Origin of the sequence: Gluconacetobacter johannae, from assembly GCF_014174305.1 — a bacterium.
GTDB classification, from domain to species: domain Bacteria; phylum Pseudomonadota; class Alphaproteobacteria; order Acetobacterales; family Acetobacteraceae; genus Gluconacetobacter; species Gluconacetobacter johannae.
The window spans coordinates 1-94,552 of the sequence record NZ_JABEQH010000017.1 but is presented as its reverse complement, the minus strand read 5'-3'; the positions used below and the strand labels follow the sequence as shown (position 1 = coordinate 94,552).

Annotated in this window: 108 protein-coding genes, 4 tRNA genes and 2 pseudogenes; 51 read left to right on the top strand and 63 right to left on the bottom strand. The window is 65.5% G+C overall.

All coding sequences use genetic code 11. The features are described 5' to 3' along the window. Positions 1–243: 243 nt before the first annotated feature. Positions 244–582, bottom strand: a complete 339-nt coding sequence (locus tag HLH21_RS12965; protein WP_182944170.1) for a P-II family nitrogen regulator — start codon at positions 580–582, stop codon at positions 244–246. 215 nt (positions 583–797) lie between these two features. Here HLH21_RS12965 and HLH21_RS12960 point away from each other — a divergent pair, with 215 nt between their 5' ends. The 4 genes from HLH21_RS12960 to HLH21_RS12945 all read left to right on the top strand — a co-directional run bounded on the left by HLH21_RS12960 (position 798) and on the right by HLH21_RS12945 (position 3,168). Then, positions 798–1,964, top strand: coding sequence for an aminotransferase (locus HLH21_RS12960; RefSeq protein WP_182944169.1), 1,167 nt, complete (start codon positions 798–800; stop codon positions 1,962–1,964). 94 nt (positions 1,965–2,058) lie between these two features. Next, a tRNA-His gene (locus HLH21_RS12955) sits at positions 2,059–2,134 on the top strand. 520 nt (positions 2,135–2,654) lie between these two features. Next, positions 2,655–2,921 carry a BrnT family toxin gene (locus tag HLH21_RS12950; protein WP_182944168.1) on the top strand — a complete coding sequence of 89 codons (267 nt, stop codon included), beginning with the start codon at positions 2,655–2,657 and terminating at the stop codon, positions 2,919–2,921. Next, positions 2,890–3,168, top strand: a complete 279-nt coding sequence (locus tag HLH21_RS12945; RefSeq protein ID WP_182944167.1) for a helix-turn-helix domain-containing protein — start codon at positions 2,890–2,892, stop codon at positions 3,166–3,168. The genes HLH21_RS12950 and HLH21_RS12945 overlap by 32 nt, the downstream gene beginning before the upstream one ends. An 87-nt stretch (positions 3,169–3,255) precedes the next feature. Here the strand turns inward: HLH21_RS12945 and HLH21_RS12940 are convergent, their stop codons facing one another. After that, positions 3,256–4,131 carry an SDR family oxidoreductase gene (locus tag HLH21_RS12940; RefSeq protein ID WP_182944166.1) on the bottom strand — a complete coding sequence of 292 codons (876 nt, stop codon included), beginning with the start codon at positions 4,129–4,131 and terminating at the stop codon, positions 3,256–3,258. Then, the gene (locus HLH21_RS12935) at positions 4,128–5,465 is read right to left on the bottom strand and encodes a hypothetical protein (RefSeq protein WP_182944165.1); all 1,338 of its coding nucleotides are present in this window, start codon (positions 5,463–5,465) and stop codon (positions 4,128–4,130) included. The genes HLH21_RS12940 and HLH21_RS12935 overlap by 4 nt, the downstream gene beginning before the upstream one ends. Before the next feature lie 212 nt (positions 5,466–5,677). On the opposite strand from HLH21_RS12935, the gene rplM reads away from it, so the two are divergent. Continuing rightward, positions 5,678–6,160 carry a 50S ribosomal protein L13 gene (rplM, locus tag HLH21_RS12930; RefSeq protein ID WP_182944164.1) on the top strand — a complete coding sequence of 161 codons (483 nt, stop codon included), beginning with the start codon at positions 5,678–5,680 and terminating at the stop codon, positions 6,158–6,160. 5 nt (positions 6,161–6,165) lie between these two features. Continuing rightward, entirely contained in the window at positions 6,166–6,666 is a 501-nt protein-coding gene (rpsI, locus tag HLH21_RS12925; RefSeq protein WP_182944163.1) for a 30S ribosomal protein S9, read from the top strand. Between the two features lie 170 nt (positions 6,667–6,836). Here rpsI and HLH21_RS12920 read toward each other — a convergent pair whose 3' ends face one another. Then, positions 6,837–8,876, bottom strand: coding sequence for a putative bifunctional diguanylate cyclase/phosphodiesterase (locus tag HLH21_RS12920; protein ID WP_182944162.1), 2,040 nt, complete (start codon positions 8,874–8,876; stop codon positions 6,837–6,839). A gap of 359 nt (positions 8,877–9,235) precedes the next feature. On the opposite strand from HLH21_RS12920, the gene HLH21_RS12915 reads away from it, so the two are divergent. Beyond that, positions 9,236–9,703 carry a hypothetical protein gene (locus tag HLH21_RS12915; RefSeq protein ID WP_182944177.1) on the top strand — a complete coding sequence of 156 codons (468 nt, stop codon included), beginning with the start codon at positions 9,236–9,238 and terminating at the stop codon, positions 9,701–9,703. A gap of 121 nt (positions 9,704–9,824) precedes the next feature. On the opposite strand, the gene HLH21_RS12910 is transcribed toward HLH21_RS12915, so the two are convergent. From HLH21_RS12910 to HLH21_RS12895, 4 genes are read right to left on the bottom strand one after another with little or no spacing between them, the layout of a single operon-like run. Further along, entirely contained in the window at positions 9,825–10,544 is a 720-nt protein-coding gene (locus HLH21_RS12910) for an RBBP9/YdeN family alpha/beta hydrolase (RefSeq protein ID WP_246379707.1), read from the bottom strand. After that, complete coding sequence (locus HLH21_RS12905; protein WP_182944161.1) at positions 10,534–10,899, bottom strand: hypothetical protein; 366 nt, start codon at positions 10,897–10,899, stop codon at positions 10,534–10,536. The genes HLH21_RS12910 and HLH21_RS12905 overlap by 11 nt, the downstream gene beginning before the upstream one ends. Further along, positions 10,896–11,366 (bottom strand): thioredoxin domain-containing protein, encoded by a 471-nt coding sequence (locus tag HLH21_RS12900; protein ID WP_182944160.1) that lies wholly within the window; start codon positions 11,364–11,366, stop codon positions 10,896–10,898. Before HLH21_RS12900 ends, HLH21_RS12905 begins: the two co-directional genes overlap by 4 nt. Positions 11,367–11,413: 47 nt before the next feature. After that, on the bottom strand, positions 11,414–12,055 hold the full coding sequence (locus HLH21_RS12895) for a peroxiredoxin (protein ID WP_182944159.1): 642 nt from the start codon (positions 12,053–12,055) through the stop codon (positions 11,414–11,416). Positions 12,056–12,589: 534 nt separating this feature from the next. Between HLH21_RS12895 and HLH21_RS12890 the strand changes: the two genes are divergently transcribed. The 4 genes from HLH21_RS12890 (at position 12,590) to cysE (ending at position 15,963) form a co-directional block, all read left to right on the top strand. Then, positions 12,590–12,778: a hypothetical protein gene (locus HLH21_RS12890; RefSeq protein WP_182944158.1), complete on the top strand. Its 189-nt coding sequence runs from the start codon at positions 12,590–12,592 to the stop codon at positions 12,776–12,778. Between the two features lie 73 nt (positions 12,779–12,851). Further along, positions 12,852–13,151, top strand: coding sequence for a co-chaperone GroES (locus HLH21_RS12885; RefSeq protein WP_220789805.1), 300 nt, complete (start codon positions 12,852–12,854; stop codon positions 13,149–13,151). Positions 13,152–13,365: 214 nt separating this feature from the next. After that, positions 13,366–14,994 carry a chaperonin GroEL gene (gene groL, locus HLH21_RS12880; RefSeq protein WP_182944157.1) on the top strand — a complete coding sequence of 543 codons (1,629 nt, stop codon included), beginning with the start codon at positions 13,366–13,368 and terminating at the stop codon, positions 14,992–14,994. An 81-nt stretch (positions 14,995–15,075) separates the two neighbouring features. After that, positions 15,076–15,963 carry a serine O-acetyltransferase gene (gene cysE / locus HLH21_RS12875; RefSeq protein WP_182944156.1) on the top strand — a complete coding sequence of 296 codons (888 nt, stop codon included), beginning with the start codon at positions 15,076–15,078 and terminating at the stop codon, positions 15,961–15,963. A 42-nt stretch (positions 15,964–16,005) separates the two neighbouring features. Here cysE and hpxZ read toward each other — a convergent pair whose 3' ends face one another. Next, positions 16,006–16,392: an oxalurate catabolism protein HpxZ gene (gene hpxZ, locus HLH21_RS12870; protein WP_182944155.1), complete on the bottom strand. Its 387-nt coding sequence runs from the start codon at positions 16,390–16,392 to the stop codon at positions 16,006–16,008. 272 nt (positions 16,393–16,664) lie between these two features. Between hpxZ and HLH21_RS12865 the strand changes: the two genes are divergently transcribed. The 7 genes from HLH21_RS12865 (at position 16,665) to HLH21_RS12835 (ending at position 23,460) form a co-directional block, all read left to right on the top strand. Then, on the top strand, positions 16,665–17,738 hold the full coding sequence (locus tag HLH21_RS12865; protein ID WP_182944154.1) for a redoxin domain-containing protein: 1,074 nt from the start codon (positions 16,665–16,667) through the stop codon (positions 17,736–17,738). A 137-nt stretch (positions 17,739–17,875) separates the two neighbouring features. Beyond that, entirely contained in the window at positions 17,876–18,091 is a 216-nt protein-coding gene (locus HLH21_RS12860) for a hypothetical protein (RefSeq protein WP_182944153.1), read from the top strand. Continuing rightward, positions 18,088–18,732 (top strand): helix-turn-helix transcriptional regulator, encoded by a 645-nt coding sequence (locus HLH21_RS12855; protein WP_182944152.1) that lies wholly within the window; start codon positions 18,088–18,090, stop codon positions 18,730–18,732. Before HLH21_RS12860 ends, HLH21_RS12855 begins: the two co-directional genes overlap by 4 nt. Positions 18,733–18,910: 178 nt before the next feature. Further along, the gene (locus tag HLH21_RS12850) at positions 18,911–19,627 is read left to right on the top strand and encodes a VIT1/CCC1 transporter family protein (protein WP_182944151.1); all 717 of its coding nucleotides are present in this window, start codon (positions 18,911–18,913) and stop codon (positions 19,625–19,627) included. An 81-nt stretch (positions 19,628–19,708) separates the two neighbouring features. After that, positions 19,709–21,514, top strand: coding sequence for a translation elongation factor 4 (gene lepA / locus HLH21_RS12845; protein ID WP_182944150.1), 1,806 nt, complete (start codon positions 19,709–19,711; stop codon positions 21,512–21,514). 105 nt (positions 21,515–21,619) lie between these two features. Further along, positions 21,620–21,710: transfer RNA gene (locus tag HLH21_RS12840), tRNA-Ser, on the top strand. A gap of 232 nt (positions 21,711–21,942) precedes the next feature. Then, entirely contained in the window at positions 21,943–23,460 is a 1,518-nt protein-coding gene (locus HLH21_RS12835; RefSeq protein ID WP_182944149.1) for a hypothetical protein, read from the top strand. Between the two features lie 55 nt (positions 23,461–23,515). Here HLH21_RS12835 and cysG read toward each other — a convergent pair whose 3' ends face one another. Then, positions 23,516–24,928, bottom strand: coding sequence for a siroheme synthase CysG (gene cysG / locus HLH21_RS12830; RefSeq protein WP_182944148.1), 1,413 nt, complete (start codon positions 24,926–24,928; stop codon positions 23,516–23,518). Next, positions 24,925–25,473: a molybdopterin-guanine dinucleotide biosynthesis protein B gene (gene mobB / locus HLH21_RS12825; RefSeq protein ID WP_182944147.1), complete on the bottom strand. Its 549-nt coding sequence runs from the start codon at positions 25,471–25,473 to the stop codon at positions 24,925–24,927. Before mobB ends, cysG begins: the two co-directional genes overlap by 4 nt. Positions 25,474–25,580: 107 nt before the next feature. On the opposite strand from mobB, the gene mobA reads away from it, so the two are divergent. The 3 genes from mobA to HLH21_RS12810 all read left to right on the top strand — a co-directional run bounded on the left by mobA (position 25,581) and on the right by HLH21_RS12810 (position 28,549). After that, entirely contained in the window at positions 25,581–26,234 is a 654-nt protein-coding gene (gene mobA, locus HLH21_RS12820) for a molybdenum cofactor guanylyltransferase (protein ID WP_246379705.1), read from the top strand. A gap of 55 nt (positions 26,235–26,289) precedes the next feature. Continuing rightward, on the top strand, positions 26,290–28,101 hold the full coding sequence (locus tag HLH21_RS12815) for an amidohydrolase (RefSeq protein ID WP_182944146.1): 1,812 nt from the start codon (positions 26,290–26,292) through the stop codon (positions 28,099–28,101). A gap of 100 nt (positions 28,102–28,201) precedes the next feature. Beyond that, a complete protein-coding gene (locus HLH21_RS12810) occupies positions 28,202–28,549 on the top strand; it encodes a DUF4112 domain-containing protein (RefSeq protein WP_373319605.1) in 348 nt (115 codons plus the stop codon). Between the two features lie 36 nt (positions 28,550–28,585). On the opposite strand, the gene HLH21_RS12805 is transcribed toward HLH21_RS12810, so the two are convergent. Continuing rightward, on the bottom strand, positions 28,586–29,245 hold the full coding sequence (locus HLH21_RS12805) for a TetR/AcrR family transcriptional regulator (protein ID WP_182944144.1): 660 nt from the start codon (positions 29,243–29,245) through the stop codon (positions 28,586–28,588). 126 nt (positions 29,246–29,371) lie between these two features. On the opposite strand from HLH21_RS12805, the gene HLH21_RS12800 reads away from it, so the two are divergent. From HLH21_RS12800 to HLH21_RS12790, 3 genes are all read left to right on the top strand, one after another. After that, complete coding sequence (locus HLH21_RS12800; protein ID WP_182944143.1) at positions 29,372–31,015, top strand: efflux transporter outer membrane subunit; 1,644 nt, start codon at positions 29,372–29,374, stop codon at positions 31,013–31,015. 173 nt (positions 31,016–31,188) lie between these two features. Next, on the top strand, positions 31,189–31,602 hold the full coding sequence (dksA, locus tag HLH21_RS12795; protein ID WP_182944142.1) for an RNA polymerase-binding protein DksA: 414 nt from the start codon (positions 31,189–31,191) through the stop codon (positions 31,600–31,602). A gap of 90 nt (positions 31,603–31,692) precedes the next feature. Further along, positions 31,693–31,767 (top strand) — tRNA-Thr (locus tag HLH21_RS12790). A gap of 353 nt (positions 31,768–32,120) precedes the next feature. On the opposite strand, the gene HLH21_RS12785 is transcribed toward HLH21_RS12790, so the two are convergent. The 19 genes from HLH21_RS12785 to HLH21_RS12700 form a co-directional block, all read right to left on the bottom strand. Beyond that, positions 32,121–32,212, bottom strand: a tRNA-Arg gene (locus tag HLH21_RS12785). 85 nt (positions 32,213–32,297) lie between these two features. Beyond that, positions 32,298–33,062 (bottom strand): hypothetical protein, encoded by a 765-nt coding sequence (locus tag HLH21_RS12780; protein ID WP_182944141.1) that lies wholly within the window; start codon positions 33,060–33,062, stop codon positions 32,298–32,300. Next, positions 33,062–33,184, bottom strand: a complete 123-nt coding sequence (locus HLH21_RS17175) for a hypothetical protein (RefSeq protein ID WP_264811782.1) — start codon at positions 33,182–33,184, stop codon at positions 33,062–33,064. The genes HLH21_RS12780 and HLH21_RS17175 overlap by 1 nt, the downstream gene beginning before the upstream one ends. Further along, positions 33,181–33,579 carry a hypothetical protein gene (locus tag HLH21_RS12775; RefSeq protein WP_182944140.1) on the bottom strand — a complete coding sequence of 133 codons (399 nt, stop codon included), beginning with the start codon at positions 33,577–33,579 and terminating at the stop codon, positions 33,181–33,183. The genes HLH21_RS17175 and HLH21_RS12775 overlap by 4 nt, the downstream gene beginning before the upstream one ends. Continuing rightward, positions 33,576–34,139 carry a hypothetical protein gene (locus tag HLH21_RS12770; protein ID WP_182944139.1) on the bottom strand — a complete coding sequence of 188 codons (564 nt, stop codon included), beginning with the start codon at positions 34,137–34,139 and terminating at the stop codon, positions 33,576–33,578. Before HLH21_RS12770 ends, HLH21_RS12775 begins: the two co-directional genes overlap by 4 nt. Then, positions 34,136–34,381 carry a hypothetical protein gene (locus HLH21_RS12765; RefSeq protein WP_182944138.1) on the bottom strand — a complete coding sequence of 82 codons (246 nt, stop codon included), beginning with the start codon at positions 34,379–34,381 and terminating at the stop codon, positions 34,136–34,138. The genes HLH21_RS12770 and HLH21_RS12765 overlap by 4 nt, the downstream gene beginning before the upstream one ends. An 8-nt stretch (positions 34,382–34,389) precedes the next feature. Next, complete coding sequence (locus HLH21_RS12760) at positions 34,390–34,869, bottom strand: hypothetical protein (protein ID WP_182944137.1); 480 nt, start codon at positions 34,867–34,869, stop codon at positions 34,390–34,392. Then, positions 34,866–35,195, bottom strand: coding sequence for a hypothetical protein (locus tag HLH21_RS12755; RefSeq protein WP_182944136.1), 330 nt, complete (start codon positions 35,193–35,195; stop codon positions 34,866–34,868). The genes HLH21_RS12760 and HLH21_RS12755 overlap by 4 nt, the downstream gene beginning before the upstream one ends. Positions 35,196–35,342: 147 nt before the next feature. Beyond that, complete coding sequence (locus HLH21_RS12750; RefSeq protein WP_182944135.1) at positions 35,343–37,091, bottom strand: hypothetical protein; 1,749 nt, start codon at positions 37,089–37,091, stop codon at positions 35,343–35,345. A gap of 9 nt (positions 37,092–37,100) precedes the next feature. Next, positions 37,101–37,508: a hypothetical protein gene (locus HLH21_RS12745; RefSeq protein WP_182944134.1), complete on the bottom strand. Its 408-nt coding sequence runs from the start codon at positions 37,506–37,508 to the stop codon at positions 37,101–37,103. A 1-nt stretch (position 37,509) separates the two neighbouring features. Next, entirely contained in the window at positions 37,510–38,322 is an 813-nt protein-coding gene (locus HLH21_RS17055) for a gp53-like domain-containing protein (RefSeq protein WP_246379703.1), read from the bottom strand. 7 nt (positions 38,323–38,329) lie between these two features. After that, positions 38,330–38,956, bottom strand: coding sequence for a YmfQ family protein (locus HLH21_RS12735; protein WP_343065130.1), 627 nt, complete (start codon positions 38,954–38,956; stop codon positions 38,330–38,332). A gap of 24 nt (positions 38,957–38,980) precedes the next feature. Continuing rightward, the gene (locus tag HLH21_RS12730) at positions 38,981–40,132 is read right to left on the bottom strand and encodes a baseplate J/gp47 family protein (RefSeq protein ID WP_182944132.1); all 1,152 of its coding nucleotides are present in this window, start codon (positions 40,130–40,132) and stop codon (positions 38,981–38,983) included. Next, complete coding sequence (locus HLH21_RS12725; protein ID WP_182944131.1) at positions 40,133–40,633, bottom strand: phage GP46 family protein; 501 nt, start codon at positions 40,631–40,633, stop codon at positions 40,133–40,135. A gap of 10 nt (positions 40,634–40,643) precedes the next feature. Next, the gene (locus HLH21_RS12720) at positions 40,644–41,069 is read right to left on the bottom strand and encodes a hypothetical protein (RefSeq protein WP_182944130.1); all 426 of its coding nucleotides are present in this window, start codon (positions 41,067–41,069) and stop codon (positions 40,644–40,646) included. A gap of 9 nt (positions 41,070–41,078) precedes the next feature. Next, the gene (locus HLH21_RS12715; protein ID WP_182944129.1) at positions 41,079–41,555 is read right to left on the bottom strand and encodes a phage baseplate assembly protein domain-containing protein; all 477 of its coding nucleotides are present in this window, start codon (positions 41,553–41,555) and stop codon (positions 41,079–41,081) included. Further along, entirely contained in the window at positions 41,552–42,754 is a 1,203-nt protein-coding gene (locus HLH21_RS12710) for a phage baseplate assembly protein (protein ID WP_246379701.1), read from the bottom strand. The genes HLH21_RS12715 and HLH21_RS12710 overlap by 4 nt, the downstream gene beginning before the upstream one ends. A gap of 8 nt (positions 42,755–42,762) precedes the next feature. Then, entirely contained in the window at positions 42,763–44,070 is a 1,308-nt protein-coding gene (locus HLH21_RS12705; RefSeq protein ID WP_182944127.1) for a DNA circularization protein, read from the bottom strand. After that, complete coding sequence (locus HLH21_RS12700; protein WP_220789804.1) at positions 44,071–45,801, bottom strand: phage tail tip lysozyme; 1,731 nt, start codon at positions 45,799–45,801, stop codon at positions 44,071–44,073. 306 nt (positions 45,802–46,107) lie between these two features. Between HLH21_RS12700 and HLH21_RS12695 the strand changes: the two genes are divergently transcribed. Continuing rightward, positions 46,108–46,296, top strand: coding sequence for a type II toxin-antitoxin system HicA family toxin (locus HLH21_RS12695; protein ID WP_182944125.1), 189 nt, complete (start codon positions 46,108–46,110; stop codon positions 46,294–46,296). A 2-nt stretch (positions 46,297–46,298) separates the two neighbouring features. Beyond that, positions 46,299–46,685 carry a type II toxin-antitoxin system HicB family antitoxin gene (locus tag HLH21_RS12690; RefSeq protein WP_182944124.1) on the top strand — a complete coding sequence of 129 codons (387 nt, stop codon included), beginning with the start codon at positions 46,299–46,301 and terminating at the stop codon, positions 46,683–46,685. Between the two features lie 142 nt (positions 46,686–46,827). Here HLH21_RS12690 and HLH21_RS12685 read toward each other — a convergent pair whose 3' ends face one another. From HLH21_RS12685 to HLH21_RS12615, 15 genes are all read right to left on the bottom strand, one after another. Continuing rightward, positions 46,828–47,493, bottom strand: coding sequence for a phage tail assembly protein (locus HLH21_RS12685; protein ID WP_182944123.1), 666 nt, complete (start codon positions 47,491–47,493; stop codon positions 46,828–46,830). Continuing rightward, the gene (locus HLH21_RS12680; RefSeq protein WP_182944122.1) at positions 47,490–47,873 is read right to left on the bottom strand and encodes a phage tail tube protein; all 384 of its coding nucleotides are present in this window, start codon (positions 47,871–47,873) and stop codon (positions 47,490–47,492) included. The genes HLH21_RS12685 and HLH21_RS12680 overlap by 4 nt, the downstream gene beginning before the upstream one ends. A gap of 9 nt (positions 47,874–47,882) precedes the next feature. Continuing rightward, positions 47,883–49,373, bottom strand: a complete 1,491-nt coding sequence (locus HLH21_RS12675) for a phage tail sheath subtilisin-like domain-containing protein (RefSeq protein ID WP_182944121.1) — start codon at positions 49,371–49,373, stop codon at positions 47,883–47,885. Next, positions 49,370–49,576: a DUF2635 domain-containing protein gene (locus HLH21_RS12670; RefSeq protein ID WP_182944120.1), complete on the bottom strand. Its 207-nt coding sequence runs from the start codon at positions 49,574–49,576 to the stop codon at positions 49,370–49,372. The genes HLH21_RS12675 and HLH21_RS12670 overlap by 4 nt, the downstream gene beginning before the upstream one ends. 12 nt (positions 49,577–49,588) lie before the next feature. Then, positions 49,589–50,083, bottom strand: coding sequence for a hypothetical protein (locus tag HLH21_RS12665; RefSeq protein WP_182944119.1), 495 nt, complete (start codon positions 50,081–50,083; stop codon positions 49,589–49,591). Beyond that, on the bottom strand, positions 50,064–50,423 hold the full coding sequence (locus tag HLH21_RS12660; protein WP_182944118.1) for a head-tail joining protein: 360 nt from the start codon (positions 50,421–50,423) through the stop codon (positions 50,064–50,066). Before HLH21_RS12660 ends, HLH21_RS12665 begins: the two co-directional genes overlap by 20 nt. 5 nt (positions 50,424–50,428) lie before the next feature. Further along, a complete protein-coding gene (locus HLH21_RS12655; protein WP_182944117.1) occupies positions 50,429–51,463 on the bottom strand; it encodes a major capsid protein in 1,035 nt (344 codons plus the stop codon). A 104-nt stretch (positions 51,464–51,567) separates the two neighbouring features. After that, a complete protein-coding gene (locus HLH21_RS12650; RefSeq protein WP_182944116.1) occupies positions 51,568–52,224 on the bottom strand; it encodes a head decoration protein in 657 nt (218 codons plus the stop codon). A 37-nt stretch (positions 52,225–52,261) separates the two neighbouring features. Beyond that, positions 52,262–52,939, bottom strand: coding sequence for a hypothetical protein (locus tag HLH21_RS12645; RefSeq protein ID WP_182944115.1), 678 nt, complete (start codon positions 52,937–52,939; stop codon positions 52,262–52,264). Positions 52,940–52,977: 38 nt separating this feature from the next. After that, positions 52,978–53,841, bottom strand: a complete 864-nt coding sequence (locus tag HLH21_RS12640; protein ID WP_182944114.1) for a S49 family peptidase — start codon at positions 53,839–53,841, stop codon at positions 52,978–52,980. Further along, positions 53,838–55,481, bottom strand: a complete 1,644-nt coding sequence (locus tag HLH21_RS12635; protein ID WP_246379696.1) for a phage portal protein — start codon at positions 55,479–55,481, stop codon at positions 53,838–53,840. Before HLH21_RS12635 ends, HLH21_RS12640 begins: the two co-directional genes overlap by 4 nt. Beyond that, positions 55,478–55,750 (bottom strand): gpW family head-tail joining protein, encoded by a 273-nt coding sequence (gene gpW / locus HLH21_RS12630; protein ID WP_182944113.1) that lies wholly within the window; start codon positions 55,748–55,750, stop codon positions 55,478–55,480. The genes HLH21_RS12635 and gpW overlap by 4 nt, the downstream gene beginning before the upstream one ends. Continuing rightward, entirely contained in the window at positions 55,750–57,780 is a 2,031-nt protein-coding gene (locus tag HLH21_RS12625) for a phage terminase large subunit family protein (protein WP_182944112.1), read from the bottom strand. Before HLH21_RS12625 ends, gpW begins: the two co-directional genes overlap by 1 nt. Next, a complete protein-coding gene (locus tag HLH21_RS12620; protein ID WP_182944111.1) occupies positions 57,752–58,303 on the bottom strand; it encodes a hypothetical protein in 552 nt (183 codons plus the stop codon). Before HLH21_RS12620 ends, HLH21_RS12625 begins: the two co-directional genes overlap by 29 nt. A 176-nt stretch (positions 58,304–58,479) precedes the next feature. Continuing rightward, positions 58,480–59,142 carry a hypothetical protein gene (locus HLH21_RS12615; RefSeq protein ID WP_182944110.1) on the bottom strand — a complete coding sequence of 221 codons (663 nt, stop codon included), beginning with the start codon at positions 59,140–59,142 and terminating at the stop codon, positions 58,480–58,482. A gap of 556 nt (positions 59,143–59,698) precedes the next feature. Here HLH21_RS12615 and HLH21_RS12610 point away from each other — a divergent pair. The 4 genes and pseudogenes from HLH21_RS12610 to HLH21_RS12595 all read left to right on the top strand — a co-directional run bounded on the left by HLH21_RS12610 (position 59,699) and on the right by HLH21_RS12595 (position 63,709). Beyond that, positions 59,699–60,037 (top strand): type II toxin-antitoxin system RelE/ParE family toxin, encoded by a 339-nt coding sequence (locus HLH21_RS12610; protein WP_182944109.1) that lies wholly within the window; start codon positions 59,699–59,701, stop codon positions 60,035–60,037. Next, the gene (locus HLH21_RS12605; RefSeq protein ID WP_246379695.1) at positions 60,034–60,345 is read left to right on the top strand and encodes a helix-turn-helix domain-containing protein; all 312 of its coding nucleotides are present in this window, start codon (positions 60,034–60,036) and stop codon (positions 60,343–60,345) included. Before HLH21_RS12610 ends, HLH21_RS12605 begins: the two co-directional genes overlap by 4 nt. Before the next feature lie 491 nt (positions 60,346–60,836). Next, positions 60,837–61,454: a hypothetical protein gene (locus HLH21_RS12600; RefSeq protein WP_182944108.1), complete on the top strand. Its 618-nt coding sequence runs from the start codon at positions 60,837–60,839 to the stop codon at positions 61,452–61,454. Between the two features lie 1,190 nt (positions 61,455–62,644). Beyond that, a pseudogene (locus HLH21_RS12595) lies at positions 62,645–63,709 on the top strand (IS630 family transposase). A 112-nt stretch (positions 63,710–63,821) separates the two neighbouring features. On the opposite strand, the gene HLH21_RS12590 reads toward HLH21_RS12595, so the two are convergent. The 8 genes from HLH21_RS12590 to HLH21_RS12555 all read right to left on the bottom strand — a co-directional run bounded on the left by HLH21_RS12590 (position 63,822) and on the right by HLH21_RS12555 (position 68,102). Next, a complete protein-coding gene (locus tag HLH21_RS12590) occupies positions 63,822–64,262 on the bottom strand; it encodes a hypothetical protein (protein ID WP_182944107.1) in 441 nt (146 codons plus the stop codon). Then, positions 64,240–64,428, bottom strand: a complete 189-nt coding sequence (locus HLH21_RS12585; protein ID WP_182944106.1) for a hypothetical protein — start codon at positions 64,426–64,428, stop codon at positions 64,240–64,242. The genes HLH21_RS12590 and HLH21_RS12585 overlap by 23 nt, the downstream gene beginning before the upstream one ends. Next, positions 64,425–65,786, bottom strand: a complete 1,362-nt coding sequence (locus HLH21_RS12580; RefSeq protein ID WP_182944105.1) for a helicase RepA family protein — start codon at positions 65,784–65,786, stop codon at positions 64,425–64,427. The genes HLH21_RS12585 and HLH21_RS12580 overlap by 4 nt, the downstream gene beginning before the upstream one ends. 8 nt (positions 65,787–65,794) lie before the next feature. Next, entirely contained in the window at positions 65,795–66,760 is a 966-nt protein-coding gene (locus tag HLH21_RS12575) for a CHC2 zinc finger domain-containing protein (protein WP_182944104.1), read from the bottom strand. 35 nt (positions 66,761–66,795) lie between these two features. Continuing rightward, positions 66,796–67,014, bottom strand: coding sequence for a hypothetical protein (locus HLH21_RS12570; protein ID WP_182944103.1), 219 nt, complete (start codon positions 67,012–67,014; stop codon positions 66,796–66,798). Continuing rightward, entirely contained in the window at positions 67,011–67,289 is a 279-nt protein-coding gene (locus HLH21_RS12565) for a hypothetical protein (RefSeq protein ID WP_182944102.1), read from the bottom strand. The genes HLH21_RS12570 and HLH21_RS12565 overlap by 4 nt, the downstream gene beginning before the upstream one ends. Beyond that, the gene (locus HLH21_RS12560; RefSeq protein ID WP_182944101.1) at positions 67,286–67,690 is read right to left on the bottom strand and encodes a RusA family crossover junction endodeoxyribonuclease; all 405 of its coding nucleotides are present in this window, start codon (positions 67,688–67,690) and stop codon (positions 67,286–67,288) included. The genes HLH21_RS12565 and HLH21_RS12560 overlap by 4 nt, the downstream gene beginning before the upstream one ends. A 118-nt stretch (positions 67,691–67,808) precedes the next feature. After that, positions 67,809–68,102, bottom strand: coding sequence for a hypothetical protein (locus HLH21_RS12555; RefSeq protein ID WP_182944100.1), 294 nt, complete (start codon positions 68,100–68,102; stop codon positions 67,809–67,811). 101 nt (positions 68,103–68,203) lie between these two features. Between HLH21_RS12555 and HLH21_RS12550 the strand changes: the two genes are divergently transcribed. Next, positions 68,204–68,482, top strand: a complete 279-nt coding sequence (locus HLH21_RS12550; RefSeq protein ID WP_182944099.1) for a hypothetical protein — start codon at positions 68,204–68,206, stop codon at positions 68,480–68,482. A gap of 451 nt (positions 68,483–68,933) precedes the next feature. Here HLH21_RS12550 and HLH21_RS12545 read toward each other — a convergent pair whose 3' ends face one another. Continuing rightward, on the bottom strand, positions 68,934–69,095 hold the full coding sequence (locus HLH21_RS12545) for a hypothetical protein (protein ID WP_182944098.1): 162 nt from the start codon (positions 69,093–69,095) through the stop codon (positions 68,934–68,936). Further along, positions 69,092–69,331, bottom strand: coding sequence for a carph-isopro domain-containing protein (locus HLH21_RS12540; protein ID WP_182944097.1), 240 nt, complete (start codon positions 69,329–69,331; stop codon positions 69,092–69,094). The genes HLH21_RS12545 and HLH21_RS12540 overlap by 4 nt, the downstream gene beginning before the upstream one ends. Positions 69,332–69,393: 62 nt before the next feature. On the opposite strand from HLH21_RS12540, the gene HLH21_RS12535 reads away from it, so the two are divergent. The 3 genes from HLH21_RS12535 (at position 69,394) to HLH21_RS12525 (ending at position 70,530) form a co-directional block, all read left to right on the top strand. Continuing rightward, the gene (locus HLH21_RS12535) at positions 69,394–70,017 is read left to right on the top strand and encodes a helix-turn-helix domain-containing protein (protein WP_182944096.1); all 624 of its coding nucleotides are present in this window, start codon (positions 69,394–69,396) and stop codon (positions 70,015–70,017) included. A 161-nt stretch (positions 70,018–70,178) separates the two neighbouring features. After that, entirely contained in the window at positions 70,179–70,397 is a 219-nt protein-coding gene (locus HLH21_RS12530; protein WP_182944095.1) for an Arc family DNA-binding protein, read from the top strand. Beyond that, complete coding sequence (locus HLH21_RS12525; RefSeq protein ID WP_182944094.1) at positions 70,390–70,530, top strand: hypothetical protein; 141 nt, start codon at positions 70,390–70,392, stop codon at positions 70,528–70,530. The genes HLH21_RS12530 and HLH21_RS12525 overlap by 8 nt, the downstream gene beginning before the upstream one ends. 194 nt (positions 70,531–70,724) lie before the next feature. Here HLH21_RS12525 and HLH21_RS12520 read toward each other — a convergent pair whose 3' ends face one another. Then, positions 70,725–71,069 carry an Arc family DNA-binding protein gene (locus HLH21_RS12520; RefSeq protein ID WP_246379694.1) on the bottom strand — a complete coding sequence of 115 codons (345 nt, stop codon included), beginning with the start codon at positions 71,067–71,069 and terminating at the stop codon, positions 70,725–70,727. A gap of 122 nt (positions 71,070–71,191) precedes the next feature. On the opposite strand from HLH21_RS12520, the gene HLH21_RS12515 reads away from it, so the two are divergent. From HLH21_RS12515 to HLH21_RS12445, 15 genes and pseudogenes are all read left to right on the top strand, one after another. After that, positions 71,192–71,362, top strand: a complete 171-nt coding sequence (locus HLH21_RS12515) for a hypothetical protein (protein ID WP_182944092.1) — start codon at positions 71,192–71,194, stop codon at positions 71,360–71,362. A gap of 19 nt (positions 71,363–71,381) precedes the next feature. Then, positions 71,382–72,260, top strand: a complete 879-nt coding sequence (locus HLH21_RS12510; protein WP_182944091.1) for a KilA-N domain-containing protein — start codon at positions 71,382–71,384, stop codon at positions 72,258–72,260. After that, a complete protein-coding gene (locus tag HLH21_RS12505) occupies positions 72,260–72,802 on the top strand; it encodes a hypothetical protein (RefSeq protein ID WP_182944090.1) in 543 nt (180 codons plus the stop codon). The genes HLH21_RS12510 and HLH21_RS12505 overlap by 1 nt, the downstream gene beginning before the upstream one ends. A 37-nt stretch (positions 72,803–72,839) precedes the next feature. After that, on the top strand, positions 72,840–73,466 hold the full coding sequence (locus HLH21_RS12500; RefSeq protein WP_182944089.1) for a hypothetical protein: 627 nt from the start codon (positions 72,840–72,842) through the stop codon (positions 73,464–73,466). Further along, positions 73,448–74,296, top strand: a complete 849-nt coding sequence (locus tag HLH21_RS12495; protein WP_182944088.1) for a hypothetical protein — start codon at positions 73,448–73,450, stop codon at positions 74,294–74,296. The genes HLH21_RS12500 and HLH21_RS12495 overlap by 19 nt, the downstream gene beginning before the upstream one ends. Next, entirely contained in the window at positions 74,293–74,565 is a 273-nt protein-coding gene (locus HLH21_RS12490) for a hypothetical protein (RefSeq protein WP_182944087.1), read from the top strand. The genes HLH21_RS12495 and HLH21_RS12490 overlap by 4 nt, the downstream gene beginning before the upstream one ends. Then, complete coding sequence (locus HLH21_RS12485; RefSeq protein ID WP_182944086.1) at positions 74,565–74,753, top strand: hypothetical protein; 189 nt, start codon at positions 74,565–74,567, stop codon at positions 74,751–74,753. The genes HLH21_RS12490 and HLH21_RS12485 overlap by 1 nt, the downstream gene beginning before the upstream one ends. Before the next feature lie 20 nt (positions 74,754–74,773). Then, positions 74,774–75,364 (top strand): hypothetical protein, encoded by a 591-nt coding sequence (locus HLH21_RS12480; protein ID WP_182944085.1) that lies wholly within the window; start codon positions 74,774–74,776, stop codon positions 75,362–75,364. Continuing rightward, the gene (locus HLH21_RS12475; protein WP_182944084.1) at positions 75,361–75,642 is read left to right on the top strand and encodes a hypothetical protein; all 282 of its coding nucleotides are present in this window, start codon (positions 75,361–75,363) and stop codon (positions 75,640–75,642) included. The genes HLH21_RS12480 and HLH21_RS12475 overlap by 4 nt, the downstream gene beginning before the upstream one ends. A gap of 40 nt (positions 75,643–75,682) precedes the next feature. Then, positions 75,683–75,802, top strand: a pseudogene (locus HLH21_RS17050) (ClpX C4-type zinc finger protein); the annotation flags it as partial. A 295-nt stretch (positions 75,803–76,097) separates the two neighbouring features. Then, positions 76,098–77,177: a site-specific integrase gene (locus tag HLH21_RS12465; protein ID WP_182944082.1), complete on the top strand. Its 1,080-nt coding sequence runs from the start codon at positions 76,098–76,100 to the stop codon at positions 77,175–77,177. A 1,529-nt stretch (positions 77,178–78,706) separates the two neighbouring features. Beyond that, the gene (locus HLH21_RS12460; RefSeq protein ID WP_182944081.1) at positions 78,707–81,034 is read left to right on the top strand and encodes a TonB-dependent receptor; all 2,328 of its coding nucleotides are present in this window, start codon (positions 78,707–78,709) and stop codon (positions 81,032–81,034) included. Between the two features lie 31 nt (positions 81,035–81,065). After that, entirely contained in the window at positions 81,066–81,719 is a 654-nt protein-coding gene (locus HLH21_RS12455) for a tetratricopeptide repeat protein (protein ID WP_246379687.1), read from the top strand. Further along, complete coding sequence (locus HLH21_RS12450; RefSeq protein WP_182944079.1) at positions 81,719–82,405, top strand: Fe2+-dependent dioxygenase; 687 nt, start codon at positions 81,719–81,721, stop codon at positions 82,403–82,405. The genes HLH21_RS12455 and HLH21_RS12450 overlap by 1 nt, the downstream gene beginning before the upstream one ends. 52 nt (positions 82,406–82,457) lie before the next feature. Continuing rightward, positions 82,458–83,591 (top strand): PepSY-associated TM helix domain-containing protein, encoded by a 1,134-nt coding sequence (locus tag HLH21_RS12445; protein ID WP_182944078.1) that lies wholly within the window; start codon positions 82,458–82,460, stop codon positions 83,589–83,591. A 60-nt stretch (positions 83,592–83,651) separates the two neighbouring features. Here HLH21_RS12445 and HLH21_RS12440 read toward each other — a convergent pair whose 3' ends face one another. Both HLH21_RS12440 and HLH21_RS12435 read right to left on the bottom strand, forming a co-directional pair. Then, complete coding sequence (locus tag HLH21_RS12440; RefSeq protein ID WP_182944077.1) at positions 83,652–83,975, bottom strand: hypothetical protein; 324 nt, start codon at positions 83,973–83,975, stop codon at positions 83,652–83,654. Positions 83,976–84,086: 111 nt separating this feature from the next. After that, positions 84,087–84,287, bottom strand: coding sequence for a hypothetical protein (locus tag HLH21_RS12435; protein ID WP_182944076.1), 201 nt, complete (start codon positions 84,285–84,287; stop codon positions 84,087–84,089). A 179-nt stretch (positions 84,288–84,466) separates the two neighbouring features. On the opposite strand from HLH21_RS12435, the gene HLH21_RS17170 reads away from it, so the two are divergent. Beyond that, entirely contained in the window at positions 84,467–84,601 is a 135-nt protein-coding gene (locus HLH21_RS17170; protein ID WP_264811521.1) for a hypothetical protein, read from the top strand. Positions 84,602–84,649: 48 nt separating this feature from the next. On the opposite strand, the gene HLH21_RS12430 is transcribed toward HLH21_RS17170, so the two are convergent. After that, the gene (locus tag HLH21_RS12430; RefSeq protein WP_182944171.1) at positions 84,650–86,065 is read right to left on the bottom strand and encodes a glucoamylase family protein; all 1,416 of its coding nucleotides are present in this window, start codon (positions 86,063–86,065) and stop codon (positions 84,650–84,652) included. Positions 86,066–86,378: 313 nt separating this feature from the next. Here HLH21_RS12430 and HLH21_RS12425 point away from each other — a divergent pair, with 313 nt between their 5' ends. Continuing rightward, positions 86,379–87,098 carry an SH3 domain-containing protein gene (locus HLH21_RS12425; protein WP_182944075.1) on the top strand — a complete coding sequence of 240 codons (720 nt, stop codon included), beginning with the start codon at positions 86,379–86,381 and terminating at the stop codon, positions 87,096–87,098. A 396-nt stretch (positions 87,099–87,494) separates the two neighbouring features. On the opposite strand, the gene HLH21_RS12420 is transcribed toward HLH21_RS12425, so the two are convergent. The 3 genes from HLH21_RS12420 to HLH21_RS12410 form a co-directional block, all read right to left on the bottom strand. After that, the gene (locus HLH21_RS12420) at positions 87,495–87,782 is read right to left on the bottom strand and encodes a hypothetical protein (RefSeq protein ID WP_182944074.1); all 288 of its coding nucleotides are present in this window, start codon (positions 87,780–87,782) and stop codon (positions 87,495–87,497) included. A 72-nt stretch (positions 87,783–87,854) separates the two neighbouring features. After that, entirely contained in the window at positions 87,855–90,500 is a 2,646-nt protein-coding gene (locus tag HLH21_RS12415) for a M1 family metallopeptidase (protein WP_182944073.1), read from the bottom strand. A 200-nt stretch (positions 90,501–90,700) separates the two neighbouring features. Beyond that, a complete protein-coding gene (locus tag HLH21_RS12410) occupies positions 90,701–93,556 on the bottom strand; it encodes a TonB-dependent receptor plug domain-containing protein (protein WP_182944072.1) in 2,856 nt (951 codons plus the stop codon). Positions 93,557–94,552: the final 996 nt, after the last annotated feature.

Sequence of the window (94,552 nt, the reverse complement as noted above, 5' to 3'; positions counted from 1 at the left end):
GTCCACCAGTTCCACCGAATGTTCCTGGATCAGGCTGAACACCTTCGCGACAGACGCCGCGTCAGGGGAAGGGGGGGCCGCTGGGGCCGGGGTCGGGGCTTTTTTCGCCATCTCTGATTTACCTGCTTTCTGATGATACCGCACGGCACGGCGGTGAAGCGGTGAGGGAACAGCGGCACGTTCGTCCTGTTCGGGACGACGGGCCACGGCGGGAAAGGGGATGAAAATCGGGCAGGGAGGACGTCAGATTGCGTCTTCCCCCCGTTCGCCGGTGCGAATCCGGATGACGCTTTCCACCGGCAGGATGAAGATCTTGCCATCGCCGATGCGTCCGGTGCGCGCGGCGGCCATGATCGTCTCGACCGCGCGGTCGACCAGATCGTCCGAACAGACGATTTCCAGCTTCACCTTCGGCAGGAAATCGACGATGTACTCGGCACCGCGATAAAGTTCGGTATGGCCCTTTTGCCGGCCGAACCCCTTGGCCTCGGTCACGGTGATGCCCATCAGCCCGATATCGTGAAGGGCGTCCTTCACCTCGTCCAGCTTGAAGGGTTTGATGATGGCCTCGATCTTTTTCATGCCACGCCGTCATATCCTGGTCGGTCCCGGCGCGCGGGACCGCGTTGCGCCAGCCCGGCCGGCCCGCCTGGTCCCGCGACGTCGGCGGGCCGCCTGGCCGCACCGTGACACGGGTCGCGGTTTCGGGCAATCGGATCGGATTGCAAAAATCCGGCATTTTCCGCACATCTGCCGCCAGATAGGATGAACGGCGCCCGTGTGCCCAGAGGACGATCATGAAATCGCTGAATACGATGCTGTCCGGCCTGCCGACGACGATCTTCACGGTGATGTCGGCGCTGGCGGTCCAGCATGACGCCATCAACCTGGGCCAGGGGTTTCCCGACACCGAGGGCCCGGCCGACCTGATCGACGCCGCGGCCGCCGCCCTGCGCGACGGGCGCAACCAGTACCCGCCGCTGACCGGCGTGCCGGAACTGCGCGCGGCGGTGGCGCGGTCGAACGCGCGCTTCTACGGGATCGAGGTCGATCCGGCGACCGAAGTCGTGGTGACCTCCGGCGCGACCGAGGCGATCACCGCGTCGCTGATGGCGATCGTCGATCCGGGCGACGAGGTCGTGGTGCTGGAGCCGCTTTATGACACCTACCTGCCGGTGGTGCGGGCGCTGGGCGCCGTGGCGCGGCCGGTGCGCCTCACCCCGCCCGACTGGTCCCTGCCGCGCGCCGCGCTGGAGGCCGCGTTCGGCCCCCGGACCAAGGCCATCCTGCTCAATTCCCCGATGAACCCGACGGGCAAGGTGTTCCGCCCCGACGAACTGGCTTTCATCGCCGACCTGCTGGCGCGCCACGATGCCTATGCGATCTGCGACGAGGTGTACGAACACCTGACCTTCGGCAATGCGCGGCACCTGCCGCTGATGGCCCTGCCGGGCATGCGCCAACGCTGCGTGCGGATCGGCAGCGCGGGCAAGAGCTTCTCGCTGACCGGGTGGAAGGTCGGCTACGTCACGGCGTCGGCCGCGATCGCCGCCTGCGTCGCCAAGGCGCACCAGCTTCTGACCTTCACCACCGCGCCCAACCTGCAGCGGGCCGTCGCCGTGGGGCTGGACAAGGACACGGATTACTTCACCACCCTGGCGGCGGAGATGCAGGACCGGCGCGACCAGCTCTCCGACGGGTTGCGGGCGGCGGGGTTCGACATCCTGCCCTGCGACGGCAGCTATTTCGTCATCGCCGACATCCGCCCCACCGGCTTCGCGGGCGACGATGTCGCGTTCTGCCGCGCCCTGACGGAGCGGTGCCGGGTGGCGGCGATCCCGGTTTCGGCCTTCTACGACACGCCGGACGCTCCCCGGCACCTGGTCCGCTTCGCCTTCTGCAAGAAGAAGGAGGTGCTGGCCGAGGCCGTGGCCCGGATCCAGGCCGGAGTACGCACCCTTTAGGCATTTCGACCGGCGCGCCATCTTTTTTCGCCCGGCGGCGCGTCATGGGCGATTGACGCGCAGGACGAGCTTGTCTACATCACAGCCCGCTGTGGCGGACGTAGCTCAGCTGGTAGAGCGCCAGGTTGTGGTCTTGGATGTCGCGGGTTCGAGCCCCGTCGTTCGCCCCAGCGGTTAAAAAGTGATTGAAAACAGTCACTTACAACATGCCAGCGTCACATACCTGTAGCTGTGCGTTACAGGTCTAGCGTCATGCCTCCTACCGACAGGAAGGCGGTTGACGTGCATAAAATGACGCTACGAGGCCGGACATGGTGTGTCCGGTTCATCATCCCTAAAGATAAAGATCGCTGGACCGACGTCGGTGTTGCCACAGGGGCAGCGACCGGCCGGCGTAGGGATGTCGTCAAGACCTTGGGGGCCGGGGACCACAAAGAGGCCCGGAAGCGCCGAGACACGGTTTTATCCGCGATTCGGCAGGATCTTGACCACCGACTCAATTACAGCAGGTTTGAAGCCGCCGGACGCCGCCGTGGTCGTGGCGTCGGCTGACCTGTTGTCCATGCGTGGCGAGGTTCAGGCGATGGCACCGCCTACCCCGAAAGGGCGGGGTGTAGGGTGTTCAGTCATAGGGTCTCAGCCTGATGGTGAGTTCTTGCATGAAATACGGGATTCCCGTATAGTCACCTTATGAACTTCGATCCTGTGAAGGACGCTGCGAACCGTGAGAAGCACAAGCTGCCTCTGCTGTTCGGCAACAGGATCTTCGAGGACGACAACCATCTGATTCTCCCATCGATTCGGCCGGAAGACGGGGAAGAGAGGTTCAAGGTAATCGGCGCTGTGGATGCAAAACTGTTCACAGGTGTGTTTGTCTGGCGGGACGACTTACCCCGGTTCATCTCGGTGAGAAGGAGCAACAAGGGTGAAGAACGAGCATATCATTCTGCCTGCTGATCCCACGGACCCGGCAGACTTCGACGTGACCCTGGAAGCGATGGACCGTGGCCAGCGTGCCCGGCTGATCCGTAAGACTCGGACGGGCCTTGGGTTGTCGCAGGCCGAGTTTGCCAGCCGGTTCCGGGTTCCTGTGGGCACCTTGCGCGATTGGGAACAGGCACGGGCAACCGCCCCCGACTTCGCCATCGCCTACGTGCGGGTGATCGGCCAGCACCCTGACATGGTAGCAAGGGCGGTAGCGTAGGCTCTCACGCCTAAGCCCCCGATCAGGTAACAGGCCACCCGAAGCCATGTCGTTCGCCCCAGCGGATTTCCCGAAATCGGAAATTCTTCAGGTCGGAAAGAGGTGGGACAGCCCCTCTTCCAGTGTCATGGGCGTCAGGCCCAGTTCCCGTTGCATCGGTCCGATATCGAACGCCTTGTCTTCCAGCAGGCGACGGATTTCGGCCGCTCCGACCGTGGGCAGGCCGGGGACCAGGCCCGTCGCCAGGGCCGCCAGCCGCATCGTCCACATCGGCACCGGCAGGATGGCGCGGGGCCGCAGGCCGGCCCGGCGCGCCACCATCGCCGCGAAATCCCGATAGGCCACCGCCGTTCCCCCCGCGATCACCAGCGCGTGCGGTCCTTCCCACCGGCGTTCCAGCGCCGCCAGGAGGCTGCGCGTCACATCGTCCTGATGGATCGGCTGCACCAGCGACCGGCCCCCCTGCGGCAACGGGATGACCGGCAGGCGGCGCATCAGGGCCGCCAGGCGCTGGACATTGTTTTCGCCCTGCGCGCCGTAGATCATCGTGGGATGCAGGATCGCGCCGTTCCGGCCGGAGGACAGCAGGGCGGCCTCGCCGGCCAGCACGCCATTGCCATGGGCGTCGGGCCAGCGGGTGAATTTGCGCGTGCTGCCCAGGCAGACCAGCGCCGCGTCCGCCGGCATGGCGGCCAGCAGGGCGGGGACATGGCGGGCATGGGCGGTGCTGGCCACCCGCGTGGCGCCGGCCAGCGCCTCGGCCAGCGCGGCGGCGGGGCCGGTCAGGTCGGCGACGCGCGCCGTGCCGGGCAGGCCCGTCGCCCGCCAGCGCGCGGCGTCGCGCACCACCGGCGCCACCGTCGTGCCCCGGTCCAGCAGGGCGCGGCACAGGGCCGCGCCGGACCGGCCCGACGCGCCGACGACATGGACCGGTCCCGGCGGGCCCGGCGGTGTCGCGCTCACGGGCTGGAGATCGTCAGGCCCAGCAGGCCGGCGGTGGACGGGTCGCCCGCCATCGCCAGGGCCACGCCCAGCATCGCCACGTTCAGCGGCTGGGGCGGACGCAGCAGGATCTGCACCGGATGGCCGGGCGATTGCAGGAAACGGCCCAGCGCCTGCATCGACCCGTCCGGCGAGGCCGCCAGGTCGGCAAAGACCTGCTGGCGATAGGCGTCCGGCGCCATCTGCCGCGCGCGGGCCAGGCCGTCCAGCACATGGCCGGCCAGCGACCGGTCCCGCCAGTCGATGGTGGCCGACACGAGTCGCGCCGTCTCGGGCAGGGTCATCGGATCGTCGACCGGGATCTGGTCCAGGTCGGCCATCAGGCTCATGCGGCCCATGGTCGGGGCGTCGATGACCAACGGATGGAATTGCAGCCGTCCGTTCTGCCGGTCGACGGTGGCGATCGCATGCACGTCGCCGTCGAAGCGGTCGTAGCCGATCATACGCAGCAGGGACTGGTCCTGCGCCGGCCAGAGGGTGAGGCCGGTAAGGGTGCTGTCCACCTCGTCGCGGGTCGCCGTCGCGTCATGATCGACCACCAGATGTCCGACCCGCAGCAATGGCCCCGTCGCGTCGATCGCCACCGCCGAGGCGTCGATGTGGCGCCGGCCGGTTTCGTGGATCATGTGTCCCGATTGCAGCAGGCTGGCGATCTGCCCGGCGAAATCCGGCCCGTCCACCCGCAGGTGCCCGATGGCGATATGCCGCCCCGGGGTCAGGTTGATCTGCGCCGCCAGCGTGTCGAGGTCCAGGTGCGACGACCGGCCCAGCCCGTACTGCCGGACCGCCGCGCGGGCGACCGTCAGGTCGGTCTGGGTGGCGGGCACGGCGATGTGCAGCCCTTCGACCTGCCCGGCATCCAGCAGGATGGAATCGAGGCGCGGCGGGGCGGGCTGCTCGGCGGAGGGCGGGCCGGCATTGGGCAGCACCAGCCCGTCCAGCACCAGCAGGGCGATTGACGCCGTGGCGCCGGGCTCCATGATCTGCACGCCATGCAGCGTCACCCGGCCGATCCGCTGGCCGCCCAGTGCGTTGCCCGTCACCCGGCCGATGACCGCGTCGGCCGCCGTCACCGTCAGTTGCGGGTTGCGATAGGTGACCGAGGTAAACACCGCCCCCCGCGACAGCAGGCGCGGCGTCGCGGTCGCATAGGTCAGGCTGGCGTCCGGCCCGATGGCGGCGCGCAGGTCGGCGACCGCGGATTCCAGCCGCTGCCCGGCGAAATGACGCAGGCCCAGCCCCCCCACGATCACGATAATCAGAAGCAGCGTCAGGGCGGAGAAAAGTTTTTTCACGTGCGGGTCATCCGTAATGGCCTGTGCGAGAGCTACATCATTCCCGGCCGGCCCGGCAATGTCCTGCGGCGGCGGGATGTGGTATCGGGATACCGTCGTCGAGTTCCCCGAAAAATCGGCGCAAAAACCCGTTTTGATCTTGACGGGACGGGTGCGGGCGACGATAACGCGCCACCCGTTACCGCTCCTATTATCAGACGGAACACATACAGATGAAGACCACTCTCTCGCTGAAGCCCGCGGAGGTGACACGGGACTGGATCCTGATCGACGCCGAAGGCCTCGTTCTCGGCCGGCTCGCGGCCATCATCGCCCAGCGCCTGCGCGGCAAGCACAAGCCGCAGTTCACCCCGCATGTCGATTGCGGCGACAACATCGTCGTGATTAACGCCGAGAAGGTGCGCCTGACCGGCAACAAGGTCGGGCAGAAGCTCTTCCATTACCACACCGGCTATCCGGGTGGCATCAAGGAGCGCACGATCACCCAGCGTCTGGAGGGCAAGAACCCCGGCCATGTGGTGACCAAGGCGGTTGAACGGATGATTACCCGCGGCCCGCTGCAGCGCGCGCAGATGAAGCATCTGTATGTCTATGCGGGCAACGAGCACCCGCATGCCGGCCAGCAGCCCAAGACGCTGGACGTCGCCGCGCTGAACCGCAAGAACGCCATCAACTCCCAGAAGATCGGGGCCTGAGCATCATGTCTGAAACCCAAGAGCGCACGGGCACGCTGGCCGACCTGAAGGACGTCGTCGCGTCCGGCCAGATCGCCGTCGGGCAGGAGGCTCCGGTCTACGAGCCCAAGCGCGACGCGCAGGGCCGTTCCTATGCCACCGGCCGCCGCAAGGACGCCGTGGCCCGCGTCTGGATCAAGCCGGGCAAGGGTGACATCACCGTCAACGGCCGTGCGGTCGGGACCTATTTCGCGCGTCCCGTCCTGCGTATGCTGATTACTCAGCCCTTCCTGGTTGCCGATCGCTACAACCAGTTCGACGTCTACTGCACGGTGACGGGCGGTGGCCTGTCCGGCCAGGCCGGTGCGGTTCGCCACGGCATCAGCCGCGCGCTGACGCATTACGAGCCCACGCTGCGCGGCATCCTGAAGGCCGCCGGCTTCCTGACCCGTGACCCGCGCGTTGTCGAGCGCAAGAAGTACGGTCGCGCCAAGGCCCGCCGGTCCTTCCAGTTCAGCAAGCGCTGATCGCATCCGCCGGCCCGGGTGGTGGACAGGCTCCACCATCCGGGTTGGAAAACGGGCCGGGACGTATCCGACCGCCATCGCGGAAGGATACCGTCCCGGCCCGTTTTTTTATGCGCGCCGCCGGACAGGTGGGCCGTGCCAACCTGCTCTCATGATTGGGGTCCAGGGCCTCAGGCCCTGGTGGGTTCGGGCAACGCCCGATCTTCCCGCGCGGAATGGCCGAACGACGCGGCCCTGGCGATCTGGCCGCTGTCCACGATGTCGCGCACCGTGGCGGGGCGGCCGAGGAAGAAACCCTGCGCGTGGTCGCACCCTTCTTCGCCCAGCAGCAGAAGCTGGCCCGGTGTCTCGATCCCTTCGGCCAGGATCGGGATGTCCAGGCTCTTGCCCAGGGCCAGTACCGCCCGCACGATGGCCTTGACCCGTGGACTGGATTCGAAATCCTGCATGAACGAGCGGTCGAGCTTGATCCGGTCGAAGGGAAACGACCGCAGCGTGTCCAGCGACGAATAGCCGGTGCCGAAATCGTCCAGCGCGATGGTGACGCCGAGCGCCTTGATCTGATGCACGATGGCCAGCGCGCGGGCCTTGTCCGTGATGATCGTCGATTCCGTCAGTTCCAGTTCCAGGCGTGCCGGGTCCAGCCCCGTCTCGCGGAGAACGTCCGCGATCAGCCCGGACAGGTTGGGATAGGCGAACTGCACGGGTGAAAGATTGACCGAGACCTTGTACGGCGGCTTCCACGTCGTGGCTTCCTTGCAGGCCGTACGCAGAACCCATTCCCCCAGCCGGCCGATAAAGCCGCTCTCCTCGGCCAGCGGGATGAATTCCGACGGCAGGATCACCCCGCGTTCCGGGTGCCGCCAGCGCAGCAGGGCCTCGTACCCCGTGATCTCGCCGGTCAGGACGGACGTCTGGACCTGGTAATGCAGCTCGAACAGGCCCTTTTCCAGGGCGGCCTGCAATTCGGCCATCAGGGCCGTGCGGGTCCGGACGGCTTCGTCCATGGCTTCATCATAGAAACAGATCTTCTGGGCCGCGTTCTTCTTCGCCCGGTACATGGCCAGGTCGGCGTTGTTGACCAGGCCCTGCTTGCCGTCGGCGTTATCGGGATAGAATGCGATGCCGATGCTGCCCCCGCCCATGATGTCCCGTTCCCCCATCCGGATCGGCCGATTCAGCACCGCCGCGATCCGCGCCAGGAAATCGGCCAGGTCGTCCTCCCTTTCGATCCGGTAGATCGCGGCGAATTCGTCCCCGCCGACCCGGGCGATGAATTCGTCCTGGCGCAGGGTGGCGCGCAGACGCTCGGCGATCAGGCGCAAGGCCTCGTCGCCGGCAGTGTGACCCCAGAGGTCGTTGATGGCCTTGAACCGGTCGAGGTCGAAGACAACCAGCGCGATCCTGGCGCCATGGGCATCGGCATGCGCGATCTCGCCGTCCAGGCGCCGGTTGAAGCTTTCCCGGTTCGGCAGCCCGGTCAGGCTGTCGTGCAGGGCCATGTGCAGGATCTTGTCGTACGCCTCCTTCCGGGTGGTCTCGTCGATCTGGTTGCAGGCCAGGATGGTCGCGAAAATGCCGATGGCGCCGATCGCGACCGCGATCGCCATCGCCTGCATGGTGGCGGGATAGATGAATGTTCCCGGGCCCGGCGGCGGGGCGATGTGCAGGGCGCTGACGCTGGTGAAATGCAGCCCGACCAGCGCCAGGCAGATCAGGACGCTGGCGATCAGCCGGTCGGCGGCTTCGGCGCGACGCACCGCGAAATGCAGCGCGGCGGCGCTGAGAAGCATGGTCAGGATGACGGACACGGCCACCTGGGCGGGGTTCCACGTCACCACGTCATGGGCCAGGTAGGCCCGCATGCCGGTGTAATGCATCCCCGCGATCGCCAGCCCCATGCCGACCCCGCCCATCATCGGCATGCACCATTTCGACCTTATCATGGCGACGGCGAAGCCCAGCCCCGCCCCCAGCATCGCCAGGACCAGGGACAGCATCGTCAGGCCGGGGTCGATGCGGACCGGCTCCCCCGGATTGAAGGCGATAATGGCGATGAAATGCGTGCACCATACGGTCGTGCCCGCCGCGATGGCGGTCAGGACCTGCCACCCCGTCTGGCGGGTTCCCGCCGCGCCGATGGCGCGGTCGAACAGGGTGATCGACGTCCATGACCCGTTCGCGCACACCAGGACGGCGACGAATATCAACCACAGATTGTGTACGTGTATCAGGTCCGGGGTCATCGGGGCGCGTCGTACCATCGGCGGGGCAAGTCTGCTGCCGTATGCGGGGGCCGGCATGCGGGGAATGGCATGGCGGAAGAGCGGTTGCGAAAGAAATAGGGCATCACAGGGGAACTGTTACGCATTCCGCTCGGGAAAGTCACGGATCTGATACCGGGGCAGGGACCTCGCGCCATCCGGATCTTCCTGCGCGCGGCCCGCCGGCAGGTGCGTGGCGGACACTGGCCGCATGGGGCGGAACTCTGGGGCCGGTCCGGTGCTAGGGGTGCATGTCGTCCATGACAGGGCGGGAAACCGGACCCGGAGTGACCGTGATCGACAAGATGAATACCCTGTCCCGCCTGACATTCGCGTGCGCCAGCCTGATTCTCATGATGCTGTCGGTGGCCTTGATTGCCTACGGATTGCTCGATCTGATCGCCTCCGTCGGCCTGTCACGACACGAAGGACGGGAGGCGGTCCTGCAGGCGGTGAGCTACGTCGTCATCGCCATTGCCGTGTTTGACGTGGCGAAATTCTTTGTCGAAGAAGAAGTTATTCACACCCGAAGCAAGAAAACCCTTTCAGAAGCGCGGATGAGTCTGACAAAATTCATAACGACAATAATAATAGCAATATTCATAGAAGGTCTTGTCGGCGTTTTTGAGACCAGCGGAAACTATCCGGAAAAAATAATCTATCCGGCAATTCTCATATTTTGTGCAACGTTTATTGTTGTTGCTTTGGGTATTTATCAAAAATTAAGCATCTCGACCGAAGTCCAGAGGAAGGAGAAAAATATTCCTGAATGAGCAGGATCATCCCCCGATTCAGCCTGGGGTTGTGGTCTTTGGCGGGGTTTCAGGGGGCAAGGGCCTCGGCCCTTGCATCCCATTCGTTTATGACGTCCTGGGTTTCCAAGGGGCGACGCTATCAGGCGGACGTCGGACGGTGGCTGGTTCCGTCGGGCAGGGCGCGGACGAAGCGCGTCAGTCGATCGAGCCCGGCGTCCCATGCGCCGAGGCCCGAGGTGCCGCCGATATGACCGGATGCGCCGACATCGACCAGGGACGCCCGCCAGGCCGCCGCCAGATCCTCGGCGCGCGCGAATGCAAGCCAGTTGTCGTTCCGGCTGGCGACCAGCGTGGCCGGAAAGGGCAGCGGCGTGCGCGGCAGGGGATGGAAACCGTAAATCCGGTCGCGCTCGGGGGCCGTCGCGGTCTCCACGTCCGCCGGGGCGACGAGGAAGGCGCCGGCAATGCCTCGCCCGCTCTGGCTCTGCGCCCAGCGTGCGACCAGCACCGCGCCCAGGCTGTGGGCGATGAACAGGATCGGACGCCGGCAGGTGTGTATCGTTTTTTCCAGGCCCGCGACCCAGGTCTCGTAGACGGGTTCCTCCCAGTCCTTCTGGGTGACCCGGCGGCTGGCCAGGGCAATCTGCCAGCGTGTCTGCCAGTGGTCCGGACCGGATCCGTGCAGGCCGGGAACGATGACGGTATCATAAGGCGACAGCAGGTTGCGTAGGCGTTGCACCTTGGCGGGCGACAGGCGCGTGCCGTGTCCCGATGCCGTGGCGTCGGGAGGGACCCGTGCGGGTGGCATCCGGCGGTCGGGTCGTGCGAAGCCGGGCGTGGATGCGGGTTCAGTCGGCATGCAGCAGTTCCTCCAGCTTCGCGAGTTGGACGCGCAAGCTCTCGATCTTCTGCGCGCGGCGATGGTCGGCATCGGCGGCGGCGTCATGCCGGGACGGGAAACAGTCCCGGCCGACGCGCAGGGCATGGTCGCCGTTCTCCGGCGTGAACCATCCGTCATTGCGCGGATATCCCCTGATCCGCGTGATCCGGCGGGTCAGGGCGGTCTTCGACACCCACATATGGACCGGTTTGTCCGCCCTTTCGGGCCGGGCGGCCGGCGTCGGCGCCTTGACCGTGGCGTGTCGCCATGCCGCCCCGGACAGGGGCCGGGCACCGCGTGATGGGGAGAGCGGATCGTCCATGTTCAGGGTCATGCGGCGGACCTCACATCATGGTCCTCGGTCCGATCGGCAGCGGACAGCGCCTGCCATATCCGCAGGATGTCGCCAAAATCCTGGAGCCCGGAGGACGGGTGGGAGACGGTCATGCGGATCGTCTTGTCGGGGGCAATGATGAACACGCTGCGGTCGTGCGGGCGCGCGCCGGCGGATACGTCCGGACTGATCCCGGTATAGAGCGCGCGCACGTCGTCCGCGGGGGCGAGAACCAGCGGGATGGGGGCGTCCGCCCGAGGGCCGCCCGACAGGCCCAGCAGTCGCGGCGCGCGGAACGCGCCGCCCGCCGCCCCCTCGGCGGCGGCGCGCAGTGTCGATGGCCTGAAGTCATCGGGGTGACTTATCAGCAGCCCCCATGACGCGCCGAGCCACGCATGGAACGCGATCGGCCCGGCGGTGGTCTCGGCACGGAAATCCGGGGCTTTCTGTCCGGGAAAGAGCGGCATCGTCCTGGGCGCCCCCTGCGCTGTGGCGGTTGCGTGGTTCGCGGGACCTAGTGCGGACGACCGGGCTGGCGCACCAGGCGCAGATAGGGGCGCAGCGTCTTCCAGCCTTCGGGGAACAGCGTGCGGGCCTGTTCGTCGCTGACCGAGGGGGCAATGATGACGTCCTCGCCGTTCCGCCAGTTGGCCGGTGTCGTCACCTTGTGCCGGTCGGTCAGCTGCAGGCTATCCAGAACGCGCAGGACCTCGTCGAAATTGCGCCCGGCCGAGGGCGGGTAGGTCAGGGTCAGGCGAATTTTCTTGTCCGGGTCGATGATGAACACCGTCCGTACGGTGACCTTCGGGTCGGCGGCCGGGTGGATCATGTCATAAAGCGCGGCCACCCGCCCGTCGGCATCGGCGATCAGCGGAAAGGTGACGTGCGCGCCCTGCGTTTCCGCGATGTCCTGTTCCCATTCGCGATGGCTGCCGACAGGATCGACCGACAGGCCGATCACCTTGGTGTTCCGCTTCTCCCATTCGGGGGCCAGGCGCGCGACCGCGCCCAGTTCGGTGGTGCAGACCGGTGTGAAATCCTTGGGGTGGCTGAACAGGATGCCCCAGGACGATCCCAGCCACTCATGAAAACGGATCGGTCCGACGGTCGTCTCCTGCTCGAAGTCCGGCGCCGTTTCCCCGAGATGGATCGACATCTTGTGGTCTCCTTGATGGTGCGCCGCGATCATCCGTGGCCATCGCATTAAATGCGACTTAAAATTGTGAGTCAATTAAACCACATAAAAAAATAGGAAACACGGGCGCCCGAACTCCGGTCCATGTCCGATCAGGGCGCGGAACGGGTGGTGGAGACCCCCTTCGGGGTGCTGTGGCCAGGGCGGATCCGGGTCGGAGAAAACAATATAATATGTTGATAAAACGTATTAAAATGACGAAATTTCCTCGTTCGGGACGTTAATCACCAAAATCTGAAATGAATAATTTTAACACGATAATTTATAGTTTTTTGCATTGACCCACGATGTCGGTGACGTATGATCGCCGCCACACCGCCGATCGTGGCAGGTGCCGAGGGAGGGGGACGATGGCGATGCGAATGTGCAGCTTGCAGCGATGTAGCGCGGCGCGGCCGTGCGGCCCCGACGCGCCGGAAAGCGTCCCTTGACAGGCCGGCAGAGTAACTGCCGGTGGAAACCGCCCACGGGTGGGTTTTTCAAAGGCAGAAGACCATGCTGAACTCCACGATTATCGAAATTGACGGAATCTTCCTCGGCGCCGCCATCCTGTTGGACGGCGTGTCGGCCAGGCGGTTCTATGCCGCGCATGACAGCGTGCGGTCGCTTCACAATGAAACCCTGCCGGACCTCGCGTCACTGACGCGGCGGGTTACGCAGCATTTCCGTCGCAACCGCGCGTAATCGTCCGGCGCCATCGCCGCATCCGGGCATCGACCGCATGCGATGTGCCCGGAATTTTGATGAAAGTTCCAAAATGAGCATTTTTCGTCCGTTGCACGACCGGGTGGTCCTGCGGCGCACCTCGCCTGCCGAAAAGACGGCCGGCGGCATCATCATTCCCGACACCGCGCAGGAAAAGCCGGTCGAGGCCGTCGTCGTCGCCGTCGGTCCCGGCGCGCGCGACGCACAGGGGCAGATCGCGCCGCTGACCGTCCGGGAGGGCGATCGGGTCCTGTTCGGCAAATGGTCGGGTACCGAGGTCAAGGTCGCGGGGGAAGATCTTCTGATCGTCCGTGAATCGGACCTGTTCGGCGTCGTCGCCACGGCCGCCTAATACCAATTTTCCGAAAGACTGACACATGAGATGTCCCCGCCAAGGGCGTTGCCCTTGACCCACCAAAGGGCAGTCGCCCTTTGGAAACCCATTCGTTATCAAATGATTGGGGTGCAGGGCCTCAGACCCTGTCGGGTCCAGGGCAGAGCCCTGGTTAGACGTCGATCTCAAGACGAGTTGGTATTAGCTTACCTCAATTCAGGGAATTCGGATCATGGCCGCCAAGGACGTAAAATTTTCCGGCGACGCGCGTGCGCGCCTTCTGCAGGGCATTGATATTCTGGCCGATGCCGTCAAGGTGACGCTTGGCCCCAAGGGGCGCAACGTCGTCATCGACAAAAGCTTCGGTGCGCCCCGCATCACGAAGGATGGCGTGACCGTCGCCAAGGAAATCGAACTGTCCGACAAGTTCGAGAATCTGGGCGCGCAGTTGCTGCGCGAGGTCGCGACGAAGACCAACGATCTGGCCGGCGACGGCACCACGACGGCCACCGTGCTTGGCCAGGCGATCGTGCGCGAGGGGTTGAAGGCCGTGGCCGCCGGGTTCAATCCGCTGGACGTCAAGCGCGGTATCGACCATGCGACGGCGGCGGTCATCGCGGAATTGCAGGCCCGGACCCGGCCCATTGCGACGCAGGCGGAAACCGCGCAGGTCGCCACCATTTCGGCCAATGGCGAGGTGGAAATCGGGCGCATCATTTCCGAAGCGGTGCAGAAGGTCGGCAAGGACGGTGTGATTACCGTCGAGGAAGCGAAAGGGGTCGAGACGGAACTGGACGTCGTCGAAGGCCTGCAATTCGACCGCGGATATATCTCGCCCTATTTCGTGACGAATACCGAAAAGCTGATCGCGGATCTGGAAAACCCTTACATCCTGATCCATGAAAAGAAACTGTCGTCGTTGCAGCCGTTGCTGCCGCTTCTGGAAAACGTCGTCAAATCGGGCCGTCCGCTGCTGATTATCGCCGAGGATGTCGATGGCGAGGCCCTGGCGACGCTGGTGGTCAACAAGCTGCGTGGCGGCCTGAAGATCGCCGCCGTCAAGGCGCCGGGCTTCGGCGACCGGCGCAAGGCGATCCTGGAGGACATCGCGATCCTGACCGGGGGCGAGGTGGTCAGCGAGGATCTGGGCACCAAGCTGGAGAACGTGACGCTGGCCCAGTTGGGCCAGGCGCGCCGCGTGGTGATCGACAAGGACAATACGACAGTGGTGGACGGCGAGGGCGGCGCGGAGGCCATCCAGGGCCGCATCGGCCAGATCCGCGCCCAGATCGCCGAAACGACATCGGACTATGACCGCGAAAAGCTGCAGGAACGCCTGGCCAAGCTGGCGGGTGGCGTTGCGATCATCCGCGTCGGCGGCTCGACCGAGATCGAGGTGAAGGAACGCAAGGACCGGGTGGACGACGCGCTGAACGCCACCCGCGCGGCGGTCGAGGAAGGCATCGTGCCCGGTGGCGGAACGGCGCTGGCGCGTGCGACCGCCGTCGTGACCCAACTGCATTTCCCCAATGACGACCAGCGCGTGGGCGGCGAGATCGTGCGGAAGGCCCTGCAGGCGCCGTTGCGCCAGATCGCGGTCAATGCCGGCGAGGACGGGGCGGTGATCGCCGGCAAGGTCCTGGAGAGCAACGACTACAACTTCGGCTTCGATGCCCAGCTCGGCGACTACAAGGACCTGGTCGCGGCGGGCATCATCGACCCGACCAAGGTTGTCCGCACCGCATTGCAGGATGCGGCGTCGGTCGCCAGCCTGCTGATTACGACCGAGGCGCTGGTGACGGAAAAGGCGGAGGCCAGGGCCCCCGCGCCGTCGGCCCCTGGGGGCGATCTGGGATATTGATGCCTGCACGGCGCCACCCTTCGGGGTGGCGTCGCCGCATCGGCGGGCGACCGGGTTACGGAACAGCCGCGAGGGTTTGGAATGACCGGCGAAGTCACGAGCTTGCGCTCCTACCTGGTGCAGGATGGTCTGTCGCAGGATGGGCCGGATCGGCGGGATGTCTCAGGCAATACAGGGACGGCGGTCGCCGGTCATCCCTGGGATCGCATCAGGGCGCAGGCCCGGGCCTGCCAGGACCCGATCATGCGCGCCCTTGTCCAGCCCGGCATCCTGGCGCAGCCCGACTTTCCGTCGGCGCTGGCGTTCCTTCTGGCGCGCAAACTGGGCAATGATCTGATCGACCGCGAGGCGATGTTCGGCCTGGTCCGCGAAACCCATCTGGCATGGCCGTCGAGCGTGGTCGCCGCCGGGGCCGATCTGCAGGCGATCCGGGAACGTGACCCGGCGGCGACCGACGATGTCATCCCGTTCCTGTTTTTCAAGGGATTTCACGCCATTCAGTGCCATCGCGTCGCCCACTGGCTCTGGCGGAAGAACCGCAGGCAGCTTGCCCATTATATCCAGAGCCGCGCGTCCGAACTGTTTGCCGTGGACATTCATCCGGCCGCCGTCCTGGGGCGGCGCATCCTGTTCGACCATGGCACCGGAATCGTGGTGGGCGAAACCTGCGTCATCGAGGATGACGTCGCCCTGTTGCAGAATGTCACGCTGGGCGGGACGGGCAAAAATGGGGGGGACCGGCATCCCAAGGTCCGGCGCGGCGCGCTGATCGGATCGGGCGCGAAGGTGCTGGGCAATATCGAGGTCGGCGAGGGGGCCAGGATTGGCGCCGGAGCCGTCGTACTGCGGCCGGTGCCCCCCTTTACAACCGTCGTGGGAAACCCGGCGCGACCCGTCGGCCGCCGCCATGCCGAACTGCCGGCGCTGACAATGGATCAGACGCTGCCCCCCGCCGATTACGTGATTTGATACCCGTCCGCGTTACGTCATCACACTTCGGCGGGCCGGCCCTTATGAGATGTCGGCCATCAGCGAGACATGGGCGCAGGAAATCTTCCAGCCGGCGTCGGTCCGGATCCAGGTCTGGCTCTGCCGTCCGATCCGCGTGCCGCCTTCGCGCTGGAATTCCAGGTTCACCGTCGCGACATCCCGCCCCAGCGCGGTGACGACCCGCCGCAGGACGCGCCGCTGGGGCGAACCGCCGGCGCGGCCCTTGCGAAAGGCCGCGATCTCGGCGAACCCGTACAACACCTCGCCCACGCCATAACGGATCGTCTCGGGCGCGTCGCGGAACAGCGCGTCCAGTTCGTCCAGGTCATTGGCCATCAATGCGGCCTCGTACCGGTCGGACATGGCGGTTACTTCCGCCACGATGGCGGGGTCGTCGATCGTCAGCATGTTATACCAATCCGCATTATGAATGACTCGTCGTCGGCAGGCCTCGGCCCCTGCATCTGTTTCCAAAGGAAAACAAATGATCGGGGTCCAGGGCCTCAGGCCCTGGTGGGTTCGGGCAACGCCCGACCTTCTCCGGCACGCGCCTCCTTGCTTTCGTCAGGTGGCACGACCCTGCATGGGATCATGGGGTAGAGCCCCCCTCCCGTTTCACCCAGCCGGGAAAGTGTTACGCTGCCCCGAATCGCGCGTCCATACAGTCACGAGGCCCCAGCATGTCATCCGCCCGGCCCCTTTTCGTCGGAGACCCGGCCCCCTGGTTCACTCAGCGGTGCACCACGCCGTTCGGGACCTACAGCTTCGATATGGCGGCGGGGCGGTATATCGTCCTGTTCTTCTTTGCGTCCTCGACCGAGCCGGCCGTCGCGGCGGCGCTGGAGGCCGTGATGCGCGACCGTGCCCTCATGGACGGGACGAATTGCCATTTCTTCGGAGTCTCGACCGACCCCGCCGACGAGGCGCGCCTGCACGAGGCCCTGCCGGGAATCCGTTTCTTCCGCGACGACGACCGCAAGGTCACGGACCTGTACGGCCTGTCGGCCGGTGATGCGCCGCGCTGGTTCATCCTCGATCCGATGCTGCGGATCAGCGCGACCTGGATCGACGCCCCCGGAGTGGCCCGGCAGGTGATGGACCTGCTGCGCCGCCTCCCGCCGGTCACGACCCGGTCGCCCAATATCCCCGTCCCCGCGCTGATGCTGCCGGACGTGTTCGAACCGGAATTCTGCCAGCAGCTGATCGCCTATTACACCGCGCAGGACACCCGGCAGTCGGGGATCTTCACCGAACAGCAGCCCGGGCAGTCGGTGTCGGTGACGGACCTGGGGTTCAAGCGCCGGCGCGACTGCACGCTGGCGGACCGCACCCTGGTCGGACAGGTGCAGGCCCGCATCATCCGCCGCGTCGCGCCGGAGATTCACAAGGTATTCCAGTTCAACGCCACGCGGATGGAGCGGCTGATCCTGGCCTGCTACGATTCGTCGGATCGCGGCTGCTTCGGCGCGCATCGCGACAATACCGTGGCGGCGGCGGCGCATCGGCGCTTCGCCGTGTCCATCACCCTCAATGACGATTTCGAGGGCGGCGAACTCTCCTTTCCCGAATTCGGCGGCCCCGGTTTCTGCCCGCCGGCGGGCGGCGCGCTGATCTTCTCCTGCGGGCTGCTGCACGCGGTCGCGCCGGTGACGCGGGGGCGTCGCTTTGCCTGCCTGCCCTTCGTCTATGACGACGCCGCTGCCGAACTGAAGAAGGCCAATCGCGCGGCGGCCACCCGGATCGAGACGGTCTGACACCCGCGACGAAGGAAAGGAGGCCGCTGGCGGGACAGGTCGGGCTTTGCCCGAACCCACCAGGGCCTGAGGCCCTGGACCCCGATCATGGATATGCGCCCGTTGCAACCGGCCGCCGAATTGTCGATCCTTGGCCGATGTGGACACAACCCTATCTGGAAACCTGCTGCCGGTCGGCGCTGCATCGCGTGACGCTGTGCGGCCTGGCGGGGCGTCCGCCCGGCCTGAAGGACCAACCCTGCCTGGAACGGCTGGAGGGCATGGGGCTGGTGACACGGGACGAATCGGGCCGCTATCACGCCACCACCGCCGGCCTGGCGCGCCATGATGACGAGATCCTGAACCCCCGATGATCCGGCACCGCGACCTGTGGCAGGCGCTGGACAGCCTGGCGGCGGAACGGGGGCTGACGCCCTCGGGCCTGGCGCGCGCGGCGGGGCTGGACGTCACCGCCTTCAACCCGTCCAAGCGCATGACGCCGTCCGGCCGGCCGCGCTGGCCCGGCACCGAAAGCCTGGCGCGGGCGCTGGACGCCACCGGCACGACGCTGGAGGCCTTCAGCCGCCTGCTCGAAGAAGGCCGGGCTCCGCATCGCGCCGACCGTCCCGCCGCCCGGGCGCGGCTGCGGATGTCCCCTCTGTCGCACCTGGAACAGGACGGGATGTTCGATGGCGCGGGCCTGCCCACCGGGCGGCACTGGGACGCCTGGGACAGTCCCGGCCCCGCCGAAGCCGACTGCTATGCCGTCGTGATCGACACCGACGCCTTCGACCCGGTGTTCCGCGCCGGCGCCACCCTTGTCGTTTCGCCCGGCGCGGCGGTTCGACCCCACGACCGGGTCATCCTGCGCCGGCCCGACGCGATCCTGTGCGCCATCGTGGGGGACCGGGGCGAGGACGGGCCGATCCTGCGCGGGATCGGCGCGCGGGACGGCATGGACATCCCGACCCGACGGACGGACCATCTGCACCGGATCACGATGGCCGTCCTGTAGATCCGTCGCCGCCCCCTGCGGGGCAGGCGATCTGGCACAGGAACCTGACAGGAGCCTGAACGACGCCCACGCGCCGCGCGCTTTCCGCCTCCCGGCTGCCATGCACGAGGCGGGGCGGACAGGCCCGCGCCACCCCGCTAGCCTGACCGGCGTGACGCAATGTGGAGGGGACTGGATCATGGCGGGCCTGCCGAAATATCGCGGGGCGAAACATCGCGAACAGCACGCGACCCAGCGGCTGGGATGGCTGCGGGCCGCCGTCCTGGGCGCCAATGACGGGATCCTGTCGACCGCCAGCCTGATGATCGGCGTGGCCAGCGCGCGGGGCGGCCCCGCCGGCGTCCTGGTTGCCGGCCTCTCGGGCCTGGTGGCCGGGGCGATGTCGATGGCGGCCGGCGAATATGTCTCGGTCAGTTCGCAGGCCGATTCCGAGGCTGCCGACCTGTCGCGCGAGCGACGGGAACTGGCGACCGACTGGCCCAGCGAGGTCGGGGAACTGGCGGCGATCTACGTCGAACGCGGGCTGGAGCCGCCCCTGGCCCGCCAGGTGGCCGAAGGCCTGATGCGCCACGACGCCTTGCAGGCTCACTCCCGTGACGAGCTGGGCCTGTCGGACGCGACGGCCGCACGGCCGATCCAGGCCGCCCTGGCCTCGGCCGGAGCGTTCGCCTCGGGGGCGATCATGCCGGTGGCGGCGGCGGCGTTCTCGCCGGCGCAGGCCGCGGCCTGGAGCATTCCGCTCGTCTCGCTGTGCGCCCTGGGCGGCCTGGGCGTCGTGGGCGCGCGGGCAGGGGGGGCGCCTCCGGTTCGCGCCGCGCTCCGCGTGACGTTCTGGGGCGTGGCGGCCATGGCGGTCACCGCCGCGATCGGCCATCTGTTCGCCATCCAGGGCTAGACCTGCCCCGGCCCCCGCCGGGCCGGAGAAATTCGCATCATCCCCGCTGACTTCCCCGGCAATTTGGCCTATGTCTCCGCCATGACCGACACGCCCCTCTCGCTGATCCGCAATTTCTCGATCATCGCCCATATCGACCATGGCAAGTCGACGCTGGCCGACCGGCTGATCCAGGCCTGCGGCGCGCTGACGGCGCGCGAGATGACGAACCAGGTCCTGGACAACATGGAGCTGGAGCGCGAGCGCGGCATCACCATCAAGGCCCAGACGGTCCGCCTGACCTACCCGGCCAAGGACGGCAAGACGTACGTGCTGAACCTGATGGACACGCCGGGCCATGTCGATTTCGCCTACGAGGTCAGCCGGTCGCTGGCCGCGTGCGAGGGGTCGCTGCTGGTCGTCGATGCGTCGCAGGGGGTCGAGGCGCAGACGCTGGCCAATGTCTACCAGGCCATCGACGCGAACCACGAAATCGTGCCGGTGCTGAACAAGGTGGACCTGCCCGCCGCCGAGCCCGAGCGCGTCAAGGCGCAGATCGAGGAAGTGATCGGCATCCCCGCCGACGACGCGGTCGAGATTTCGGCCAAGACCGGCCTGAACATCGAAGGCGTGCTGGAGGCCCTGGTCACCCGCCTGCCGCCGCCGGTGGGCGACGAGACCAAGCCGCTGCAGGCCCTGCTGGTCGATAGCTGGTACGACCCGTACCTGGGCGTCATCATCCTGGTCCGCGTCAAGGAAGGCCGCCTGAAAAAGGGGTCGCGCATCCGCATGATGTCGAACGGCGCGGTCTATCACGTCGATCAGGTCGGCGTCTTCGCGCCGCGCATGGTGCCGGTGGACGATCTGGGCCCCGGCGAGATGGGCTATATCAACGCGGCCATCAAGACGGTCGCCGACTGCAATGTCGGCGACACGATCACCGACGACCGCCACCCGGCGGACACGGCGCTGGCCGGCTTCAAGCCGTCGATCCCCGTCGTCTGGTGCGGCCTGTACCCGATCGACGCCGACGATTTCGAGAAGCTGCGCGACAGCCTGGCGAAGCTGCGGCTGAACGACGCCTCGTTCCACTACGAGGCCGAGACCTCGGCCGCGCTGGGGTTCGGCTTCCGCTGCGGCTTCCTGGGCCTGCTGCACCTGGAAATCATCCAGGAACGGCTGAGCCGCGAATTCAACCTGGACCTGATCGCCACCGCGCCGTCGGTGGTCTATCGCCTCTATCGCACCAATGGCGGGATGGAGGAGTTGCACAACCCCGCCGACATGCCCGACGGGTCGGTGATCGAGAAGATCGAGGAGCCCTGGATCACCGCGACCATCATGGTCCCCGACGATTATCTGGGCGCGGTGCTGACCCTGTGCACCGAACGGCGCGGCATCCAGAAGGACCTGACCTATGTCGGCAACCGGGCGATGGCGGTCTATCGCCTGCCGCTGAACGAGGTCGTGTTCGATTTCTACGACCGGCTGAAATCGGTGTCGCGGGGCTATGCCAGCTTCGACTACCAGATGGACGGGTACGAGGAGAGCGACCTGGTCCGGATCTCCATCCTGGTGAACCAGGAGCCGGTCGACGCCCTGTCCTTCATCGCCCATCGCGCCGCCGCCGAAAGCCGGGGACGTTCCATCTGCGCCAAGCTGAAGGAGCTGATCCCCCGGCAGTTGTTCAAGATCGCGATCCAGGCCGCGATCGGCAGCCGCGTCATCGCGCGCGAGACGATCGGCGCCATGTCCAAGGACGTGACCGCCAAATGCTATGGCGGCGACATCTCGCGCAAGCGCAAGCTTCTGGAAAAGCAGAAGGAAGGCAAGAAGCGCATGCGCCAGTTCGGCAAGGTGGAAATCCCGCAGAGCGCCTTCCTGGCCGCCCTGAAAATGGACCACTGACCCGCCGGGGAATGTCCGGACCAGACGCGGCATTCCCCCTTGCGCGGACGGCAAATGTTGCTATGTTCCGCGCCCAGACGACGGGCTTCGCCCCGTCCCTGCGCCGGAGAGATGGCCGAGCGGCTTAAGGCGCACGCTTGGAAAGCGTGTGTACGTTAATAGCGTACCGTGGGTTCGAATCCCACTCTCTCCGCCATCATCTCAATAAAATCAATATATTGCTGAGGGTCGTAAGAGGCCCACTCCTCCTGAAAACCGCGCCACCCAGTCGCCGGAATTTGCCTGCCTCGTTCTCAACTGCGCCGCGCTGGACCGGGATTACATGGCCGCGTAATTTGCGTTCGATCCGGGAGGCAGGGGATGCACATGATAACAATGGGCGATGGCGCGTCGGAACCGAGATCTGATCGGTTTGATGAGCTGTTCTCATGACCGGACAGTTGCCCCGAAGGGCGGTCCTCGGATTTGGAGCGGCTGTTGCTTTCCAGGATTTGACCAAGCCACCCAAGCAAACCCGAGCCGCGACCAAACCTTCAAGACCCGCTCTCGCCCGTCTTGCGATCCGTGAGGAGCCAGTCGGCCGGACGCTCCCCTCGGGCCTGTGCGGCCTCAGCCTCGAAACGGCGGTTCTTACGGCGCCGGGCGTTCTCGATCCCCGGAACCATGAACTTATCGAGCTACATAAGGGCATTTCGAGAAATGGCCTGCTGCGGCTTGGTGGAAATACATCGGATGTTTCCTGGTGGCAGGGGCGGCCGGATGGATCGCAACCGGCCATGCGACATTCCCCCACCACGCTCTCTCGCCGGTTCTTCGCCCTCCAGCCCGAACGTGTTCGCGCCCTGCGCGGCTTCGTGGACGAAACCGGCTGGCGCGTCATATGGGGACTCAATTTCGGGACAGGCACTCCGGAGCAGGCGGCGGAGGAGGCCGCTGCGGTGCATGCGATTCTCGGTCCAGCCCTTCTGGCCTTTCAGATCGGCAACGAGCCCGATCTTTTCAACCGTTACGGTCACGCCATGCGTGGTGCGGACTGGTCATCGTCACGCTATGTGGACGAGTGGACGTCCTTTGCACGATCGGTTTTGACGGTATGTCCTCAGGCTCGGTTCTGGGGACCGGACACTGCGATCAATGACGACTGGATCACCCGTTTCGCTCTCGAAGCGCCGAAACGTCTTGGTGCCCACATTACCGGCCTCAGCGGTCATTATTATGCCGAGGGGCCGCCAGACGCGCCCGAGAGCACCATCGAACATCTTCTGGCTGGCGATCCGCGCGTTGAACGACGCCTTGCCGATCTCCAGGCCGTGCTGCCCGCCACGGGGCTGCCTTTTGTCATGACGGAAGGAAACAGTTGCTATCTGGGCGGCAAACCCGGGGTGAGCGACAGCTTCGCATCGGCTTTGTGGGGCGCTGACTATGTCGCCCGCATGGCGTCCGGGGGATGCGACGGCGTCTGCTTTCACGGCGGTGCCGCGGAAGTCGAGCACGCTAACGGGGAGAACTCCCAAGGGGCACATACCGCAGCCGAGCATGTGCGTGCCAAAAGCGGCGCCTTCTATTCGCCAATCGCAGGCACTCCGGAAACAGGCTATACGGCGCGCCCGCTTTATTACGGCCTGCAGGCAGCAGCCTCTCTGGCCAATACTTCCCTGCTGCCCTGTGCGCTTGAAACCGGGGGTGCCAATCTCACGGCCTATGCGGGAAGACATGATGCGGAGATCACGCTTCTTCTTGTGAATCGGGATCTCCAAAACGATGTCCGCCTCGACATTGCATGCAGCGGGGGACCACGTCGCATCATGTCGGACCGACAATTGATTGCGTCGTCCGTGCACGCATTGAATGGGGTTCATTTCAGGGATATGCCAGCGCTGGCCGGGCAGGCGCCGTCGGGGCTTGCCGTTCCCCGCGCTTCGATCCTGCTATTGACCTTACGCTAGGGCGGATGCCGAGCCTTGATGCGGGGCTCTACAGCCCATCAACGCCGGCCCGGTATCAGTTCTCCAGCATCGGTGGGGGCGTGATGACGCGGTGGTTCACCACCTCGCCCACCAGGACCAGGGCGGGGCTGGCGACGGCGTTGCGGTGTGCCAGGTCGGGCAGGTCGCCCAGTGTGCCGGTCAGCACTCGCTGGTCGGGCCGGGTGCCGCGTTCCACCACGGCCGCCGGCCAGTCGGCGGGCAGCCCGTGCCGGATCAGCGTCTCGCACAGGGCCGGCAGCGCCGTGACGCCCATATAGATGGCAACGGTCTGCCCCGGTCGCGCCATGCTGTCCCATGGCAGGTCCAGCGTGCCGTCCGCTCGGGCATGGCCGGTGACGAACAGGCACGATTGCGCGCAGTCCCGGTGGGTCAGCGGAATGCCTGCATAAGCGGCGCAGCCGCTGGCCGCCGTGATGCCGGGCACCACCTGGAAGGGGATGCCGGCGGCCATCAGGGCCTCGATTTCCTCGCCGCCGCGCCCGAAGATGAACGGGTCGCCACCCTTCAGGCGCAGCACGCGCTCGCCGGCCCGGGCGCGGCGGATCATCTCGGCATTGATGTCGGCCTGGGGCATGGTGTGGCGGTTGCGCTGCTTGCCGACGAACACCCGTTCGGCGTCCCGCCGTACCCGGTCAAGCACATCGGGCGGCAGCAACTGGTCGTACAGCACCGAATCCGCGTTCTGCATCAGATGCAGCGCCCGCAGGGTCAGCAGGTCGGGGTCGCCCGGCCCGGCGCCCACCAGCCAGACCTCGCCGCCCGTCTTCCCGCCGTCCAGCAGGCGGTCCAGCACCTGCCGGGCGGTGGCCGTGTCGCCCGCTCCGGCGGCGGTGGCGCCGGGGCCGTCCAGGAAATCTTCCCAGACCCGCCGCCGCCGGGCGATGTCGGGGCAGCGCGCCACGACCCGCGTGCGTTCGGCCTCCAGGAAGCGGGCCAGCCCATCCAGCCCGGCGGGGATCGCGGCCTCGATCCGTTCGCGCAGGCGGCGGGCCAGCACCGGGGCGGCCCCGCCGGTGGAAATGGCGATACGCACCGGCCCGCGATGGATCTGCGCCGGGGTGATGAAGGTCGAGGGCGCGGGGTCGTCAACGGCGCAGACGGGGATGTTCATCCCGCGCGCCAGGGCCGCCACCGCGCGGTTCAGGTCGCGGTCGTCGGTCGCCGCGTAGACCAGACGGCAGCCGGGCAGCAGCGCGCGCAGCAGGTCGGGGGCGGCGTCGGTCCCGGCCAGGGCGATGCGCCCCTCGGCCCGCCACTGCTCCAGCCTGTCGTCCAGATGGGTCGCGACGATCTCGATCCGCGCGCCGTGCGCCAGCAGCAGCCGCACCTTGTTCAGCGCGATGCCGCCGCCGCCGACGACCAGCACGCGCGCGTCATGCAGCCGCAGGGCCAGCGGGAACCAGCCGGGGTCGGCGGGCGCGGTCATGAGGCATCCGTGGGGCAGGGGGCCGGGCAGGGCCGTGCATGGGCCATGACGAAATCGGCGAGGGCGGGGATGTCGGCCAGGTCCAGCCGGGCCAGGCCCGTGGGCAAATGGGGCGGCTGGCCGGGCCGCGCGTCGGTGGCGACCGCGACGATCGCCGGATTGTCGGGCCAGAGCAGGTCGAGGCCGGCCGCCGGCCGGTGGATTTCGATGGCGACAGGCAGGCTGCCGCGAAAGCCTTCCACCAGGATCAGGTCGGCGGGGGCCATCCGGGCGATCAGGTCGGGCAGGGCAGCCTCCGGCTCGTCGTCGCGTTCATGCAGCAAGGCCCAGCGATCGCCCGACGCCAGCATGACCTCATGCGCGCCGGCGGTGCGATGGCGGTGGGAATCCTTGCCCGGACGGTCGATATCGAACCCGTGATGCGCGTGCTTGATCGTCGAGACCCGCAGGCCCCGTCGCCGCAATTCCGGCAGCAGGCGAACGATCAGCGTCGTCTTGCCCGCGCCGCTGCGGCCGGCGATCCCCATGATGGCGGGCCTGTGCATGCCTCTTTCCCGTTTCTGTCACACCGGCGTACAGGTGCCTTCGATCGGGGACAATGGCAAGGTCGATGTCGCCGTAATCGAGGACAGGGGCAATCGAGGGCAGGGGAATGGCAATGCGATGGGCCGGCGTCATTCTCGCCGGGGGCGAGGCAAGGCGGATGGGTGGTGGGGACAAGCCCCTGCTGCGGGTCGGGGGGCAGAGTTTGCTGGGTCATGTGCTGGACCGACTGGGGGGGCACGGCCGGCCGCTGGCCATCAATGCACGGGGCGACGCGGCGCGGTTCGGGTCGTTCGGCCTGCCGGTCCTGCCGGACGGTCCGCTCGGCGCGGGACCCCTGGCCGGTGTGCTGGCGGCGATGGACTGGGCCGCCGGCCTGGGCTGCGACGCGGTGCTGACCGTGCCGGGCGACACGCCGTTCATCCCCCGCGACCTGCCGGTGGCGCTGGCCCCGGGCCCCGCCGTCGCGATGTCGGGCGGCCGCCGCCATCACCTGGTCGCGTTATGGCCGGTCGCGGCGCGCACGGCATTGCGCGCCCGCCTGGCGGCGACGGGGCCGGACGCTCCGCGCGCGGCATTCGGCGTGCGGGCCTTCGCCGAGACCATCGGCATGCGGGACGTGGCGTTTGCCGACCTGCCGGTCGATCCGTTCTTCAACGTCAACAGCCCCGCCGATCTGGTCGAGGCCGCCCGTCTGGCCGCCCTGGCGGGCGAGGACGCACCGACACGGATCGGGCAGCGCCCTGGGTGCCCATCACCTTGACAGTGCGGAACGGTTCTTCTCCATCATGATTCCGTAACGTCTTCGAGGTTTCATCATGGGTGTGTTCCTTCGCCATATCGCCGGCATGGCCGCCGTCCTCTCCGCTGCCGCGCCGGCCGTGGCAAGGCAGGCCCCGGCCGATATCGTCTTCACGAACGGCTATATCTACAGCGTCGACAGCAAGGATCATGTGTTCCGGGCGCTGGCCGTTCGCGGGGGGCGTATCGCCTATGTCGGGGATGACGGCGGGGCGGCGTCCTATGTGGGGCCGAAGACACGCCGCATCGACCTGAAGGGGCATATGATGATGCCGGGCCTGGTCGATGGGCATATGCATCCGCTGGAGGGCGGACGAAACCTGATCGGCTGCTCGCTGGACTATCTGCCGCTGACGGTCGGCGCATTCAGCGACCGCGTCCGCGCCTGCGCGGCCGATCCGTCCTTCAGGAACGCCAGTGGCGGGCTGGTCGTTCGCAACTGGTTCCAGGAGGCGATGAAGCCGGCCGGAACGCGCCTGACGAAGCAGGTGCTGGACGGCATCGACGCCACGCACCCGATCATCGTGCGGTCGTCCTTCGGCCATTCGGCGCTGCTGAATTCGGCGGCCCTGCGTCTGGCCGGGATCACCGCCGCGACACAGGCTCCGCCGGGCGGCGAGATCGTGCATGACGCGGCGGGGCAGCCCACCGGCATGCTGGAGGACGAGGCGCAGAACCTGATCGCGCCGCTGGAACCGCCCCCCACACCGGAGGATGACGTGCGGGCGGCGGCGGCATCGCTGGCGGCGATGCGGGCGCAGGGCGTCACGGGCTTTCTCGACGCCTGGGCGCTGGATCAGGATCTGGCCGCCTACGCGGCGCTGCAACGGCGGGGCGCCCTGACGGCCCGCGCCCATTTCGCCCCGCTGGTCGATCCGGCCCACGCCGCCGATATCGCCGGCAACGTCCGGCGCCTGAAGGCGATCGCCGCGCAGTACGACCAGGGGCCGATCGGGGTCGCGCCGTCGGTGACGGTGCGTAACGTCAAGCTGTTCATGGACGGGGTGATTACCGCCCCGGCGATGACCGGCGTGCTGCTGGCGCCCTATCGCGTCAATCGCGGCACGGCCGCCGCGCCGCGGTGGGAGCCCGGTCCGTCCGCGGGGCCGGCGCCGTATTTTCCGCCGGCGGTGCTGGGGCCGCTGTTGCAGGGGCTGGTGCAGGCCGGGTTCGATCCGCACATGCACGCCGATGGCGACGGCGCGGTGCGGATCGCGCTGGATGGCGTGCAGGCGGTGCGCGCGGCGTTGCCCCAGGCCGATGTCCGCCCTGCCATAGCTCATGACGAGCTGGTCGACCCGGCGGACCGCCCCCGCTTCGCGGCGCTGGGCGCGGTGCCCGTCCTGTCCTTCCAGTGGGAAAAGCAGGCCCCGGATACGGTCGAGGGGGCGCGTGACTACCTCGGCCCCGACCGCGTCCGCGATATCGAACCCGCGTCGCTGCTGGCGCGGGCGGGCGCGCGGATCGCCTATGGCAGCGACTGGCCGGTTGACCCGCTGAACGAATGGTTCGCGCTGAAGGTCGGTGTCACGCGCACCAACGCGCCCGAGGCCGGGGCACGCTACGCGCACCCGCTGGGTGACGAGCCCGGCCTGTCCCGCGCCGAGGTGTTGCGCGCCATCACCATGAATGCGTCGTGGGAGTTGCGGTCGGATACGCAGACCGGCTCGCTGGAACCCGGCAAGCTGGCGGACCTGATTATCCTCGACCGCAACGTGATGCAGGTCCCGGCGGACGATATCGCGCATACCAAGGTGCTCGTGACCATGGTTGGGGGGCGGATCGTCTACAGCACGGGCGCGCTGGCGCCCAAGGCGGACGGGGAGTGAGCGAGGGAGGCTGCGTCCGGCCGTTGAAATCGGACCGAGGGCGGGCCACATCGGGGGCATGGTTCAGGCTGGCCTATACACTGGCGACGTCCTGCCTCCGATGGGGGCCGATGTCGCGCGCCGCTTGCTGCGGATAAAGCGCCTGGCATGGGTGCTGGACGCGGCGTTTCGGGTGCCGGGCACGAGGTTTCGAGTCGGGCTGGACGCGCTGATCGGCCTGTTTCCCGGCGGGGGCAGCGCGCTGATGGGGCTGGTGTCGCTCTATATCGTCTGGGAGGCCTGGCGCATGGGCATGTCGCGCGGCGTTCTGGCGCGCATGGTGGCCAATGTCGTCCTGGAAACGGCGGTCGATACCGTGCCGGTGGCGGGCGATATCTTCGACGCCGCCTTCAAGGCCAATCTACGCAACGTCGCGCTGATCGAACGCGAACTGAACGGTCGCCGGTAGGGCGGCGGGGCGTTCGCGTCGCGCGCCGCCCCGGCGTCAGGCGGTCGTCCGGTCGCGGCCGGGCTGGAAGCTGTTGAGGAAGACCCGCACCGCCAGCCGGGCGATGGCCTCGATATGCGCGGGGTCGGACTCGACGGGCAGTTGCAGGCGTTTGCGCCCGGTGATCCGCGTCTGGCACAGCGCGTAGAACAGTTCCGCCGCCAGAACCGGGTCTGGCACGTCCAGCACCCCTTCGCGCGTGCGTTCGGCCAGCCAGCCGGCGAAGATGTCGATCGCCTTCTGCGGGCCGTTCTGCCAGAACGTCTCGGCCAGATGCGGAAAGGCCGCGGCCTCGGACACGATGATCCGGTGCAGCATCAGCGGTACCGGCGAGACGGTCAGGCGGATCATCGCCGTCGCAATCCCCACCAATGTTTCCTCGGGCGTGCGTTTCTCGCCGATCGGCTCGAACAGGCGCGGCAGGTTCTGGCAGGCGCTCTGCTGCACGAAAGCCGAGAACAGGGTCGCCTTGCTGTCGAAGTAGTTATACAGCGTTCCCTTCGACACGCCGGCGTCACGGGCGATCTGCGACATGCTGGCGCCTTCGTACCCGTGGGCGGCGAAGATCCGGGCGGCGCCTTCCAGGATCTGCTGCCGTTTGGCGGCCGATGCCCCAGGCAGATCCGGCAGGGCGGGGGACGACGGGGCGGGTAACATGGCACGTGGCTCCTGCGGTGGTTTCCCCGCCCGGGTGGATTGACCCGGTGAGGAAAGCCGATAGGGTAATGGTCTGACCGAACGGGTCGGTCAGTTTCGGTGGATAATGTCATAACGGACCCTGTCATGTCGATAGGGGCCGGTGATGGGGTCGAGGGCGACAGGGGGCCGGTTCTGGTGCGTAGGGGATATTCATGGCGGGCCGCCGTCGTCGGGCTGTCGGTGGTCGCGACCGGATGCGCGGTCGGGCCCGATTTCCATAAACCCGCCCCGTGGACGCCGCCGCACTGGACGGGGCCGGGGGAATTGTCCGCCACCAGGGCGCCCAAGGGGCCGGTGACCAGCGACATCGTGGATACCGCCCCCGATCCGGCCTGGTGGGACGTGTTCCACGACGCCGAACTGTCCGCGCTGGAACGGCGTGTGGCGTCGGAAAACCTGTCGGTCGCCATCGCCACCGCCCGGCTGGCGCAAAGCCGGTCGCAACTGCGTATCGCCGGGGCCGAACGCTATCCGGGCCTCAGTGCCGCGGGATCGTATACCCGGTCGCAATACAGCACCAAGACGCTGCAGCGCATCATCAGCGAGGTCGGCAAGTCCCAGAACCTGCAACTGGACGGCGCCAACCTGTCCGACCTGTCGGGGCAGTTCACCATCCCGTTGCTGGACCAGTGGCGCGACAGCATCGACGCGACGTGGGAGGTCGATCTGTGGGGCCGCGTGCGCCGGCAGTACGAGGCCGCGTCGGCCGACCTCGACAGTTCGGTCGAGGAGCGGCGCGGCGTGCTGACCGCCCAGATGGCCGAGGTCGCGCGCGATTACGTCGCCCTGCGCGAGGCGCAGGCGCAACTGCACATCCTGATGGACAATCGCGACACCGCCGCCCACACGCTGGAGCTGAGCCAACAGCGCAACAGCGCCGGCCTGGTGACCGAACTGGACGTGCAGAGCGCGCAGTCGCAACTGGATGCCGTCAGCGCGCGCATCCCGCAGATGGAGCAGCAGATCGCCGTCCAGGTGAATGCGTTGAGCCTGCTGCTGGGGGCGCCGCCCGCCGCCCTGGCGGGCGAATTGCTGAAGGACACCGACATTCCGCCGGTGCCGCCGCGCGTGCCCGCCGGCCTGCCGTCCGAACTGGCGCGCCGCCGCCCCGACATCCGCCAGGCGGAGGCGCAGCTGCACGCCGCCACCGCCCAGGTGGGCGAGGCCGTGGCCGAATTCTATCCCCGGGTGACGATCGACGCCGGTTTCGGCTTCCAGTCGCTGTCGTTCCGCGACCTGGGGTTCTGGAACGCGCGGGCGTGGAATGTCGGCCCGTCGATCACCCTGCCGATCTTCCAGGGCGGGCGGCTGCGCGGGCAGCTGGAACTACGCAAGGCCGCCCAGCAGGAGGCCGCGATTTCCTATCGCCGGACGGTCCTGGGCGCCTGGCACGAGGTGGACAACGCCCTGACCGCCTACCGCGACGAACAGGCGCGCCATGACAGCCTGGCGCGCCAGGTCGCCGCCGACGGACGGTCGCTGGACCTGGCGCGCGACCAGTATCGTCACGGCATGGTGACGTTCCTGACCGTGCTGGACGCGGAACGGCGGGTCCTGGGGGCGCAGACCGACCTGACGGCCAGCACCGCCACCCTGTCGACCGACCTGGTGCAGCTCTACGCCGCGCTGGGCGGCGGTTGGGAAACCACCTTCCCCGACCGCCCCGCCACCCACGCCGCACGGGTGGCGACGCTGCCGCAATCCACCGCCATCCACGGGCCGGGTTGAGCCCGGCCCGGAATCGTTTCGAGACGAATCGCCCGGATTCGGGCAGATTGCGGCGATTTTAAGGTGTCTCCGGGCTTGGCGGACAGCGGTCGGCAGCGTATAAGCCGCCCGTTTCGCGGCGGGCCCCTGTCCGGCGAAGTCTCGTCCGGGGGCGAAGTTCAAGGACGCGTATCATGATTACACTGCCTCCCGATTACCGCCCCTCGGAAACCGAGGAATTCATGAACCCGCTGCAGGTGGAATATTTCCGCCAGAAGCTGCTGAAATGGCGGGCCGACTTGCTGAAAGAGGCGGACGAGACGCTGGCCAGCCTGTCCGAGGGCGGCATCCACGAGGCCGACATCACCGATCGCGCCAGTGTCGAGACCGACCGGGCGCTGGAACTGCGTACCCGCGACCGCGCCCGCAAGCTGATTTCCAAGATCAACCAGGCGCTGCTGCGGGTCGAGAACGGGACCTATGGCTATTGCGAGGAAACAGGCGAGCCGATCGGCCTGAAACGGCTGGAGGCCCGCCCGATCGCCACCCTGTCGATCGAGGCCCAGGAGCGCCATGAGCGGATGGAAAAGATCCACCGCGACGACTGACGTTCCTCCGGGACCGGGACATGCCGATTTCCGGACGCGGGGGCTTGCAACCCGCGGACAGAGGCGGTAGGAAGCGCCCGTCCCCACGTTGCTGCTGTAGCTCAGTGGTAGAGCACTCCCTTGGTAAGGGAGAGGTCGACAGTTCAATCCTGTCCAGCAGCACCATGATTTTCGCAGAAATCAGCCAATTTTAGATGCATCGTACGGGTCGATGCGGTGCGCTTTGTGGCGATTCGGGACGGTATGGATCAACCAAATCCGTGCAGAATCCGTGCAGACTCATCTAGGATGATTCCTGCACCTATCCCGCCAGATAATCCCGATTCTCCGCCACCAGCGCGTCCCAGTCCCGTCCGTCCGGCGCCAGGCCGCCGGCGGGCATCAACTGCCGCCAGGCCGTGCACCTCCATCAGCCGCGACCGCAGCCAGCGCCAGGTCGCCTTCTGGGTCATGTCCCTGCTCAAACAATTGACTCGCAAATAAAAACCCCGCTCAACAACCAAGGTTGGAGCGGGGTCAAAACGGGGTGGGATTCGAACCCACGGTACTCACTATTCATGAGCACTCCTGATTCGTAGTCAGGTGCAATAAACCACTCTGCCACCCGGCCGTAGCCATAATGAGCATAAGAATTGAACTGATGTAACGTCAAGAGGCCCAATTCTCCGGAACAAGCGTGGTTCGGACGTCCGTGCCTAGCCGCCTAGATATGCTTCCTGCATCTCCGCCACGAGCGCATCCACATCCTCGCCCAGCGGTGACACACCGGGGATGCCGATCCAGTTCTGCCGGCTCACCAGGCCGTACGCCTCATCGGCGATCCGCTCGAACGTTGCCCAGGGCATGAACGTCCGGGTGCCCCAGGTGTTGAACCAGACACCCGCCGCGTTGTAGCCGCCGATCGCGATGGCATGTCCGCCGACCGGCGCGTGGTCGGTGATCGCATCCCAGTCCCAGGTCGCGCCGAGGGGCAGAGACAGGAAACCGTTCGGCACCTGCACGCCGGCCAGCGTGCCGCCGAGGAAGCAGACGCTCCGCTTGACGCCGTCCCGATCGCGCGGGTCGATTGCCCCATAGGCAGTCAGGTAGTCCCGGCCTGGCTGGCCCGGCCGCACGAGGCCGTCCCGCCGCCAATGATTCAATTCGTCCAGCAGGATCGTGCCGTTGTCGTTGGCACCGGTCGCCGGATCAAATCCCGTCACCGCGCTGTAGTTGGTCAGCACATCATCAGTCGGAACCACGAGAAGCGCCTGCGCGGCGCGGGTCCACATCGCCAGGTGCGCGGCCTGGGCGGCGAAGGCGCAGCAGCCGTATCGGTCGTTGCCCCACATCTCGAACGGGACGCCGGCCGTCCAGTCCTTTGCTTCGGGGATCATCGGTAGCTGGGCGGCGAGCGCCGGCGCCATGCGGTAGGTGCGCGGGTCGTGGCGCGCCGGCAGCTTGCCAAGCTTGCGGACCATCACTCCAGCCCCGCGTTGCGAAGCCGCTGCGCCCGCAAGACGCGGAGGATCTTGAACACGATCAGCGCCAGGACCTGTCCGCCGAGCGCGCCGAGCAGTCCGATGGCAATATCATGGATCATGGAGGGGACTCCGATTTGCTGGGACTGGACTGCACGCATCCGCGCACCAGGCCGGCGCAGGCCCCGTTGCGGCCCAGCAGCGTGGTGCTGGGCCCGGAATAGACGAAAGAGGCGATGCGCCCGTCGCGGATCATTGCGGTGGCGCGGCAGGTGCCGTGGCCGCCGATGCTCAGTTCGAGCGATAGCGGGCCCTTGATATCGAACGGCCCCTGCACCTGCTGGTCCTGCCGCCAGGTCAGGGTTTCGATGTCGCCGCGCTGGTCCGCCCGGTCCGGCACGCCCATGCAGGCGAGGACCATCGGGCGCGGCTGGCCGACGAGGGCGCTCCGGGTCCGCTCCGGTACGGTGGTGCAGCCGGCCAGGACCAGCACTGCGGCCAGAGCGGCGCGCGTCACCGGATGACGCCGAGGACCCGCAGCGCCTGTGCCTCGGACATGGCCGGCGCTGCGACGGCGCGCGCAGCCGACACGCCTACCAGCGCATCGAACAGCGAGATGATGGTATGGAGCGCTGACAACGCCGTGGTCGCGTCGGCCTTCACGGTGGACGACAGGGCCGACCCCGCGCCCGAGATCGCCGTCGAGATGGCCGCGCCCACCTGGGCCAGCGCGTTCAGCACGCTGTCCACCCGGGTGCGCCATGTCGCATCGTTGTAGTCGATCGTCAGCGTCGAGCCGGCCGTCGAGGAAAGCGCCTGGAGCGCGCCGGACAGCGCGGTCTCGGCCGCCGTGATCGCCGCGGCGTAGGGCGATACAGCCGGGAAAGCGGACAGGTAGCTGGTCACGGTCGCCGCCGCGTTCAGGCCGGCCTGGCCGTAGGCGACGATTTTGGCAACGTTCAGCGTGATGGTGGTCACGTTGCCGTTCGTGGAGACGGTGCAGGCGGCCAGGGCAGATCCGGCCAGCAGGGCGCTGGCGCCGCACAGCAGGGCACGGCGGGAGGGGCGATTGGTCATTTCGGGCTCTCCGTCTGGGCGGCCTGGGTCGTGCCCGGCTGCGCGCGGTTCGCGACGTTGCGGAAATTCTGCGCCAGCAGGTTCAGCGCGGTGTAGATGCGCCCATAGGCACTCGCCTTGCTTGCCGGAACCGGCAACCACGGCATCAGCACCGCGCATACGCCGCACAGCGCGGCCAGATAGATCAAGTCCTGCACCGGAACGACGCCGATCAGGTATGTGAGGATGGTCGTGGGGTCCACGGTATGTCCTATGCGTTGATCGCGGCAGCGAAAGCCGCGATGTTGGTGGTGGGGTCCGCCGCGCCGCGCATCGTGTTGTAGACACGCTTGTGCATCACGCTCAGGCCGGCGGCATCGTTCGCGGCCGGTAGCGCATCGGGCGCGCGGTAATATTTCAGCCGCGCCATGGCGCAGGCGTAGCGCAGGTTGCCGACGAGCTGCTGCACGCGCGGCAGGTCGGAACAGGTCATCCGGCGCACGCGTGTTTCAATCTCGGCGAACCGGTCGTCGGGCAGGAACGTGCGCCAGATATCGTCGTGGGTCGCAGGTTCCATCTGCCACAAGCCCAGCGCCGGGCCGCCGCCAAGCTGCGCCAGCCAGACCCCGCCGCTTTCGACCAATGCCGTGCCGGTCAGCAGATTGACCGCCGCATCGCCACCCAGCCCCAGCGCCGCCAGCGTGGGGGCGACGACGCGCCATTTCAGTTGGGCGGGGTCGATGCCGGTCACGGGCTGCCCCCGCCCGCCAGCGACACCACGACGTGCACGACACCCGAACCGAGGATCGACGTCACCAACGTTATCAGCCCCGTGACGACCGCCCGTGCGCCGAACAGCCGAGCCAACTTGTCATTCACGTCGCTGATCTGACGCGACACAGCGTCCAGCCGCGACGTCACGAATGTCGTCAATTCGGTGATCTTGCGGTCGACCATCGATTTTAGGTCCTCATGCTTTCCATCCAGCGCGGACAGGCTGGTTTCCAGAACCAGCACGCGGTCTTCGAGCAGGCGGACGCGCTCCGCATCTCCCTTCGGAGCCAGGTCTTCAGGCATTCGATTTTCCAATAAAAAAGCCGCCTCAATGGGCGGCTGCATTTGGTCGGACTTTGGGTATTGTGTCCTGGCTATGAGGCGGACGTTTCACGGCACTGTCCCACTCTCCGCCGTCGCGACCTCGGGCCGGCCGGGACAGCAACAGAGTCAGTTGGCCAACATCCGAGCATTCCAGTTGAAAATGGTATCGGACGTTTGCGCTCCGGAAATATGCAGGACAAACGAGTCTTCGGTTGTAGTATCAACCCAGTACGTCGTCCCTGACGACAGTTGAGTTACCGGGCTACCGACCACATACGCAGGGGGTGCGGAAAGCCCGTGATTGACCGTGACGGTGTACGACCCAGCTGGAATTGTCGCTGCTCCCGCCGAGGAGGTAACCCACCCAACGTTGCCGTAGGCCGTCAGTCCGTTATACCCGTTCTGCACATATACCGGCTGCCCGCTGTTAAACGACAGGTCGCTGCCGGTAATGGTAACGCCAGCGCCATTTACCAGACAGACCCCCGATCCCTGCGGGGAGGTCGTGTTCAGATTGCCCGAACGTATCCCGGTAATTTGGACAGTATTCCCGGCCGTGACGTTGTTCAGGTTTATCCCGCAGGCGCCGGTCTGGTTTGCCCCGTTTTGCAGCAGCAGAGTGCCGGTCGCGGAGAACCGGTACGGACCGCCGTCGATCCCCGCTTGCGAATTGTCGAAAACCAGGAGTTGACCTAGCGAAACATCCTGAACACTGCCAGAAAAATAAATACCGAAACCCGTATGCGACGCGGCAGTGGGACGGCCGTGGCTCCCCGTTCTGTCTGTTCCAGCCGCCTCGACAAACCCTCCGCCCCCGATGGTGATGTGCCCGCCATAGGTATCAAAAAACAGTTCCGTATCCCCGTCCGTGGACGCGCCGACACTTTGCAGGTTGATGTTCGTGATGGGAGCGTCAGACCTCCCCTGAAAACGATATCCGCCCTGGGTGTTGGCGAATGTCCCGGTATCCTCCCACGGCAGCAGGACCATATTTGTCCCAGGGGTAGAGACGACGTTAAATCCTGCTCCATCGTTCAGCTGACTGACGACGTTCAGCATGTTCCACTGCGCTGTCTGGAACTGCAACGAATTGGTGATATAGAACCCGTCCGAGTAGTTGTTTTCCGATAGCACGTTCCAAATCAACGCGGACGACGCTCCTCCCAGCGCGAATCCATACCATTGGTCCCGCGCCTTTACGTTGGTAATTGTCCCCTGATTCGTGCCACCCAGAATGTTCAGCCCGGCCGCAGACGAGGCGGTCGGAACGACGTTCCGGTCCAGCGTGAACCCCGACAGCGTGAAATTATCAGCCCCTGCTGCCACCCGCATCAGTGGAGCAGTTGAGCTGGTGGACATAAACGTAGCCGCTGTCACTCCGGAACCTACGAGAGATTCCCCATTCGGAATGAGGATTGTCCCCGAAACATTGCACTGTGAAATTCCATGAGGGATAGACACGTTCCGATAGGCGGCTAGCACAGCATTGATAGCGGCCGTGTCATCCGTGACTCCGTCGCATCGCGCCCCGTTGGCGAGGATTGACACGCCGGGGGGCTGGATCAGGCCGCCGGAGGTCAGGCCGTCGATCGTGGCGTTCGTGATCGTCGGCGTCGTCAGCGTCTGGTTGGAGGATGAGCCGTTACTTTTGGCGACAGTGCCAGACTGCAATGCGGACTCGGCGGCCTCGGCACGCGCGATCTCTGCCACGAGTCCGGAATAGTCCGCCTTCCCGGACTGGAGCGCATTGAGCTGCGCCGCGCCCAGGACCTGACCCGGCGTGAATGGCACGATTTGCGACTGAGCCAGAGCGAGCGTCGGGGTGAACCAGAACGCAAAGAGCAGCAACGCCTGGGCGATGCGTGATGCCAGCATATCGAATCCTCAATCCGTGTAGGCGGCGGGCGCCGTCGGTAGCGTCGTGCTGGTCGTATCAACCCCGCTGATGATATTCCGCAAAGCCGTCTGATAGGTAATCCACGCGGCTGGAACCGATTGGCCCAGGGCGCCGTATTCTGCCCACACCGTCTGCTGCGCCTGTGCAAGCGCTTGTTGAGCCTGATTATTGAGCGGAACTTGCACCGTCGGCGCCGCAATCCAGGCGGGCATTCCATTTGCCCCGACGCCGCGGATTTGCCCCGCCGGCGGCTGGCCGATCCCATATTCTGCGAATACAGCGTCCGCAATGGCCATCGCGTCCGACGGCCAGGTGCCGGATGCGGCGTAGATCGCTTTCCAGGCGGCAGGATAGAACGCGTTTTTCGTAGGCGAGAAATAGTAATTCGTGTCCATTTCAGAATCCTATCGCGAACCAGAAAAAGTAGAGGCCCGAGGCCCCAGACCATCCGCCGCCCGATCCGCTGAATTTCATGGAATAGACCGTGGCTCCGTCGTTCTGAATGCCCTGCCAAGCCCCATGCAAAGTCGGTTCGCCGGATGCCCACGATCCGCTTGCGCTCCCCTCCAACGCGATAAGCGACAGACCCGAAGAGGGGAACATAACGGGGAACTGCAAAGAGGTCGTCCCTCCGCTCCCGCTATTCATCGCCCCGAACTGGAGAATGAAGCCGCCGGGCAACATCTGATAACCCGGGTTGGCTTTCGCCTGGCTCAATCCAGTGCCGCTCAGGAGCGCTTGGAGAACCCATGATTCGGGTGCGAGCGGAGCGATGCCAGCCTGCAGGGCTGCCTCTGCAGCTTCAGCCCGCGCGGTCTCGGCCTGCAGGTCCGCGACGGCGGCCTTGCCGGCCTGCAGGGCTGCCTCCGCAGCTTCAGCCCGCGCGGTCTCGGCCTGCAGATCCGCGACGGCGGCCTTGCCGGATTGCAGGTTGCTTTCGACCGTCGTAGCGCGCGTGGTTTCATTTGCGACGAATTTCTGGATTGCTGCTGACAGCTGCCCCCAATTGGTGCGGTCGAGAGTCAATCCCGCATCAAGGATCGTCTGTACGATCTCTGCCATCATCATGTTGTAATGACAGGCCAGGTCGCCCGTTGCCGGGATATTCTGTGCGGGATTTCCATCGGTCGCCCAACCGGGTGTGCCCGTTACAGGCATCACATCCCGGTTTGCTTCCGTCACCGTATTGGGCGCGATGATCAGTTCCATTAAAACCTCAAGTCAGCGTGTTGAAGTCGAGTTCGAAATTGCCGAGAACGGCGGGATTGCCCTGTCCGCCATAGTCCCACATGAGGATGGTCCGCGCGGGCGCGCGGGTGCGGATCTCGCATTGCAGGACGGTGCTACCCCAGGTCGCATAGGGCTCGCCGAACGCGTTTCCGAACTGACGTTGCTGTATCGTGAATTGCGGGGCGCTGATCTTCCAGGCATAGGCCCAGGCGTCACCACCGAATGTGCCGCCGAATGTCTTCCCGAAGCGGCTGGGGACGAACTGCGTAATGGTGATGTCGTAGCCGAGCGATTTCGCCAGTGCCGTGTAATAGGCGATCGATGATCCTCCGTTATCGGTCAGGCGCGCGACGACCTGAGCCTGCCGCCGCTCAATGGTCGGGCTTTCTCCGGCGTACGGGTCGGGCAGACCCAGGGTGGATTCCCATTCCGGCAACAGTTCCACCGCCGTCGCCGGGAAGGCGTCGACCAGAAGGTTGCCGGCCCGGGCTCCGTTCCGCTGAAATGTGGGTGCCCACACAGATGCCAGCTTGTAGGCCATGCTGCCCGGCTCGCGGGACCAGATCGGGCCACTGGGCAACAGGCGCAGGATCGCGGACCGGAAGTCCGACATCGAAAAGATGGGTGCAGCCATGGCTCACGACGCAAAGGTGATGGTGCCCAGCGTGGGCATGCAGCCGTTCGTTGCACCGACGACCGGGGCCGAAGGCGACGCGACACTGAAGGTGGGCAGCCCGAGCGCCGCAATGGCTTCCTCCCACATGTTCGGGTGGATCGTGCCGTTCGCATAAGGCGCGCCAGGCGGCTGCCACGTGCCCTTGGGCGAGGAGAGGCGCGTGAACATGTCCTGCAGCGCGTCCGTAATGGCTTCCTGGTTGGCTTCTGTGTTCGCGGTGCCCAGGTCGGCGATCACGAACGGCGTCGGCTGGGCGATTGGCGCGCAAACGATAACCAGGTCCGTGACCGATTGGTCGACGCTGACCGCATCCGCCACGGTCAGCTGATCTCCGGTTGCTGTCGCATAACGCGGGTCGGCCGTCGATGCCCCATTCGTTCCCTGCGGGAATCCGCCGTGGGCAGCCTGGGCTTTGTCCAGCATGATGTAGAGCACCACGGTTCCCGCGCCGGCGCCGTTCGGCGCGCACCAGGCGCGGGTGATCCCTGCAACATCCGTCGCCCACCCGACATAGTCCATCGGCTTCCCGTTGGTGCCACCTGCCTGATAGGCTGCAATGGTCCGCCCCCTGAAGGAGGTCTGGTCCTCGATGTCGGCGCCGCCGGTCCACGATGCCGTCACGGTGCCCGAGGTCTGGATGCCCGGGACGGGGCTGCTGAGGGTCGCGATCGTGCCGGCCGGCACGTTTCCCGCCGCGCCGGCCGCTGCCATCGTGGCGTTCGCGACTGTCATGCCGTTGGTGGTGACGCTGTCTGCCGTCGTAGTGGCGACGTAGCCGCCGGTGAGGGTGATCGGCGTGCCGGCCGGAATGGTCGAGGTGCCGGTCGCCGCGAATGACACAGAACCCGATGCGGCTGTCGCCGCCTTCAGGAAGACGTTCTTGAGGGCCGCCCAGCCCGCCAGGAATTCATCCTGCGCGGTCCAGGGTACCGATTGCAGCGAGACCCAGTCGATATAGCCGTAATGCAGCCACGCCAGACCGCACAGGACCATGGACAGCACGTATAGGACCGAGAAGCGCAGCAGGGAGACCACGCCCGGAATGCCGCCATTCTGCACGTCCTGAAGCGCCTGCTGCCGCAACTGGGTCAGCGTGGGACGCGCGTAAGGCATTCAGGTCAGCTCCTTCCAGGCCCAGGAATAGGTGAAGGTCCGGGGCGTCGTGGCGCCCGGCTCGGTGATGGTCACGGTGAATTCCACCGTGGTGGCGCTGCTGGCGGCCCACCGCGCGGCGACGTTGACCGAGGCCGCGACGCCGTCGTCGATCATCCATTGCAGGGCCTCGGCCACGATGGCCTGGACCTCCAGCGGGATGGCGGCCGTTCCGGATTTGATGGCGCGCTTCAGCTGTCGCAGCCGTGACCCGATCGGGACGTCGGAAAACGCATCGCCCCACCAGCCGCCCCGGTCGGCATCGGCTGTGCCGGGCGCGCCGGATGGCTCGGTGATACCGACCGTGACGTCGGATGGCGTGGGCTGCTGGGGCAGCAGCCCATCGCTGAACAGCGATATGAGGACGGCTGCCTCCAGCGCGTCGCCCAGGGCGAGGTCGCCATTGACGATCGACCAGTCGCCACGCAGGGCGACGGGGTCCCAGATGATGGCAATATCCATGTGGCCGCCGTCAGCTTGAGGTGGAGGGACTCGTCACGCTGCTGATGGCGACGGCCGGGATCGAAATGGCGCAGCTGGTGATGTTGGCCGCAGCCTCTTCGGCGGCGGCGGCGACCTTTGCGACGCCCTCGGCGATTTGCGCCAGTTGGGATGTGCCGGTCAGGTACGGCTGGTACAGGGGCTTGATGAGGCCGGCGATGAGGTTCTCGATCCAGGAGACGATCTTGGTGAGGTCCGCCGATGGCCCTTCGAGAAGGGCGGCAATCGGCCCCAGGGCTTCAAGCTGCGCCTTGATCGCGGATACCTGCGCCTGGATCGCCGTCATTTCCTTCTGCACGACCTGTTGCAGGTCCGAACACGAGGTGACCTGCCTGATGCGTTTGGCGACCCGGTCGAAATAATCCGCGTCGATGACGCTGGACCCTTGGGCGTTCATCGGTCTGCCTCAATAGATGTTGGTGATGATGCCGTCCCGCACCGTGACGGTAAGCCCTGTCGGCGTCGTGAAGGACCCGGTCGCCCCGTTCCCCGCACGCAGCACGTCGGATGATTCGACCACCGGCGCGTTGTGGGCGATCGACCCGTCAGCTTTCATCCAGACGCGATTGCCACTGGCAGGATGGAAGAGGCAGGCTTCGCCGGGCTGCAGGTCGGTCGGCCGGTTGCGCTGGTCTCCGCTGGCGATGGCCACGCCGCGCGACCGATCGCCGCCCTGGAACAGCACGATCAGGTCGGACCCCGGCACGGGCCGGCTGGCGAAGCCATAGAGTTGGACCATCGGCACATCGCTGTGCAACTCGCCGCCGGGCAGCGCAACCTGCACGGTGGCCGTCGTGCGGCTTTCGTCGGTGTTTGCCGTCTGTCGTCCGATCCCAATGGCCATCGCCACGCGGCGTGCGACGCGCAGGATCGGGGCGGTCATAACCCACCCGGCATGAGAGGCGGCAGCGGTGTCGCCGTGATGCCGGATACCGGCGCCGGGGCATCGTTGCTGGTTATGGCCTGCACGCCGAGGTTCGATTGCATCGGCAGCAGGATTGGTTCCGGCTGAAACGCTTCGGGCGGCATCAGGACGACATCGGCGTGCGTGCCGTCTTCGTCGCGGTGGAAGACCAGCTCGGCGATCAGCAGCGGGCCGTTGAACTTCAGCCGGGGCGCCGTGACCTGGGCAATGGTGTTCGGCTGCCACAGCTTCCCTGACGCATCCCGCCAGCTATCACAGGTCACTTCGATGACCTGTGAGCGGCCGTACCGGCGGGCGACCTCCCAGAGCACGCGCTTGCGGGCATTCTGGCCGCCGGCGTCTCCCTGCTCGTACGGGATGAGGAGGTGGCGCCAAGGTCGCGTGACCCCTGGATCGGTCGCCGGCTGGCCGACTGTCTCCGCTTCCAGTTGGCTGATGAAATCGTCCTCATCCGGCGACGAGAACAGAATGATGGGGGTCTGCTTGATCGCGGTTACGTCCGCATATCGCCCGGCCATGCTGGCGCGCCGGCGCATCCGCTCAGCATTCCCGCCCAGGACGAAGCCGCTGACCGCGACGCTGCTGCCGACATCTGACAGGGTGATATTGCCGTCGGGGCGGTCATAGAACAGGCACGCAGCGAAGCGGCAGATGCGCTCGATCACCTCATAGGCCGTCTCGGTCAGGATGACCGAGAATTGCTGGATGTCGGTGATCCCAGCCAGCCCGACCGGATAGACCGAAATCCCGGCTGGCTCGCAGACCTTCTTCACCAGCGCCAGGGCATTGGTGTTGGTCATCTGGTAGGTCGCGAACTCGGCCGCGCCTTCGACCAGGTCCACGCTCTTGGAGGCGACCGAGACGCGGACGATATGTTCTTCGGGCCCGACCTCGCGATCGACCGTGATGACGTAGCCGGTGATGACCAGATCGTTGCCGATCTTGATCTGGCAGGCGTCGCCTTCCTGGATCGTCTCGTTCTCGTCCAGCTCGGGCTGCCATTCGGTTGTGGACAGCTCGGCCGTCCAGGGCATGATTTCGATGCCCACACGGATCGTGACATCCGTCCAGCCGCTGATGACGGTGTTGCCGATGATGATCGACACATCGTCCGACGGCTGGCTGCCGTAGCCGAGCACGTCGGTGATCGACGACAACAATCCGCTCATGACGACAGGGCCTCGAAACTGGCCGGCATGAATGCCGGGTGGATGGGGTTCGCGCGCTGGACCAACTCCGGCGCGCGGGTTGCGTCGGCATAGATCTGCTGCCCCAGCACCAGGGCCGGCAGCGGGGCGTTGCGTGTGACGGCGATCAGGTCGGGCAGACGGCTGGCCCGGTCCGCAAGGTCCTGAAGTACCTGGGCGCGCAGCGCGCGCAGGGCCTGCCAGGTCGCATCGTTGCCGGCATCCGCAGCGATCGTCGCCTCGTCGTCCAGCAGGATGCCGACGCGCCGGCGCAGGGCCTCGGCCTCGTTGGACGATGTCGGCTGCCAGTCGGCGCACGCCATGGCGATCGAGACCAGCGCGGCCTGCCGGCACAGTGCCGCCGTGGCGACCTGAACCGTCGCCATCGCGCCGCCGATCGGCGCCGACGACGCCAGAACCTGCGGCGCGCAGGTCGTCAGGACCGACAGCAGGTCGATCTGCACCCCAGGATCGACGATGCCGACCCGCAGCGCCTCCGGCACGGCCAGGACCGCCGTCGCCAGGGATGGCGCGTCGGTTGCCCCGGCCGCCGCGACGACGCAGGCATCGACGGCCTGCCGGCTGACGGTCAGCCCCGCCAGAGCTGACGAGACGGTCGCCGACGGATCGACCAGGGCGGCATTTCCGCCAGCATACCGGTCGTTGTTGCCCGGCAGCGTGGCGACTGCCGCGCCAAAGGCGCCCGGCGAGCGGATGGCGGTTGCCGCGCCCGCCGCCCATCCTGCCGCCACCTTGGCCGCGGCTGCGCCGACCGACGCCCCGACCTGATAGGGGGCCCTCGCATCGGATTGATAATCGGACGAGGCCGCCGAACTGAACGCCATCGCCGCGATGCCGATGGCCGCATGCAGGGCCGTCAGGATGGTGGTGGACAGATAGTTCTTCTGCTCGACGAACTCGAATTCGAGATCGACCACCCCGGTGACACCCTCGCGCTCCCGCCATTCGAACCGCAGGCAGGCCGCCCGGATGACCCCGAGGGAGGGATGGACCAGCAGGCCGGGCCCCTTCTGCTCGGTTACCGTCACCAGCAGATCGCGCTGCGCCAGGCATAATGGTCCGGTGATGAACCCACGGATCCGGTAGAGGCGCGGGGCCTTGCCGAGATCCTCGGCCCAGACCGTGTCGCGGAACGGGTAGCGGTGGATCGAGAAATTCCGCCCATTCTGGCCGCCACTGCCGACCACGGCAAAGGGCACGCCCCGGAACGAACATTGCAGGTATTCACCCGCGATGCTCGTCAGGGCGGACAGCGCGCCGGACATTTACGATCCCCCTTCCGAATTGACCGGATCCATTGCCCGGCTCTGGCTGATGCCGCCAACGCGTACGCCTTGGGAGGCATCCGCGATCTTGATCCGCTGTCCGCGCGGGGCGTTCTCGTTCTCGATCCGCACCGTCAGCGATTGCGGGCCCGATACTGACGGGGGCGGCCCGTTGATGTTGCCAGGCGGCACAGTAAGGGGCGCGCCGGAGGCGTTCAGACGCTCGGACCATTGCTCTGCAAGATCGCTTCGGAGCTGCATGTTCCCCGCAACGTCCTGCGGCCGCTCATACAAGCTCGATACGATGGCGCCGGCCTCTCGGGCGGTTCGCGCCTGGCGCAGGGCTGCCCCGGCCCCCGCTTCCGAATGGGTTAGTTCCCACTGCACGAACTGGAGCTGCTCGCTCATGCGGGACTGGCGGATATCGTGGCCGAACAGAGTGCGGAATCGGCCCTGCCGGTCGCCATGCCACTGGCCGATACCGAATGCCCTGCCACCATCTCCAGATGCGCCAATACGAATCCCGCTTTCCTGATCCAGGTTGGCGACGATCCCCGCGGCCTGCTGAGGCGTCCAGCCCTGCGACACGAAGTAATCCCGCGCATCCCGGCCGGCGAAGAACCGACGCGCCTGATCCTGCTGGTCATACGTCCGGCCGAACCCGGTATAACGGGCCATGAAATCGTCGGTGCGCGCGGCGCCGGGCACGTTGCTGTCGATCCACGACCCAAAATGGTCGTTCGGATCCATCCGCAGCATGCCGCGATGCGCCGCATACCCGCCGATCCCAGCAAGCCCCAGGCGCGCTACGGCGCCAGCGCTCCCGACCGCGCCCAGCGCCGTCGCGATTTGCAGAATGGCTGCGCTGACCTGAAACAGGCCGGCGATGACCGGCATCGCATACAGCGCCGCCAGGGCGATCAGCGCATCGTGCCCCGCCAGTTTCCAGCCCCCGAGGCCATCCACGACGCCCTTGATCTCGTCATAGATACCCCGGATATCGCCTTTGATCTCGCTCCACCCGCTGTTGCGCAGCCACGTCGTGAACTGCTGAACCATCTGGCCCAGTGCGTTCAGGCCCTCGGTCACCTGCGGGTTGGTGTCGATCCATTGCGAAAGCTGGTTCAGCAGCGGCGTCAGGACCGGCGACAGCACGGCGGCGACGCGGAAGCCCAAGCCCTCGACGGACTGGGTCAGGTTCTCCTGAGAGCGACGCAACTGATTCGCTGCCTCGGCCTGCTTTTCGGTGACCAGACCGTGCCGCTGCGCCAAGCGGATGTCGGCTTCCCACTGGTTTGCCCCCTCGCGGAAGACCGGCAGCAGGTCCGCGCCCGCCTGGCCGAGCAACTGCGTTGCGGCGATCGCCTGTGCAGCCGGGTTTCGGATGCTGCCGATCTTGGCTGCGATCCGCGCGAACAGCTCGTCGGGCTTGAGGGCTTTCAGATTCTCGACGCCCTTGATGATTCCCGACGCCTGAAATGCCGCCATCTGCTCGGGCGCGAAGCCCGCCGGCCCGCGCCATTTCAGGTCCGACAACTGCTGGAGCGCCGACGTCATGGATTCTGCCGACGACCCGCCCAGGCGCGCGGCGTTCTGCATCGCCATCAGCCGATCGGGCGCCATGCCCATGGTGCGCGACGTGTTCATCAGGCGGGTGCCGAACTGCGCCCAGGCGCTGGACAGGCGATAGATGCCTGCCAGGCTGGCCGCGCCGGTGATCGCGCCCAGCACGGGGACGATCTGGCCCATATAGCGAAACGCCGACAGCGCCTGCCGCCCAAGGCCCGCCAACCCATTGCCCAGTCGGTTCAGGCCCGAGAGGCTGGCAAAGCGCCCGAAAGCCGCCTGGGCACGGCGGACCGGCGCTTGCAGCGCGGCGATCCGGCCGTTGATCTTCTCCAGGACCGCGCTGGCCCGATCGGCAGCCGAGATGACGACCTTAACGCCGGCGTTTGCCATTCCCGCATTCCGCTTCGAAAGTGTGTATGAGTGTGTTTTTGACTTGACCTATTGCCGATTAATGTGTATTTGTTACACATGAACAGCCGGCAGATCATCAAGGCCATTGAGGCCGCCGGATGGACCCATGTTCGGACGCGGGGTGATCACTGGCAGTTCAAACACCCGGAGCGGCCGGGTCTGGTCACCGTCCCGCATCCCAAGCAGGATATGGCCAAGGGCACCGTCCGCAGCATTGAGAAACAGTCAGGCGTGAGGCTCAGATAATCATGGCATCGTATATCGCGCTGTTGCGGAAGGACCCGGACAGCGACTTCAGCGTCAATTTCCCGGACTTCCCCGGCTGCATCACCGCCGGCGACACGCTGGAACAGGCGCGCCAGCGCGCGGCTGAGGCGCTGGCCTTCCATATCGACAGCATGCGCGAGGACGGCGAGAGCATCCCCGCGCCGTCCAACGCGGACGTCGTAATGGCCGATCCGGATAACCGCGATGGCATCGCATTCCTGATCGATGTGGCGGAGCCTGCCCGGTTGATCCGGGTGAACGTGACCCTTGAGGAATCCCTTCTGGACGCCATCAAGGGGCGCACTACGAATCGGTCTCGGTTCCTGGCCGAGGCGGCGCGCGAGAAGCTGGCGCGGGAGAGTGCCTGAACTGGCTACCGCCGCCGCTTCCCGCGTTCTGCTTCCTTCCTCTGCTGTTCGCTGATCCGGTTCGCGTCCTCGACGGCCGCAAGCAGCTCGTCGCCGGTCAGCCCCTCGGCCTCGGTGCGGGTCCAGCCCGTGTAGAAGCGGGTCAGCTCGGCAGGAAGCTGCTCCCAGTTCCCGGGCCAGGTGTAAAAAAACCGGTCAGGTAATCCGACGCGCGTGCGAACTGGCTGATCGGCATCTTCAGGACCGCCGCCGGCGGCCAATCGCTGACCGCGCGCACCAGGTCGATTTCCGCCTGCAGGAAGGCCTCGGCGGTCCCGCGCGCCTCGGCGGCCTTGTAGGGACGCCGCTCGCCGACCGTGGGCGGCCGCAGCGACATGCTGGGGAAGGCCTGGTTCACGGCCTCGATCGGCGGCAGGAACTGCAGCATCAGGGCGGGCGACAGGTCCGGGTCGGCGTCGGCGGGCCGGCGGGCCTCCTGCTCGAACCGGGACAGGAACTCCACCGCCTCGTCGAGCATCCGCGCGCCGAGCATGTGGACGGCGACGACCGGCCATTTCGACACGCGCGCGACCAGGTCGATCTGCGAGTCATAGATCGATTCCTGCGTGGCGCGCTTGCCAATGACCTTGGCGGCGTACAGGGTCTCGAACACCGTCGGCTCGCGCAGGCGCAGTTCGGTGAACGTGCCGCCCTTTTTCAGGATGATCGGCTCGTCGGGCACGAACACGCCCGCTTCGGCCTCCGGTTCCATGCGCTCGTCCGGAGCGGACAGGACGGCCATCGCCTCGTCGTCGGTCGGTCCGCTCATGATACGATATCCACGGTGACGGTATCGCTCTCGCAGTGGAATTCGAAGGTTCCTTCCTGCGTGTTCACGTTGATCCGCTCGGTCTGCCAGGCGTTCACAGCCGTGACGACCTGGCCGTTGGCCTTGACCAGCACGACGGTCAGGCCGCTCGCGCCCTGCAGCGACGTGGCGTCGAAATCGGGCCGGTCGCGCAGGGTGACCTGGATGAAGCCCTCGCCCGGCATCTGCGAGAAGCCCTCGACGGCGCTCTGGCCCTTCAGGGTCTCGTTGACCGGCCCGGCGGCCTGGTGCTGGGCCTCGCCGACGACATTGAAGACCGCGCCATTGATGATGAGGGTGGCCGTGCCCGCAAGGGGGCCACGATAGACAGTTCCCGACATGGGGACCCCTTACGATTTGATGAACTGCACATCGCCGGCGATGCAGCGCAGCTGGTTGGCCCAGTTGTAGGGCAGCAGCAGGGTGACCAGGCCGCTGCCGGCATTCGTGGCGACGACACTTGCAGCAAAGATGTCCGGGTTCTGGACCCAGAGGTTCGCGGCCTGCACGCGGTAGCGCGCTGCACACGCCTTGCCGATCAGCTGCGCGGTCGTCGCCCTGACTCCAGCCGGGATCTTGGTGCCATCGGCGACGAGGATGCAGGCGGCGAACTGGCTGGCCAGGAAGATCCTCATGTCCTGCAGGCAGATTTCGGCGGTCAGCAGCGTCTCGATGTCGAGATAGCTGTTATCCGGGACGCCCGCCGCGTTCGTCTGGTACGTCGTGATCAGCCGCTCGATCATCACCGTGCCGCTATCATCGACGGTGAAGGTCGACAGGCCGTCATGCAGCAGGCTGTTGCGCTGGTCGGCGATGAAGCGGCCGGCATCGGACGGCGGCATGACGGTCAGCGCCAGGCCGGTGATCGGCGTCGCGGGGTTGCCGCGCATCGAGATGGCCGCCTGCGCCCCGATTTCGGCCGCCCAGTCCATCGGCGACGACGGGCTGTCGGAAATCGGCATGATCGTAGCGTGCGGGTCGTTCTGGGCCAGGCCGAACGTCGTGGCTGCCCCATAGGTGCCGCGATAGGCGGTGATCGCATGCCCGTAGAGCTGCTGCGTCGCCGACCACCGGCCGGTCAGATTGTCGAACAGCTGCTTGAACGCGTCGAGGCTGGCAGTATCGGTATAGGGATGCAGGACCAGATCGTAGACGCGGTCGCCCATGGTGGCCAGCGCCGTCGCCAGGGTGGTGGGGTTCTGCGTCCCGCCCGCCATGGCCGTGATCGTGACCGCCATACCGCCCGGCAGGGACTGGCCGCCGGGAGTGCCCAGCAGGTTCAGGCCCAACTGGATGTCGTTGCCGGCAAGCCCCTTGTTCAGGGCCGTGACGTTGATCTTCGTGTTCGTCGTCCCATCGACGGCGAGCGAGACCGGCAGGCTGGGGGTGGCAGTCGCCGCCGCCACGACGTTCGCGGCGATGGCCGACGCGGTGTCCCCGGCCGACACGCCGGTTGCGATCAGCTGGTCGCCGACGTACAGGCACAGGGTGCCCGATGCCGATGCCGGACCGGTGATGGCGAACGATCCGGCAGCGGCCGCCGCGGCCGCGTCATCGGACAGCGGCAGCACCCAGACCTCGCCGGTCGTGTCGATCCCGCGATAGCGGGCGACCATCCGCGCGCAGTGCGACCCCGCGCCATATTTGCCGATCGCATCGGTCGGTCCGGCGGAGATCGTCGCGACTCCAGCCGCCGCCGGCGCGGCAGCCAGCATCTGCCCGACGATCAGGATTCGGCGCGTGACGCTGGCCGTGTTGGCCTTGGTGGCGTCGAGCGCGAAATAGACGCCGGGCAGTCGGTTACTGTCCGAGTAGCCCGGAACGGTGATGGACCCGCTCATGCCGGCACCTCGGTCTTGTCAGGGGGGGCGGGCGCCGGCGCGGCGATTGCCGCCGCCCCCGGGGCGACAGCCTTCACGACGTCGCCATGCTTCAGGCAGAGCAGCCAGAAGGTGGTTTCCGGCACCTCGGCGCCCTCGGGCGCGAGCAGCCGCAGCGTGCCGGGCCAGCGCACCGCGCGGCCCGGTCCGGGTTTCACGAACATGTCGGGAGTCCTTCAGGACTGGAGATTGTCGAACGCCTCGATCTCGCCGGTGATCTGGGTCAGCGGCGTTCCGGCAACGGGGAAGTATTCGGTGAATTCCAGCCCGAAGATCATCCGGACCTCGCCCAGATGGTCACCCGTTTCGCTGGTGACCTTCACCTCGGTCTGAATCTCGGTGACCTGCTGGATCATCGCCTGCAAGGGCGCATCGCACATGATGGCCAGCTCGATCTGCTCGGCGAGCGTATCGAGCGCCGTCTCGACCTGTCCGGGCGCGCCCTGCGCGACGCGCCCCCGCGCCACGAGATAGGCCACCCGCGTGAATCCGGGGGCGGCCCGCCCGGCGCTCTCCGCCCGATCCGTCGGCACCTGGAGATAGATCGACGGCAGCCCGGCCGATGTCGTCGGCAGGCTGCGCGCCGTGAAGACCTTGGCGCCGGCGATCGTGTTGGCGGCCTTCAGCGCCGTGGCGGCGGCCTCCCGCAGTTCAACCCGATAGAGGGTCATAATTCGTGGCTCCGATATTCAGCTCTATCCGCGCGCCGCCATGGCTGTCCGGCTGGATTTCGCGGATCGCGTAGGAGATTCCCCGGATGACCAGGGTGTCGCCCTGTGCGGCGGCGGCAGGGAACTGCGAGAGCCTCACACCGAGACGCGGCAGGCTGGACGTGACGTGCGTCGGCGCCATGCCGTCATCGCCCCCGATGATCTCCAGGCCCTTGTAGCCCTCGTCGAAGACGCCCGTGGCCTGCACGGGGGCGCCTCCCTGCGACGACTGCCAGGTCACCGGCTCGCCGAAGATCGTTTCGCAGGGGCCGAGGACCAGACTTCCCCAGTCCAGGCTCATGACCGTCAGGCCTGCATGCGACCGGACATCAGGATCTCCGGGCGCGTGCAGATGTGCAGCGGGTAGGAATAGGCCTCCATCCGCCACCAGAAATTCCGATCACGGTCGATGATCGGAATGACGTAGATCGGCTTGCCCAGCGTGTTCACCCATTCCACGCTCTCGCCCGGGGCCAGGGCGCGCTGGAAGACGCCGGGCGCGCCGGACGGGAAGAACTTCACCTTGTCGGTCGGGATGGCGATCGTGGTGTTGTCGTTCGAGCCACGATAGTTGAACCAGCTGATCCCGCCGAAATCCATCGCCTCGAAGGCGGTGCCCTTGCGCAGTTCCCGCGCGGCTTCCCAGTTGTAGTAGGTCTTCAGCACGTCGTTGTGCGAGATCAGGTTGTCCCAGAATTCGTCGCCGCAGATCGCCATCACGCGGGTGCTGGGCAGCCACGCGCCCTGGGCCTGGCGCATCATGTTACGGACGATCTGGTTGCACTGGATGCGGAGCGCGCCATCCTTCGGGGTCGGGTTGGTGAGGTTGAAGCCGACCTCGACAGGCCGCTCCACACCGAATTCGTCGAACCAGTTGAACAGGAGGGACCCGTCGCTATCCAGCAGCAGGCCCTGCACGGCCGCGAGGCGGTGCAGCTCCCAGGTATATTCCATGTTCGCCGTCAGGCCGGTCGGGCCGGACAGGCGGCGCGCGATTTCGGTCTGGACCTGCATCAGCACGGTCTGTTCGCCGAACTGGCGGATGTTCTGCAGTTCGACGGCATAGACCGTATCGCCGTGCGCCAGGCGCGGGACCTCGAAATACCTCATCTGGCGCTTTTCGGTCGTACGCTCGACGGGCGGCGCGCCGCGTTCGCTGGTCGGGATGATGACCAGCTTCTGGTCACGGCGCTCGACGGCCAGCGCCGTCGTGCGGATCGGGTTGTCGTCGAACAGGTTGAGATCGCCGATACCCGTGGGCTGGAACGGGACGCGGTCCACATAGCTCGTCAGTTCGATCGAGGTGAACGGGTCCTGGCGAAAGACGTCAAGAATGGTCATGTCGGTATCCGGGCCGTACGCGGCTATGCCCGCCGGCCAGTGTGGCGGGCGGGTGACCGAAGGGCCAAAGAAGGGTCAGAAGAGAGCGGCGCGGGGCCGGAAGATCAGCGGGCGATGACGCCGGCGGTCGCGAGCTGCGCCAGGGCCTGGGCCTGCAGCGTCGCGGCATTGGCCGCGCCGGTGACCGACGGGTCCCAGCGCAGTTCCGAGCCGTTCACCTCGGCCATGCGGGAGATCACCGTCACATGCCGCGCCGTGTCGGCCAGGACATACAGGCGGTCATACAGGATCGCCGCTGCGGCGCTGCCGCCCGTATAGGGCACGTACTGGGTCGGGCCAGCCGGCACCACGACGATGGTGAAGGAATCGCCCGCCACAAAGGCAGTCGTGCCGGCCGTGATGGTGAAGGACAGGCCGCCGGCCGCGAACGCCGTTCCCGTGGTGCCGCTTCCCAGCGCGGTTCCGTTCGGCGCCGTCACGGTGAAGTCCGTCGCGGCCGTGAAGGCGATCGCATAGTTGGTCGGCGTGGTGCCGTCCGCCACCGTGATGGCGCCGATCGTGCCGTTTCCGGTGTTGCCCTCGGACACCACGAAATCCGCCGTGACCGGGGTGGCGAGACTGAGGATCAGGCCGCCATCCATCGAGACATCCTCGGACGTCTCGTTCAGGACGATTCCCTTGTCGCGGGACAGGAAGCCGTTGGCCTCCCTGACCAGGAAGGCTGCGGTGTAGAAATGTTCGGTAAGCACGGGACTGACCATGGTCAGCTCCTTTCAGATCTGGCGAGGCGGGGAATGATCAGGACCGCTTGATTCCGGCGCGCCGCGCCGCCGCGTCCCAGCTGGCGGCCACCGCCTCGCGCCGGCTGGGGGCCGGAGCGCCGCCGCTGACCCGCTGGTTGCCGAAGCGAGCCATGGCGTTGGCGAGGCCGCTTCCGCCGGACTTCTGCCCGGAGGCCGCCGCCTTCAGGAGACCGAGGGCCTCCCGGCGCGGCAGGGACGTGTTGAAGGCGAGGTGCGCCGCCAGGTCCGGCCGGCTTGCGGCGGCCGGGCTGGCGAAGATCGCGGCGCAGCGGGCACGCTCGCGCCGACGCGCGGCGGAGGCCTGCGGGTCGTTCTCCTCGTCATCCTCGCAGTCGTCGTCCTCGCCCTGGGCACGGCGCGCACGGCGGCCAGACGGCGTGTCATCGGCATCATCATCGCCGCCTTCGCCCCGGGCACGGCGGCCCGACGGGGCGTCCTCATCGCCCGCGTCGCCATCCCCGTCATCGCCGTTTCCGGAGTTGTCATCGTCTTCACCACGGGCGCGACGCGCGCGGCTGCCGGACGGCTGGTCGTCGTCCTCGCCTTCGGCGCCCGGGGCGGCATCGCTTTCCTGGTCGTCATCATCCGCCGCGCGACGCGCGCGCCCGGCGGCCGCGGCACCTCCGCCGATGAGATGGGCAAACGACAGGGACCGCATGAGATTGCGTGCCATGAATGAATTCCTTGATGGATTGCGCGCTGACGCGCGGATCAGAGAGAGCGGGCCAGCTCGGCGAAAGCCGCGTCCGGGGCCAGGACGGCATCGGCAAGACCGACATCGACGCCGGCGCCGCCCAGGAAGGTTCGGGCCTCGAAGCCACGGACGACCGACGGGCGAAGCTTCCGGTTCCGCGCGACCGTGTCGCAGAACAGGTTGCCCATCTGGTCGATGTCGGACTGCATGCGCGCGAGCGCGCCCTCGGAGAGGGATTCGTATTCGGACCCCTCGGCCTTGTGGGCGCCGTACCGGATCAGCGTGACGACGACGCCGGCCTTCGACAGGGCCTGGGTCATATCGACATGCATGCAGATCACGCCGATCGACCCGGTTCCACCCGTCCGCGGCACGGTGATCCGGTCCGCGGCCGAGGCGATGGCGTAGGCCGCGCTGAACGCATTTTCGTTCAGGATTGACCAGATCGGCTTCTTGCCCCGGCTGGCGAAGATCAGGTCGGCCAGGTCGAAGCATCCGGCGACCTCGCCGCCCGGGCTGTCGATGTCGAGCACGATGGCGTCGACGTCCTCATCGTTCAGGGCGGCGAGGAAGTTCATGCGGACGCCGTCATAGCCGGTCATGCCCGAGAAGGGCCGCAGCGAGCCCAGCTTCTGAACCAGCGTACCCGCGACAGGAATGACCGCGATGCCCGCGACGACGTCATAGGCACGATCCGGCGCGCGGTCGGCCTCGTCGAGCAGCATGGCCTTCGGCTGAAGGGCAACCGTGCCGCCATCGCGGAACAGATGCGTGACGCCCAGGCGGTCGGCCAGGGCGGCGACGACGATCTCGGCCTTCTGCGGGTGGATGGCGACCGGCGTGTTGAACAGCCGTTGCGCCAGATGGGGAAGGCGGCTCATGTCGGGTCCGGTTTCTGGGTGGTCAGGCCGGCCGGCGCGCCGACGGCCCATTGCGGGAAGGGCAGCCCGCGCTCGGTCATCATCTGCCGTTCGACCCGCCGCTGATCGAGGACCTCCTCGTAATCGAGGCCCTGCTCGGCGCATTCGCGCTCCAGGGTGCCGAACCCGGCATCGAGGCCGAGGACCGCGCCCTGGCGTTCCGAGACGGGATCGACCCATCCGCGGCCTGGCCCGATCCAGCTGCACCGCGCATAGGCCGCGCGACCTTCGAGGAAATCAGGCGCGTTCCGGGGCAGGGGGACGCGCCCCTGGTCGAACGCCTCTTCGAGGAACCCGCCATAGGTCGGGTTGGCGAAGCTGACCGCGAAGTCGTTCCGCCGGCGATGCATCGTCTTCCACATCTCCAGCATGGAAGAGCGCGATGAACTGTAGTTCGTCTTGCTGTAGTCCATGCTCAACTGTTCGGCGGATGTCCCGATCGCCGCGGCAAAATTCCGCAGGAACGTGCCCTGGAAGGCATCGAAACCGCTGTTCGGGCGGGTCGATGCGACGGTCTTCACCTCTTCGCCAGGCGGCATGACCGGGATCCGGACACCGCCCAGCGTCAGGGGGTTGTCCTTGTGCCAGTCCTGCCGGATCTTCTGGTATTCGCTGAGTTCGCCATCCTCCATGCCGTTCCGGACATCCTCCGGGTCGTAGGGGCTCTGCACGAACGTCGCGAAGATGGTCTGCGTCAGCGCCTGCTGCAGTTCGGCCTGGTCGTAGCGCGCCAGCATACGAAAGCGGTTCAGGACCGGCGTGAAGGCACTGAGGCCGCGGTGCTGCCCGGCATCGTCGAAATCGTAGGAATGAACGACGATCGGGCGCCCCCAGGGGGTGAAGCGCGGGATCCGGTCCCAGATCATGCTCTCGACGGCGTCGAAGTAGTCATACTGGTGTGCCTGGCGGATGTGATAGGCGATGTGCGCGCCGTCATCATCGACCTCGACGCCGCCCCGCAGCCAGTGTGTGTCGAGCTGCTGATAGGGATTCGACAGCCGGTCGGGATGGATCAGCTGCAGCGTGGTCGCATAGTCGGCTCCTTCCTCCTTGCGCTCGGGCATCCAGCGCAGGACCGCGATCGTCTCGCCGTCCTTCATCTGGTGCATGAAGGCCAGCCGGAAGATCTGGGTGACGGTCAGCTTGCGGGCGGCGTCGCCGAACAGAAGCGGATCTTCCGACCACATGCGCCATTCCGCTTCGACGGCCTGGCGGAATTCCTGCGCCCAGACCGCGTCGAACGCCTTCCCATACCGCTGGGTGAGGGCGCGATAGTCCGGCTTGGCGACCAGGCGGAACTGGCTGCCGACGACGTTGTCCGCGATGCGGGTGATGCTGCCACGCGCCCACCCGTCGTTGCGGAACAGATCCCGGGCCCGTGCGACCATGCGATCGCGGTCGAGATTGATCTCCGCGTCCGGCGACCGGAGCCAGGGATTCCACTCGGCGCTCTCGCTGCCGAGCATATTGGCGCCGTCATAGGCGAAGCCGCCCCCCATGCCTCCCATCCAGCTTCCCGGAAGGGTCATGGGGAAGCCAGCCCGCGCGCCGCCGCTTCCGGTCAGGCGATTGCGGATGCGCGAAAGCAGGCCAGGCTTCATCGGAAATAGATCCTCATCGCCCGTCGGGGCGTCCCGACACCCAGCAGGGCATTCAGTTCACGAAGGTTGTTCCGCAACTGCGTCTCGGACGCCCCGGCGAAAGTGACGTTGCGGCCGCCGTCCCCCTGCGTGTAGCCGGCGGACATTGGCCGCGTGCCGCTCAGCAGCGCCAGAAGCGCGGCCTGGGCCGCGTTGCGGGCTGTCGTCACCTGCTGTTCCGTCATTCCCGCCCAGGTCCCGCCCGGAACGGGGAAGATCGACTTTGCCATCACGAATAGTCCCAGCGAGATCGCCGCGCCTTCGGCGGCTCAGGTGCTGCCCTGGCCAGGGGGCGGCCGTCTGTCACCGCCACCTCCTGGCCGATGCGATCCGATGGAGCGGGGTCGCCGGCTGCACTCGGCGGCGCCTCCTGTCGGGCGGCGAGATCCGGCAGGGTCGCGGCGGCCTGATCGGCCCGTTTGTTCAGTTGCAGGCCGAAATAGAGCAGACCGCACAGCGCGGCGTAGCTGTAGACCGCCAGATCGAGGGCCTCGTTCCGCCGACCGGGCAACAACTCCCAGACCCGGAACACCTGGCCGCGTTCGTGCTTCCGGACCGACCGTTCGGCCACCATCTGCGCGAAATAGTTGATGTCCCGGTCGGCGGGGTAATGCATGAAGCCCGCACATGATTCCCCATTTTTCGGGGGATCCAGGTGCAGCCGGCTCCGAATGACGTCCTTCGCCGCATTGACGCCGATGATGACCGGACGAAAGGACGCCTTTGTCCGCGCGGTGGGCCGCTTTGTCGGCCAGACCGGCGAGCGTGCGCCGCCGCGGGCGGATTCGCCCTTCACGGCCCAGATCTTGCGGCCCAGCCGCGCCTTGCAGAACTCGTAGACCTTCTGCGTATGGTGGCCGCCAGAGTCGATGCAGGCAGCCATGACGGTGAATGGTCGGCCGTCTGCCCGGAACCACTGGCGCTTCAGGACCTCATCGACCCGCCCCCACAATTCCGGTCCGTCTGGATCGCCCTCGATCACGATGTGGGCGATCGACCAGCGCTCTTCATTGCGACCCCAGCCGGCGATCTCCAGTTCAACGCGGTCGTCCTGCGTATCGCCGGCGGCCGTGAGCACGGCGACGCCGTCAGGCACCTCCGCCGCCCAAGTCTCGACCCGCGCGGCCAGCGTCACCTCGTTCAGCGCGCCGTCCCCGCGGTCCTCGTAGGGTTCGCCGAGGACCAGGTTGATGAAGGTCTGCCGCTGGAGCGGGTCGGCCTTCACCTTCAGCCATTCGCCTACCAGCTTCGACCAGGCCGCGTTCGGGAACAGCGAATAGAGGGCGCAGATGTGGAACGACGCATGGCCCTTGAACGGCGCCTCGGCGATCCATTCGCCGCCGGCGATCATGCCCGGCTTGTCGACGTCCTCGATGATGCAGCCGTTGTGCCGGCACACGTAATGCGCCGTTTCCGGCAGATGCGCGCCGTCCTCGGCCTTGTCCCATTTGATCCCGTGCGGCGAGTCCGGGCCGCCCCATTCCAGAACCTGCGCCTCCCCGCAATGCGGGCACGGCACATGAAACCGGCGCCGGTCGCCCTCATCGAACCTCTTTTCGATACGGCTGATGCCGGCAACCGTCGGTGTCGATCCGGCGACGATCTTGCGGTTCCAGAAGGTCTCCGACCGCTTCGTGCCCAGGGCGATCTGATCGCCCTCCGCCCCCGCGCCGCCGCTGGGATAGCCGTCAACTTCATCGAACAGGATGATGCGAGCCGTGATGCGCCGGAATCCGCCCGGGCTATTGGCCCCCACGAGAGTGAGGGAAGACCCGTTCAGCATAGTCTTCTTCAGCAGGGTCTGCTCGGTCGACTTGGCTTTCGGATCGCCGGCGATCTCGGCCAGCACAGGCGTGTCCCGAAGCATCGGGGCGATTTCGGACTTGCTGTAGTCTTCCGCATCGCTTTCGCGAGGCTGCACCATCAGGATCGGGGAGGGATCCTGGTGCAGGTAATATCCGACCACGTGATCCAGGATCTTGGTGTAGCCGACTCGGGCCGACTTCATCACCGAGACCTGTTCGACGGTCGGGTCCGTGACGGCATCCATCATGCCGATCTGGTAGGCGAATGCCTCGAAGCGGCCTGTCTGCGCGCTCGTTTCCCGCGACAGGATCGCATAACGCCCGGCCCATTCGCTCAGGGATAGCTTGGGCGGCGGCCGAAGGTTGGCCCGGCGGGCCGCCGCCAGGCCGCCCAGGAATGTCGCGTAGCCGGGCAGGTATTGGGGATCAGCTCCGGCCGGGGTCTGGATCTCCATCAGATGTCAGTTCTTCAAGGACTCTGGTGATGAGGGTCAGGAGCCGGTCCTGGAGTTCGGCGACGGTCTTGCATCGGTGCAGCGCCGGCGCCTGTTCCGCGGGTATAGCCAGGAGGCGTGTGCGGACCCGCGCGTATTCCTCGCCCACCGCTTTCGTCACCAGGGCGGCCTCGACGACCTTTCCGGACTTCAGGTCGTATTCGAGCTGCTTCAGGAGGGCGTTGTAGTTCTCCTTGATCCGGATGGCTTCGGGCGTCTGATAGGGCGCCCCGTTCTCGTTGATGAGGTGCGCCGCCGCGGTTTCAGGTGCCTCGGAGGGCTGGCCCGGAACTGCAACCGGCGGGGTCGCAGGTTGCACCCCGGGTTGCAGGTCGGACCGGCATGCCATCCAGACCTCGAACGAGGCGAGGTCCACCTTATTGCCGTCCGAAACAATCCTGCCTGAGGCTAGATGCTTCTGGATGGCGGCACGACTCACGCCCGCTCGGCGGGCCGCTTCGCTCTGGCTGATGGATCCCGCCATGACCTGCAACTGCAACCCTAAAAAATGACCTCAGCTAGGGATCGTACGGGCTGGCGCAATACCCCCGATCGGGGGAGTGGGTCAGAGGGACCCATGCACGGGGGGGGTATGACCACCCCTAGCCACGCGCCATGCGCATGGCTCGATCGACCGTTGCCGGAATGCAACACTTCGCCTCAGGGCCGCGCCGTCGCCAATGCCTTCTGCAGCGCGCCCCGGATCGCATCGGCCCCCTTCCGCTCCACGATGTCGATGGCCCTGCGTCGGAAGTTCAACCGCTTCGTGACGGGCTTGTTCTGCCCGACCCTCAGCAACAGCGTCAGCCCCGTATTCTGGTGCAGACGGCTGTTCATCGCGCCACGTCGGCCACCCTTCGGTCGCCCTTTGGTGTCGAGCGTCGGCGGCCTGAGCCAGAAGCCCGTGATGCCCCGGACAGTGCCGAAGAACACGTCAGGCCGCGCCGCAAGCCGTTTGATCGCGCCTTTGGGCAACTGCCCGTATTGGTCGAGCCTGACATCGGCAGGAACCAGCAGCGCCTTTCCCGGCGTCTCGTGCGGGCCGCCGGTTTCGTAGGGGGTCAGGTATTTGGCCTGGGCATCGCGCAATGAAACGACGGCTGTGAGGTCCGCCTTGGTCGCCCGCTTCTCCACCTGAGCAGAGCGATGGGTGAAGGGTCGAGGATGGGCGAAGATATCCGACATCGCCGCGTTTTCGGCACGCATCGCCTGGAACGCGAGATCGTTGATTGCACCGGCAACGACGAACGAGATCTGCCGACGAAACGCAGCCAGTTTTCGGGTGACGGCCGTCGTGTCGAGCTTGATCGACAAGTCGGCCATGCCGGGATCAGTCCTTCCTTGCCACACTCTCTCGCCGCCTGAGCCTTCCGGACATGAAAAAGCCGGATCAGGATCGCTCCTGTCCGGCTCCGTGCGTTGGACGCGAATATGGCGCGGTTACTTTGCGCATGTTTTGGCGGGGTGCGCAAGGGGGAATTTCGGGTCGCCTGCTCAAGCATCCCACGCGACCAAATATCCTGCCCACCTACATCAGGGACTGGTTGGAGGCCATCTGTTGGGACCCGCTGGGTAGGCCGGTCGCCAGACGCTCCAAGCCTCCCTGGGACAGCTCGCTTCTGGGTCGAGCGGAGCGGGTGCCCAGAAGTGCGGGCACCGCACTGGCACAGGGGGGCTTTTCGCGGCGAAAACGGGGCGCGAACTTGCGAACTTCTCTATAGGGACCGGAAGAAGTTCGCGGCGGTATTCCGGGTGTTCTGCGAACTTCCAAATTTCTGAAAGTTCGTCGAAGTTCGCAAGTTCGCGCCATCCCGAACGAGTGCCGCAATGCGGCATTTCAGTCTTGCCAAATGTGCCGCGCTGCGGTATCAATCGTGCCATGCACACGGTCGCCGAAACCTCGATCTTCACCAAGCGCGCCGATGACCTCCTGAACAAGGACGAGCGCAACGAGTTGATCAGGGTGCTGGCAAGCGACCCTTATGGTGGGGACCTGGTTCCGGGGCTTGGCGGCATCCGGAAGATGCGCTTTGCGGCCGGCGGCCAAGGGAAGCGCGGCGCGTTCCGTGTGATCTGGTACGTGGTGTCGGACGACCTCCCTGCTCTCGCCCTCCTGATCTACGGCAAGAACGAGCAGGCCAATCCGTCGCCCGACCAGCGTAAGGCTATGCTGGCGGTCGTTGCCCGCATGAAGATGATGGCAGGGAAAGGGACATGACGATGCCTCGCGCGAAGAAGAACATCGCCGACGAACTGCTGGCCTCTCTCGAAGAGGGATTGCAGATCCTGGAGGGAACGCGTGCGGCGGCGCGCATATGGTCCCCGCCGGCGGTCGTGGACGTGCGCCAGATCCGTGCCCGGACCGGTCTGACTCGAGAAGCCTTTGCCAATCGCTTCGGGTTCAGCCGCAACGCGGTGCGGGATTGGGAGCAGGGGCTGAGACGGCCGGAGAAGGCCGCCAGGACGCTTCTGCTGGTGATCGACCGGGAACCCCAGGCGGTCGAGCGGGTGCTGGCTCAGGCGTAAATTTGGGCCGCCAGGTTAGCTGGCAGGAGTGGCGCAGATGGCGAGAATGACTTTGAAGGAAGCGATGTCCCGTCGGTCCACGATCGACTGGGACCGCGTCAGGACGACCACGGACGAGGATATAGCCCGCCAGGCGCGTGGGACGGCACTGAGGCCTCCTGATGACCTGGGGGCGTCTATCCCATCCCAGCAACGGTTCGGCGCCGCATGGGGATGACACAGACGGCGATAGCGGCCCCGATCGGCATGCCGGTCGCGATGTGGCGGAACTGGGAGCAAGGGCGTGCGCGCCTTGACCCCGCTATGCGGACACTGTTGCGTGTGGTGTGGCGAGAGCCGGAGGCGGTCCGGCGGGCAATGGAAGCGGCGTGAGCGCCGACAGGAGCACCGCAGATGGCTATGAAGAAGGCGACGGCGACAGATGCCGCAAAGGCGCTCCAGAGCGTCGTCTGGTTCGCGCGGCGGGTGTGAAGCTCTATAGGAAGTAAATTATGTCAATAATTACGCTTAAGATTATATCTGGAATATTCGGACTTTTAATTTTTGGTATCTGCTCTTTTATCCTAAGGCGTACTTTATCAACAAGACACCAACAGGAACAGCAATCCCAAGAAACGATCCTAGAATCACAAGATCAACCACATTATGGCTTCTGGAGGTCGGCCTGGACTGTTGCAGGTTCTGCTTTTGGCGCATGTTTGGCCCTCTCAACTGTAATCGGCCCCCTTTGGCCAACGGAGCTTTCTTTCGACTCTTCCAATCTATATCAAATCGGAAGTTTTGGCGCACCGTTCGAATTAAAAAACAATAGCATATTATTTCCAATAAAGATATTTGGAGGACATTGCAAAATAATAAAAGCTTCTTACTCTGGAATACAAATAGACAACAGCACATTTGAAAGATCAATAGATGAACAAATAATTGATTCCGGCTCAGCAAGGTCGTTTGATTGCCGAGCCATTTCTGCTCCAATGCAACCACAATACGCGAAAATGACCGTCCAAATGGACTATGGATATGTCGGCCTCCCTTGGATTAAGCGTTCGACGCTCAGTGACATTCTCATATGGGATCACGGTCGCTTTTCTCTAGGAGATCCTATCTAGCAATTGATCTCCATGCGGCGCCGTTTCCACTCCCGCCCCAGCGGCCTTTTCTTGCGCCTAAATGCGTGCGTACCTGCGCGGGCCAATCTGGGCGAAATCCCCCAGACCGCCACCCATAAACGGCAGTTTTCTGCCGGGTTACACGGTGGGCGCGAGGGTGTACGCCCGCCGGGCTAAACCTGGCCGAAATCAGATGGGGGCACCCTGAAATTGGCAGGAGTCTGCGGACGATGGGCTGGAGTCGCCCTGCCGGGCGGCGGGGTGTCCACTAGGTCGACCTCAGCCCTCAACCTCCGGCACATCCCCCACGGCCGCCAGGATCTCCGGCTCGCCATAATCCCCCGTGTCCTCGTCGACCATAGACCGCACTAGGTGCGCGCGGACGACTAGCGTGCCACTAGTCGCGACCTTCTCGGCTCGGTACGTCCCTCCCTCGACATCGCGGTCAAGCCGGCTCGGCCGGCACGCAACCCGATATCGAACCAGATTGAAGCGGCGCTAGGGGGAGGATCGGAAGCCGCCTATCACCGGTTCGGAGTCGAGATTTCCCACAGCTGTGTGGCGAACGGGGGATCCTGAACATGCAGGCACAAAAGAGATCGGTAACCAACCTGATCTGGTGTCCTACTGGTCACTTTCCACTGCGCGCAAAATTTATGCCACGACTCTACAAAATTTTCCGACATAGATAAGAAAATCAGGTTGCGAAAACCAATATCGAGCTAGCGTAACGGTTATGTTGGAAGGATATATTGAATGAATACACATTGGTTCCGTTTGTTTTCTGCTCTATTTCTGTCTGTTTTCCTGGTTTCTTGTAGTGACGAACATTCCGCCACATCAGATGCCAAATATCCCGTGCAGACAGCCGCTGAGAGTTGTGCTGCTTCCGTGTTGCAGGGAAACCCAACTTACGTTCTGAGCGGGGTCCCGTATGTTGTTTCGGGTGATACGCTCAGGGTCGGAGATTCTGTGAATAGCAGCGCGACTATTGTCACCTTGCCCGCCGTAGCTATCCCTTCTGATGGAGGAGTTCGCGGAAGAACGTGGCAGGCCTGCATGCAAACCAAAGGACTCCGGGTGTCCCTGCCGAAATAATAGCGTTATACCAAAGGACGTGGCCACTGACTCGTGTGTGAAGTGACGAATGGCTCGGGCTCTGATTCTCTTGATGGGGGAGGATCTGGCTGATGACGAGGGCGGTGAAGCTACGGGATGACTATTCGGCTTCTGATCTGAGGCGACTTGCGGCGCGCAGTCGGCAGGTGAACGCTGCGCGCCGGCTTCTGGCCCTGGCGGCGATCCGTGACGGGGCCAGCCGGACGGACGCCGCCCGCGTGGGTGGTATGGACCGCCAGACGCTGCGGGACTGGGTGCACCGCTTCAATGCCGAAGGGCCGGATGGCCTGCGCGATCATCAGCACGCAGGGCCGGCCTGCCGCTTGAACGCCGCACAGCAGGTCGAATTGAAGGCCCTGGTGGAGGCGGGCCCGGATCGGCAGCGCGATGGTGTGGTGCGCTGGCGCCGGATCGATCTGCAACGCGTGATCGAAGAGCGCTTCGGCGTCGTCTACCACGAACGGCACGTTTCCACCTTGCTGAAACGGCTCGGTTTTTCCTATATCACCGCCCGGCCGCGCCATCCGGGACAGGATCCTGCCGTCATGGAAGCGTTCAAAAAAACTTCCCCCGCATCCTGAGCGCTCATACCGGCCATCTGCCGAAGGGAAAACCGGTCGAGATCTGGTTCCAGGACGAGGCCCGGATCGGCCAGAAGAATGGCATCGTTCGACAATGGGCCCGGCGCGGCACGCGGCCACGCCAGCCGGCCGACCAGCGCTACGACAATGCCTGGCTGTTCGGGGCGATCTGCCCGGCGCGCGGCAAGGCCGCCGGCCTGGCGCTGCCGTTCATCGGTACCGCCAGCATGCAATTGCATATCGAGGAAATCTCGCGCTGCCCGCGCTGCCCACGCTGTCGTGCTGCTCGATCGAGCAGGGTGGCATACCACCGACAAGCTGAAGCTGCCCCGCAATATCAGCCTGATCTTCCTGCCGTCCCGCGCTCCCGAACTGAACCCGGTCGAGAATATCTGGCAGTTCCTTCGCGCCAACTGGCTGTCCAACACCGTCTTCGACGGCATCGATCACATCATCGACGCCGCCTGTTCCGCTTGGAATAATCTTGCCGCCCTGCCTGACACCATCCGGTCGATCGGACTCAGAAAGTGGGCTCACACAGGTCTGTATCTATAACCGTTGGTATTACAGGCGCAGGAGCCTCTACATATCGACGAGGGCTCCCCCCCATTATCTCATCTCCCCATCCCGTAATTCCCGGACATAGGCTCATCGCTACCGTGCAGTCCTATCTCGCCAGCCTCAGCTCATCCGCGATCCGATCCAGCCCCTCTGCCAGCCGCGAAACGCCCATATGCCGGTCCGGGAACTCGCCGCGCACCAGGCGCATGATCTGGGTCCGCGCCTTCGACGGAACGACGCTCATCAGTTCGTTGTAATGCCGCCAAGCATGCCCCTCCTGCTCATCGTCCTCGGGTGACGACAGGTCGACCCCACGGGCCCCCAGATCGGCCACGACGCGAGGGCGCCCGAACGCCAACGCATACAGCCGGCAGACCTCGTGACCGGCATCGGCCTGACGACGCGTCAGGGCATCGATATCGACGTAGAAGGACAGCACGCAGTTATCCAGCATGCGATCGGCGCCGACCTCGCGGTCGTACACCCGCCGGCGCGCCAGCATCGCGGGACCGTCAGTGCCTCGGTCAGCTTTTTGCATGTGCGTCATTCGATTTCCTCAGTCGTTTCGCCATCTGGCGCAGAAGATGTTCCAGTTCGGACTTCTCGGTGTGGAACTGCTCCGGGTCGCGTCGGTCGGGGATCAGGCGCCGGAGACGGGTGGCGATGTTCTCGATCTGGATGGGGTCGATCTCGCGCGCTCTGTTGGCGGTCATTCTTCGTCTCCGTCGTCGGAAGGGTAGGTCGCGGCCAACTGACGCATTTCAGACATTTTGTCGGGAGAGACGGTGATGCAGCCGGTCATTCTGCGCTGAAGCGCGGAAGATCGATATTCTCCCTCAATGAAAACGCCATTCTCTTTCCACGTCTTCAGGATCTTCGACGCCTGATCCTCAGACTTTCCGGTAAACTCCACGATGACGTGCCCGGCCCATCGGTCCTTCGCCTGCTTGGCAAGCGCATATTTCTCTCCCGGAGAGGGGCCGCGATCGATCTGTTCGAGGATCTTGACGATCAGCGGAGGAGGGAAATCATCCCATACCTTGGGCGGATCCCACGGCTCGACCGACTGAACACTGTCACCGTCCGGATATTCCTCGGTCGCGTTCCCGATGTTGATACCGACGAGCTGGTACCATTCGGCCTCTGTGGCGGATGGCCCCATGTTGGCCTTCGCGTTGTCCAGGCGCACATAGGACCGGCGCTTGTCGTCCGCTATGTTCAGCTTGGCCGCCTCATCCTTCGACATGGCCGACAGGGTGGACATGACCCGCGCGGCCCCCTGGATCGCCCCGGCGCCACGGAAGGCTTCGCTGTCGCCGGCCTGGCCGCCCTTGCGGAAATGGTGGACCAGCCAGACCGCACATTCGGCGCGGTGGGCGACCTGGCCCCACAAAGCCATCACCATGTTCATCTCGTCGTTCCGGTTCTCCTCGGCGTAGTGCGACTGCACGAACGGATCGACCACAAGGAGCGCGATCTGGCGCCGCTGAAGTTCGGCGACGAGATCATCGACGACGGGCGACGCCACCAGGTTGCCGCCCTCATCGCGCGTGGCGATGATCAGCGGCTTGTCGCGCCCGCTGTCGATGTAGACGGTATCCTTGATCGTCTCGTAGGCGATCTTGTGATGCATGATCGCGGCTTTGACGCGGCGGCGCATCTCTTCTTCGGGGTCTTCCAGGTTGTAGAACCAGACGGCCCCGGTCTTGTGGACCCGATGGAACGTCCCCGGGGTGAGGGGATTGGGAGAAAGCAAGGAACGGCCTGTTGCCACCGACATCCCCACGACCATGGTATACGCCGTTTTGCCCACACCCCCGGGGCTGCCCAGGACCGAGACGAAGCCCCTGAGCAATTCACGACCGTACAGCCAGCGCCGAGGCGGGATGCTCTCCAGGTCAAGATTCGCCAGGGGTGTTGCCTGGATCTCGCCTTCAGAGGCTTCCCGGCGCGGACTGACGTCGTTGCGGTAGGCCAGTGGCCGAATGCCGTCCGGGTCGACCGGTTCCGGAGCCGGCGCACCAGCCACATAGCGCTCGATGTCTGCGAGTTGATCGAAGTCGAAATCCATTGGGTCGCTCAATGCACGACCCTCCGCATGATGACGTCGTTCCAGTCCTTCGCCTCGCGCGGCGTGATGATGTCGACGTCGGCCCCCGCCTTCGTCCAGCGTGCCGCGCAGGTGCGGGCCGCGCGCAGGCCGTGTCCGTTCTCATCCCGGTCGGCATAGATGGACAGCTTTTGGATCGCAGGATGCGGCGGCAGCCTCTCAATGCCGCCTGCCGTTGCGCAGGCCCACATCGGGATATTGCGCAGGTGCTGCTGGACGGACAGGGCCGTCTCGATACCCTCGGCGATGCCAAGGGCGCCGGCTATCTCGGTCTGACGCTCCAGGCAGATGATCCCGGCCCGACCGAGCATCATCTTGTCCTGGCCATCCGCCTTTCCGCTGCCGTCGGTGCGTAGAAAAGTCCGGTGAAGTCCGCACGGTTCGAACGTGACCGGGTCGATCATCATGGCGACCATCGCGGGCAGCCGCTCCCGCCGTCCGCGTGGGCACGCCGGATGGAAGCGCAGATAGCCGGTATCGGGCGTCAGGGAGAGGCGCCGCGTGCCAAGATAGACCTCGACCGGCGTCCCTGCGGGATCGCGGCTTTCCTGCCACAAGGAAAACGCGAACTGCTGATTGCGCTTGACGACCTCGTCGTTTGCCTCATGCGACAGGCAGACTTCCGGCGCCGGCGCGCCAACCGGCATGCTGGTGATGCCGAAACTGCCGAAGGGCGGCTGCATACCTGCTTCCTGCGCCAGCGTGTTCACCGCTTCCTGGAACGAGCAGCCGCAGCAATGCTGCAGCCAGGAGAATGCATCCCCACCCGCGCCGCAGCCGAAGCAGTGATAGCCGCTTTCGTAGACCGCGAACGATGGGTTTCGTTCGGAATGGAACGGGCACAGCCCCTGGAAGCAGCGCCCGACCCGGCGCAGGCGCACCGTCCGGCCGATCAGGGAGGCAAGCGGATTCCGGGCCCGGATCTCGTCCAGCACCGCATCGGGAACCCGAGAGGGGAGATGCGACGCTCTCATGCGTTACCCTCATCGACCTGTTCGAAGTAGGTGACGCGCCGCAACCCGGCGGCCTTGAGGACTGCGGGAGGGATCGGCCGTCGATCGCAAAGGGCATCAGACACATCCTGCTCACGGATCCCGTGCGCCTGCGCGAAATTACGCTGACTGCCGTATTCCTTGATCTTCTCGCGAACGATCCGGAAGGCATCCACCAGGTCGAGGCGCCGCGTCATCGCATCATCCTCGCGCGCTGGGCTTCGGCACGCGCCACTTGCTCCGGCGTCGGCCGGCGCTGGTAACGGGGCGCGCGGCCCTTCTGTGACGAGGCGGAGGACGGCTGCACCTTGAGGCTCAGGAACTCGCCGCTACGGTCGTCCTTCACCCAGGCGCTGATTTCCATTTCGCGGCCGCCGACGTGGATCGTGCCAACGTAGTCGGGGGCCTTGTCCGACTGCCGGTGCTTGTTCAGGAACAGGGCGCCGGCGTTGTCGCGTTGCTGGTCGCTCATGCCGGCATCACCGTCAGGCAGATGCCCGGTGCCTCCGCATAGCGGCGCACGATGTGCAGCTCGTCGACCTGGGCATCGTCGCGCCACACGATCCCGTTCAGAGCGTCGAGAGCGGCCTTGCTGATATTGTCAACGTCGGGCCGCCCAGTGGCGCGCAGGGAGCCGTCCAGAGCGGCCTGGCGCTTCTTCTTCGACCAACTCGCCGGCACTGCCACATCGATGCGCATGTCCACCCGTAGGGGACAGTCCAGGACCGGCTGGCCGACCTGGTCGATCGCGCATTGCCGAATCCATGCCTCGGCGTTCAGCGTCTTGCTGTCCGTGTAGGTGCGGCCGTTACCGAAGCGCGGTCGGCCCTTGCCGACGGCCGCGCCGGGGATGGTGATCGTCAGCGCCGTCATCGCCGCGCCCTCCTGCGCCAGACGCGGGCGCGTTCCCGGGCGTGTTCAGCCTTCTCGATGGCCGAACGCTCGACGTCCTGCCACCATTCTTGCATCCGCAAACAGAACCATTTCCAGATCATGCAGCCTCATTTCGGAGCGCATCCAGCCGGACACGTATCAAATCGGCTTCGGCGTCCAGACGGCGCGCCTCAGCTTCCAGGTGGGCCGCGAAACGCGCGCGCACGCTCAGCCATTCGGCCGCCGTGACACTGCGGATTTCGCGATAGAGACAGGCGCGGACACGACGTTCCGTCAGGCCGAGAACTCGCGCAGCCTCGTGGATCGCAGCCTTGATGCCGCGACCTTTGCGGCGGCTCTCGACGGTCTGCGATACGAGGTCCGAAAATTCTTCGACGACGGCTTCGGTCATTTCCGCGCCCTTGGGCTCAGTACTCCACGCCATTGGACAGATCCTGCTGCAAGTTCCGGGTTGTCGAGACCATCGGAGCCACAGACAGGATGCGAGGTGACGTGGAAAAAACTGAAAAACAGAACGGCGACGCGGCGGGACAATCCGTCCTCGACCGCATCGACGCCGCGCTGATCGGGCTCGCTCATATGCGGGCCCGCGTCGGCGTATACGAATACATCCCGGCTGCCCGGCTGAGCACCAACCTCAGCCGCGCGATCCTGTCGCCGACCCTCTGCGTCATGCCGGCCGTTCCCATGCCGCCGACCATGGCGCGGCAGATCGAGGCCCTGAACGCGTCCCTGCGCCGGGCCGGAGCCGTCACGGAAGCGGATGGCTGATGCGCCGGCCGGCATCATTGCCTGCATCGGTCATTCTCGGTGACACTCGGGGTGCGCGGAGGAGTCGGAAGCTCCCCCGCGCTTTCACCATCTGCCAACACAGAGGATGAACTGGTATGGCAACTGAAGTCCCCGGCACAAAAGCAGCACTTATCTGGCAAATCGCGATGTCGATTGCTCGCAGCGAAAACAGGGCAAGCGACGGAGTGTTCCACTCCGGAAGAGGTCGATCTGAAGGGGCTCCCGTCGCCGACCGCGCGTACCTCGTGTCTCTTTTCACGGATGCTGCTCAGACAGTCCACCAACTCTCCGACTGAACCGGTCGACAGGAAGCATGAAACTGCCGAAGCCATCTTAACGGTGGCTTCGAGCGTCGATTGGTAGTCCTGCAACTCAGGCGTGATCTCGCGCGCGATCTTCCAAGCTTCGAGAGGAATGCAGATTTCGTTCATCACCCTACCTTCGACATCTTGTTGACATGGATCGTGACCGTGAAAAGGCGGCGGCGTCTGGTCAGGAGCCGCAGGACCCATTCGAAAGCGCGTGGCACATGCAAACCCAGGGACAGAGCGCCGTAGTCGCAGACGAAGCCGATGAACCAGCCATGGGTCATGGGCGCGGCTCCGGCATTGCCACGGCATCGGTCGGCGGGAAGAAGTCGTTGGGGGTCAGATAGACCGGTGGGTCCAGACGGCGGGCGGCCTCGATGATCTGGGGGATGCGCTTGGAGGGGACGCGGCCCGTTTGGGTCCAGCCCCACACGGTGCCTTGGGATGTGCTGAGGTGGCGCGCCAAGTCAGTTTGACCACCGAAAAGCGCGATAACGGAAATTACCGGATCGTGAGACATATTCCGGTATTACCGGTTTTATCCGGTTGGCGTCAACCGATTTTGGCGGTTAGACTTCGGCCATGAAACGTGAGCGTAAGCCTGAGGATGATTACCTTTATACTCGCCCCCTGCGCGCAGGTGAGGATGCGGCGGGAGTGGGGGAAGCTATTGCGGCTATCCGCAAGCGCATGGGTTGGACCCAACAGCAGCTTGCTGATGCTCTCCGCGTCTCTCAATCTACGATTACGGATTGGGAAAGGGGAAAAACGCGGCCGAGCGGCCGCATCGCGCAGCGCCTAGTCAAGGCTTTGGGCGATGAAATACGCCCGTACCTGAGGGCCCCCGCTCCCCTTGCTAGCGAGCGTGATGCTCGCATATTTAAGCCAGATTTTCACGACAGATTTGACGATTTAAGTAGAAGAGATCAATTCGATATCTTCGCCAAAAGAATGGAAGACGAATACAAAAGAAATAATATAGAAATTTCTTTATCTGATTTTTCTATTGATGCCATCACCATTTGGTTTCGCCTAGTTGGTTTTTATTCGAGAACTTCTAATGCTGGCTTTGAGTTGCGAGTAGACGAGGCGATCGAGGAGCAAGTCTCCTATCACATTGAGGCGAAGCAGAAAGAGGATGAGCTGAGACGGCGCGTACGACAGGAGTTGATAGAGGAGGCGAAGTTGGAGAAAAAACCGGAATAGACCGGTTACCGGTTTTTTAGTTTGACACGAATCAGGTATCCGGTAAATGATCGCCCTATCAGCCACCGCTGGTGGGGTTTTTCGTCTCAGGACGCGGGCCTCCGCTGGCATGGCTGACCAGTTTCAATTGCCATGGGGCCAAGATGTCGGATCGATATCGAATGCCGGAGGCGTCGCGGGTCTATCTCCGCATCCCTCCTGACCTGCGCGAATGGCTCGAAGCCAGGGCCGCAGGTCGTGTGCGCAGCCTGAACGCGCACATTACGGACCTTCTCGAAGAGGCCCGCGAACAGGAAACAGCAGCGAGGAACGCCGGCAAGCTTCCCCTCGCTGCTGCCCGTATCACCAATCCGCAAGCTGGAGAGCCCGCCAATGGGTAGCCGCTTCTATATCATGCCGCCGGGCGCGGGGGCAAACGACCTGGCGCGCGCCGTGCCCACGCTCCGCGCGATGCTGCTCGTCGGCGCGTCGGTGTTCGTCACCACCCTCTATGTGCTGGGGGCTGTGCGATGACCAAGGTAATCGCGCCCTGCATGGTCGAGGGTGAACCCCGCATCTTGGATACGGACTTGGCGACCCGGCTGGGTTTTGATCGCCCGCGCGATATCCGCAAGCTCACCAAGCGCTGGGAAGCAGAACCGGGCCATATGGGTCAACGCGCCACGGTGGTGCGTCGCTCCGAAAATAGCGGCCTGATGACAAGCCCCCTATCCGCGTCGCTTTGTCGTCTTAATCATCCTCTGACGAAGCATATCGAGAATGTCTTCGTCAGTAAGCCCTTGCGAAAGGACATCTAGTTCCATCTGCCTGTTATAGTAATTGTCAGCAGCGACCAAATCGTCATGCATTTTTTCTTCTTGCTCTTCGAAGATTTTCTTCTGATCTTCCCAGTGCTCTCTTTGAAAATCATCGTGCTCAATGGACCGTCGCAGCCTCTGCACTATCTCAGCATTCATAGAATGTGATCGCGCATCAGCCTCCTTCTGGAGTCTCTCAAAGAGATCCTTCGGGATACGTAGGTTGAAGCGGCGGTAGCGGTCATCGTCACTCATGGAATCATGATGGCACATCTTGTGTGCTTTTTTCTATTGCACATAAATTGTGCTATGGCATATGTGATGTGCCATCGGCAAAGGAGGTGCAAATCACCACACCATTCAGGGAGTGTCCTCGGATGACATTGCGGCTTAGGCCGGATGTTTATGAAGCGCTCAAGCGATCGGCCGCGACAAGTGTGCGTAGCCTAACAGCCGAGATCAACGAACTGCTCTGTGCAGTTCTTCTCGAAACAGAAAAGGCATCGGGTCCGGCCCTGGAAAGCAGCCCCGATGCCTCTCAGCAATGACCACGGAAGGACATCACAGATGAGCCATAGCACATCGCTAACTATTGTTTCCACCTCGGTTCGGCAGGATGCCGAAGGCCGTTACTGCCTGAATGATTGCCACCGCGCGGCCGGCGGACTGAGCAAGGACGCACCTTCTCAGTGGTTCCGCACGGACGCCGCCAAGAAGCTGGTGGCGGAGCTTGAAAAGGAGGGCATCTGCGAAAATGCACATGCCCCGATCAGCACGGTAAACGACGGCAAGAACAACGGAACCTACGCCGTCAAGGAACTGATCTATGCCTACGCCATGTGGATCAGCCCGGCGTTCCACCTGACCGTCATCCGGGCATTCGACGCCCTGGTGCGGGGCGAAGACCCGACACCCAAGCCCAAGACCCCTCGTGCACCGGCGCTGATCGGCCCGCGCCGCCAGACGCTTGGGCTGATCGAGCTTTACACCCGTGTCAACGAGATGCGCGGCCTCGACCGGAATGCGGCGCTCATCTCCGCGAACGACCGCGCGAGGGTGAAGACGGGCATCAATCTGTTCGAGGAAGCGGGGCCGGTCCGCATGGAAACGCCGGACCAGGAACCGGTGATGAATGTCACCGCCATCGCCGCGGCGATCGGTGGCGTGAGCAATCGGCGCATCAATCTGGTGCTGATCGAGATGGCCTGTCAGGTCAAAGGCGGAAAGGGCTCGCGCTGCCCTTATGAGGCAACCGATCTCGGGAAGCCGCACGCGCGCGTGGTCGATTCCCCGCGCAAGAATGCTTCCGGCTTCTCGCAGGAGCTTCTGTGGAAGCCGTCGATCATCCCCTTGATCAAGGCTCACCTTGCCGGCGCGGCATCGCCCTACGCCGCCGTCGCGCTGGCGGCCGATACCGATCTGGTGCCGCTGGGAGGGCTGCTGTGATGGACCGCGCCAAACTTCTTCATGCCGCGATGGTCAACGGCCACCCCGTGCGGTTCTACAAAACGCCGCACGACGAGGGGCAGTATCCGTGGCATGACCACGAGGCCCTGCTTACCGCCATAGGCTTCGATCCCGATGACAGCGCGCCGATCATCGCGGATACCATACAGGCGGCACCGTCCTTGATCGTGCGTGTCATTTGCCCGGCAACGACGCGTCAGGTCGTCATTGCCGACAACATGCTCGCGAACACCCTATTCAGCACCGCGCCGATCGGCATGCCGTTCATTTCCAGCGGGTTCGGTGAATACCGCGACGCGCTGGCGGAGGCAGTCGGGTTGCTGACCGGCGCCCTGCGTGACCCGGAAGACCGGGCCACATGGCTGACCAACGCCTGGCTGCACGATCAGGGCAAGCAGCAGATGCCGCCGGAATTGGAGCACGAACTCAGGCAGATGGCGCGGGTGACCGGGCGAACGCTCTTCGATCCGGGCAGCAACAAAGACGGCTCGCCGGCCGGCACGCGCTCCACCATCCACTGAATTCACAGGCCGCAAGGCCCAGCCAGGAACCATAGAAATGGTCAAGGTCAAGTCGCGCCCGAAGTGCGCCCAGAAGACGGCTGCGCCCGTCATTGTCGAAGATCAGATTGATGCGGCGATCGGCGCGGACGAAGCGCCGACGGCTGGCGATTTGGGCAGAACGCTTGCCCGCCTCGATGCCGAATGCTGCGCGCTGGATTGCTCTTCGGAGCGCGGTGACGTCTCCTACGAGGAAATACGAAAGCTCGAAAATAGCATAGACGATGTCTGGATGAAGATTGAAGGTGCGCCAGTCCGTTCTGTGGCTGATGCTGTCTCTGCGCTGATGTCTGTGAACATGGATCTGTTCAATATCGTCGAGAGCGATGGCGCCGATGTTGTCCGGACGCTGCCTGTCGTCCGTGAGATCGAGCGCATCATTCTGGCGATCTCGGCATTTTCTCACGTAGACCTGGCGAGCCAGGGCGGAAATTACCTTTTGGTCGGCTTTGATGAGCCAATTCTGAAACTGGGTGTCTTCGCCAAGTTCTGGTTGCGCCGGGCGCTCCGCGCAGGGTTCGTCTTCCAGGCCCTGAAGGATGGCGGCCTGACAGTCCATGGTCCCGTTTATGGGGATACATCCATCTCCACGAAGAGCTTCGCCGAGTGGACCAGAAGACCTTGAATAGCGTAGTGCGCCGTCAGGTCATTCTACAACTGCAACGTCAGGGACAGGCTCCCTCCAATGCTTTGGTCGACTCCTTGCTGGGTAACGACTGGTGGCTATCCAACACGGACTCGGAGCGCCTGCAGGTTTCAGATTCCGAGAAATATGCAGTGGCCAAAGGCGGGGATCAGATGCATCCGGACGCAGAACTGCTCGACGCCTGCCGCCAGTTCGACGCGATCGAGTGCCGATACCAAGCGGCATGGAAGGATGTCGAGACGCAGGAAGAATGGGAACGAGCCGAAAACGTATGCAAGGCCCCAGGCGGGATAGATGACGAACACGACAGGCTCAGGGCGTGCCTTGTGCGTCTGCATGCGACAACGCTCGAAGGTCACGTCGCGCGAGCCAAATCGCTGCGCCTCTTCGCTGACCATTTCTTTGAAGATGATGGTGACGACAAGTTCTCGGATGTGACCATCCGCAGCGCGATCCTTCGCGATCTGGTGCGGGATACGCAACCGGATCTTCGGCCGTCGCTCGACGCCAAATTGATCGAGCTTTGCGATCGGATCATCGCGCAGGAATTGGCAATGGATGTGGTCAATCCGGGCGGCGATATTCCGGGCGAAATGAAGGACGAGTTCTACCGCTTGGTCGAGCAGATGTGTGAACTGAAGGCCAGCACGCCAGAGGGGCACATGGCGCGCGTTCGCGCGATCGGCTGCGAAATGGTCAAGAACGGGAAGTTCCTCTACCACGCTTCGCCGGATGACAACATGGTCTTCGCGCTCGTCCGCGATGTCTTGGGCGTAAAGGAGCAGGACGATCAGGAGTGCGCGGTATGAGTGCCGAACTCGCTGCCGCATGGCAGGCCGGCCTCACGCCGCGTGGCCAGGGCGTTCGCCTGGCCGAGGTCATGGCTACCGCGCCGGACGCCGAGTTCCTGAAGCAGTTCCGGGCGGAACTGACCGACCTGTGCGCCCTGTGGGATGCCCTCGACTATCCGCCGCCGATCTGTCGCCTGTTCGCCATGGAGTTCGAGGGTGGCGCGATCTTCCACCGCCTTGCGCTCCGGCAGGACAGGATTGTGCACCAGCAGGCGGGGGCGGCGTAATGGGACGCCCCCGCAAGGAATGGCCGCAGCGCGAGATCGGCATCCTAGTCCGCATGCGCCGCGCCGGACACACCTGGAAGCAGATCGGTGATCGGCTGGGCAAGCAGCGCAACACCTGCCGACGGTTCTGGATCGAGGTGCTGGGCGGCACGACCGGCCGCATGATGAGGGGAGGCCAGGGACAATGAACAGAAAGAATACTGACGCCATGCGGCATGACGTCTTCAGCGCCCGGATGGCACCCCCGAGCAGGGCGCTACTGCCCGAACGCATCGACTGGAGCGCGGTGAAGTATCTGTGGGTCCAGGATGCGCTGGACGAGATCAACGCGCCGACCCTTTTCTTCCCGTGCGTCGTCTTCATGGACGACACATGGGCGTATCTGGCCCTGACAACGGACATCACCAGCGCGCGGCAATGCGTCGCACGTCTCGGCGCCGCTTACGACAAGCCGGTAAAAGACTGGACGAGGCCCGCGCCGGAAACGCTTGCGGATGAGAGTTTCCTCCACAGCGTGCGTGATCTGCTGCCTGCGGATCATGGGCGGGAAATCCCCGAACAGGAGCCAGAATGGGGTCCCGGCTGGGCCCAAACCGACGACCTGTTCCGAAACGGCGCGACAGACGCCGAGTTCATGCACGAACTCGCCGAGATGGAGCGCATCGCCCGGGAAACCTTTTCAGTGGATGGCATCAGCCAGGCCGATCTGAACATGGCCTTCCTCGCTATCCGGAAGGAGGCAGTCCATCGCTGGCTGATGCTCCACGTCGCTAATCCCCGACAGAAGGTCGCCTCATGAAAATCACCGTCGAAGTCGATCTTGAAGCCATCGGCAGAGCGATCGCAGATCATGCCTTGGTCGATGAAGAGGAAGGCATGGAAGCCATGGCCCTGATGCTGCGTGGCGCAGGCTTCGCCATCAGCATGTCCCGTGAAGGTGGCCCAGAGATCGAGAGTGCGACCTTCATCGTTGACGCCATCGCGCAGGCCGGCCGCCGCAGGACGATGGAAATCGTCCGGTCGATGGATAATCCGGGCCAGGTTCTGGACCTATTGAACGGAGAATGGATGCCGTGAACAACGCCCAGGAGGAGCACACGTCCCCGGAGGTGGAGAAATGAACGAAGCTCTGCGTTGCTCGTTCTGCGGAAAATCGCAGAATGAGGTGAAGAAGCTCATCGCCGCTCCGAATGCATTCATATGCGATGAATGCGTCGCAGTCTGCATCGATGTCATCACGACAGACAAGATAGAGAAAGCGGGCAAGAGGATCGCCGCACCCTTCGTCAAGATGATTTGGTGGGTGCGAGCCAAGAGGTCAAAGCCGGAGGTGGAGGGATGAGCGAAGCACTCCCCACCTACCTGACCGTGGCCGATATCCTCGAACGACTGCGCGGCCGGATTGGCAGGACGAAACTACTCCAGCACCTTCGCGAGAACCCGACGCATGCCGGCGGACCCACCCATAGGCGGTGGGGAAACCGCATCGTCTTCCACCCGACAGACCTGAGACGCCTGACCGAAAGCCTGGAATGCCCCTCAAAATCGTCACACGCCCAGGCTCGTCGTTCTTCTACGTCCGTGGCACCGTCCGGGGGCAAAGCGTTTTCGAGAGTACTGGCGCAACTGAGCGCCGGAAAGCGGAGGAATACCGGGCACACCGGGAATCGGAACTCTGGAACGCCAGCCTCTACGGCCAGAAAGCAGTCGTCACCTTTGCCTCAGCCGTAGAGAGCTACATCAACCACGCCCAGCGGAACCATAACACACAGAGCGCCGTCGAGAAGCTGGTGCAGCATTTCGGGACAACACCCCTGCACCAGATTGATCAGGTTTCCGTCGATCGCGCCTATGCGAAGATCCTGCGGGATGGGCACAAGGCCAGCGCGGCAACAAAGCTGCGCCAGGTGCTGACCCCCCTGCGGGCAATTCTGGAGCATGCAGCGATTCGCAAATGGTGCGACCGGCCGGCCTTTGATGTCCCCCGAGTCGCAAAGGCGATCACCCCCTACCTGAAGCCAGATGAGGCAGATGCGCTCGTGGGCGCTGCTGGCACGCACATCAAGCCGCTCATCATCTTCCTGATCTGCACGGGAGCACGCCTGTCCGAGGCCCTGGAGATCGAATGGCAGAGCGTCGATCTGGTCGGCCGGCGCGCCACGCTATGGCAGAAGCAGGGAACGGAGCGGGACGTTGACCTACCGAACCGGGCGATATCAGCCTTGTCGGCGCTACCGCACCGACCGGGACGGATCTTCCGGCCGCCGGCAACCCGGAAGCGGCCGAACCCGGAGGGATATCTGGACAGCGGCCGCACAAGCGGCGGTCAGATCAAGTGCGCGTGGGCGACAGCATGCCGGAAGGCTGGGCTGCCAGGGCATTGGCATGAATGGGTGTCGACATCCGGCCAGTCGAAGCGGACATGGGTATCCGACGTCACCCCTCACCATCTCCGGCACACATGGGCGACATGGCAATACTGCCTGCATGGCGATCTGCTGGCGCTCCAGCGCGATGGCGGGTGGTCCAACATCACGATGGTGACCCGATATGCGAAGAAGATGCCGGATGCATACCGCGAAGCTGTGGATAACTGGCTGAATGCGACATAATCCGTGCAGTTTGCGTAGTGTACACGGTAAAGTTCTGAAAATGAATGGAAAATAATTCTATCCAACTCCCTTGGTAAGGGAGAGGTCGACAGTTCAATCCTGTCCAGCAGCACCACTTCCCCTGAATGATTTCAGCGGCTTGAGAGATTGTTTCCCTCGCTGCCCCCTCGTTCAGGGCTACGGATATCCACAAAAAAGCCGGTTCGAATCGCCCTGAGCGGCGCGGACTCCATGCAGTCGGAGTTTCATTCCGTCTTCGCCGGTTCTTCGGGATCGTGCGCGGGTTCGTCGGATGGCGGGCCGGGAGGCATGGGGGCGACGGACTCCGGGTAAAAGCTTATCGGCCGGCGATCCCAGCCGCTGTCGTCATCCTCGCCGTTGCCATCTCCATCGTCTTCCGGGTGGGGGTGGCGAGGCGGCAGCGGGGCCGACGTCCCGTCAAAAAACGCTGGGCGTGGGTCCAGCCATGGCGCGGAAGTCCCCGATTTCTCAGGTATCGGCTCTTTCGCAGGTTCCGGATCTGGCGCATCCGGATCAGGGAACGCGCCATCCTCAGGTTTCGGCCGTTGGTCGCTCATGGCATTCCTCCCCAACCGCAGGTCCTCTCGGGTCGGTCAAAAGAAAGCCCGGCATGTGGCCGGGCTTCTTCGGGGGCGCTCCGTTACTTCGTGGCGCCAGGGGTGTGCCTCGACGCCTGTCCCGGCACAGGAGGCTCCTTCGGATCCTTGCCGATGGCGAGATCGGCATAGGCGTCCGTCCTGGTTTCCCTGGGCGCGACCTTGGCCCGCGTCGTCTTCCTGGGACCAGAAGATGCGGGACCTTTTTTCCTGTCCATCATGCCCTCCTCAGGCTGGGAGAAGGACAGGAGATAGGCTGGCCCACAAGGGTTGCAAGGGTGAAAGGGCCTTGGAAGAGCGCGATATTTGAGGCCCTGACGATCGTGCCGTTCGGGGCGGGGCCACGCCGTCGCGGTCAGGAATGCGGCGCCTGTCCGGGCTTTGGCATCTGGTCCGGCGACGGCTTGTCCATGCCTGGCGGCCTCGGGTTTTCCTGGGTCGGCTTCATGGCGTGAGGCGTGGGGTATGTTCTGGACTTGGGCGCGTCACCCGCCCGGTTTCGAAGATAGGGCGCATTGTCGTAATCCGAGGACGGCTTTTGCGACGGCTTCGGATAATGTCCCTGTATAGAATCCATCGAAGAGGGCGAGGGGTGCTTCTGTGCCCATCCCGCCGATGGCGCCCATACCGATGCGGATGCGGCGCAGGCCAGCATGAGGATTGGGATCTGACGCATAACGGGACCTCCTGTCCGACGATGTGCCAACGCCGGGTGGCGCCCGCCGTTTGAGGGATGTCGCGGTGACGTGAACCGAATTTTTCCTCTGTCGAACCCGGCCGCGCGCCCCCGACGGCATCCGTTTCCAGACATGCTTTGTCATGGACGAACGTCTTGACGATTCGGGGTCGTTCTGAGCAGATCGCAAATGCGAGTTGTTTGCATTTGCGTTTGTAACAAGAGGTGCCGAGGGAATGGGTGTCACTGGAAAATGGCGTACCGCGCATGGTGTGGCGCCCCAGCGCGGTCAGACATTATGTGGTCTGGCCCTGGCGATGATCGGAACCCAGGGGGTGGCCGCCACCTCGGCCCTGGCCGCGCCGGACAGGATATCGGACGACGAGAAGAAGAAGGCCCATCCGGACCGGCCGGCCCCCCGGCACGAACATATCGAGGTCGTCGGCCTGTGGCATGACGCCTCGCCCAAATTCACGGCCCCCCTGCTGGATACGCCCAAGAGCGTGTCGATCATCTCGCGCCAGTTGCTGACCCAGACCGGGTCGAACACGCTGGCCGATGCCTTGCGTAACGTGCCGGGCATCACGATGGGCGCGGGCGAGGGCGGCAATCCGGTCGGCGATCGGCCGTTCCTGCGGGGCTATGACGCGCAGTCGAGCACCTTCGTCGACGGGCTGCGCGATGTCGGCGCGCAATCGCGCGAGACATTCAATGTGGAATCGGTCGAGGTCATCAAGGGCGATACCGGCGCCTTCGCCGGACGTGGCGGCGCCGGCGGCGCGATCTACATCAACAGCAAGATGCCCAGCCTGAAGAACGCGATCGACGCCAGCCTCGGGTTCGGCAATGCCGACTACAAGCGGGGCACGTTCGACGGCAACTGGAAAGTCAGCCCGACCGGCGCGTTCCGCCTGAACCTGATGGGGGACGACCAGGGCGTGGCCGGACGCGGGCCCACCCACTATCGCCGCTACGGCGTGGCGCCGTCCCTGTCGTTCGGGCTGGGCACCGCGAACCGCGTCACCGTGATGTATTATCACATGCAGAACGACGATCTGCCCGATGTCGGTATTCCCTATAGCAACCCCGCCTTCAACGCGCGGTCCGACGGCGCGGCGCGGGTGCTGGCGACGGGAAGCGGCGCGCCGGTGAAGGTGCCGTTCGATACCTGGTACGGGTTGAAAAACCGTGATTCCAATCAGGATGGCATCGACATGGGCACGTTGCGGCTGGAGCATGATTTCAGCAGCACCCTTCATATCCGCAATACCACACGCTATTCCGAGACCACCCAGAACGACCGGTGGACCATGCCGGACGACAGCCAGGGCAATATCTATTACGGCGACGTCTATCGCCGTCTGAACAGCCGCATTTCCACGCTGGACACGGCGACCAACCAGACCGATTTCTACGGGTCGTTCCATCTGCTGGGCTTCAAGAACCAGTTTGCCTCGGGCACGGAATTCACCCGCGAGCAGGGCAAGAACGATACCTACACCGCCACGGTGAACGGGCAGAACGTGGCCTCGGGCACCAGTTTCACCCGATGCGCGACCGCGCTGGCCTTTTCATCCTATACTTGTACCTCTCTGACCAATCCGAACCCGAACGATCTGTGGAGCGGCAACCTCACGCGCACGGGCAACCCGAACAGCACGCGCTTCGACACCAAGGCGGTCTATCTGTTCGACACGATGACGCTGCTGCGCCAGCTTCAGGCCAATTTCGGCGTGCGCTACGACAATGTGCAGAGCACCTACCGTGCGGCGGCGGGCGAATATGGGCGTGGCGACAATCTGTTCACCTACCAGGGCGGGCTGGTGTACAAGCCGCGCTCCAACGGGTCGATCTACGCGTCCTACGCCACTTCGGCGATCCCGCCGGGCAATTCCGTGGGGCAGGGATCGGACGACATCAGCCTCGGCGTGGACCGGACCGGCAATATCGGCAGCGTGCTGAAGCCGGAACGGGACCGCACGATCGAAGTCGGCACCAAATGGAACCTGCTTCATAACCGGATGCTGCTGACCGGCGCGCTGTTCCAGATCGACAGCACCAATTTCAAGATCAGCACGCCGTCGGGCGGCATCGCCAATGGCGGCACCAAGCGGGTCCGTGGTTTTGAAATCGGCCTGAACGGGCAGATCACGCGCGACTGGTCGATCAACGGCGGCTACACCTATCTGGACGCGCGGCTGCTCAAGGCCGGTGGGGCCGGGGCCGCGGCCGGGCTGATGGACGGGCGGCATGCGCCGAACACGCCGGAGAACAGCCTGGCGCTGTGGACGACCTACCGGATCGTCAGGCCGCTGACGGTGGCGGCGGGCGTGTATTACATGAGCAAGGTGTACGGCACGGATTCGCCCACGGCGCCGAAATTCGTGCCCAGCTACTGGCGCTTCGACGTCATGGCGAATTACAAGTTCCGCCGCCATTACAGCCTGCAGCTCAATATGCAGAATCTGGCGAACATGCGGTATTTCACACAGGCTTACACGACGCATTACGCCACGCAGGCGCCCGGCCGGACCGCCTTTGTGACCCTGAACGCCCATTTCTGAACGTTGGTGCGGGATGCGGGGTGAAACCGGCATGCGGGGCGAAAGGCAGGACAGCGTGGCGGCCGGCGTCGAGGCGATCTGCGCCCTGGCCGGCGCGGGGCAGGCGGACGCGCAATTGACGCTGGGGCAGATATTGCTCGACGGCCGGTTCCTGCCCCGTGACAAGGGGGCGGCGCTGGGCTGGTTTCTGGCCGCCGCCCGGCAGGGTCATCCGATGGGGCTCAATATGGTCGGGCGCTGCTGCGAACTGGGGTGGGGCCTGGCGCCCGCCCCGGCCGAGGCGCTGCGCTGGTATCGCGCCGCCGCGTGCGCCGGTCTGGATTGGGGCATGTACAACTATGCCACGGGGCTGACCCTGGGCTGGGACGGGCCACCCGACCACATGCGGGCGCTGGCGTGGCTGCGGCGGGCCGCGGCCCGTGGCCATTGCAAATCCTTCAATATCATCGGCGGGTTTTACGAAGACGGATGGGCCGTGGCGCGCGACCTGGGCCAGGCGAGGGCCTGGTATGCCCGTGCCGCCGAGGGCGGGGATTTCCGGGGACATTTCAATTTCGGCCGCTTCCTGCGGGCGGAAGGCCGGCACGCGCAGGCGCGGCGTCATTTCGACATCGCCCGCCGCACCGGCACACCGGCATTCCGCGATCAGATGGAACGTTTCCTTGCGGAACATGAGGTCAGGTGATGCTGCTGCATATCCCCGAACTGCTGAGCCGGGACGAACTGGCCCATTGCCGCGCGGTGCTGGCCCAGGCCGACTGGCGCGACGGACGCGTCACCGCGGGTCCGCAATCGGCGCAGGCCAAGCACAATCTTCAGTTGCCGCTCAATCATCCGGACCATCGCGCACTGGCCGATCTGGTCCTGGGCGCGCTGGCGCGCAACGCGCTGTTCACCAGCGCGGCCGTGCCGCATCGCATCGTGCCGCCCCTGTTCAACCGGTACGATGTCGGCATGGAATTCGGCGCGCATGTCGACAATGCGATCCGCTACATCCCCGGCTCCGACGGGCTGCGGATCAGAACCGACATATCCGCGACGTTGTTCCTGACCGATCCGGAGGAATATGACGGCGGCGAACTGCTGATCCACGATGCAAGCGGCACGCAGGCGGTCAAGCTGCCGGCCGGCGACATGATCGTCTATGACACGACGGTCCTGCACAGCGTCGCCCCGGTGACGCGCGGCAGCCGCTGGGCGTCGTTCTTCTGGACCCAGTCCATGATCCGCGAAGGCAGCCGGCGCCGGCTGCTGTTCGATCTCGACCGGACCATCATGGGCCTGCGGGCCCGGCTGCCGGATGACGATCCGGACATATTGGGCCTGGTCAACTGCTACCATAACCTCATGCGGCAATGGTGCACGCTGTGAGGCCCGCCGTCGAAGACACGTTCATAATCCTGATTGGTATGACCTGGATGACATGCATGACCATTCGCGGGGTCGCCTGATGCGGCTCCTGCGTAAACTGCATCGCTGGATCGGGCTGGCCCTGGCGATTCCCTTCGCCCTTCAGGGCCTGACCGGGTTCCTGATGGTCGTGCTGCCGCAGGAGGCGCCAGGGCGGCCGCAGATCACCTGGTCCGGCCCCCCGCTTCCTGCGAGCCAGTTGGTCCAGGCCGCCCGCGCGGCCGCGCCCGCCGGGACCAGCGCGCTGCGCTATGCGCCGCCGCAGGGCCCCCATGACCCGGCCAGCGTCGGGTTCGGCCCGGCGGGCGGGCGTCGCCCCGACCTCAATATCCTGGTCGATCCGTCGTCGGGCCATGTGGTCGGCATGCAGAAGCGCAGCGTCGTCTACGGCTTCGTCATGCGGCTGCATACCGCCCTGCTGCTGCTGCCGGTCGGGCGCGGGCCGATAGGGTGGGTCGGCGTCTTCCTGGTCGGGATGGCGGTCAGCGGCATCGTGCTCTGGTGGCCGCGCAGCCACCTGTGGCAATCGGGATTATGGCGGCGCGGCCTGATGATTTCGCGCAAGGCGCGCGGGCTGAGGCTGTGGCGGGAAACGCACCTGGCGGTGGGGGCATGGATGTTCCTGCTGCTCGGCTTCATGGCCGGCAGCGGGGTGATGATCTGCTACCCCGACATGTTTCCCGGCGGCGGGGCGGGGCCAAGACGCCCGCCCATGGCAGCGGACGGACAGCGCGGCCACCGTCACGCGGCGGATGCGGGAGCGATGGAGGAGGACGGGCTGGACATGGCGCTGGCGACGATCCGCCAGGCCCGGCCGCACGATACGATCAGCGACATCCAGCTGGGGGCGCCGCGGGGCCCGTTCACCGTGCGCGTGGTGCAGCCGGGATATGGCGCCAACCGGCCCACAACCCTCCGGATCGACCGCCACACGGGCGCCATGACGGTGACGGCCGATCCCGGCACGCAAAGCGTGGGGCAACGCCTGTATGCCTGGATCCGGATCCTGCATCAGAACCGGCTGTCCGCGACGTGGGCCGGCGACCTCTGGAGCGTGCTTGTCGGGCTGAACGGCCTGGCCCTGTGCCTGTTCTCGGTGACGGGTGCGGCGATGTGGATGTTGCGGCGGGCGCGGACCCGAGGCTGACGCAGCCGTCGGGCCGTGCGCGCGGGGTCGGTTGCCGGTCGCGCGGTCCAGTGCTGGCGGTCAGCGACCCGGCGGGGCAGGCACCGTGCGATGGGGCTGTGGGCCCGGCTTTTCTTTGGGGGGCGGGGTGGTCCCGGCTTCGGGCCGGTGTTCGGGCGGCGGGCCGAGCATGTCCTGATGGGCGCAGCGCGACGGCGACATCTCGCTGGCGCAATGCATGTGCGGCATGTCGCCCATCCGCTCGGCCGGTGTCCGGCTATGCGGATTTGCCGGGGGCGGCAGCCGGGGCGGGGTGGACTGGGCCAGGGATATGGCCGGGTTGGCCAGGACGGCCAGCAGCGCGAGCATGGCCTGTCGGGTCGCGTATCGGGCGGGGCGTCCCATCGCATTCCTCCATCGAGGCGCCTGTGTGGGCAGCGAACGACTGGCGGCTTTGGGAGTTGCACCGTGCCCTGCGGGCGGGGACGTCTGTCACGCCACCCGCCCGGAACCCGATCAGCCCGGCGGGGCCGGTGTCGCCGGGGCGGCGGGGCATTTGGTGAATTTGCCCTTGGCGTCGCGGCATTTTTCCGGCTTCGGCTTGGGGCAGGTGACGAACTTGCCCTTGGCGTCACGGCAGGGGGCGGCCGAACCGGGGGCGGCCGCCCCCATCAGGGCGACGACGGACAGGGCGGACAGGAACAGGCGGATACGCATGTCGGGAAGCTCCTTCGCGGATGCAGACGCGGCCAGCATGCCTGTCGATGCCCGCCTCGGACAAGGGGGCCGATCGTGCGGTTGTGACCGGGTGAGCCGTCCGCGTCGTCTTGCCGGCCCCACCGGGGCGCCCATCTGCAGGGGGTCGAGAAACCGCCTCGGGAACAAAGGGGGCATCCATGACCGACATTCTTGCGCGCCGGCTGTCCACGACGCCTGGCCATTCGATCGGATACTGGTCGGTGATGATCGGGGGCATCGCGGGGATCATCGCGCTTTATGCCTGCGTGCTGATCTTCGGCGCAGCCTGGTAGCGGGGGACAATCGGGTTCTGCCCGAACCGGCCAGGGCCCAGCCCGACCTTACATGTGCGGGCTGGTGCCGGGGGGCGCGTCGGCGCGGGCCTGGCGCGTCGCGTCGTCCAGCCAGCCGCCGGAGAAGCCGGCGCGGGCCAGGCCGGCGCGGATGTAGCGGTTCTTCTTCATCGTGCTCCAGACCAGGCCGGTGCGCCAGTTTTCGATCATCAGCAGGATCGGCCCCTGGTCGATGCCGAACTGCTCGGTATCGGCCCAGTAGGACGTGCCGGACGGAAAACTGGGGTTGAAGGCGTCGACGAAGCCGTAGCGGTCGTAGATGCGCGCGCCGTAGCGGTCTTTCATTTCTTCCAGCGCCGGCAGGACGATTTCCGGGGCGAAGGCGATGGACCCGCCCGCCGCCGTCGGCGCGATGGTGCCGTCGTCCGAGATATAGTCGCGCCCGGCGCCGCGCGCGCTGTAGGCCTGGAAGCTGCGCGCGCGGCCATCCACCGTCAGGGTGACGATGCCAGGCCCGTTGCAGGCCGTCAGCCCCCAGACATTCGCGCCGTAATCGCGCCAGCCGCCGGGATTGGCCTGGGCGTAGGTGCGCTGGGCGTAGGTGGCGCGGCGGCTGTTCTCGAAATAATCGACGCCGTGCGTGCGGCTCCACCCATCGCGGATACCCCGGAAATCGACCCAGGAGTGGCTGTACTGATGGCCGAACAGCGGGGCGAAATTCAGCAGCGTCTGGCCCTGGAACGTGCCCCATTGCCGCGCATAGGTCGCGGTCCAGGCCTGCCAGGTGTCGGCGGGTACCGGATGGGTGGGCGAGGCCAGCGCCAGCAGGTAGATCAGCATCCCCTCGTTGTAGCCGTCCCAGTCGTTACGCAGGAAGCTGCCGGCCGGGGTCCAGCCCATGTCCAGCAAGGGCGCGTGCGCCCGCATCCACGACCAGTCCACCCGGCGGTACAGCGCGTCCGCCAGCCGCCGGATCGCGCGTTCGCGGGGGGTGTCGCGGTCGTAATAGGATTGGGCGAACAGCACGCCGCCCAGCAGCAGCGTGGTGTCCACGCTGGACAGTTCGGACCAGCGGGCGAAGCGCGTGCCGCGTTCGGGGTCGAGGAAATGGTAATAGAAGCCGTGATAGCCGGCGGCCCCGTCCTCGGCCGCGTTCTGCGGCGCGCGATACAGGAAGCGCAGGGTCGCCAGCGTGCGGGCCGCCGCCTGGTCCCGCGTGACGTAGCCGCGTTGCGCCCCGATGCCGTAGGCGGTCAGGCCGAACCCCACGGCGGCGATGCTGGCGAAGCGGTCGGGCGAGGGATAATGGTCGGGGATCAGCCCGTTTTTCGGGTTCGCCGCATCCCAGAACCAGGTGAAGGTCCGTCGTTCCAGATCCTCGACGAAACGGAAGTCCTCGGGACGCGGGGAGGGGGAGGGCGCGATATCCGAGGTCGCGCCGAGGGGCGGCGTGACAGGGGCCATGGCCGGGACGCCGGCGGCAGTCGCCGCCCCGGCGTCCGGCGGCGCGGCCGGCGCCGCGGCGATGGCCAGCAGCAGGGCGGCGCCGGCCCGGCGGCATGCGGCCCCGTTCCGCCCAACCTGCGCGGCGCGCGCGCGGGGTTCGTTGCTGGGGTCGATCGTCATGGGTTCCGTCACGTTCGCGTCATCTGGCGCGGTCACTTAACCATTGCGATCCGGGATTTGCAAACCGCGTCGCGGCGGGCTTTTCATTTGCGCGCAACCTGCCCACTCTGCGATCGTTGAGCGACCATCGCATCATGGAGTCGCGGCCTGGATGAAACATCGTTTGAAGGCCGTCCTGACGGTTCTGGCGCTGGGCGGCGTCGCGTCCCCGGCACTGGCGGCGCCGGGGGTCATCGTCGGCGGGACCGATGTTTTCGCCGGGCCGTCGCCGAACTATCCCGTGGTCGGGTCGCTGCCGCCGGGTACGCCGATCGAGATTTTCGAGTGCGAACCGGGATGGGGCTGGTGCGACATCGCCGACGGCCCCTATCGCGGCTGGGCGCCGCCGGACCGGATCCAGGTTTTGTACAATGGCGGGGCGGGGCCGCTGGCAACTTACGGCCCCATGGTGGGCCTGCCGCTGGCCGGTTTCGTCTTCGGTAATTACTGGGGCGCGCATTATCGTGGCCGCCCGTGGTTTTCCGACCGCGATCGCTGGGGCGGCGGCGATCGGGGGGGACGGGGCGGGGGGAACAGGCCGGGCCGGCCGCCGCCCTTCTATGGTCCCGACCATGGCGGCGGTGATCGCGGCTGGCATGGTGGCGGCCCCGGTGGGGGCGGCCATGGCGGTGGCGGTCCCGGTGGGGGCGGCCATGGCGAGGGCGGTCACGGCGGTGGTGGTCATGGCGAGGGCTGGCATGGTGGCGGCCCCGGCGGGGGCGGCCATGGCGATGGTGGTCACGGCGGTGGTGGTCATGGCGAGGGTGGTCATGGCGGCGGTCCCGGCGGGGGCGGCCATGGCGATGGTGGTCATGGCGGGCATCCAGGGTAGCGCGCATCACCGGCCGGCCCGGCATCCGGCCGGAACTTTGACGCTGTCCGCCGGTTTTTTTGTGAGACCCGATGAGGGAGGGCCCGATCAATGAGTCATGCAGCTGGTATCATCGGTCATATCCTCGTCAGCGAGTGGATGGCCGCAAGGGAGGAACGGAAGCGCGCCCCCCTCGGCGCGCAGCGCCGGTTGCACGGGGCATGGGCGATGCGCCGGAGCGGCATGCGGACACCGGCATGGCCGGGCTATGTCGCGTCGGTCCGACATGTGTCCGCGGGCCTGTCGCGGCGGGTGGCCTTCCGCAGGCCGCGATAGGCCCCCGTCGGGTCCGGTGACTGTTGACGCGACCCGGCGCTACGGAAATCGTCCCGCCCAAGGCAGGCTATCCATGTGCTTTCATACGGATCCGCCCGCAGGCAGGAATGTCGTCGCGAACACCGCGTGCGCCAGCATCAGGATCAGGATCGTGCAGATCAGCACGGCGAAGATGCCGCCGAACATGCGGAAGGCGCCCACGATCAGGCCGGCCAGCAGGATGACCAGCAGCGCGGTCTGCAATTCGCCGACGATGCCCACGCTGGCCAGGATGGTCCGGACGAACTGCTCGATCACGGCGATGGCCGAGACGATCAGGCCGAACAGGCCCAGCAGGAAACCGGTGATGATGGCGATGGCGTGGTCCATGCCGGGAATCCTTCGCGATGGCAGGGCATGTATCCTAGCAGGACTGCCCCGCCGCGCGCCACCCGGCCGGCGTCAGGGGCGGGTGGGCAGCCAGGCCGCCAGCGCGGCCTGGGCCCGCGCCGCGATGTCGGCGTTCGCGGCGATCAGGTCGGCGGCCTTCTTCGCCTCGATGGTGGCGCCGGTGGTAACCGTCGTGGAGGGGTCGTCCAGCAGGGCCTGGGCGATGGCCGGATTGACCGACTGGCCGGCCACCGTGGCCAGCAGGGACGATTGCGACCAGGGCGCCAGATGCGCGCGGATCTGCTTCTGCGTCTGCGGGGCCTGCACCAGCGACCACACGCGGTCCGGATCGTCGCTGCCGGTGGCGATGGCCGCCAGCATGTGCACGATGCGGCCGTTCGGGATCGCGCCGCTATAGGCCAGGCGGACCGATTGCGCGACCAGCGCCGGATCGCGCGAGGCCGCCAGGGCGCGGAAGAAGCGCAGCTTCTGTTCCGTGTCGCTGGAACTGCGGACCAGGCCGGCCAGCATGGCGTAGGTGGCCGGGTCGGCATGGCGGCCGACGATCCAGGTCACCGGGTCCAGCAGGCTGGGCGCCAGCGCCGACGGCGTCTTGCGCCAGGCGGCGAAGCGCGCCTGGGCCTCGGCCACCACGGCCTGGTCGTCGAACTGGCCCAGGGCGGCGATCAGTTCGGGACGCAGCAGTGTGTCCAGGAACGATTCGCCCTCGCGCGGCATCCAGCCCAGCCGGGCCAGCTGCGGCGCCAGCAGGGCGCGCGCGAAGGCCCGGAAGGCCGGGCGCTGCGGGCTGCCGCGTTCCATCGTGTCCAGTTGCCGCAGGTGCGAGATCGTGTCCTGCCAGACCGCGATGCTGGTGTCCTTCCCGGCCGACAGGCCGGCGACCAGGTCCAGATAGGCCGCGAGCGGGGCCTGCCCGGCCTGGAACAGCGCGAACTGGTCGCCCAGCAGGTTGGCGCGGTCGGTCGCGTCCAGGCGGCTGAACGCCGCCGCCAGCGCCGCCAGCGACGCGGCGTCGTAGGCGGTGCGGTAATAGCCGTTTTCGCCCAGATTGGCCTTCAGCGGCTGGTCGCACCCGGCGAAGGCCAGGGTCGCGGGCGTCTCCGGCCGCAGGATGACGCGCTGCGCCGTCGCGTCCGGGCCGCCGACGGTGACGGGGATGTTCCACCGCGCGGGCAGCGGGTGCGGGTCGTGGATGGTGAAGCGGCCTTCGGTCAGGCTCAGCACGGTCTTGCCGGCGTCGCACCGGCGCGCGACGTTGACCAGCGGAATGCCCGGCTGTTCGGTGAAGCTGCGCGCGACGGCGGCGACATCCTGGTGCGAGACCTGCGACAGCGCGGCCCACAGGTCGGCGCTGGTGGTGTTGCCGTAGGCATGGGCCTTCATGTAGGCGCGCATGCCGGCGCGGAACATGTCGGCGCCCAGCCAGTCCTCGGTCATGCGGATGACCTGCTCGCCCTTCTGGTAGCTGATCCGGTCGAAGGCGGTATTGGCCTCGCTGACGTCGTGGATCACCAACTGGATCGGGTGGGTGGACGGATGGGCGTCCTGCGCCATCGCCTGTTCGCGGTCGGCGTGCTGGCGCGGCCAGATCTGCCAGGTCGGGTTGAAATGATCGGTGGCCTTGGTCTCCATCCAGGTCGCGAACCCTTCGTTGAGCCAGATATTGTCCCACCACCCCATCGTCACCAGGTCGCCCGACCATTGGTGCGCCATTTCATGGGCCACCACCAGATACACCAGCTCCCGCGTGCTGGGGGCGCTGGTGTGTGGGTCGAACAGCAGGTCGTCGTCGATGAAGGTGATGGCGCCCCAGTTTTCCATCGCCCCGGCCTCGTAATTTCCGGGAATGGCAAGAAGGTCCAGCTTCGGCAGCGGGTAGGGGATGCCGAAGTAATCGTTGTAGTACGGCAGGATCGCGGACGCCGCCTGCAAGGCGTAGGCGCCGTTCCGCTGCATGCCGGTGGGGGCGTAGACGTTGATCGGCGTCGCGCCGCCGGTACCGCTGACGGCGGAGATGTCGCCGGCGACCAGGGCCAGCAGGTAGGTCGACATGCGCGGCGTGGTGCCGAAGACCACGCGCCGGGCGTGACCGCCGACCGGCGTGGACGCGGTCACGGGCATGTTGCTGACCGGCACGTAGCTGTCGGGCAGGGTCGCGGTCAGTTGGAACGTGGCCTTGAAGGCCGGTTCGTCCCAGCCGGGAAACATGCGGCGGGCGTCGGCGACCTCGAACTGCGTGACCAGCATGCGGTGGGTCTGGCCCGACGGGGTGCGGTAATCGTCATAATAGATGCCGTTGGGCGTCGCCGGGATCGGGCCGCTGTACGCGATGACCAGCGTGTGGGGACCGGCCGCGACCGGATGCGGCAGGGTCAGGGTCGCGGTCTGCGCCGCGTCGTCCTGGGTGATGGCGGCGGCGACCCCGTCCAGCTTCGCCGACAGCAGCGTCAGCCCCGCCTGGTTCAGCGTGATGCTGCCGATGGGCGCGCTGGCGGTGACGTCGATGGTTTCATGCCCGCCCAGGGTCAGGCGCTTCATGTCGGCGGCGATGTCGATCCGGTAGGCGCTGGGGACCACGGTCTTGGGCAACTGGCCGGGGGCGTGGGCGAAATCGAAGGGGGCTTCGCCATGCGCCGCACCCGGCAGCAGGGCGGCGCCTGCCAGCAGAAGGGTGGCGATGGTGGGTCTGTGCCGCATGGGGGCAACTCCGGAACGATGGGCTCGGGGTCCGCGAAAGGTCGGGATCAGGCGCCGATGATGACGGTTGGATAGCGCATGGCCGGCCCCGGTTCCAGACCCGGAAGGCGATGTGTCCCTGGCGAGGGAAGGCGCTGCCGGGTCGCGCCATGGGTCCGGGAGAGCCACAGGGCGGCTCCCCCGGGTTGTGCAGGCGCGTGTCAGAAGTGCGTGGACGTCCGCAGGAAGTAGTAGCGTCCCATGTAGTCATAGACGCTGGTGTCGGTGTTCCAGTACTGCCCGATGGCGAAATACTGTGGAATCTTGCCGCCAACGTTGTTGATGCCGGCCGTCACGTCGAAGTGGTTGCTGTGATACATTATCATGATGTCGTGGTAGAACACCATGTTCGTGTGGTAAAAGCGCGTCGTTTCGGCGTTATAGCTGGACTGCGGATAGTAATCCATGCCGTCGATGAAGCGCATCGTGTAGTTGAATGTCCAGCGCCCGTGCGTGAAGGCGGCATTGGCATTGGCCTTCCAGCGCGGAATGGCGAAGGTGCCGGGGGACGTCGGGGACTGCGGCGGTCCGTCGGTGCCCAGGAAGTTGATGTAGGGCTGGCCGGGCTCGTTCTGCGCCGTGTAGCCGATGATATCCGAGATATCGACCCCCAGGTTGATCGCGTTCATCGGGTCGATGCGGTAGAGATAGCTGCCGTTGATATCCAGGCCGCTGGTACGCAGGCCGCCCATGTTCATGGTGGTGTCGTTGAACGCGAGCAACTGGTGGCTGGCGTCACGCGCCGGGCTGCCCAGGTTGGAGCAGGTCGGGCCTTTCAGGCCCGCGCTGTCGTAGCACGAATCCAGCAGGTCCTGCGCCGGGAAGGTGCCGATCTGGTGGGTGATCGACGTGTGGTAGTAATCGACCGTGAACGACAGGTTCGGGATGAAGTGCGGGTGGATGACGGTGCCGATCGTGTAGGTGCGCGAGATCTCCGGCTGCACCTTCGGATTGCCGCCGATCAACGCGCGGACCTGGTCGGCGCTGGTCTGGTTGATGCCGCCCGCCGGAACGCCCTGCGACATGCAGTTCGCCATGCGGTTGGCGCTGGTGCCGATCAGATCGGTCGCGCACGGGTCATACGCGCTCTGGAACGAAACCTGCTGCCCCGAATACAGGTCCGAGATCGTGGGCTGGCGGAAGCCCGTGCCGTAGTTGACGCGGAACGAGATGTCGTTGACCGGCGACCAGATCAGGCCGCCCGACCAGTTGTACGTCTCGCCAAACGTGTTGTAGTGCGAGAACCGGCCGGCGACGTTCGCGGCCAGGTTCTGCGCGCCCGGCAGGTCGCGCAGCAGCGGGACGCTGAGTTCGCCGTAGACTTCGGTGGCGTTATAGGCGCCGGAGGTCGGGTTCGTGACCGTGTTCAGCGCATATCCGTTCATGTTCAGCAGATCGGTCGTCGATCCGGCATCGAGGCTGCGATGTTCGACGCCGAATGCCAGGCCCGCCGGCCCGTAGGGCATGCGGAACAGATGGTTGTTACGCAGCAGAAGCTGCACGTCACGCATCTCGTTCGAGAACGATACGCCGTTATTGTAGGTGATGAACTTGCGGGCCTGGTCGCTGATTCCCGTGGCGGGGCTGAACGGGTTGATCAGGGCGCAACCGGCGGCGGCGGAGCAGACGGACGGGTCGTAGACGCCCTGGTCGAGCGAGTCCGGCAGGCCGGTCTGGCGGAAACCCAGTGCCTGTTCCAGCGCCACGCCGTTGACCGACCCCGGCATGGATGACGTCTGCACGTCCTTGCCGAAGGAATAGTACAGATCCCACGTCCAGCCATTGCTATGCGGAATGTCGCCGCGCGCGCCGACGGTGATCTGGTACTGGTCGTCCGCGTACTGCTGGTTGCGGTTGCCCAGCCCGGCGGGGCGGCTATACCAGCCGACGTCCTGGCCGAAGGGGTTGCCGGGCAGGCCGGCCGGGATGATGACGGCGTCGGGCAGGTTCGCCGCCTCGGAAGAGGGGTTGGCGATCGGGTCGCCGGACAGTTGCGCCAGCGTATCGGTATGCGTCCAGGTCCCCAGCAGGTAGAGCTGCACATGGTCGGTCAGGTCGTAGCGGCCGTTCGCCGTGATGCTCTCGAACTGGTTCTGGTCCGCCATCCAGGTGTCTTTGGCGTAGTCGTACCGATCCTGGGGGGTGAAGGGGCGATAGCTGTTCGCCGGGCCGCCGGCGCCGCCGTTCGTATAGATCCCGCCGCCATCGGCGCCGGGGAACAGAGGATCGCCGCTCATGGAATAGAAGGCCCCGCCCGGAGTCAGGATCGAACCGCTCTGGGGAATCGGCTGGCCAGGTCCGGGCATGACGATGCCGCTGTGCAGGGCCCAGGGGCGGTTCGTGGCCAGTGTCGGCGCCTGGTAGTTGTAGGTACCGTTCAGGGTGATGTTGCCGCGGTCGTGGTCGAAATTGAAACCGTGCGTGATCGACGCGGTGGCCTGCGGGCTGTCGCCGTCATAGCCGCTGATGCCACCGTTGAAATTCACGGTGGTGCCCGAATAGTTCTTCTTCAGGATGATGTTCAGCACGCCCGACACCGCGTCGGCGCCGTAGAGCGACGAAGCCCCATCCTTCAGGAACACGACGCGATCGACCATTTCCATGGGAATGGCGTTGATGTTCGCGCAGCCGTTGGGGCCGCTGACGACGCGGCGTCCGTCGACCAGAACCAGCAGACGATCGACGCCCATCGAGCGGAAGTCGGTGCAGGTGGAGCCGCCGCCGGCATTGACGTTGGTGCGATAGGTGCCGCCGAAACCCATGGACGGGATGTTGTGCAGCGCCATTTCCAGATTCGTCGCCGACGAATTCTGTAATTGTTGCGCCGTGATCGTCGTGATCGGCGCAATTTCCGCAGTCGCCCGGTTGGCGAGATGGGACCCGGTGACCTGGATTTCCTCGGTGCCGTTCGAGGTGCGGCTGGTGGTCGTGCCCTGCCGGTGGAGAGAGCTGATCAGCGATCCGGATGACGTGGCCGGCTGCGAGATCAACTGTGCATGCGCCGTGCCCGCGGCCATCGACCCGGCACCCAGTGCGAGAAAGCTGCAGAACGCGCGCAATCCTGTCTTTTCGGGAGCCCTCAAAGGTCTCATTGCGAATCCCTCTTTTTTTGAATTTCGCAAGATTTCAATGAACGCGCGTTCGTCGTCGAGGAAAAACGTTACGATCAGTTTCAGAGTGAGATGGTTTGATACAATCTGTTGCAATTTAGCAACGTATCTCGCTTGGGTCTTGTCGGGGCGGATATGGTTTTCCCTAGCATTTTAAAAGGATTTTTTCTGTCGCGACGCAACTCGTGAAGGCGAGGTGCGTTTGCACATGCATTTTGTGATGCGTGCCACAGCCCTGGCGCACGTTCGACGTCGTGCGCGGTATCTCGATTGTCGTGATTATTTCTTGGAAAAAACAAACAGACGGGTGTTCTTCTCGAAAAAGGGCGAGGTTTCCTGGCGTGTAGTGAGTCTACGGTATAGAGTTAATTTATTTTTACGATTGGCCCAGAATGATGGAGCATTTTTATCATTCCGGGATGGTAACACAAGGGGGCGTAACAGTTTTTTGAACGTTCGGTTTGAACTATGATATTTCAATCAAATTTAAGAGAGGTTTCCATATATTTCTTAAAATAACATGAAATGAGATGATAAATACAAATTCCGGATCGTCGCGTTCCATGAAGAATCCGGCCCGGCGCGGGCCATGCCGCGACGGCGTCTATATGTATTGAAATATAGAGAATGGGAACGTGCTGCCGTGCGGGCGGATATGGGTCCGTGTCGTCATGACGACGAAAGTGCGACCCGCACGGCGCCGTTGTGGGTCGGGGCTATGCGGGTGGGCTTGCGGATACCGGGCTCAGAGCCTGTTTGAAAATGTGGGCTGGCGAGCGAGAGCGGAACGTAGTGAAGCGCCCGGCGTGTGTTTTCGAGCACCGAAGCGGAGCGGCCTTATCGGCCGTGAGCATCGAAGCGCAGGAAACGCGCGTCGGATCGCCGCCAGCGCGCATTTTCAAA

Excerpts from the sequence above, each read along its gene's own strand:
- HLH21_RS12505 (WP_182944090.1), top strand. The coding sequence starts at position 72,260 with ATGGACCGCGCCAAACTTCTTCATGCCGCGATGGTCAACGGCCACCCC.
- HLH21_RS12485 (WP_182944086.1), top strand. The coding sequence starts at position 74,565 with ATGGGACGCCCCCGCAAGGAATGGCCGCAGCGCGAGATCGGCATCCTA.
- HLH21_RS12555 (WP_182944100.1), bottom strand. The coding sequence starts at position 68,102 with ATGACCGAAGCCGTCGTCGAAGAATTTTCGGACCTCGTATCGCAGACC.
- HLH21_RS12450 (WP_182944079.1), top strand. The coding sequence starts at position 81,719 with ATGCTGCTGCATATCCCCGAACTGCTGAGCCGGGACGAACTGGCCCAT.
- HLH21_RS12950 (WP_182944168.1), top strand. The coding sequence starts at position 2,655 with ATGAACTTCGATCCTGTGAAGGACGCTGCGAACCGTGAGAAGCACAAG.
- HLH21_RS12660 (WP_182944118.1), bottom strand. The coding sequence starts at position 50,423 with ATGAGCCTGGACTGGGGAAGTCTGGTCCTCGGCCCCTGCGAAACGATC.
- HLH21_RS17170 (WP_264811521.1), top strand. The coding sequence starts at position 84,467 with ATGACCGACATTCTTGCGCGCCGGCTGTCCACGACGCCTGGCCATTCG.
- HLH21_RS12720 (WP_182944130.1), bottom strand. The coding sequence starts at position 41,069 with ATGAACGCCCAAGGGTCCAGCGTCATCGACGCGGATTATTTCGACCGG.
- HLH21_RS12605 (WP_246379695.1), top strand. The coding sequence starts at position 60,034 with ATGACGATGCCTCGCGCGAAGAAGAACATCGCCGACGAACTGCTGGCC.
- HLH21_RS12620 (WP_182944111.1), bottom strand. The coding sequence starts at position 58,303 with ATGGCGGGATCCATCAGCCAGAGCGAAGCGGCCCGCCGAGCGGGCGTG.
- HLH21_RS12625 (WP_182944112.1), bottom strand. The coding sequence starts at position 57,780 with ATGGAGATCCAGACCCCGGCCGGAGCTGATCCCCAATACCTGCCCGGC.
- HLH21_RS12640 (WP_182944114.1), bottom strand. The coding sequence starts at position 53,841 with ATGAGCCGCCTTCCCCATCTGGCGCAACGGCTGTTCAACACGCCGGTC.
- rpsI (WP_182944163.1), top strand. The coding sequence starts at position 6,166 with ATGTCTGAAACCCAAGAGCGCACGGGCACGCTGGCCGACCTGAAGGAC.
- HLH21_RS12755 (WP_182944136.1), bottom strand. The coding sequence starts at position 35,195 with ATGCCTGAAGACCTGGCTCCGAAGGGAGATGCGGAGCGCGTCCGCCTG.
- HLH21_RS12425 (WP_182944075.1), top strand. The coding sequence starts at position 86,379 with ATGAAACATCGTTTGAAGGCCGTCCTGACGGTTCTGGCGCTGGGCGGC.
- HLH21_RS12545 (WP_182944098.1), bottom strand. The coding sequence starts at position 69,095 with ATGACCCATGGCTGGTTCATCGGCTTCGTCTGCGACTACGGCGCTCTG.
- HLH21_RS12855 (WP_182944152.1), top strand. The coding sequence starts at position 18,088 with ATGATCCGGCACCGCGACCTGTGGCAGGCGCTGGACAGCCTGGCGGCG.
- hpxZ (WP_182944155.1), bottom strand. The coding sequence starts at position 16,392 with ATGCTGACGATCGACGACCCCGCCATCGTGGCGGAAGTAACCGCCATG.
- HLH21_RS12665 (WP_182944119.1), bottom strand. The coding sequence starts at position 50,083 with ATGACCCTCTATCGGGTTGAACTGCGGGAGGCCGCCGCCACGGCGCTG.
- HLH21_RS12910 (WP_246379707.1), bottom strand. The coding sequence starts at position 10,544 with ATGCCGACTGAACCCGCATCCACGCCCGGCTTCGCACGACCCGACCGC.
- HLH21_RS12645 (WP_182944115.1), bottom strand. The coding sequence starts at position 52,939 with ATGGCACGCAATCTCATGCGGTCCCTGTCGTTTGCCCATCTCATCGGC.
- HLH21_RS12420 (WP_182944074.1), bottom strand. The coding sequence starts at position 87,782 with ATGGACCACGCCATCGCCATCATCACCGGTTTCCTGCTGGGCCTGTTC.
- HLH21_RS12560 (WP_182944101.1), bottom strand. The coding sequence starts at position 67,690 with ATGACGGCGCTGACGATCACCATCCCCGGCGCGGCCGTCGGCAAGGGC.
- HLH21_RS12780 (WP_182944141.1), bottom strand. The coding sequence starts at position 33,062 with ATGGTCCGCAAGCTTGGCAAGCTGCCGGCGCGCCACGACCCGCGCACC.
- HLH21_RS12465 (WP_182944082.1), top strand. The coding sequence starts at position 76,098 with ATGCCCCTCAAAATCGTCACACGCCCAGGCTCGTCGTTCTTCTACGTC.
- HLH21_RS12900 (WP_182944160.1), bottom strand. The coding sequence starts at position 11,366 with ATGCCGCTCTTTCCCGGACAGAAAGCCCCGGATTTCCGTGCCGAGACC.
- HLH21_RS12890 (WP_182944158.1), top strand. The coding sequence starts at position 12,590 with ATGCTGAACTCCACGATTATCGAAATTGACGGAATCTTCCTCGGCGCC.
- HLH21_RS12430 (WP_182944171.1), bottom strand. The coding sequence starts at position 86,065 with ATGGCCCCTGTCACGCCGCCCCTCGGCGCGACCTCGGATATCGCGCCC.
- HLH21_RS12590 (WP_182944107.1), bottom strand. The coding sequence starts at position 64,262 with ATGACGCACATGCAAAAAGCTGACCGAGGCACTGACGGTCCCGCGATG.
- HLH21_RS12510 (WP_182944091.1), top strand. The coding sequence starts at position 71,382 with ATGAGCCATAGCACATCGCTAACTATTGTTTCCACCTCGGTTCGGCAG.
- HLH21_RS12410 (WP_182944072.1), bottom strand. The coding sequence starts at position 93,556 with ATGGCCGCGGGCACGGCGCATGCACAGTTGATCTCGCAGCCGGCCACG.
- HLH21_RS12800 (WP_182944143.1), top strand. The coding sequence starts at position 29,372 with ATGTCGATAGGGGCCGGTGATGGGGTCGAGGGCGACAGGGGGCCGGTT.
- HLH21_RS12865 (WP_182944154.1), top strand. The coding sequence starts at position 16,665 with ATGTCATCCGCCCGGCCCCTTTTCGTCGGAGACCCGGCCCCCTGGTTC.
- HLH21_RS12915 (WP_182944177.1), top strand. The coding sequence starts at position 9,236 with ATGAATACCCTGTCCCGCCTGACATTCGCGTGCGCCAGCCTGATTCTC.
- HLH21_RS12810 (WP_373319605.1), top strand. The coding sequence starts at position 28,202 with ATGGGGGCCGATGTCGCGCGCCGCTTGCTGCGGATAAAGCGCCTGGCA.
- HLH21_RS12960 (WP_182944169.1), top strand. The coding sequence starts at position 798 with ATGAAATCGCTGAATACGATGCTGTCCGGCCTGCCGACGACGATCTTC.
- HLH21_RS12770 (WP_182944139.1), bottom strand. The coding sequence starts at position 34,139 with ATGACCAATCGCCCCTCCCGCCGTGCCCTGCTGTGCGGCGCCAGCGCC.
- HLH21_RS12850 (WP_182944151.1), top strand. The coding sequence starts at position 18,911 with ATGGCGGGCCTGCCGAAATATCGCGGGGCGAAACATCGCGAACAGCAC.
- HLH21_RS12670 (WP_182944120.1), bottom strand. The coding sequence starts at position 49,576 with ATGTTCGTGAAACCCGGACCGGGCCGCGCGGTGCGCTGGCCCGGCACG.
- HLH21_RS12860 (WP_182944153.1), top strand. The coding sequence starts at position 17,876 with ATGTGGACACAACCCTATCTGGAAACCTGCTGCCGGTCGGCGCTGCAT.
- HLH21_RS12540 (WP_182944097.1), bottom strand. The coding sequence starts at position 69,331 with ATGTCTCACGATCCGGTAATTTCCGTTATCGCGCTTTTCGGTGGTCAA.
- HLH21_RS12520 (WP_246379694.1), bottom strand. The coding sequence starts at position 71,069 with ATGAGTGACGATGACCGCTACCGCCGCTTCAACCTACGTATCCCGAAG.
- HLH21_RS12685 (WP_182944123.1), bottom strand. The coding sequence starts at position 47,493 with ATGAGCGGACCGACCGACGACGAGGCGATGGCCGTCCTGTCCGCTCCG.
- dksA (WP_182944142.1), top strand. The coding sequence starts at position 31,189 with ATGATTACACTGCCTCCCGATTACCGCCCCTCGGAAACCGAGGAATTC.
- HLH21_RS12715 (WP_182944129.1), bottom strand. The coding sequence starts at position 41,555 with ATGACCGCCCCGATCCTGCGCGTCGCACGCCGCGTGGCGATGGCCATT.
- HLH21_RS12965 (WP_182944170.1), bottom strand. The coding sequence starts at position 582 with ATGAAAAAGATCGAGGCCATCATCAAACCCTTCAAGCTGGACGAGGTG.
- HLH21_RS12905 (WP_182944161.1), bottom strand. The coding sequence starts at position 10,899 with ATGACCCTGAACATGGACGATCCGCTCTCCCCATCACGCGGTGCCCGG.
- HLH21_RS12835 (WP_182944149.1), top strand. The coding sequence starts at position 21,943 with ATGACCGGACAGTTGCCCCGAAGGGCGGTCCTCGGATTTGGAGCGGCT.
- HLH21_RS12815 (WP_182944146.1), top strand. The coding sequence starts at position 26,290 with ATGGGTGTGTTCCTTCGCCATATCGCCGGCATGGCCGCCGTCCTCTCC.
- HLH21_RS12725 (WP_182944131.1), bottom strand. The coding sequence starts at position 40,633 with ATGGATATTGCCATCATCTGGGACCCCGTCGCCCTGCGTGGCGACTGG.
- HLH21_RS12415 (WP_182944073.1), bottom strand. The coding sequence starts at position 90,500 with ATGCGGCACAGACCCACCATCGCCACCCTTCTGCTGGCAGGCGCCGCC.
- HLH21_RS12445 (WP_182944078.1), top strand. The coding sequence starts at position 82,458 with ATGCATGACCATTCGCGGGGTCGCCTGATGCGGCTCCTGCGTAAACTG.
- HLH21_RS12525 (WP_182944094.1), top strand. The coding sequence starts at position 70,390 with ATGGGTAGCCGCTTCTATATCATGCCGCCGGGCGCGGGGGCAAACGAC.
- HLH21_RS12460 (WP_182944081.1), top strand. The coding sequence starts at position 78,707 with ATGGGTGTCACTGGAAAATGGCGTACCGCGCATGGTGTGGCGCCCCAG.
- HLH21_RS12475 (WP_182944084.1), top strand. The coding sequence starts at position 75,361 with ATGAAAATCACCGTCGAAGTCGATCTTGAAGCCATCGGCAGAGCGATC.
- rplM (WP_182944164.1), top strand. The coding sequence starts at position 5,678 with ATGAAGACCACTCTCTCGCTGAAGCCCGCGGAGGTGACACGGGACTGG.
- HLH21_RS12730 (WP_182944132.1), bottom strand. The coding sequence starts at position 40,132 with ATGCCTTACGCGCGTCCCACGCTGACCCAGTTGCGGCAGCAGGCGCTT.
- HLH21_RS12500 (WP_182944089.1), top strand. The coding sequence starts at position 72,840 with ATGGTCAAGGTCAAGTCGCGCCCGAAGTGCGCCCAGAAGACGGCTGCG.
- groL (WP_182944157.1), top strand. The coding sequence starts at position 13,366 with ATGGCCGCCAAGGACGTAAAATTTTCCGGCGACGCGCGTGCGCGCCTT.
- HLH21_RS12650 (WP_182944116.1), bottom strand. The coding sequence starts at position 52,224 with ATGGTCAGTCCCGTGCTTACCGAACATTTCTACACCGCAGCCTTCCTG.
- HLH21_RS12610 (WP_182944109.1), top strand. The coding sequence starts at position 59,699 with ATGCACACGGTCGCCGAAACCTCGATCTTCACCAAGCGCGCCGATGAC.
- HLH21_RS12570 (WP_182944103.1), bottom strand. The coding sequence starts at position 67,014 with ATGACGCGGCGCCTCGACCTGGTGGATGCCTTCCGGATCGTTCGCGAG.
- HLH21_RS12615 (WP_182944110.1), bottom strand. The coding sequence starts at position 59,142 with ATGGCCGACTTGTCGATCAAGCTCGACACGACGGCCGTCACCCGAAAA.
- HLH21_RS12480 (WP_182944085.1), top strand. The coding sequence starts at position 74,774 with ATGCGGCATGACGTCTTCAGCGCCCGGATGGCACCCCCGAGCAGGGCG.
- gpW (WP_182944113.1), bottom strand. The coding sequence starts at position 55,750 with ATGGCAAAGTCGATCTTCCCCGTTCCGGGCGGGACCTGGGCGGGAATG.
- HLH21_RS12530 (WP_182944095.1), top strand. The coding sequence starts at position 70,179 with ATGCCGGAGGCGTCGCGGGTCTATCTCCGCATCCCTCCTGACCTGCGC.
- HLH21_RS12805 (WP_182944144.1), bottom strand. The coding sequence starts at position 29,245 with ATGTTACCCGCCCCGTCGTCCCCCGCCCTGCCGGATCTGCCTGGGGCA.
- HLH21_RS12515 (WP_182944092.1), top strand. The coding sequence starts at position 71,192 with ATGACATTGCGGCTTAGGCCGGATGTTTATGAAGCGCTCAAGCGATCG.
- HLH21_RS12535 (WP_182944096.1), top strand. The coding sequence starts at position 69,394 with ATGAAACGTGAGCGTAAGCCTGAGGATGATTACCTTTATACTCGCCCC.
- HLH21_RS12435 (WP_182944076.1), bottom strand. The coding sequence starts at position 84,287 with ATGCGTATCCGCCTGTTCCTGTCCGCCCTGTCCGTCGTCGCCCTGATG.
- HLH21_RS12565 (WP_182944102.1), bottom strand. The coding sequence starts at position 67,289 with ATGAGCGACCAGCAACGCGACAACGCCGGCGCCCTGTTCCTGAACAAG.
- HLH21_RS12735 (WP_343065130.1), bottom strand. The coding sequence starts at position 38,956 with ATGTCGGACTTCCGGTCCGCGATCCTGCGCCTGTTGCCCAGTGGCCCG.
- mobA (WP_246379705.1), top strand. The coding sequence starts at position 25,581 with ATGGCAATGCGATGGGCCGGCGTCATTCTCGCCGGGGGCGAGGCAAGG.
- HLH21_RS12680 (WP_182944122.1), bottom strand. The coding sequence starts at position 47,873 with ATGTCGGGAACTGTCTATCGTGGCCCCCTTGCGGGCACGGCCACCCTC.
- HLH21_RS12750 (WP_182944135.1), bottom strand. The coding sequence starts at position 37,091 with ATGCTGGCATCACGCATCGCCCAGGCGTTGCTGCTCTTTGCGTTCTGG.
- mobB (WP_182944147.1), bottom strand. The coding sequence starts at position 25,473 with ATGCACAGGCCCGCCATCATGGGGATCGCCGGCCGCAGCGGCGCGGGC.
- HLH21_RS12600 (WP_182944108.1), top strand. The coding sequence starts at position 60,837 with ATGTCAATAATTACGCTTAAGATTATATCTGGAATATTCGGACTTTTA.
- HLH21_RS12440 (WP_182944077.1), bottom strand. The coding sequence starts at position 83,975 with ATGGGACGCCCCGCCCGATACGCGACCCGACAGGCCATGCTCGCGCTG.
- HLH21_RS12490 (WP_182944087.1), top strand. The coding sequence starts at position 74,293 with ATGAGTGCCGAACTCGCTGCCGCATGGCAGGCCGGCCTCACGCCGCGT.
- HLH21_RS12705 (WP_182944127.1), bottom strand. The coding sequence starts at position 44,070 with ATGTCCGGCGCGCTGTCCGCCCTGACGAGCATCGCGGGTGAATACCTG.
- HLH21_RS12580 (WP_182944105.1), bottom strand. The coding sequence starts at position 65,786 with ATGGATTTCGACTTCGATCAACTCGCAGACATCGAGCGCTATGTGGCT.
- lepA (WP_182944150.1), top strand. The coding sequence starts at position 19,709 with ATGACCGACACGCCCCTCTCGCTGATCCGCAATTTCTCGATCATCGCC.
- HLH21_RS12585 (WP_182944106.1), bottom strand. The coding sequence starts at position 64,428 with ATGACCGCCAACAGAGCGCGCGAGATCGACCCCATCCAGATCGAGAAC.
- HLH21_RS17175 (WP_264811782.1), bottom strand. The coding sequence starts at position 33,184 with ATGATCCATGATATTGCCATCGGACTGCTCGGCGCGCTCGGCGGACAG.
- cysG (WP_182944148.1), bottom strand. The coding sequence starts at position 24,928 with ATGACCGCGCCCGCCGACCCCGGCTGGTTCCCGCTGGCCCTGCGGCTG.
- cysE (WP_182944156.1), top strand. The coding sequence starts at position 15,076 with ATGACCGGCGAAGTCACGAGCTTGCGCTCCTACCTGGTGCAGGATGGT.
- HLH21_RS12690 (WP_182944124.1), top strand. The coding sequence starts at position 46,299 with ATGGCATCGTATATCGCGCTGTTGCGGAAGGACCCGGACAGCGACTTC.
- HLH21_RS12745 (WP_182944134.1), bottom strand. The coding sequence starts at position 37,508 with ATGGACACGAATTACTATTTCTCGCCTACGAAAAACGCGTTCTATCCT.
- HLH21_RS12695 (WP_182944125.1), top strand. The coding sequence starts at position 46,108 with ATGAACAGCCGGCAGATCATCAAGGCCATTGAGGCCGCCGGATGGACC.
- HLH21_RS12635 (WP_246379696.1), bottom strand. The coding sequence starts at position 55,481 with ATGAAGCCTGGCCTGCTTTCGCGCATCCGCAATCGCCTGACCGGAAGC.
- HLH21_RS17055 (WP_246379703.1), bottom strand. The coding sequence starts at position 38,322 with ATGGAACTGATCATCGCGCCCAATACGGTGACGGAAGCAAACCGGGAT.
- HLH21_RS12675 (WP_182944121.1), bottom strand. The coding sequence starts at position 49,373 with ATGAGCGGGTCCATCACCGTTCCGGGCTACTCGGACAGTAACCGACTG.
- HLH21_RS12655 (WP_182944117.1), bottom strand. The coding sequence starts at position 51,463 with ATGACCATTCTTGACGTCTTTCGCCAGGACCCGTTCACCTCGATCGAA.
- HLH21_RS12895 (WP_182944159.1), bottom strand. The coding sequence starts at position 12,055 with ATGTCGATCCATCTCGGGGAAACGGCGCCGGACTTCGAGCAGGAGACG.
- HLH21_RS12885 (WP_220789805.1), top strand. The coding sequence starts at position 12,852 with ATGAGCATTTTTCGTCCGTTGCACGACCGGGTGGTCCTGCGGCGCACC.
- HLH21_RS12455 (WP_246379687.1), top strand. The coding sequence starts at position 81,066 with ATGCGGGGCGAAAGGCAGGACAGCGTGGCGGCCGGCGTCGAGGCGATC.